This window comes from Brotonthovivens ammoniilytica (assembly GCF_025566885.1).
Lineage (GTDB): Bacteria > Bacillota > Clostridia > Lachnospirales > Lachnospiraceae > Brotonthovivens > Brotonthovivens ammoniilytica.
Genome location: NZ_JAOQJQ010000008.1, coordinates 1 through 115,343, shown reverse-complemented (window position 1 = coordinate 115,343; position 115,343 = coordinate 1). Strand labels below are relative to the sequence as shown.

Annotated in this window: 107 protein-coding genes, 4 tRNA genes, 4 pseudogenes, 1 riboswitch and 1 other annotated feature (1 of these 117 running past the window's edge); of the genes and pseudogenes, 19 read left to right on the top strand and 96 right to left on the bottom strand. The window is 42.2% G+C overall.

What is annotated here, in order from left to right:
• The 18 genes from OCV88_RS15025 to OCV88_RS14940 all read right to left on the bottom strand — a co-directional run.
• Positions 1–203, bottom strand: partial view of a DUF6320 domain-containing protein gene (locus OCV88_RS15025; protein ID WP_158426254.1) — the start only. The gene continues 466 nt to the left of window position 1, outside the view; 203 of the gene's 669 nt are visible here — the first part of the coding sequence; the start codon lies at positions 201–203; the stop codon falls past the left edge of the window.
• Positions 196–1,515, bottom strand: a complete 1,320-nt coding sequence (locus OCV88_RS15020; RefSeq protein ID WP_158426253.1) for a hypothetical protein — start codon at positions 1,513–1,515, stop codon at positions 196–198. Before OCV88_RS15020 ends, OCV88_RS15025 begins: the two co-directional genes overlap by 8 nt.
• Positions 1,516–1,530: 15 nt before the next feature.
• Positions 1,531–2,289, bottom strand: coding sequence for a YlmH/Sll1252 family protein (locus OCV88_RS15015; RefSeq protein ID WP_158426252.1), 759 nt, complete (start codon positions 2,287–2,289; stop codon positions 1,531–1,533).
• Positions 2,290–2,411: 122 nt separating this feature from the next.
• Positions 2,412–3,731 carry an aspartate kinase gene (locus OCV88_RS15010; RefSeq protein ID WP_158426251.1) on the bottom strand — a complete coding sequence of 440 codons (1,320 nt, stop codon included), beginning with the start codon at positions 3,729–3,731 and terminating at the stop codon, positions 2,412–2,414.
• A 99-nt stretch (positions 3,732–3,830) separates the two neighbouring features.
• Positions 3,831–4,433, bottom strand: coding sequence for a DUF6553 family protein (locus tag OCV88_RS15005; protein ID WP_158426250.1), 603 nt, complete (start codon positions 4,431–4,433; stop codon positions 3,831–3,833).
• 145 nt (positions 4,434–4,578) lie between these two features.
• Positions 4,579–5,019 carry a Fe-S cluster assembly scaffold protein NifU gene (nifU, locus tag OCV88_RS15000; RefSeq protein ID WP_158426249.1) on the bottom strand — a complete coding sequence of 147 codons (441 nt, stop codon included), beginning with the start codon at positions 5,017–5,019 and terminating at the stop codon, positions 4,579–4,581.
• 5 nt (positions 5,020–5,024) lie between these two features.
• Entirely contained in the window at positions 5,025–6,203 is a 1,179-nt protein-coding gene (gene nifS, locus OCV88_RS14995) for a cysteine desulfurase NifS (protein ID WP_158426248.1), read from the bottom strand.
• Between the two features lie 150 nt (positions 6,204–6,353).
• Positions 6,354–8,156 (bottom strand): aminopeptidase P family protein, encoded by a 1,803-nt coding sequence (locus OCV88_RS14990; RefSeq protein ID WP_158426247.1) that lies wholly within the window; start codon positions 8,154–8,156, stop codon positions 6,354–6,356.
• 14 nt (positions 8,157–8,170) lie between these two features.
• Entirely contained in the window at positions 8,171–9,106 is a 936-nt protein-coding gene (locus OCV88_RS14985; RefSeq protein WP_158426246.1) for a tRNA dihydrouridine synthase, read from the bottom strand.
• Positions 9,107–9,204: 98 nt separating this feature from the next.
• Positions 9,205–9,618: an ATP synthase F1 subunit epsilon gene (atpC, locus tag OCV88_RS14980; RefSeq protein WP_158426245.1), complete on the bottom strand. Its 414-nt coding sequence runs from the start codon at positions 9,616–9,618 to the stop codon at positions 9,205–9,207.
• 18 nt (positions 9,619–9,636) lie between these two features.
• Entirely contained in the window at positions 9,637–11,040 is a 1,404-nt protein-coding gene (atpD, locus tag OCV88_RS14975; RefSeq protein ID WP_158426244.1) for a F0F1 ATP synthase subunit beta, read from the bottom strand.
• A gap of 14 nt (positions 11,041–11,054) precedes the next feature.
• A complete protein-coding gene (gene atpG, locus OCV88_RS14970) occupies positions 11,055–11,951 on the bottom strand; it encodes an ATP synthase F1 subunit gamma (RefSeq protein WP_158426243.1) in 897 nt (298 codons plus the stop codon).
• A 37-nt stretch (positions 11,952–11,988) separates the two neighbouring features.
• Positions 11,989–13,497 (bottom strand): F0F1 ATP synthase subunit alpha, encoded by a 1,509-nt coding sequence (gene atpA, locus OCV88_RS14965; RefSeq protein WP_158426242.1) that lies wholly within the window; start codon positions 13,495–13,497, stop codon positions 11,989–11,991.
• 5 nt (positions 13,498–13,502) lie between these two features.
• On the bottom strand, positions 13,503–14,006 hold the full coding sequence (gene atpH, locus OCV88_RS14960; RefSeq protein ID WP_158426241.1) for an ATP synthase F1 subunit delta: 504 nt from the start codon (positions 14,004–14,006) through the stop codon (positions 13,503–13,505).
• Positions 13,987–14,490: a F0F1 ATP synthase subunit B gene (gene atpF / locus OCV88_RS14955; protein ID WP_158426240.1), complete on the bottom strand. Its 504-nt coding sequence runs from the start codon at positions 14,488–14,490 to the stop codon at positions 13,987–13,989. The genes atpH and atpF overlap by 20 nt, the downstream gene beginning before the upstream one ends.
• 17 nt (positions 14,491–14,507) lie before the next feature.
• Positions 14,508–14,732, bottom strand: a complete 225-nt coding sequence (atpE, locus tag OCV88_RS14950) for an ATP synthase F0 subunit C (protein WP_158426239.1) — start codon at positions 14,730–14,732, stop codon at positions 14,508–14,510.
• A gap of 54 nt (positions 14,733–14,786) precedes the next feature.
• Positions 14,787–15,452 (bottom strand): F0F1 ATP synthase subunit A, encoded by a 666-nt coding sequence (locus OCV88_RS14945; protein WP_262591451.1) that lies wholly within the window; start codon positions 15,450–15,452, stop codon positions 14,787–14,789.
• A 744-nt stretch (positions 15,453–16,196) separates the two neighbouring features.
• Positions 16,197–17,561, bottom strand: a complete 1,365-nt coding sequence (locus tag OCV88_RS14940) for a sodium-dependent transporter (protein WP_158426237.1) — start codon at positions 17,559–17,561, stop codon at positions 16,197–16,199.
• Between the two features lie 236 nt (positions 17,562–17,797).
• On the opposite strand from OCV88_RS14940, the gene OCV88_RS14935 reads away from it, so the two are divergent.
• A complete protein-coding gene (locus OCV88_RS14935; protein ID WP_262591441.1) occupies positions 17,798–19,090 on the top strand; it encodes an amidohydrolase family protein in 1,293 nt (430 codons plus the stop codon).
• A gap of 165 nt (positions 19,091–19,255) precedes the next feature.
• On the opposite strand, the gene OCV88_RS14930 is transcribed toward OCV88_RS14935, so the two are convergent.
• From OCV88_RS14930 to rsmH, 6 genes are all read right to left on the bottom strand, one after another.
• Complete coding sequence (locus tag OCV88_RS14930) at positions 19,256–20,689, bottom strand: 6-phospho-beta-glucosidase (RefSeq protein WP_158426236.1); 1,434 nt, start codon at positions 20,687–20,689, stop codon at positions 19,256–19,258.
• A complete protein-coding gene (locus tag OCV88_RS14925) occupies positions 20,679–22,562 on the bottom strand; it encodes a beta-glucoside-specific PTS transporter subunit IIABC (protein ID WP_158426235.1) in 1,884 nt (627 codons plus the stop codon). The genes OCV88_RS14930 and OCV88_RS14925 overlap by 11 nt, the downstream gene beginning before the upstream one ends.
• A 125-nt stretch (positions 22,563–22,687) precedes the next feature.
• A complete protein-coding gene (locus tag OCV88_RS14920; RefSeq protein WP_158426234.1) occupies positions 22,688–23,650 on the bottom strand; it encodes an alpha/beta hydrolase in 963 nt (320 codons plus the stop codon).
• A gap of 196 nt (positions 23,651–23,846) precedes the next feature.
• On the bottom strand, positions 23,847–25,340 hold the full coding sequence (locus OCV88_RS14915) for an IMP dehydrogenase (RefSeq protein WP_158426233.1): 1,494 nt from the start codon (positions 25,338–25,340) through the stop codon (positions 23,847–23,849).
• 38 nt (positions 25,341–25,378) lie between these two features.
• On the bottom strand, positions 25,379–28,558 hold the full coding sequence (locus tag OCV88_RS14910; protein ID WP_158426232.1) for a M6 family metalloprotease domain-containing protein: 3,180 nt from the start codon (positions 28,556–28,558) through the stop codon (positions 25,379–25,381).
• A gap of 24 nt (positions 28,559–28,582) precedes the next feature.
• Positions 28,583–29,626, bottom strand: coding sequence for a 16S rRNA (cytosine(1402)-N(4))-methyltransferase RsmH (rsmH, locus tag OCV88_RS14905; protein WP_158426231.1), 1,044 nt, complete (start codon positions 29,624–29,626; stop codon positions 28,583–28,585).
• 221 nt (positions 29,627–29,847) lie between these two features.
• Here rsmH and OCV88_RS14900 point away from each other — a divergent pair, with 221 nt between their 5' ends.
• Complete coding sequence (locus OCV88_RS14900) at positions 29,848–31,626, top strand: hypothetical protein (protein ID WP_158426230.1); 1,779 nt, start codon at positions 29,848–29,850, stop codon at positions 31,624–31,626.
• A gap of 113 nt (positions 31,627–31,739) precedes the next feature.
• Here the strand turns inward: OCV88_RS14900 and OCV88_RS14895 are convergent, their stop codons facing one another.
• The 10 genes and pseudogenes from OCV88_RS14895 to pcrA form a co-directional block, all read right to left on the bottom strand.
• On the bottom strand, positions 31,740–33,071 hold the full coding sequence (locus tag OCV88_RS14895) for an MATE family efflux transporter (RefSeq protein WP_158426229.1): 1,332 nt from the start codon (positions 33,069–33,071) through the stop codon (positions 31,740–31,742).
• A gap of 75 nt (positions 33,072–33,146) precedes the next feature.
• The gene (locus OCV88_RS14890) at positions 33,147–33,680 is read right to left on the bottom strand and encodes a flavodoxin family protein (protein ID WP_158426228.1); all 534 of its coding nucleotides are present in this window, start codon (positions 33,678–33,680) and stop codon (positions 33,147–33,149) included.
• A gap of 82 nt (positions 33,681–33,762) precedes the next feature.
• Positions 33,763–34,323 carry an ADP-ribosylglycohydrolase family protein gene (locus OCV88_RS14885; RefSeq protein ID WP_262591438.1) on the bottom strand — a complete coding sequence of 187 codons (561 nt, stop codon included), beginning with the start codon at positions 34,321–34,323 and terminating at the stop codon, positions 33,763–33,765.
• 3 nt (positions 34,324–34,326) lie between these two features.
• Positions 34,327–34,575, bottom strand: a complete 249-nt coding sequence (locus OCV88_RS14880; protein ID WP_262591437.1) for a hypothetical protein — start codon at positions 34,573–34,575, stop codon at positions 34,327–34,329.
• A 121-nt stretch (positions 34,576–34,696) separates the two neighbouring features.
• Positions 34,697–35,065: an ACT domain-containing protein gene (locus OCV88_RS14875; RefSeq protein WP_158426227.1), complete on the bottom strand. Its 369-nt coding sequence runs from the start codon at positions 35,063–35,065 to the stop codon at positions 34,697–34,699.
• Between the two features lie 19 nt (positions 35,066–35,084).
• Entirely contained in the window at positions 35,085–35,504 is a 420-nt protein-coding gene (locus OCV88_RS14870; RefSeq protein WP_158426226.1) for a TIGR04076 family protein, read from the bottom strand.
• 122 nt (positions 35,505–35,626) lie between these two features.
• A pseudogene (locus OCV88_RS14865) lies at positions 35,627–36,394 on the bottom strand (PDDEXK nuclease domain-containing protein); the annotation flags it as partial.
• Positions 36,395–36,430: 36 nt separating this feature from the next.
• Positions 36,431–38,035 (bottom strand): class I SAM-dependent RNA methyltransferase, encoded by a 1,605-nt coding sequence (locus tag OCV88_RS14860; RefSeq protein ID WP_158426225.1) that lies wholly within the window; start codon positions 38,033–38,035, stop codon positions 36,431–36,433.
• 366 nt (positions 38,036–38,401) lie between these two features.
• Positions 38,402–38,656, bottom strand: coding sequence for a hypothetical protein (locus OCV88_RS14855; RefSeq protein ID WP_158426224.1), 255 nt, complete (start codon positions 38,654–38,656; stop codon positions 38,402–38,404).
• Between the two features lie 50 nt (positions 38,657–38,706).
• On the bottom strand, positions 38,707–40,977 hold the full coding sequence (gene pcrA, locus OCV88_RS14850; protein WP_158426223.1) for a DNA helicase PcrA: 2,271 nt from the start codon (positions 40,975–40,977) through the stop codon (positions 38,707–38,709).
• A 160-nt stretch (positions 40,978–41,137) separates the two neighbouring features.
• On the opposite strand from pcrA, the gene OCV88_RS14845 reads away from it, so the two are divergent.
• Positions 41,138–41,746, top strand: a complete 609-nt coding sequence (locus OCV88_RS14845) for a DUF1836 domain-containing protein (protein ID WP_158426222.1) — start codon at positions 41,138–41,140, stop codon at positions 41,744–41,746.
• 79 nt (positions 41,747–41,825) lie between these two features.
• Here the strand turns inward: OCV88_RS14845 and OCV88_RS14840 are convergent, their stop codons facing one another.
• The 4 genes from OCV88_RS14840 to OCV88_RS16110 form a co-directional block, all read right to left on the bottom strand.
• Positions 41,826–42,122 carry a YerC/YecD family TrpR-related protein gene (locus OCV88_RS14840; protein WP_158426221.1) on the bottom strand — a complete coding sequence of 99 codons (297 nt, stop codon included), beginning with the start codon at positions 42,120–42,122 and terminating at the stop codon, positions 41,826–41,828.
• A 158-nt stretch (positions 42,123–42,280) separates the two neighbouring features.
• Entirely contained in the window at positions 42,281–43,990 is a 1,710-nt protein-coding gene (locus tag OCV88_RS14835) for a M3 family oligoendopeptidase (RefSeq protein ID WP_158426220.1), read from the bottom strand.
• Between the two features lie 333 nt (positions 43,991–44,323).
• Positions 44,324–44,653, bottom strand: a complete 330-nt coding sequence (locus OCV88_RS14830) for an IS30 family transposase (RefSeq protein WP_158426219.1) — start codon at positions 44,651–44,653, stop codon at positions 44,324–44,326.
• On the bottom strand, positions 44,640–44,882 hold the full coding sequence (locus OCV88_RS16110; RefSeq protein ID WP_416795194.1) for a helix-turn-helix domain-containing protein: 243 nt from the start codon (positions 44,880–44,882) through the stop codon (positions 44,640–44,642). Before OCV88_RS16110 ends, OCV88_RS14830 begins: the two co-directional genes overlap by 14 nt.
• Positions 44,883–45,161: 279 nt before the next feature.
• Here OCV88_RS16110 and OCV88_RS14825 point away from each other — a divergent pair.
• Positions 45,162–45,234, top strand: a tRNA-Thr gene (locus OCV88_RS14825).
• 115 nt (positions 45,235–45,349) lie between these two features.
• Here the strand turns inward: OCV88_RS14825 and OCV88_RS14820 are convergent.
• The 11 genes from OCV88_RS14820 to thiC all read right to left on the bottom strand — a co-directional run bounded on the left by OCV88_RS14820 (position 45,350) and on the right by thiC (position 55,661).
• The gene (locus tag OCV88_RS14820) at positions 45,350–46,384 is read right to left on the bottom strand and encodes an ABC transporter substrate-binding protein (protein ID WP_158426217.1); all 1,035 of its coding nucleotides are present in this window, start codon (positions 46,382–46,384) and stop codon (positions 45,350–45,352) included.
• Between the two features lie 79 nt (positions 46,385–46,463).
• Positions 46,464–47,774, bottom strand: coding sequence for a hemolysin family protein (locus tag OCV88_RS14815; protein ID WP_158426216.1), 1,311 nt, complete (start codon positions 47,772–47,774; stop codon positions 46,464–46,466).
• Between the two features lie 289 nt (positions 47,775–48,063).
• Positions 48,064–49,029 (bottom strand): CPBP family intramembrane glutamic endopeptidase, encoded by a 966-nt coding sequence (locus OCV88_RS14810; RefSeq protein ID WP_158426215.1) that lies wholly within the window; start codon positions 49,027–49,029, stop codon positions 48,064–48,066.
• Between the two features lie 26 nt (positions 49,030–49,055).
• Entirely contained in the window at positions 49,056–49,742 is a 687-nt protein-coding gene (locus OCV88_RS14805) for a DUF554 domain-containing protein (RefSeq protein ID WP_158426214.1), read from the bottom strand.
• Between the two features lie 64 nt (positions 49,743–49,806).
• Entirely contained in the window at positions 49,807–50,385 is a 579-nt protein-coding gene (locus tag OCV88_RS14800) for a thiamine phosphate synthase (RefSeq protein WP_158426213.1), read from the bottom strand.
• Positions 50,378–51,589 (bottom strand): 2-iminoacetate synthase ThiH, encoded by a 1,212-nt coding sequence (thiH, locus tag OCV88_RS14795; RefSeq protein ID WP_262591433.1) that lies wholly within the window; start codon positions 51,587–51,589, stop codon positions 50,378–50,380. Before thiH ends, OCV88_RS14800 begins: the two co-directional genes overlap by 8 nt.
• 24 nt (positions 51,590–51,613) lie before the next feature.
• A complete protein-coding gene (locus OCV88_RS14790; RefSeq protein WP_158426211.1) occupies positions 51,614–52,387 on the bottom strand; it encodes a thiazole synthase in 774 nt (257 codons plus the stop codon).
• 85 nt (positions 52,388–52,472) lie between these two features.
• Entirely contained in the window at positions 52,473–53,150 is a 678-nt protein-coding gene (gene thiF / locus OCV88_RS14785; RefSeq protein WP_262591431.1) for a sulfur carrier protein ThiS adenylyltransferase ThiF, read from the bottom strand.
• Positions 53,151–53,152: 2 nt separating this feature from the next.
• Complete coding sequence (thiS, locus tag OCV88_RS14780; RefSeq protein WP_262591429.1) at positions 53,153–53,386, bottom strand: sulfur carrier protein ThiS; 234 nt, start codon at positions 53,384–53,386, stop codon at positions 53,153–53,155.
• 266 nt (positions 53,387–53,652) lie between these two features.
• Positions 53,653–54,339, bottom strand: a complete 687-nt coding sequence (locus OCV88_RS14775) for an HAD family hydrolase (protein ID WP_158426210.1) — start codon at positions 54,337–54,339, stop codon at positions 53,653–53,655.
• A 14-nt stretch (positions 54,340–54,353) separates the two neighbouring features.
• Positions 54,354–55,661, bottom strand: coding sequence for a phosphomethylpyrimidine synthase ThiC (thiC, locus tag OCV88_RS14770; protein ID WP_262591427.1), 1,308 nt, complete (start codon positions 55,659–55,661; stop codon positions 54,354–54,356).
• Between the two features lie 89 nt (positions 55,662–55,750).
• Positions 55,751–55,854, bottom strand: a riboswitch (TPP riboswitch).
• Positions 55,855–55,951: 97 nt separating this feature from the next.
• On the opposite strand from thiC, the gene OCV88_RS14765 reads away from it, so the two are divergent.
• Positions 55,952–56,506, top strand: coding sequence for a DUF6512 family protein (locus OCV88_RS14765; RefSeq protein ID WP_158426209.1), 555 nt, complete (start codon positions 55,952–55,954; stop codon positions 56,504–56,506).
• A gap of 72 nt (positions 56,507–56,578) precedes the next feature.
• On the opposite strand, the gene OCV88_RS14760 is transcribed toward OCV88_RS14765, so the two are convergent.
• From OCV88_RS14760 to ispF, 10 genes are all read right to left on the bottom strand, one after another.
• The gene (locus OCV88_RS14760; protein ID WP_158426208.1) at positions 56,579–59,719 is read right to left on the bottom strand and encodes a peptidoglycan-binding protein; all 3,141 of its coding nucleotides are present in this window, start codon (positions 59,717–59,719) and stop codon (positions 56,579–56,581) included.
• Positions 59,720–59,937: 218 nt separating this feature from the next.
• On the bottom strand, positions 59,938–60,540 hold the full coding sequence (gene sigH, locus OCV88_RS14755; protein WP_158426207.1) for an RNA polymerase sporulation sigma factor SigH: 603 nt from the start codon (positions 60,538–60,540) through the stop codon (positions 59,938–59,940).
• A gap of 15 nt (positions 60,541–60,555) precedes the next feature.
• On the bottom strand, positions 60,556–61,299 hold the full coding sequence (rlmB, locus tag OCV88_RS14750) for a 23S rRNA (guanosine(2251)-2'-O)-methyltransferase RlmB (protein ID WP_158426206.1): 744 nt from the start codon (positions 61,297–61,299) through the stop codon (positions 60,556–60,558).
• Positions 61,296–61,733: a Mini-ribonuclease 3 gene (locus OCV88_RS14745; protein ID WP_158426205.1), complete on the bottom strand. Its 438-nt coding sequence runs from the start codon at positions 61,731–61,733 to the stop codon at positions 61,296–61,298. Before OCV88_RS14745 ends, rlmB begins: the two co-directional genes overlap by 4 nt.
• Entirely contained in the window at positions 61,718–63,121 is a 1,404-nt protein-coding gene (gene cysS, locus OCV88_RS14740) for a cysteine--tRNA ligase (protein ID WP_158426204.1), read from the bottom strand. The genes OCV88_RS14745 and cysS overlap by 16 nt, the downstream gene beginning before the upstream one ends.
• A complete protein-coding gene (gene epsC, locus OCV88_RS14735) occupies positions 63,108–63,797 on the bottom strand; it encodes a serine O-acetyltransferase EpsC (protein ID WP_158426203.1) in 690 nt (229 codons plus the stop codon). Before epsC ends, cysS begins: the two co-directional genes overlap by 14 nt.
• A 225-nt stretch (positions 63,798–64,022) precedes the next feature.
• Positions 64,023–64,250, bottom strand: a binding site (T-box leader).
• A gap of 71 nt (positions 64,251–64,321) precedes the next feature.
• Positions 64,322–65,416 carry a phosphotransferase enzyme family protein gene (locus OCV88_RS14730; protein WP_158426202.1) on the bottom strand — a complete coding sequence of 365 codons (1,095 nt, stop codon included), beginning with the start codon at positions 65,414–65,416 and terminating at the stop codon, positions 64,322–64,324.
• On the bottom strand, positions 65,403–66,281 hold the full coding sequence (locus OCV88_RS14725) for a nucleotidyltransferase family protein (RefSeq protein WP_158426201.1): 879 nt from the start codon (positions 66,279–66,281) through the stop codon (positions 65,403–65,405). The genes OCV88_RS14730 and OCV88_RS14725 overlap by 14 nt, the downstream gene beginning before the upstream one ends.
• A 15-nt stretch (positions 66,282–66,296) precedes the next feature.
• Positions 66,297–67,271: a GNAT family N-acetyltransferase gene (locus tag OCV88_RS14720; RefSeq protein WP_262591424.1), complete on the bottom strand. Its 975-nt coding sequence runs from the start codon at positions 67,269–67,271 to the stop codon at positions 66,297–66,299.
• Between the two features lie 71 nt (positions 67,272–67,342).
• Complete coding sequence (gene ispF, locus OCV88_RS14715) at positions 67,343–67,828, bottom strand: 2-C-methyl-D-erythritol 2,4-cyclodiphosphate synthase (RefSeq protein WP_158426199.1); 486 nt, start codon at positions 67,826–67,828, stop codon at positions 67,343–67,345.
• A gap of 99 nt (positions 67,829–67,927) precedes the next feature.
• Between ispF and OCV88_RS14710 the strand changes: the two genes are divergently transcribed.
• The gene (locus tag OCV88_RS14710; RefSeq protein WP_262591422.1) at positions 67,928–69,478 is read left to right on the top strand and encodes an FUSC family protein; all 1,551 of its coding nucleotides are present in this window, start codon (positions 67,928–67,930) and stop codon (positions 69,476–69,478) included.
• A gap of 37 nt (positions 69,479–69,515) precedes the next feature.
• Here OCV88_RS14710 and OCV88_RS14705 read toward each other — a convergent pair whose 3' ends face one another.
• Both OCV88_RS14705 and OCV88_RS14700 read right to left on the bottom strand, forming a co-directional pair.
• Positions 69,516–70,151, bottom strand: coding sequence for a nucleotidyltransferase family protein (locus OCV88_RS14705; RefSeq protein WP_158426197.1), 636 nt, complete (start codon positions 70,149–70,151; stop codon positions 69,516–69,518).
• A gap of 12 nt (positions 70,152–70,163) precedes the next feature.
• Positions 70,164–71,336, bottom strand: a complete 1,173-nt coding sequence (locus OCV88_RS14700; RefSeq protein WP_262591420.1) for a pyridoxal phosphate-dependent aminotransferase — start codon at positions 71,334–71,336, stop codon at positions 70,164–70,166.
• 165 nt (positions 71,337–71,501) lie between these two features.
• Between OCV88_RS14700 and OCV88_RS14695 the strand changes: the two genes are divergently transcribed.
• From OCV88_RS14695 to OCV88_RS14680, 4 genes are all read left to right on the top strand, one after another.
• A complete protein-coding gene (locus OCV88_RS14695) occupies positions 71,502–72,068 on the top strand; it encodes a prephenate dehydratase (protein WP_262591418.1) in 567 nt (188 codons plus the stop codon).
• A 156-nt stretch (positions 72,069–72,224) separates the two neighbouring features.
• Positions 72,225–72,298, top strand: a tRNA-Met gene (locus OCV88_RS14690).
• Positions 72,299–72,304: 6 nt separating this feature from the next.
• Positions 72,305–72,377: transfer RNA gene (locus OCV88_RS14685), tRNA-Val, on the top strand.
• Between the two features lie 23 nt (positions 72,378–72,400).
• Positions 72,401–72,474: transfer RNA gene (locus OCV88_RS14680), tRNA-Met, on the top strand.
• A 155-nt stretch (positions 72,475–72,629) separates the two neighbouring features.
• Here the strand turns inward: OCV88_RS14680 and OCV88_RS14675 are convergent.
• The 13 genes and pseudogenes from OCV88_RS14675 to acgA form a co-directional block, all read right to left on the bottom strand.
• Positions 72,630–72,704: pseudogene (locus OCV88_RS14675) on the bottom strand (IS200/IS605 family transposase); the annotation flags it as partial.
• 171 nt (positions 72,705–72,875) lie between these two features.
• Entirely contained in the window at positions 72,876–73,061 is a 186-nt protein-coding gene (locus OCV88_RS14670) for a cysteine-rich KTR domain-containing protein (protein ID WP_416795193.1), read from the bottom strand.
• Between the two features lie 141 nt (positions 73,062–73,202).
• Positions 73,203–73,400: pseudogene (locus OCV88_RS16175) on the bottom strand (hypothetical protein); the annotation flags it as partial.
• Between the two features lie 18 nt (positions 73,401–73,418).
• Positions 73,419–74,732 (bottom strand): RNA-binding domain-containing protein, encoded by a 1,314-nt coding sequence (locus tag OCV88_RS14660; protein WP_158426195.1) that lies wholly within the window; start codon positions 74,730–74,732, stop codon positions 73,419–73,421.
• A 199-nt stretch (positions 74,733–74,931) separates the two neighbouring features.
• Positions 74,932–75,120: a hypothetical protein gene (locus tag OCV88_RS14655; protein WP_317258644.1), complete on the bottom strand. Its 189-nt coding sequence runs from the start codon at positions 75,118–75,120 to the stop codon at positions 74,932–74,934.
• On the bottom strand, positions 75,117–75,971 hold the full coding sequence (locus OCV88_RS14650; protein WP_158426194.1) for a nucleotidyl transferase AbiEii/AbiGii toxin family protein: 855 nt from the start codon (positions 75,969–75,971) through the stop codon (positions 75,117–75,119). The genes OCV88_RS14655 and OCV88_RS14650 overlap by 4 nt, the downstream gene beginning before the upstream one ends.
• Positions 75,968–76,561 (bottom strand): type IV toxin-antitoxin system AbiEi family antitoxin domain-containing protein, encoded by a 594-nt coding sequence (locus OCV88_RS14645; RefSeq protein WP_158426193.1) that lies wholly within the window; start codon positions 76,559–76,561, stop codon positions 75,968–75,970. The genes OCV88_RS14650 and OCV88_RS14645 overlap by 4 nt, the downstream gene beginning before the upstream one ends.
• A 79-nt stretch (positions 76,562–76,640) precedes the next feature.
• Complete coding sequence (locus OCV88_RS14640; protein ID WP_158426192.1) at positions 76,641–77,507, bottom strand: SIR2 family NAD-dependent protein deacylase; 867 nt, start codon at positions 77,505–77,507, stop codon at positions 76,641–76,643.
• Positions 77,458–78,231: a protein-ADP-ribose hydrolase gene (locus OCV88_RS14635; RefSeq protein ID WP_158426191.1), complete on the bottom strand. Its 774-nt coding sequence runs from the start codon at positions 78,229–78,231 to the stop codon at positions 77,458–77,460. The genes OCV88_RS14640 and OCV88_RS14635 overlap by 50 nt, the downstream gene beginning before the upstream one ends.
• Positions 78,232–78,252: 21 nt before the next feature.
• A complete protein-coding gene (locus OCV88_RS14630; protein ID WP_158426190.1) occupies positions 78,253–78,582 on the bottom strand; it encodes a PPC domain-containing DNA-binding protein in 330 nt (109 codons plus the stop codon).
• A gap of 27 nt (positions 78,583–78,609) precedes the next feature.
• The gene (locus tag OCV88_RS14625) at positions 78,610–79,185 is read right to left on the bottom strand and encodes a nitroreductase family protein (RefSeq protein ID WP_262591416.1); all 576 of its coding nucleotides are present in this window, start codon (positions 79,183–79,185) and stop codon (positions 78,610–78,612) included.
• 3 nt (positions 79,186–79,188) lie between these two features.
• Positions 79,189–80,220 carry a radical SAM/SPASM domain protein, ACGX system gene (gene acgM, locus OCV88_RS14620; protein ID WP_158426188.1) on the bottom strand — a complete coding sequence of 344 codons (1,032 nt, stop codon included), beginning with the start codon at positions 80,218–80,220 and terminating at the stop codon, positions 79,189–79,191.
• Positions 80,221–80,313: 93 nt separating this feature from the next.
• Entirely contained in the window at positions 80,314–80,505 is a 192-nt protein-coding gene (gene acgA / locus OCV88_RS14615; RefSeq protein ID WP_158426187.1) for an ACGX-repeat peptide, read from the bottom strand.
• Positions 80,506–80,761: 256 nt separating this feature from the next.
• Here acgA and OCV88_RS14610 point away from each other — a divergent pair, with 256 nt between their 5' ends.
• Positions 80,762–81,085: a winged helix-turn-helix transcriptional regulator gene (locus OCV88_RS14610; RefSeq protein WP_158426186.1), complete on the top strand. Its 324-nt coding sequence runs from the start codon at positions 80,762–80,764 to the stop codon at positions 81,083–81,085.
• Between the two features lie 196 nt (positions 81,086–81,281).
• On the opposite strand, the gene OCV88_RS14605 is transcribed toward OCV88_RS14610, so the two are convergent.
• The 14 genes from OCV88_RS14605 to OCV88_RS14540 all read right to left on the bottom strand — a co-directional run bounded on the left by OCV88_RS14605 (position 81,282) and on the right by OCV88_RS14540 (position 95,209).
• Positions 81,282–81,662 carry a hypothetical protein gene (locus OCV88_RS14605; RefSeq protein WP_158426185.1) on the bottom strand — a complete coding sequence of 127 codons (381 nt, stop codon included), beginning with the start codon at positions 81,660–81,662 and terminating at the stop codon, positions 81,282–81,284.
• Between the two features lie 148 nt (positions 81,663–81,810).
• Positions 81,811–82,239, bottom strand: a complete 429-nt coding sequence (locus OCV88_RS14600) for a YbaN family protein (protein WP_158426184.1) — start codon at positions 82,237–82,239, stop codon at positions 81,811–81,813.
• Positions 82,229–82,579, bottom strand: a complete 351-nt coding sequence (locus OCV88_RS14595; RefSeq protein ID WP_158426183.1) for a nitrous oxide-stimulated promoter family protein — start codon at positions 82,577–82,579, stop codon at positions 82,229–82,231. The genes OCV88_RS14600 and OCV88_RS14595 overlap by 11 nt, the downstream gene beginning before the upstream one ends.
• The gene (locus OCV88_RS14590; RefSeq protein ID WP_262591415.1) at positions 82,579–84,237 is read right to left on the bottom strand and encodes an amino acid ABC transporter ATP-binding/permease protein; all 1,659 of its coding nucleotides are present in this window, start codon (positions 84,235–84,237) and stop codon (positions 82,579–82,581) included. Before OCV88_RS14590 ends, OCV88_RS14595 begins: the two co-directional genes overlap by 1 nt.
• On the bottom strand, positions 84,216–85,976 hold the full coding sequence (locus OCV88_RS14585; protein WP_262591414.1) for an ABC transporter ATP-binding protein/permease: 1,761 nt from the start codon (positions 85,974–85,976) through the stop codon (positions 84,216–84,218). The genes OCV88_RS14590 and OCV88_RS14585 overlap by 22 nt, the downstream gene beginning before the upstream one ends.
• A 279-nt stretch (positions 85,977–86,255) precedes the next feature.
• Entirely contained in the window at positions 86,256–87,089 is an 834-nt protein-coding gene (locus OCV88_RS14580) for a MarR family transcriptional regulator (protein ID WP_158426182.1), read from the bottom strand.
• Between the two features lie 25 nt (positions 87,090–87,114).
• Entirely contained in the window at positions 87,115–87,921 is an 807-nt protein-coding gene (locus OCV88_RS14575; protein WP_158426181.1) for a hypothetical protein, read from the bottom strand.
• A gap of 651 nt (positions 87,922–88,572) precedes the next feature.
• A complete protein-coding gene (locus tag OCV88_RS14570; protein ID WP_158426180.1) occupies positions 88,573–89,364 on the bottom strand; it encodes a hypothetical protein in 792 nt (263 codons plus the stop codon).
• A 391-nt stretch (positions 89,365–89,755) separates the two neighbouring features.
• Entirely contained in the window at positions 89,756–90,124 is a 369-nt protein-coding gene (locus OCV88_RS14565) for a BlaI/MecI/CopY family transcriptional regulator (RefSeq protein WP_158426179.1), read from the bottom strand.
• 116 nt (positions 90,125–90,240) lie between these two features.
• Positions 90,241–90,597: an SH3 domain-containing protein gene (locus OCV88_RS14560; RefSeq protein ID WP_158426178.1), complete on the bottom strand. Its 357-nt coding sequence runs from the start codon at positions 90,595–90,597 to the stop codon at positions 90,241–90,243.
• A gap of 65 nt (positions 90,598–90,662) precedes the next feature.
• Positions 90,663–91,826 carry a hypothetical protein gene (locus OCV88_RS14555; RefSeq protein WP_158426177.1) on the bottom strand — a complete coding sequence of 388 codons (1,164 nt, stop codon included), beginning with the start codon at positions 91,824–91,826 and terminating at the stop codon, positions 90,663–90,665.
• A gap of 18 nt (positions 91,827–91,844) precedes the next feature.
• Entirely contained in the window at positions 91,845–92,321 is a 477-nt protein-coding gene (locus OCV88_RS14550; protein WP_262591412.1) for a sigma-70 family RNA polymerase sigma factor, read from the bottom strand.
• Positions 92,322–92,599: 278 nt separating this feature from the next.
• Positions 92,600–94,156, bottom strand: coding sequence for a ribonuclease Y (gene rny / locus OCV88_RS14545; RefSeq protein ID WP_330671984.1), 1,557 nt, complete (start codon positions 94,154–94,156; stop codon positions 92,600–92,602).
• 156 nt (positions 94,157–94,312) lie between these two features.
• On the bottom strand, positions 94,313–95,209 hold the full coding sequence (locus OCV88_RS14540; RefSeq protein ID WP_158426175.1) for a LysR family transcriptional regulator: 897 nt from the start codon (positions 95,207–95,209) through the stop codon (positions 94,313–94,315).
• Positions 95,210–95,440: 231 nt separating this feature from the next.
• Between OCV88_RS14540 and OCV88_RS14535 the strand changes: the two genes are divergently transcribed.
• Positions 95,441–96,358: a magnesium transporter CorA family protein gene (locus OCV88_RS14535; protein ID WP_158426174.1), complete on the top strand. Its 918-nt coding sequence runs from the start codon at positions 95,441–95,443 to the stop codon at positions 96,356–96,358.
• A gap of 48 nt (positions 96,359–96,406) precedes the next feature.
• Here OCV88_RS14535 and OCV88_RS14530 read toward each other — a convergent pair whose 3' ends face one another.
• Together OCV88_RS14530 and OCV88_RS14525 are read right to left on the bottom strand one after the other, a co-directional pair.
• Positions 96,407–96,934: a cysteine hydrolase family protein gene (locus OCV88_RS14530; protein WP_158426173.1), complete on the bottom strand. Its 528-nt coding sequence runs from the start codon at positions 96,932–96,934 to the stop codon at positions 96,407–96,409.
• Positions 96,935–96,955: 21 nt separating this feature from the next.
• On the bottom strand, positions 96,956–97,105 hold the full coding sequence (locus tag OCV88_RS14525) for a hypothetical protein (protein WP_262591410.1): 150 nt from the start codon (positions 97,103–97,105) through the stop codon (positions 96,956–96,958).
• Positions 97,106–97,485: 380 nt separating this feature from the next.
• On the opposite strand from OCV88_RS14525, the gene vanR reads away from it, so the two are divergent.
• The 7 genes from vanR to OCV88_RS14490 all read left to right on the top strand — a co-directional run bounded on the left by vanR (position 97,486) and on the right by OCV88_RS14490 (position 106,859).
• Complete coding sequence (gene vanR, locus OCV88_RS14520; protein WP_158426172.1) at positions 97,486–98,184, top strand: VanR-ABDEGLN family response regulator transcription factor; 699 nt, start codon at positions 97,486–97,488, stop codon at positions 98,182–98,184.
• Positions 98,174–99,322, top strand: a complete 1,149-nt coding sequence (locus OCV88_RS14515; protein ID WP_158426171.1) for a sensor histidine kinase — start codon at positions 98,174–98,176, stop codon at positions 99,320–99,322. The genes vanR and OCV88_RS14515 overlap by 11 nt, the downstream gene beginning before the upstream one ends.
• Before the next feature lie 186 nt (positions 99,323–99,508).
• Complete coding sequence (gene vanG / locus OCV88_RS14510; RefSeq protein ID WP_158426170.1) at positions 99,509–100,585, top strand: D-alanine--D-serine ligase VanG; 1,077 nt, start codon at positions 99,509–99,511, stop codon at positions 100,583–100,585.
• Positions 100,582–101,151, top strand: coding sequence for a M15 family metallopeptidase (locus tag OCV88_RS14505; protein WP_158426169.1), 570 nt, complete (start codon positions 100,582–100,584; stop codon positions 101,149–101,151). Before vanG ends, OCV88_RS14505 begins: the two co-directional genes overlap by 4 nt.
• Positions 101,148–102,170 (top strand): acyltransferase family protein, encoded by a 1,023-nt coding sequence (locus OCV88_RS14500; protein WP_158426168.1) that lies wholly within the window; start codon positions 101,148–101,150, stop codon positions 102,168–102,170. Before OCV88_RS14505 ends, OCV88_RS14500 begins: the two co-directional genes overlap by 4 nt.
• The gene (vanT, locus tag OCV88_RS14495; protein ID WP_158426167.1) at positions 102,119–103,315 is read left to right on the top strand and encodes a serine racemase VanT catalytic subunit; all 1,197 of its coding nucleotides are present in this window, start codon (positions 102,119–102,121) and stop codon (positions 103,313–103,315) included. Before OCV88_RS14500 ends, vanT begins: the two co-directional genes overlap by 52 nt.
• Before the next feature lie 115 nt (positions 103,316–103,430).
• Positions 103,431–106,859 carry a S8 family serine peptidase gene (locus OCV88_RS14490; protein ID WP_158426166.1) on the top strand — a complete coding sequence of 1,143 codons (3,429 nt, stop codon included), beginning with the start codon at positions 103,431–103,433 and terminating at the stop codon, positions 106,857–106,859.
• 183 nt (positions 106,860–107,042) lie between these two features.
• Here OCV88_RS14490 and OCV88_RS14485 read toward each other — a convergent pair whose 3' ends face one another.
• The 6 genes and pseudogenes from OCV88_RS14485 to OCV88_RS14460 form a co-directional block, all read right to left on the bottom strand.
• Positions 107,043–107,396 (bottom strand): type II toxin-antitoxin system HicB family antitoxin, encoded by a 354-nt coding sequence (locus OCV88_RS14485; RefSeq protein WP_158426165.1) that lies wholly within the window; start codon positions 107,394–107,396, stop codon positions 107,043–107,045.
• Positions 107,397–107,464: 68 nt separating this feature from the next.
• Entirely contained in the window at positions 107,465–109,480 is a 2,016-nt protein-coding gene (locus OCV88_RS14480; protein ID WP_158426164.1) for a hypothetical protein, read from the bottom strand.
• Position 109,481: 1 nt separating this feature from the next.
• Positions 109,482–109,634, bottom strand: coding sequence for a hypothetical protein (locus OCV88_RS14475; protein ID WP_262591407.1), 153 nt, complete (start codon positions 109,632–109,634; stop codon positions 109,482–109,484).
• A 10-nt stretch (positions 109,635–109,644) separates the two neighbouring features.
• Positions 109,645–112,371: a phage tail spike protein gene (locus OCV88_RS14470; protein ID WP_158426163.1), complete on the bottom strand. Its 2,727-nt coding sequence runs from the start codon at positions 112,369–112,371 to the stop codon at positions 109,645–109,647.
• The gene (locus OCV88_RS14465) at positions 112,371–113,078 is read right to left on the bottom strand and encodes a hypothetical protein (RefSeq protein ID WP_158426162.1); all 708 of its coding nucleotides are present in this window, start codon (positions 113,076–113,078) and stop codon (positions 112,371–112,373) included. The genes OCV88_RS14470 and OCV88_RS14465 overlap by 1 nt, the downstream gene beginning before the upstream one ends.
• A pseudogene (locus OCV88_RS14460) lies at positions 113,065–115,343 on the bottom strand (hypothetical protein); the annotation flags it as partial. The pseudogene OCV88_RS14460 and the gene OCV88_RS14465, both read right to left, overlap by 14 nt.

Genomic DNA, 115,343 nt, shown 5'->3' with positions numbered 1-115,343 from the left:
ATAATACACAATACCACAAATCCCAGTATTGCCGCAAATACATAGACCCGGACGGCATATTTCATCCGCTCTTTTTTCTGTCCAACTGCCGGATACTTCATCTGGGTTTTAAGATCTTTATCCCTCAGCAGCACACATCGGCACAGTGGGCAGATACCGGTATCATCTCCAATTTCCACATTGCATTTTAAACATCTATTCATAATATACACCATTGCTTTCAATCCGCACAGCAATTCCTTCCGAAGCCAGATACCTGAAAAAATATTTCTGCAGGGAACTGTCCTTTAACACAGAAGAAAAAGTAAATACCAGCGTATCTTGATATGAGCAGATACATCCCTTTAGATTCTGTCCCTTAGACCGGGATAAAAAGGCATAAAACTGCTCAATGAAAGGCTCATACTCCGGCAGTACTTTAATATTTCCAAGATTCGTCACTGTTGTGGTATTGGCTCTGGCCGCCATATCATAAACATAGCGCATAGCCGGCTTTTTTAGAAACAGTGGAACTGCCCGAAGCATCAGATTCTTCTCATTGGACACATTATAAGAAATCACTTCTTCTAAGTGCTCTCTGGTCAGCTGGTCCTTCAAACTTTCCTGTACACTGGTTATTACTTCCTGAAATGTCTGATCTTCCCGTTCCGGACGAAATACCGCTGTTATTACCGCAAAAAAGTTCTTTGTTGTTTCCGAATTAAAATACGGTCTTAAGTTTACCGGAACACAGGTTGTCACCGGTTCCTTTCCTGGCATACCATGAAGATTTTCTTTGTAGATGCTAAAAAGCAGTACTGCAATCAGATATTCATTTATGCTTGCATGATATTGTCCGGCCTTTTCTTTCAGCTGCGAGACAGGCATAAAACCATGAAGCAGTCCCATCTTTCCCTGCTCAAAAACAGGTCCTTTTAAAAGATATGCCCGCTGGGAATGATAATTTTTAGATGTACTTTTCCGGTAATTCTCAAGAAAACTGTCCGCCGTATTCAGGGATGTCTCAACACTCAGTTCGTCTCCCATCTGTCTGCCCAGTTCCTGATGAGACAGCCTTAGATACTGATAGGTCAATTCCTTTAAGAAATTAAAAGCTCCCATGCCATCTGTGAGCACATGAAATACTTCCAGATTAATCCGCATTTTATAATACGTAACCCGAAACATATAGCTTCTGTTTTTTCCGGAGTCTATGTACTGACAGGGATAGGTATTCTCCTCTACAACCCTGGGAGCTTTTTTGCCATTTTCTTCAAAATAATACCAGAACATTCCCTGCCGGAGTCTGGAATTAAAAACAGAAAACTGTGGGAGCACCAAATCCAGGGCCTTCTGAAGAAGCTCTGGCTTTATCTCCTCTTTAAGAACTGCACAGACACGATATACGTTGCTCATTCCTTCTCCGGCAATCACAGGAAAGAGATGCGCTGTATTGTCAAGCTTATCCCATTTGATTTCCCTGCGCTTTTCCGGTTTTCTCCGTTTCGTTTTCTTTTCTCTGCTTTTTAAAGCCATACACTTCACCACTTTTTATACATACTTTTCAATCTTGACACGGAAACGTCCCTTTTTTGTTTCCTGCAGAATCCCGCTGTAAATAAATTTTCCATGCCCTCTGACTGACACTACATCTTTTACATTAAGCATCCCGCTGTTATTTTCATATTGCTGTCCATTTACAAAAATCTTCCTGCTCTGAAACAGCAAAAGACTCTGATTCCTGGACATCTGGTAAGCTTTTGCCACGATACTGTCGCATCTTGGTGCGCTTACTACAAGAATCTCCTCTTTCAGCTGCGGCTCTGCCTGGGAAGGCATTTCCTTTTCCACACTGCAGGTTACGCTGGTATGACGGACCCGGTCTAAACTGTCCGCAATATAATCTGCTATTTTATCCTGACAGATCATATATCCAACGCCTTCTCTCAAAATAATATCTCCTATGACACATCTGTCTATTCCAAGATTCATCAATGCCCCCAAAAAGTCTCTGTGGGTTAAATCCTCCGAAAACTTTCTCTGAAGAGGCTTTACTGTGATACAGCTGATAGGAAAATCTTCCAAAAAACCCAGCTGCTCTAAAGAACCAAATCGTACCATCTGTCTTTCACACCCCGGCACACCTCCCCACAAACTGAAGTCCACATAGGAAATTTCCTTTTTCAAAGAATGAAAAACCGCCTGCTGATTTAATGTAAGAAAATCAGAAAACATATAAGTATTTTTCTGATAACAGCGCCGGGCAAGATCTTTAAGCTTTTGTTTGATTAATTCTGTTTCTTCTTTCATTTCCCTTACCTGCTTTCATCCAGATTCCTCTGACATCCCGGACAGCACTTAAAAATTTCTGATATGGAAATACAAGCTCTAAAACCTGAGGTTTTAGAGCTTGCTCTTTTCTCTTTCGCATCTTATAACTGAGTCGTAATAAAAATATCGTAGATTGCCTGAATGGCAGCCTCAAAATCTGCGTTTTTTACACCGATAATAATATTTAATTCGCTGGAGCCCTGGTCAATCATCTTACAGTTTATATTTGCATGGGCCAGTGCTGAGAAAATTCTTCCGGCTGTACCTCTGGCCTCTTTCATATCACGTCCCACGACTGCAAGAAGGGCTAAATCTGCTTCTACATCTACCACATCCGGCTCTACAGACCGCTGAATGCCGGAAAGCACCATCTGCTCATGCTCCTGAAACTCATCCTGATGGACAAATACACACATGGTATCAATACCAGAAGGCATATGTTCAATAGAAATATCATTTTCCTCAAATACCTGAAGCACTTTCCGGCAGAAACCAATCTGAGTATTCATCATATCTTTGTCTACCGTTACCGCCACAAAGCCTTTCTTTCCGGCAATACCGGTAATAGTAAATTTAGACCTCTGGCTGGTTGTAGAAACAATCAAAGTTCCCTTATCTTCCGGATGATTCGTGTTTCTTATATTAATAGGAATGCCTGCTTTTCGAACCGGGAAAATAGCATCCTCATGGAGTACTGAGGCTCCCATATAAGAAAGCTCCCGAAGCTCCCGGTATGTAATAATATCCACTACTTCCGGATTTTTTACAATTCTTGGATCAGTTACCAGAAATCCAGATACATCGGTCCAGTTCTCATAAAGATCCGCTCTCAATGCTCTTGCCACAATAGAACCCGTAATATCAGAGCCGCCTCTTGAAAAGGTTTTTACGGTTCCGTCTGCCTTTGCACCATAAAAACCAGGGATCACTGCGTTCTCACAGGTCTTTAAACGCGCTGACATTCGTTTATCTGTTTCATCTGCATTAAAATTACCGTCCTCATCAAACAGGATAACTTCTGCCGCATCAATAAATTCAAATCCAAGATATGCAGCCATAACCTTTCCGTTTAAAAACTCTCCTCTGGATGCGGCGTATTCATCACCGGCTCCATCTTCAAAATTTTTCCTGATAACTTTAAAATCTTCCGCTAAAGAAAAGTCCAGCCCCAGCCCACTGATAATTTCAAGATATCTTTCCTGAATGGCCGCAAGCTTATCATCAAATGCCTTTCCTTCTGAAGCAGTATGGTAACAGTCATAAAGCATATCCGTAACTTTAATGTCGCCGTCAAACCGTTTTCCCGGTGCAGAAGGCACCACGTATTTTCTGTCTTTATCCGACCGGATAATCTCTCCCACCTTCTCAAATTGTTTTGCACTGGCCAGAGAACTTCCTCCAAATTTAACTACTTTCTTCATATGCTGTCCACCTCTTAAAATCTTTACGCTAACGCTGATTATAATAAGAAAATACTGATAACACAACAGTTTTTTCAAAAAAAGCCCAAAAGCCGGCCATTACCAGTCATTTTCCATCCCCATATGCCGGAGTGCAGCCCGCCCTCCAGCAGCCACAATGGAAAACTCGGTCTGCATATCCAGAAGTTTTGGAAGGTCGAACCCTATTTTTCGGATATCCTCTGCAATCTTTTTTTCTACTTTATCTTTTTTAATTCTCCCAAACCCAAACAGCAAAGATCCGTACTGTTTGTCTTCCAGGCAGGTAGCCGCATACACAAGAAACAAATGTTTTATTTCTGTCTCTAACAGCTCCCGGGTAAAATGTTCCTTGAAATCAAGTCCCAGCTGCTGCAGGATCTTTTGCGCTTCTTTGCATGCTCTTTTTTTACTGAAAGGCCTTGCGGCGTCAATTGTCAGCATCAGCAGATGAATCAGCCCCCCCATAAAGGTATCCTTAAATTCATTTTCCTTTTTTAATGGCTGATACCGCATCTCCCACAGCTCCATGCGCAGGCTGTCGATCTCTTCCGTTTCTCTGCTCTTTTTATGTTCTTTCAAAAGCGCCAGCCGCCGTCCGGCATCCACTTCCATATAATAACTCTCCGGCCAGTCATACGGATTCACTTCTTCTTTTTTTACTTCCGCCTTTTTTAACAGCATGTAGATATCCTCTTCTTTCATCCCCGTAAACTGGTTTCATTATAATAGCATATCAGCGGGAAATCAAGCGGCTGGTAAACAGCCGGATGACTTTAACTGATATGCTATCTATAATAATTACTATATGATATTGTCTGCCATACAATTATGATACGGCTGCTTCGCCTTCATGAATGTCTGTCTTTGGTTTGGAAAGTCCTTCAATTACAATTCCGTTTTTCTCTGCATAGTCCCACAGTGCTGCATGAATGGCTTCCTCTGCAAGAAGAGAGCAGTGGACTTTTACCGGCGGAAGCCCGTCTAACGCTTCCATCACTGCCTGATTGGTAACCTTTAAGGCCTCATAAATGGTTTTTCCTTTTACCAGCTCTGTAGCCATACTGCTGGTAGCTACTGCAGCACCGCATCCGAACGTTTTAAATTTACAGTCTCTGATCACCTTTGTGTCCGGATCTATATCAAGATATATTCTCATAATATCCCCGCATCTGGCATTTCCAACAGTCCCCACACCGCTGGGCTGATCTATTACACCTACATTTCTCGGATTATTAAAATGGTCCATTACTTTTTCACTGTATTTCATATAATTCACGCTCCTTTTTCAAAATCTTCAAATAGCGGGGACATCTCCCGCAGCTGTTTTACAATTTTTATCAGTTTATCTACAATAAAATCCATTTCTTCCTTTGTATTCTCATGAGACAATGTCAAACGCAAAGACCCGTGGGCAATCTCATGAGGAAGTCCGATAGCCAGCAGTACATGAGAAGGATCCAGGGAACCCGAAGTGCAGGCGGAACCGCTGGATGCGCAGATTCCATTTTGGTCCAGCAGAATCAGCAGTGACTCCCCTTCTATAAACCGGAAGCTGAAATTTACATTGTTGGGAAGGCGCAGTTTCTCATGTCCATTGAGTTTTGCATAAGGAATTTCTTTTTGAATCCTCTGTATCAGATAATCCCTCAGCTTTGTCTCTTTTTGACTTCTTTCTTCCATTTTTTCCGCTGCAATCTGTGCGGCCTTTGCCATTCCCACAATTCCGGGTACGTTTAAGGTGCCCGCCCGTCTGCCATGCTCCTGGGCACCTCCGTGAATCAGTGAAGGAAGTGCAATCCCTTTTCTGATATAAAGAAATCCAACACCTTTGGGACCATGAAATTTATGGCCGCTGGCTGATAAAAGATCAATTCCAAGTTCTTCTACAGAAATTGGAACATGTCCATATGCCTGAACGGCATCGGTATGAAACAAAATCTGATGTTCTTTTGCAATTTTTCCTATTTCAGCAATTGGCTGAATGGTCCCAATCTCATTATTGGCAAACATAATAGAAATCAAAATGGTTTCTGGCCTGATGGCCGCTTTTAATGCTTCCGGATCTATCCTGCCATATTCATCCACATCCAGATAAGTCACTTCAAATCCATGACGCTCCAGATAATGGCAGGTTTCGAAGATCGCATGGTGCTCGATTTTGGATGTAATAATATGGTTCCCTTTTTTTCTTTTCAGCTGTGCCACACCTTTTAATGCCCAGTTATCGGATTCGCTTCCCCCGGCGGTAAAATAAATTTCTCCAGGATCTGCATGTAAAGTCCCGGCGATGGCAGCTCTTGCTTCCTCCACTGCCTGATTACTTTCCTGTGCAAAGCTGTACACGCTGGCCGGATTACTGTAATGCTCCAGTAAAAATGGTTTCATAGCCTCAAAAGCATCCGGATCCAGCCTGGTTGTAGCCGCATTGTCTATATATATTAATCTGCTCATTCTTTCTTCCTCCTTATTTCATACTATTCATATATGATTTATATGTATTATTGCCTTTTTTATACAGTTTGTCAAGTGATTTAAATAAGATTTAAAAAATAAAAAAGCATATCCCGCTTTTTTTGTCAGGATATACTTTTCCATTTCTTATCAGATTTCTCTGGTAGCCTCTTTCAGCCAATTTTTCTCTGATTCATTCAGATAAGGACTTAATGCCTCATAAACTTTTTTATGATATTGATTCAGGTAATTTTGCTCAGTACCGGTCATCTCCTCCGGCAGAATGCCCTCCAGATCAATGGGAGCATAGGTGAGATTTTCAAACTCCATAAACTGTCCGTATTCATTTTTTATCCATTTTCTGCACAGCAGCTCATTTTCAATACGAATACCGTATTTTCCTTCCACATAAACTCCGGGCTCATCAGTGGTTACCATTCCTTCTTCCAGGATGCAGTCATCTCTCCGCTCCGGCACTGTCCTCCATCGAAAACCATTTGGTCCCTCATGTACATTTAAAAGATACCCGTTTCCGTGGCCGGTTCCGCATCGGTAATCCATCCCCTGCTGCCACAGAGGGCCCCGGGCCAGAATATCCAGATTTAATCCACTGCAGCCATATAAAAAACGGGCATTTGCAAGATTTAAATTAGCCCTCACTACTGCCGTATACATCTGCTTTTCTTCCTTTGACAAAGGACCAAGAACAATATTTCGGGTAATATCGGTAGACCCTTCCAGATAATGCCCCCCGGAATCCACAAGAAGAAATCCTTCCGGTTTTAAAACCGCATTACTCTCATTCCCGGGTGCATAGTGCATCATAGCTGCATTTGCACCATAAGCGCTGATGGTATCAAAACTGATATTTACAAAATGTTCCTGCTCCATCCGGCGTTCTTTTAAATATTCCGCCGCCGAAAGCTCTGTAATCTCCTGCTTTCCGATATTTTGTTTCAGCCAGTAACAAAATTTTGTAAACGCGACGCCATCTTTGACGTGAGCTTTTCGGATATTTTTAATTTCTACCGGATTTTTCACCGCCTTCATCAGTTCCTCCGGATTGCTTCTATCAATGATTTCCACATCCTCAGGGATACTCATTTTCAAGCTCAAATTTATTTTCCCGGACTCTAACAGTACGCGCTCTCCCGCCTCTAGCAGCTTGAGATCTTCATAAATATCAGCATAAGATCTGATATCCACCTTATGCGCTATGAAATATCCCACAATTTCTCTGGACAAAGCATCCAGATTAACATAAAAGCAGCATCTTTCCCGGGTCAGAATCAGATAGGACATCACCACCGGCACATGAGAGATATCTCCTCCCCGGATATTTAACAGCCATGCGATATCGCAGAGAGAAGAAAGAACATGTACCGTGGCCCCTGCCTCTTCCATCTTCCGGCGGACTGCACTGATCTTATCATCTATACTTCTGCCGGTATAGACTTCATCCAAAAGAAACGCAGGATTTACAGGGAATTGCGGACGGTCTTTCCAGATCATCCCTGCTAAGTCCTCCTTCCAGTACAGCTGCGCCTGCTTTTCTCTGGCAATTACTAAAAAAGTATGGCCCAGACTGGCATTTAACACTCTTCCGTCAAAACCAAGATATGTGTTCTGTTCTAAGTTCTCCCGGATAAATTCTGCAGCTGTGGGGACTCCTTCCATTCCCATACGGTATAAAACAATCTCTGTTCCTGCAAGCTGTTTTTGCGCCTGTATAAAATATCTGCCGTCAGTCCACAGCCCGGCCTTTGTCTGTGTAATGACTGCAGTTCCGGCAGAACCTGTAAAACCGGTCATATACTGCCTTACTTTGAAATAATCGCTGACATATTCCGATTCATGAAAATCCGATGTAGGTATTAGATACACGGATATCTTCCGTTTCTTCATTTCCCTGCGAAGTTTTTGTATTCTATCTGAAATAGTATCCGCACTCATCTGTTTCCTCCTTTTTAAGATTGCCGCAGCCTGCTAAACAGCTCTGCTGCGATTCCCTCATAATCACAGAGCCTCTGGGTCTTTTTTATCCGTTTCCCATATTTTTCATATTCCGGAAAATATTCTATTAAGTACAGCCACAGCTCCTTCATTTTGAAAAGAACCGGTTTATCTCCGGAAAAAAGCTCTTTATACTGTTGATACAGTTCATCATGATATTGCTTTAACACTGTGATCTTTAAATGTTCTCCCATAACAATTTCCTGCGCCAGCGCCGGATTTTTCAAAAATCCCCGGCCGATCATAACCGCCTGCAGATTTGGAAAACGCTCTGTGAGATTATCAAACTCTTCTTTTGTACAGATATCCCCATTATAGCAGACCGGATGCCGGCTGTGCCGCACAGCCTCCCCAAACACCTTAAGATTTGGTTTATTTTTATAATAGTCTGTCTGGGTTCTGGGATGTATAATCAGCTCACTGACAGGATATTTGTTATAAATCTCCATCAATCCAAAAAACTCCTCAGGATCGTCTTTTCCAATTCTGGTTTTTATAGAAATCTTTCCTTTCAGCTGGGAAAACACCTGATCCAAAAACCGGTCCAGCGCCTCTGGTTCTGCCAGAAAACCGGCCCCTTTTCCTTTGGATACAACTGTGCGGGAGGGACAGCCAAGATTCAGATTTATTTCCGAATAGCCAAGCTCATATATCTTCCTGCCGTAATCTATAAAGTCCTGTGCACAATTGGAAAGCAGCTGTGGAACCAGATGCATCTGTTCATTATTTTCAGGCAGGATGTCCCTGACTTCTTTTCTCTTTTGAAATCCATGAGAGCTGGTAGAAATAAACGGTGCAAAATACTTATCAATACCACTAAAATGCCTGGCATGGACATTTCGGTAGACATATCCGGTAATTCCTTCTAACGGTGCAAAATATAGCTCCAATTTCTAAAACTCCTTTGTACATTTTATAGCTTTTATCATAACACAAACGAAGGCGAAGTTCCATTTCTGAAACTCCGCCTTTCTATGATTCACATCACTTAAACATTTTTGTGTTTGCTTGCAGCCGTAATACGCGCCATTGCCCGGGCCAGGGTGGCCTGGGATCTGTGATACTCCTGCAGACTCTGTTTCTGGCGCAGCCGCTCTTTCGCACGTTCTTCCGCCGCTTTTGCTCTGGCCACATCAATATCTTCCGGACGCTCAACAGTATCAACCAGCACCGTTACTCGATTGTTCATAATGTGAACAAACCCGATTCCGTTTACTACATCCACCATCTCACCCTGCTGATTTCTAAATTTAATTTCTCCGGCTTTTACGGCCACTACCATATTTTCATGATGAGGCAGTACTGCCAGTTCTCCGTCCAGAGCAGGAACAATCAGCAGATTACTTCTGTCATTATAAAAAACTTTATCGCAAGCGATAATTTTCAGTTCAAAAGTTTCCATTTTACCACGTTCCTATCTTTATGATGCGCTCTCCATCTCTGCCTTTGCTTTTTCCTTAACGTCATCAATGGTTCCTACATTAAAGAATGCATTTTCCGGATATTCATCCATCTCACCGCTGACAATGGCTTTAAATCCACGAATAGTTTCTTTCAGCGGCACGTATTTTCCTTTTGTTCCGGTAAAGTTTTCCGCAACATGGAAGGGCTGAGATAAAAATTTCTGGATTTTTCTGGCACGGAATACAGTTGTTTTATCTTCATCTGATAATTCTTCCATACCAAGAATCGCAATGATATCCTGCAGTTCTTTATATTTCTGCAAAAGCTCCTGTACCTGTCTGGCTGTCTCGTAATGCTCTTTTCCTACTACATCCGGTTCTAGAATCCTAGAAGAAGACTCTAACGGATCTACCGCCGGATAAATACCCTGCTCTACAATCTTTCTGGACAAAACAGTTGTTGCATCCAGATGAGCAAAGGTTGTTGCAGGAGCCGGGTCTGTCAGATCATCTGCCGGTACATAAACCGCCTGCACACTGGTAACAGATCCGCTCTTGGTAGAAGCAATACGCTCCTGTAACTCACCCATCTCCGTTGCCAGGGTTGGCTGATAACCAACTGCAGAAGGCATACGTCCAAGCAGAGCAGAAACTTCGGAACCCGCCTGGGTAAAACGGAAAATATTATCAATAAACAAAAGCACATTCTGATGCTGTTCATCTCTGAAATATTCTGCCATTGTAAGCCCCGTTTCAGCTACACGCATACGGGCTCCGGGAGACTCATTCATCTGTCCGAAAACAAGTGCTGTTTTTTCCAGAACACCGGACTCTCCCATTTCTGTCCATAAATCGTTTCCTTCACGAGATCTCTCCCCAACGCCGGTAAAAATGGAATATCCGCCATGTTCTGTGGCAATATTTGTAATCAGCTCCTGGATCAGAACAGTTTTTCCCACACCGGCACCGCCGAACAATCCAATTTTACCCCCTTTGGCATACGGTGCCAGAAGGTCAATTACTTTGATACCGGTTTCCAAAATCTCAACTACCGGGCTCTGTTCATCAAAGGCTGGAGGATCCCGGTGGATTTCCCAATGGGGGGAAGAGGCATCAATTTTTTCTCCGCCGTCAATGGTTTCACCTAATACATTGAACAGACGTCCCAGTGTCTGTTCTCCTACAGGTACTTTTACTCCGGCCCCTGTAGCAGTTACTTCCATGTCCCTGCTCAGTCCTTCGCTGGCTGCCAGCATAATACAGCGTACTGTATTATTTCCCACGTGCTGTGCTGCTTCCATCACACATTTTTTGTCTCCGTTTTCTACCTGGAGGGCTTCTTTGATTCTGGGAAGGGTACCATTTTCAAATTCTACATCAACAACAGGTCCCATGACCTGTACAATTTTTCCTTTATTCATACCTTTTCACCGCCTTAATGCTTCTTTTTCGCTTTCTGTGCCCGGGCGCCGCCGATCACCTCCGTAATCTCCTGAGTAATCGCAGCCTGTCTTGCACGGTTATATGCAATGTCCAGTTCCCGAAGCATATCTTTCGCACTATCCGTGGCAGCTTCCATGGCCATCATTCTGGACTGATGCTCACTGGAATAGGATTCAACCAGCGCACCGTAAATCAGTCCCGTGATGTAATCCGGCACAATATTATCCAGCACCGCATGCTCTGAGGGCACAAACTCTACAACTTCATGAGCATAATCCACCGGAAGATTTTGAAACTTTTCAACTTTCAGAGGCAGAAGCTGTATGATATCAGCCTCTGCCGACACCGCACTTTCCATTTTGGTATAAATCATCTGTATCTCATCCAGTTCATAATGATGATACATCTCAAGAAGTCTGGATGTAATGATTCTTGCACGGCCAATAGTTGGATCCTGTACTGTATATCTGAAATTCTCATCAATATTGATGCCATGTTTTTCAAAATACTGCCGGCCGATCTGTCCCATAACCATCAGCATGTTCTCTGCTTCACCGCTAAGCTTCTGCTGTGCCAGCTTTATTACGTTATGATTATATGCCCCGGCCATTCCCTTGTCTGCCGTTATTACAATATATCCGATTTTCTTTTTATGCTCTTCTTTTGTACCATGCTTTTCATGATAAAAATAGGGATGATCCAAGTCCGGAACATGGCGGATAATCCGACGGATTGCCTGCTGCAGCGTATAGAAGTACGGCTCCGTATCCTCAAGCATCTTCCGGGCTTTTTTCAATTTAGAAGAAGAAATCATATACATTGCATTTGTAATTTTCATTGTATCCTGAATGCTTCTCATTCTGGTCTGTATTTCTCTTGCATTCGCCATTTCACTCACCTGCGCATTCTTTGAAATGCCATTTCATTTATTGGAATCTTCCTTTAAACTCGTCTGCCGCAGCCAGAATCTTTTCTGTGACAGCATCATTTAAGTCTTTGGTTTCTTCTATCTCACGGATAATCTCCGGATGAACAGACTGAATATACTCAAGCATCTGCATCTGAAACTCTTTCATGCGTTCCACCGGAACATCCATCATTTTTTTATGAGTGGCCGCGCATAATGTGATGACCTGCTGTGCCATGCTTAAAGGATTGCACAGCGGCTGTTTTAACAGCTCCATCAAGCCTTTTCCATATTGCAGCTGAGCTTTTGTTGCATCATCCAGATCAGAGCTGAACTGCGTAAATACTTCCATCTCCCGATACTGGGCCAGATCAATCCTGATACTTCCGGATGCTTTTTTCATGGCTTTTGTCTGAGCTGCACCGCCTACACGGGATACAGACAATCCCACATTAACCGCAGGACGCATACCGGAAAAGAACAGATCGCTTTCTAAGAAAATCTGTCCGTCTGTAATGGATATTACATTTGTTGGAATGTATGCCGCCACATCCCCCGCCTGTGTCTCGATAATCGGAAGGGCGGTAATGGAGCCGCCTCCTGCTTCATCTGACAGCCTGCTGGATCTCTCTAACAGTCTGGAATGAAGATAAAAAACATCCCCCGGATACGCTTCACGTCCCGGAGACCTTTCAAGCAGTAAAGATAATGCTCTGTAAGCTACCGCATGTTTGGACAAATCATCATAGATAATCAGAACATCCTTTCCCTGATACATAAAATACTCTGCCATGGCGGTAGCCGCATAGGGAGCAATGTACTGCAGAGAAGCTGACTCGCTTGCTGCAGCGGACAATACAATCGAATATTCCATAGCGCCATGCTGTTCCAGCGTATTTACCAATTTTGCAACTGTTGATGCTTTCTGCCCGATGGCTGTATAAATACAGATGACATCCTTGCCTTTCTGATTAATGATTGCATCTGTGGCAATGGAGGTCTTACCGGTCTGACGATCTCCAATAATAAGCTCTCTTTGTCCCCGTCCAATAGGAAACATAGAGTCAATGGATAAAATTCCTGTTTCCAGTGGAACACTGACAGATTTTCTATCAACAATCCCCGGTGCTTCATGCTCGATGGGGCGGTAATCTTTAGATATGATCTCACCCTTTCCATCTATAGGAGCGCCAAGAGCATTGATAACGCGTCCTATAAATGCCTCTCCTACCGGAATCCCTGCTTTCTTTTTGGTTCTGTTTACTTTAGTTCCTTCTCCGATCTCAGTATCTTTTCCAAACAAAATACATCCGATTTCGTTCCTTCTGATATCCTGGACCATCCCTTTTAAGCCATTTTCAAAAATAACAATCTCACCATACATTGCATGGTCGATGCCGTAAACAGTAGCAATACCGTCACCCACCCAGATAACGGTCCCGGTTTCTGAGGCTTTTGCTTCCATCTCATAATTTTCTATTTCACTTTTCAGAATTGAAATAATTTCTTCTGAATTGATTGCACTCACGCGTCTCACCTCCGGATTAATTTCTGCTGGAGCTGTTTTAATCTTCCAGAATAGCTCCAGTCATATTCTTCATTACCGACTTTTAGTACAAAGCCGCCAAGCAGCTGCGGGTCTGCTTTCAATTCCAGTTCCACATCCTGGCACTGATATTCTTTTTTTAAATACTCTTTTATTGATGCTATCTGCTCCTCTTGTGGTTTTGCCGCATAAATCAGTTCCGCAGATAAAATATGTTTATGTTCTCTGACGATTTTTTTGTACTCCTGCACAATATCCGGAATCTGGGAAACTGTCTGATACTTGCATATCAGCTTTAAAAAATTTCGAACCTCCGGAGCAAATACCCGGTCAATTACCGCCTGTTTTTCTTTCAGCGGAACCACCGGATTTTCCAGGGCTTCTTTTAAAGGAGGCGACATTTTAAAAATCTCACCTGCTTTAACCACCGCTTCTTCCGGAACCTGCAGTTCATACAAAACCTGTGCATAATTAATGGCTTCCTGCGTCATTCTTATCACCTGCTTTTTTTAGAAACTGATCATAAATTGCCGAATCATTACCTCTCTTATCATCCTGGCCCATAATTTTAGCTGCTGCCAGCATGGCGAGAGCCGCAATTTCTGATTCTGTATTCTGAATCGTCTTTTCTTTTTCCATTTCCACCGACTTATGCGCTTTCGCTATAATCTCAGATGCCTGCAAATCAGCTTCCGCTTTGATTCTCTGCTGTTCCGCTTTCGCGGCAGTTCTGGCTTCTGTTAAAATCCGGGCAGACTCATCATGAGCCGTCTTAATTGTCTGTTCATACTGATCTTTTAATTCCAACGCTTCAGCTTTTGCTGTTCTAGCTTTAGAAAAATCATCCTCAATCATATTTTTACGCTGTTCAATAACGCCCATCACTCTTTTAAATAAAAGCTTGTAGACAATAAGATACAGCACAAGAATATTGATGACAACGCAGATCAGGTTTACTGGATTTAAATTTAACAACCTGTCTCACCGCCCTTTTACTGGAGGAATAAAATAATAATCAATGCAACAACGAATCCATAAATTGCGGTTGCCTCTGCAAGGGCACATCCAAGGATTAAAGACTTGTTGATTTTGCTTTCTGCTTCCGGCTGTCTTGCAATCGCTTCTGTTGCTTTTCCTGTGGCGATACCAATTCCGATACCTGCTCCAATACCTGTTAAAACTGCGATACCTGCTCCAATTGCAATAAGTGTACTCATAATATTAAACGCTCCTTTTTATTAAACTTAGTCTTTTAGGCCTTATCTTTATATCTACTCTTCTATGGCCTCTTTCATAAACAGGGATGTCAGGAATACAAATACGTATGCCTGCAGCAGCCCGTCAAATATATCAAAATAAAAACTCGGCAATATCGGTAAAAATACCGGCAGAATCTGTTTGATCAGCTCCATAACTACAAATCCGCCCAGCATATTTCCGAACAGTCGCATACACAACGATAACGGTCGTATCACGATCTCTAAAACATTCAAAGGTGCAATAATTGCCACCGGCTCAGCAAAACTCTTCGCCCATTTTTTAGCACCCTTCGCATGGATTCCCGCGTATTCAATCAGTATAATACTCATGATGGCTAAAGCGGCCGTCACTGTCAAATCCTTAGTCGGAGGTTTAAAACCAATCAGTCCCATCAGATTTGACAAAGCCAGATACATCAGCACTGTCATAAGATATGGAATGTAACGCTTGCCCTTCTCTCCCAGAAGATCGTAAAAAAGTTTGTATACCCAGGATACAATACTCTCCAGCATCAGCTGTCCCTTTTTAGGATTTTCTACTTTAAGATTTCGGGTGAGAAGCAGAATAACTACAAGCAGCGCTGCAATAATCATCCATGAGACCACTACTGATTCATAAATGGGAATCCCTCCAAAAATCGGGATATGAAATACTACGTCGCAATTTAATTCTTCCATTAATTTTGCCGACAATTCTCCCACACTGCTCACTTCCTTTCTGAAATTACTTTATCCCGTTTTGTTCATCTCACCTCTTTCCCCGTCCGGTCTCCCAGAGCAAAATTCAAATGCAGAACACATGCCCGCTGTATATTGGTATACCAATATCTTTAAAGAGACTCATAGCCGAAGAATGCTCTGTTTTATTTTTCATAAAACAGCCATCTTCGGCCATGCCTCCTGTACTTTATAGCTGCGGGGGTCCACATTTGTATGTATATTATTCCTACAATTTTACTTTGTCAACAAATTCTTTTTTTTGCATTTTGCATCATTTTTACTTGTTTTTTTATTCATACACTCCTGATTTTTCATTCTTTTTGAGAATTATTTATTCATTTTTTCACTGGATTTTTTTGAAACTCAGGTTTGAGCTTTATTTATGCACGATTATTCCCGAATTATTTTTCTTAATTTTTGTGCATTTTTTACATCTCATTCTTTTCATTCACTTGTTGTCCAATACACTTTAATTAAATTTCACTTGTTTTTTTAACTTTTTTTGTTCTTATTGGTGACTATTTAGAAACCGGCAGTGGTCTCTGCCTGGGCAGGGTTTTACCAGCGGCACACTTCACCTTCCCATAAGCGGGCATATTCACACAAAGTATGTTTTTTAACATTAATAAAGCTTCCACGCGGCTTTCACCGCGCAGAAGCTTTATTATATGAACTGACTGTCAGAACAGCCAATACCGTTCACTATATACTTATAATTCCAAATTGTGACAGGGAAGATGTAATTAATATGATAACTAGTAAAATCGGCGCCACGAATTTAATCATAACAATGTACAGTTTCTTTCTGTGCATTCTTTCCCCATTTCTTGTAATTTCTTTGATAATCACTTTACATCCCACAAACCATCCAATCAGCAGGCAGGTGCACAGAGCCACAATGGGCATGATAACACTGTTGCTCAGATAATCGAAGAAGGTTAAGAAGTCCATGCCAAGCAGTTTAATATTCGACCATGCTCCATTTCCAAGTGATGCGGGTACTCCAAGAAGAATACAAATTACAATAGTAATGATACATGCTTTCAGACGCGTCATTTTGAATTTATCCATAAAGGAAGAAACAATTGCTTCCATAATGGAAATCGAACTGGTCAGAGCCGCAAAAAATACCAGAACAAAAAACAGTGTGCCTATAATCATACCGCCGCCCATCTGATCAAATACCCTTGGCAGTGTCTCAAACATCAGTCCTGCCCCGCTCTGCTGCAGCCCGGCCTCTCCGCTGAACACATACAGTGCAGGCACTACCATAAATCCTGCCATAAATGCCACAACTGTATCAAAAATCTCAATCTGATTTACAGATTTTGTAAGATTTGTCTCTTTCTTTGTATAGGATCCGTAAGTAACCATAATTCCCATGGCAAGACTCATGGAAAAGAAGATCTGTCCCACAGCCGCGCAGACGGTCATAAAGGAGAATTTGGAAACATCCGGAAGGAGATAATATTTAATACCTGCCCCTGCTCCCGGAAGGGTGCAGACATAAATGCAGATAATTACTGATATCACCAGCAGAAGGGGCATCAGAAATTTACTGATTTTTTCAATTCCCTTTTCTACTCCAATGAGAATAATAAATACTGTAACAGCTAAAAAGATTGCAAAAAAGATAAGGGGAGAACCTGAACTTCCAATAAAGCTGCCAAAATATCCGGTATCTGCCGCCGCTCTCCCAGCGCCTCCAACATATGTTGCCATATATTTAATTACCCAGCCTCCGATAACACAGTAATAAGGCAGTATAATAATTGGTACCAGTGCTGCAATGTATCCTAAAAATCCAAACTTTTTATGTATTGCCTTGTATGCCAAAATGGGGCTTTTCTTTGTTTTTCTTCCGACGGCAATCTCTGTGGTCATTAATGCAAAGCCGAAGGTAAGGGCCGCAATTATATAAACAAGTATAAAAATTCCGCCTCCATACTGCGCCACCAGATAAGGAAATCTCCAAAGGTTTCCAAGACCGACAGCACTCCCCGCAGCAGCAAGCACAAAGCCTATTCCGCCGGAAAAACTGCTTCTTTTCTTTTCATTATTTTCCATATTTCATGTCCTCTCTGTAAGTATACTCTTTCGCTATTATATAATAGACAACAACCTGTACACAATCCCTTTTTTTATTAATTGTAAACAATTGGTTAACTCCATGTAATATCCAGATAAAATTATTCTTTAATTCCCCATGACAGACTCTGAAAAATGTTATACTATTATTGACATTGCTGACGCATATTTCTAAAACGGCTGCTTATGAGATTAAAAACAGAAGGTGGACAAAAATGAACAATACTATGAAACATAATTTTACATTTATTATAAAGGGTGATTTCTGCTATTCCGCATCCAAAAAGGAGCTTGCGGCCAGAGAAAATCATTTTCTGATCTGTATAAACGGCATATGTGCCGGTATCTTTGAAAATATTCCCATGCAGTACAGACATATTCCTGTAACAGACTATTCCGGACACCTGATACTGCCCGGGCTTACTGATCTCCATACCCATGCTCCCCAGTATTCATTCCGTGGAATGGGCATGGATCTTGAATTGCTGGACTGGCTGAATACCCACACATTCCCGGAAGAGAGCAGATATGAGGACCTCGCCTATGCACGGAATGCTTACCGCAGATTCACCGATGATATGATACACGGCCCCAGCACGCGAGCCTGTATCTTTGCTACCCGGCATGTAACTGCAACACTGCTTTTAATGGATATGCTGGAGGCAAGCGGCCTTATTACCAAAGTCGGAAAAGTAAATATGGATCGAAACTGTCCCTTCCCTTTATGTGAAGCAGACTTTAACACATCCCTGTCTGATACACAATTATGGCTTGAAGCCTCAAAAAAACAAAAACGCTGTCTGCCAATCCTGACTCCCCGCTTTATTCCTTCCTGCTCTGATCCGTTGATGAAAGGACTGGCTGATCTGCAAAAGAATACCGGTCTGCCGGTACAGAGTCATCTGTCTGAAAACCTGTCCGAAATTGAATGGGTGCAGGAATTATGTCCCGACAGCCGTTTTTACGGGGAAGCCTATTACAATTATCATTTATTTGGCGGTGAAACCTGTCCAACCATCATGGCGCACTGCGTCCACTCTTCTCCAGAAGAAATAGAATTGTTAAAATCACAGAATGTGTGGGTTGCCCACTGCCCCCAGTCCAACACCAATCTCTCTTCCGGTATTGCTCCCGTCCGGCGCTATCTGGACCAGGACCTCAGAATCGGTCTGGGCAGCGATATCGCCGGGGGGACCTGCGGCTCCATTTTCCGGGCTATGACAGATGCCATTCAGGTTTCCAAGCTTTACTGGCGCCTGATAGATACTGATGCCGTACCGGTTACCGTTGAGGAGGCATTCTGGATGGGAACTGCCGGCGGCGGAACCTTCTTTGGAAAAACAGGCAGCTTCCTCCCCGGATGGGACGCAGATATACTGGTAATGGACGAATCACGATTTCCAAATACCAGCCCTCTGACACTGCGGCAGCGTCTGGAACGAGTTATCTATCTGTCCGAAGACAGAGATATCCTTCACAAATTTGTGGCCGGACGACAACTCTTTTAAATACTGTTTATTTACCTGTCCTTTTCCATAAATGATATCAACCGGCTGTCTTCTATATCCTTTTTTCCGGCAGTCCTTTCTGACTGCCGGAACACTGCAGAACAATTTCCCGGCATTGTACTTTCATCTTAACAGCCTTAACATGAATCTTTTCATGCCTCAATCTTACAGCTGTTCTCCGTTACTTATAATTACATCCCGATACCAGTAAAAGGATTTTTTCGGCGTCCGTTTTAATGTTCCGTTTCCCTCATTATCCTTATCCACATAGATAAATCCATATCTTTTTTTCATTTCTCCTGTAGTAAAAGAAACACAGTCAATACAGCCCCAGGGGGTATATCCCATCAGATCTACCCCGTCATGCACAACTGCTTTTTTCATTTCTTTTATATGGGCTCTCAAATACTTAATCCGGTAATCATCCTCTATGCTGCCGTCCGGCTTTACTTCATCTACCGCTCCAAATCCGTTTTCCACTACAAACAGCGGAATCTGATACCGCTCATACAGCACGTTCAATGCATATCGTAATCCAATGGGATCTATCTGCCAGCCCCAGTCGCTTCTTTCCACATAGGGATTTTGCACACTTCCCGGAAATCCGTCAAGTCCGCTGCCCGCAGCTTTCGTATCCGCTTCCACAGCATTGGTCATGTAATAGCTTAGCCCTACATAATCAACGGTCCCCTCTTTTAGAATCCCCGCATCTTCCGGTTCCATCTGAATCCGGAACCCCTTTCGCTCCCATTCTTTATAAATATAAGAGGGGTATTCCCCCCGCACATGCACATCTCCAAACAAATAACGGTCATGCATGGCCTCCACAGAATACATCATATCCTCAGGTCTGCAGGAAAAGGGATATAACGGCACAAATGCTATCATACATCCAATCTGAAACCCGGGATTAATTTCATGTCCTTTTTTTACAACAAGGGCACTGGCAACCAGCTGATGATGCACCACCTGATACATACACTCTTCGGGATTTTTCTCATCCGTAAATATAACACCGGAACAGGTATATCCAAAGAGCGGATACTTATAATTTTTCTGATTGTTGATTTCATTAAATGTCATCCAGTATTTGACTTTATCTTTGAAGTGTTCCATAACTGCAGCTGCATACCGGACAAAAAAGTCTATTAGTTTCCTGTTTTTCCAGCCGCCGTATTCCTTTACCAGCCCCAGAGGCATTTCAAAGTGAGATAACGTTACAACTGGTTCTATATTATAAAAACGCAGGGTATCAAACAGATCATCATAAAATTTCAGTCCCTCCTCACAGGGAGATTCCTCATCACCATTGGGAAAAATCCGGCTCCATGCAATGGAAGTCCGAAAACACTTAAATCCCATTTCCGCAAACAATCTGATATCGTCCTTATAATGATGATAAAAATCTACCGCTTCATGATTGGGATAGTAACAATCTTCTTTTACTCCATCCGTAATTTTACGGTCTGTTCCATGGGCTCCTCCGGTGAGCACGTCCACCACACTTGGACCCTTTTTGCCCTCCTGCCAGGCTCCCTCTACCTGATGTGCCGCCACTGCGCCTCCCCATAAAAATTTCTCCGGAAATTTAGGTTTCATCTGACACCTCCTGATATTGAATACGCATTGCCGGATCCAGAACATCTACCTGAGTTTCCTCTAGCAGCTCAATGCGCTGGATCATTTCCATATTTGTAATAATATAGATCACCACAGGATCATATCCCTGTTTTTCAATGAGCTCTTTATCATACTCCACCAGCAGATCTCCCTGCTTTACGGTATCTCCCTGGCTGACATGAGCATGAAATCCCTTCCCATTCATCTGTACGGTGTCCACGCCAATGTGTATCAGCACTTCAAGCCCTTCCGGACTGATGAGCCCAACAGCATGTCCTGTGGGAAAAACGGTTTTTGCCACTGCATCAAAGGGGGCGTAAATTTTACCGTCCTCACTAAGAATCCCTACTCCGTTTCCCATTGCCGCAGAAGCAAACATCTCGTCACTGACATCCTTTACAGGGATAATCATACCCTTTGCGGGACTTTTCAGATTTTTCCACTCTCCCGCCTGTATTTCATTTTTTACAATTGGATAGTTCTCGGTCTGCTGCATGGCAGGTTCATCTTCAAATCCTACAACGATTGTCAGTATGGCCGCCAGCACAAAAGAAACCGCAATGGATATCAAAAGTCCCAGAAACTGATTCATATAACCTTCTTTGAAATAAGCCGGAAGGGTTGCAATTCCAGGCATATTATAACTCCAGGATACCGCTCCCATACCACCTGCAATAGCACCTCCCACAGCTCCGGCAATACAGCCGCAGATCATGGGTTTTTTTAATCTCAGATTCACACCATAAATGGCAGGCTCCGTAATTCCAAACAATCCGGTAACGGCGGAAGAAAGCGCCACGCCTTTCATATCTTTGTTTTTTGTTCTGAAAAAAACTCCAAATGCCGCTCCGGCCTGTGAAAATACTGCAGACGCCTGCATCCCTGTAAATGTATCATATCCAAGATTTGCATAGTTTCCAACGGTAACCGGAGTAATCCCCCAGTGAACACCAAAGATCACCAGAATTTCCCACAGGCCGCCTACTATAATACCTGCAACAACAGGACTTAGTCCGTAAAGGTAATTATAAATTCCTCCGATTGCCCCTCCCACTGCATTTCCAACAGGTCCAAATGCCAGAAGTGTCAGCGGAACCATAATCACAATGGTAAACATATGAGAAAACAGATTCCGGATTACAATCGGAAGAACTTTATCAAAGAATCTCTGCACATAAGAAGCAATCCAGATTGCCAGTATAATTGGTATAACAGAGGAGGTGTAGCTTAAAAGCTGTACCTTCATTCCAAGAAAATGTATATCTGCACCGGTATTTACCATATTAATATAATCCGGACTTACAAGGGCACAGGCAATTACCAGCGCCACAAAGGTATTTACGCCAAACTTTTTGGATGCCGTCACAGAAATCAGAACCGGCAGAAATGTAAATGCCGTCCAGGATATAAAGTTTAAGATCTGATATGTGCCTCCGGCTGTGTCAATCCAGTTTAGCGCAACAAAAATCCCAAGGATCCCCTGCAATATACCGCAGGCTGCCAGTGTATATAAAAATGGTGCAAATATGCTGGATATTACATCTATCACCCGACTGATAATACCCACTTTTCTTTTGGGAAGCTCCTCATGCCCGGGATCTACCGTTATCAGTTCTTTTACATGCTGATATGCATCCCTCACATGATTGCCAATCACAACCTGGAACTGACCGCCCGCTTCAACCGTTGTGATAACTCCCTGTATTTTTGACACTTTTGACACATCCACCACCGATTCATCTTTTAAAATAAAACGCAGTCTGGTAGCACAATGTGTCACATTTGTAATATTAGTGTCACCGCCAAGAGCATCCACAATCTCCCTGGCAGTTTTCTTATAATCAATCGCCATACTCAGCTGCTCCTTTCTCAAGCTATCTATTTATTATGGGAAAAAATCCAAAATAAATTCCCGGTATAACGGTTGTTAAAAACTACCATATGGTGCAGCGGTTTTAATGATTATAAAATTAAAAATTAATCACAGCAGTTATTTCTGATTATCCACCCACATGCCAGATCCATAGCGGCTCTGCATGCCAGTGTCTGATCCAGAGAGTGAAGCATTACAAAATCATGTATCATAGCCTGTATCCTTACCGCAGTGACAGGTACACAGGCTTCTCTAAGCTTCACAGCGTAAGCCTCTCCCTCATCTCTAAGCACATCTGCTTCTCCATTAATAATCATAGCCATTGGAAGATTGCAAAGCTGCTCCCTGCTGGCCCTAAGAGGAGAAACCAGAATATTGCTCTTTGCACGTCTGGATCTGATATACTGATTCCAGAACCATTTCATACCATCTTTGTACAAATAATAATCTTCCCCAAACCGGCAATATGATTCCGTATCAAAGCAGGCATTGGTTACCGGATAAAACAACAGCTGTTTTTGTATCTGAGGCCCTTTTTTATATTTTGCCAGCAGTGTCATATCAATAGCAAGGGTTCCTCCGGCACTGTCTCCCGCTACAGTTAAAGTGCATGGATTCATCCGGCAGTCAGCGGCTGCAAGAATTGTCTGCAGATGACACATCACATAATAACACTGATTCATGGCAACAGGAAAACGGGCCTCCGGCGCACGGGAATACTCCGGAAAGACAACAATACATCCGGTTCTGGCCGCCAGCTCTCTCACCAGTTTTTCGTGGGTATGAAAGCTTCCGAACACCCACCCGGCTCCGTGAATATAATAAATTACATTGGCAGGATCTTCCGTCTGGGGCGGCACAACAATATAAACCATAATATTTCCCCATTTCTCTGTATTTACTTTCATAGAAGTAATTTCCGCCGGAAACATCTCAACAGGAGAACTTTGAATTTTTTCCAGTACCATTCTTCCTTTTGCAGGAGGCATCTGATAAATCCTTGGCTGCGCCATACTCTCATTGCTGACTTCTTCTGCCTGTGGCTCTAACAACACTTCTCGCTTCATAATTTTTCCTTCAATATCCATTCTGTAATATAATATTCAAAACCTTTTTTTTGTTTCTGCCAGGAAATATTCTTATTGAGACGCATGTGTTTTGAGAGATATAATCAATGCAGACAAAAGAACCACACAGCGATTCCTGCCATGTGGTCCTTTTGTTTTTACCTATTCTGATCTATTTCTAAAAAGTATTCCCGCTTTATCGTTTATCCCGCAGCATTACGTCATGGGCTCCGCCCTCCACAATGCTGGTGGAAGATACCAATGTAATTTTTGCTTTCTGCTGAAGCTCAGGAATCGTTAACGCACCACAGTTGCACATGGTAGATCTCACCTTACTCAGGGTCAGTGTAACATTATCTTTCAAACTGCCCGCATATGGCACAAAAGAGTCCACTCCCTCTTCAAAGGAAAGCTTTTTATCGCCGCCCATATCATACCGCTGCCAGTTTCTGGCTCTGGCACTTCCTTCTCCCCAGTATTCTTTCATATAGCTTCCATTAATATTTACCCTCTTTGTGGGACTTTCATCAAATCGGGCAAAATACCTTCCAAGCATTACAAAATCAGAGCCCATAGCCAGCGCCAGTGTAATATGATAATCATGTACAATCCCGCCGTCGGAACATATGGGAATATAAATTCCGGTCTCTTTATAATACTGGTCTCTGGCTCTTGCTACCTCAATCACTGCAGTAGCCTGTCCTCTGCCAATCCCTTTCTGTTCTCTTGTAATACAGATGGCTCCGCCACCGATTCCTATTTTTATAAAATCAGCACCGGCCTCTGCCAGGAAACGGAAACCTTCCGCATCTACTACATTTCCTGCTCCTACTTTTACGGTATCTCCATACTGTTCCCGAATATAATCAATCGTAATTTTCTGCCATTCAGAATAACCTTCCGAACTGTCAATGCAGAGCACATCCGCGCCGGCTTCTAAAAGTACAGGTACCCGTTCCCTGTAATCTCTTGTATTGATTCCGGCTCCCACCATAAACCGCTTACAACTGTCAATGAGCTCATTCTCATTTTTTTTATGGGAATCATAATCTTTTCTGAAAACAAGATATACCAGCTCTTGTTTTTTGTTAATTAAGGGCAGACAGTTAATCTTATGTTCCCAGATCATATCATTGGCTTCTTTTAGAGTCGTATCTTCATGAGCATACACCATCTTTTCAAAAGGAGTCATAAATTCACTTACTTTTGTATCCGCATCCATACGGCTGATGCGGTAATCCTTGTTTGTGACAATTCCAAGTAATTTCCCCTGAGATTTTCCATTTTCAGTTACTGCCACTGTAGAATGTCCTGTTTTTTCAGTAATGTCAAGGACATCCTGCAGGGTCATATCAGGAGAAACGTTAGAATCGCTGACAACAAACCCTGCCCGGTACCGCTTTACCTTCCGTATCATTTCCGCCTGACGCTCTGCCGTCTGAGAGCCATAGATAAAAGCCAGGCCCCCCTCCTGAGCAAGAGCAATGGCAAGCCTGTCGTCAGAGACGGACTGCATAATAGCCGATACCATGGGAATGTTCATGGACAGCGCTGGTTCCTCCCCTTTTTTAAACTTTACCAGCGGGGTTTTTAAGCTGACCTCTGATGGAATACATTTCACAGATGAATACCCCGGAACTAACAGGTATTCACTAAACGTTCTGGATGGTTCCTCATAATAATATGCCATACTACTCCTCCTTTTCACAGCCAAACGATGGTGTTATTTTATATATTTCTGCGTTTTATGACCACCAGCACCGCTGCCGCTCCTGCTGCTATAATCATAACCGCATAAATACCTGTCCGGAAAGAATCACCGGTTTTTGCCGGTTTTTCTATCTGAGTTTCTGTCTGAGAAGCTGAAGCATCGGTATTTTTACTGCCGGCTGGATGTTTGTCAGGAGCCGGGCCCTGATCTTCCAGTTCATCCCCCGGCTGTTTACCGGGATCTTTATCTCCGTCTGGCTTCGGATCCGGCTTCACTGTATCTTCCTGGTCTTTGACAGCATTATGAATGGAAAACTCCACTTTCCCATCCTGCCATGCCCCGGCTGTTAATAATTTTCCGCTCTGAAAACTAACCTTCATTGAGTTAATGCTGCTTGTCTCTGAAACAAGATTTCCCTGCAGATCTATAAAATAGCTGTCTGCCAGATAAAAATAGCCGTCATCCAGATACTTTCCATCAACCCGGTTCCTCAGATGAAGCATCATCATATCATCGGATACCGATACAGTTACCAGCTCCGGCCCTATATTGCTATTACTATTTTTTGTAAGCCGAAGCTGTTGATCAACAAGGGTTCGTCCCAGAAATCCTCCTGTTTTCTGATCCAATATATAGCACCACATCTCTCCGGTTATATACATGGTATCAGAAGCAGACCAAATCTCTTCATAATCCTGCATCAATGCAAACAGATATAATTTCCCCTCTGCTGATGCCGCAGCAGCAAACTCCCCGCCCTTAAACATATCTTCATTTTCAGAATCATATGAAAAAGTATGTACTAATTTATCATTTTTGTCATAGATATCAAAACAAATATAGCTTTTGTCCCGATCCTCATAGTACGGGAACAGATATCCCTCATCTGTAAAGAGAATGGTACTGTATCTCATGCGGTCCGTGATCTCAACAGATTTCGGTTCTCCTTTAAAATCCACACTTAGCAGCTCCTGCAGCTCATACAACTCGGTACGGTACAGCTTAACAGTATCACCGGTAACTGCCAATTCATAATCAGATCTATCCAGCTTCACAATATCATCCAGAAGATTTCCTTCCTGATCAATATGGGCCAGTTTCAAAGTTCCTTCCAGCCAGTCATTTCCTCTAAAAACAAGAGTCCCGTCTGAGAGAATCACTATATTTTCCACACTGCCCTCTCCCGGAGCAATCCAGCCTTCCCAGGAACTGACATCCAGATTCTCATAATGAACACTTCCATCACTGGCGATCCTGTATAACCGCAGTTCATTCTCATCAGACATCAGTACATACCAGCCGCCGTCAAAAGCTGCTGCTCCACTGAAGCTGTTGCCAAAATCTATAGATAATCCACCCGTTTTTTCAGCATTTTCAGCGATGCTGATATCTCTCGCGATTTCCCTTGATGCAACTCCCATACCCAGATCAAAATATCCCTCAGGGAAAACAACTCTGGCTGGACCGGCTGTCAGACTGTCTGCCTCTGCCACAAACAAAATCTGGCTGTCCGTAAGCCGCTCTATTCTTCCTTTAATTTCTTTTCCGTCCTTTGTCTGAAGCACCGGAGAAATCCTATCGTCTAAAATCGAGGCCTCCATGGACAGCGCAAAAGGTATCATCACAACATTGCTCTGATCTGTGGTCAGCCAGCCTCCACATTCTGTAAGTTCAAAATCCTCAGGATCCGGCAGAAGACTTTCTTCCCCGAAAGATACTGAAAAACTTCCTGCCGCCTCTCCTCCGGTAACAAAGGATTCCATGGTAATCCCGGTATAGCCTTTATATTTTCCGCCTTCAAAGGCGCTGTTTGGCAAAGACTGCGGCGTCAGGCTGTCACCTTCCATAAATTTGCAGTGATAGCTTTCCGCATCATAAGGTCCGGGCACCTGATCAAAGCCGTCCTCATCACCGAATATATCACCATGAAACAATGCCTCGTCCGGATCCACCAGTTCAATAAGCTTTGTCTGGTCCGCCGACCAGTTTCCTGTAGCAAATCCTGTTCCGCCGTCATTCAGCCGGGCATTTACATGAAATACCCGAAAGCCATCCGGCAAAGCTTTGCCGTTAAAGGTCAGTGCTTTTTGATTTTCCACACAGGTATCATATTCCACTACAAAGTATTCCGAGAATATCCCCTGATCTTCTGGTGATATCACTGCAATTTTAGGATTATCTCCGGCGGCCTGCTCCGACAAAGATTCCAATGTTACACTGTCTATGTCTGTCCAGTTATCCTTGGTAATCCGCACAACCTGATCCTCAGAAATCCATCCCAGGAGCCATTTGGAAAATCCGTTGTAATCGCCGGTATTCATATACATCATGTCATAGGTTTTAATTCCGCCCTCATAATCCTGACCGGGCGCGTAAAAGTCCGGAAGCCCCAGAACATGGCCGGTCTCATGAATCAGCGTCTGGGCTCCCCATTTTGTATTGGAAGGATTATGCAGAGTCACATATTTTCCTATGCGGACCCCGTCAAAAGCTTCCTGCCCCAATGAATTATTTGTTATGCTCCACCAGGTGCTGCCCCAGCCGCTGTCCACACCGGCAAAATGCAGGTATACTCCGTCCAGATATCCGTCGCCGTCTCCGTCAAACTGATTATAATCCACTTCATCATCCAGCGCTCTCATGGCTTCTGTAAACAGACTTTCGATATCATTCTCATAAAATTCCCTGTTGTTTTCGGCAGTATAGGAATAAACGTCTCCGTCAATATGTAATTTTCCGTAAGAAGCACGCTCATAATAAGCTGTCAGACTTTCATACGGCGCATAATCATTGTTACTGCCAAATGCGATTTCTTCCAACGCCTCTTTTGTATCTCCGGCTTCAAACTTCTCATCCGGAAAATCCACATGCAAAAGCAGCACCTTTGCATTGCCCTCCGCAGGCATACCGCCGCTCATATTTTCCCAGTTATCCGGCAGACTGCTTCTGGTTTTTAAACCTCCCTGCTCCCTGAAAAGTGCTTTTTTAATCAAACTTTCCGATACCTCAGCCCCGGCACTGTTTTCATAATACGCCATCCGCTCTTTCAGCGTCCCGTCCTTCTGGTACTCTTTCAGTTCCTTTTCCCCGGGTATACAGGGCGGCTGATACGCTTCTGCCTGCGTACCTTTTGCTCCTCCTGCCAGACATACAGTAAAAACGGCCGCTGCCAGAAGTCCTTTCACTATTTTTTTCATAACCTCTCCCTTTCCTGATACTATTTATGATTTTACAGCCCAGCGCATCTTAGTGGACTTCGCCCGGCTATTTTTCATACACTCCTCTTTTGACGGGCGGATAACTTCGGTACAGATATCTGAATATACGCCCTCTTTATATAGCTGTTTAAAAGACTTTTTCACAAGCCTGTCCTCCCCGGAATGAAAGGTGAGTATTGCAGCTTTTCCTCCTGGAGCCAGTACATCCGGAAGCTTTAAAAGGAATGCATACAATGCCTCAAATTCGTGATTCACATCAATGCGCAGCGCCTGGAATGTCCTCTGACAGGACTTTTTCACCGCATCTTTCCGCTGTTTTTCCGGCAGAAAAGTAAGCGCTTCCTCAATTACCTGGCGAAGCTGCATGGTCGTCTCTACTTTTTCTCCCCGTTTCAGCTTCTGGATAATTTTTTTTGAAATTTCCTCTGCATATGGCTCATCGGAATTTTCTATAAGCATCCCCTGCAGTTCTTCCTGATCTATTGTTTTTAAACGCTCTGCGGCGCTGAGCCCCTCCAGCGGGTTCAGCCGCAGATCCAGAGGTCCTTCATTTTTATAGGAAAATCCCCGTTTTGGATTATCTATCTGCATGGATGACACCCCAAGATCCGCAAGAACAAAATCAAAAGGCCCATCTTCTTTTGCCGCAATATCAATATCTGCGAAATTCTGCAGTCTTACAGTGAGTATCTCTGGCCCGTATCCTTGTTTTTCCAGCCGCTCTCTTGTTTTTTCCGACTCAATGGGGTCAACGTCCAAAGCACAAATATGTCCCTGTCCGTTAAGGCACTTCAACATCTCCAATGTATGTCCGCCATATCCCAGCGTCGCATCCAGACCTTTTTGTCCCGGCTGAATCTTTAGAAAATCCAAGATCTCTTTGACACAGATAGAAATGTGCATCCCTGCAGGCGTGCCTCCTTTTTCTATCACCCTGGATACAGTAGCGGCATATTTTTCCGGCTGAAGCTCTTTGTATTTCTCCTGATAGTGTCTTGGATATTTTCCTGCATACCGGACACGTCTCTGATGTTTTTGTTCTTCCATAAATTCCTCATTTCACCATCTGATTCTAATTCGTTTCGTTTTATACAGTATAACATATTTTAACAGATTTCGTATAAAAAGAAGGCCGTATTGGGAAAAGGGATTTCAAATGCTTTCGCAGCAAATGAAACTATCTTTTTACTTTCAATTCATGTATAATAAAATAGTTACTATATGTATCCAATATCTTAGATTGGATCAGATTCATAAGGAGAAAATTTATGAACAACTTAACCCAAACTCTTCTTAAACGCGACAAAAAAGGACTGTACGGGCTTACGCAGTGCCAGATGTGCTACCATTCAAATCATGTAGAAAACAATGCTCTGACAGAGGAGCAGATCACCTCCATCTTAAAAACCGGAACTCTCCCTGCTTCAGATATCCAATATTGCCTGAAGGATATTCAGGAAACCGCCGGACATTTTCTGATGTTCGATGAAATGTTAAATACCTATGAAGAGCCTTTATCCTCTGAACTGTTAAAAAAATACCATTTTATATTTAGAAACAGTATTCTGGATGACCATCTAAATAACGGCCAAATTGGAGAATTCAGAGAACATACAGAGGAATCCGTAGCAGATTTACTGTCCTGGTATCAGACGCAGGACATATCTCTTTACACTCTGGCAGAATTTTGCCTGAAGTTTGAAACTATATATCCGTTTCAAACAGGCGGAAGACAGGTTCTTAAAATTATTTTGTTTAAAGAATGCCTGAAGAATCAGCTCACCCCTTTTATCATACGTGACAGCAGCGAGCAATTATATTTCCAGATACTGGAATTAACAGACGGTTTCGAGGAATTAAAAGGTCTTTTTACAGAGGAACAAACCGCATATTCTCTAAAAAACGTCAGATTGACCAGCGGCAAAATATCCGCGCCGGTATCCCGGAGCGTTTCTCTGGCCAAATCAGCGGTACAACATTCAAAAGATGCACAGGGAGAATTTATCAGGGAGTCGTCTTCTATATTTAAAAAAGGGCAGCAGCCCGGATTTTATAACTACTGCCCCTCTGCATTTGAAAAAGACGGAATTATTTATACCTATTTTTGTACAAATACACAGCCTTACATTATTGTAGATTCTATTGCACTGGTAAAAAGTATTCCAAATCCTTCCGGAAACGGATACCTCCACACCGACGCTAAAATTGTGCTTTCTGCCGGGAAAAATCCCCAGTGGGATTCCATGCATGTTTGTGATCCAAGTGTCATTGAAGGAGACTTCCAGTACAACGGAAAACATTATAACTATTTAATGGGTTATCTTGGCTGTACATCACTGGATAATCAGGACAACCAGATTGGCATTGCCGTGTCCAACGATTTAGAAAATTGGCACAAAATCAATGAAAATCCATTTATTAAATTTACCCATGACAACACACATTCAGCGTTTCAATGGGGCGTTGGCCAGGTATCCATGATCAATTTGGATAAAAAGGGAAAAATTGCTTTCTTCTATACAAGTGGAACACATAACCTCACCAGTGAGAAACTTTCCGTTATAGAACTTTCTAATTTAAATGCCCCTGTTGTACTGCGAGAAGCCACGGTTCCTAATAAAGTAACCATTAATCGACAGGGATATCTTGACTTTATCAGCAATGCCGATTTCGCTTACAGAGATGGCATCCTGTATATGGTATGCGATACCCATCCTTTTGCAGATGAAATCTACGAAAACGGCAAGCTTATAAGAACGGAGACTTCCATTACTCCTGAGCGTTCCTCCATATACAGTATGCCGGTGAATTTAGATGATCTAAATTGGGGTGTCTGGACCCGGACAGGAGTGCTTAATCGGGAAACAACCGGCTATGACAGAAATCATAACTGCGGTTTCCTTAGAGATCCCTATGGCTATCTGCCGGCTGGAGCTATTTCTGTCATGTATACCGGTGCCAAAGGAAAAGCCGACGGTGTCGCACCTTTCTGCCGGCTGTGGAGCTATACTATTTATACCCACCAGCTAGATACACAGGCAAAATAGAATGAAATATATCGTTTTTTTCATAATGAATGATACATATTGAAATTATTCAGAGCAGCATACTGTTTCCTCCACGGTACAGTATGCTGCAAATTCTATTTATTTTTATATATTTATCTGCTTTTTACTGCACTGCGGTAAATATAAATTGCAATTACTGCTGTTACAGCCTCCGCGATCCAAAAAGCATTCCATACACCAACAGCTCCCAGAAACCTGCTTAATACAAATGCTGCCGGAAGAATGATAATTGTATAGCGGAACAAAGATATTAACAGCGAAGGAGTTCCCTTGCCCAGGCCCTCTAGAGCCCCGGAAGAAGCTACAGAAACAGAGGAAACAATAAACCCCGCACTGATAAAACGAAGTGCTGTTTTTCCCAGTTGAATCGTCTCCGGATTTTCGGTAAACAGTCCCATTAACTGGCCGGGAACCACAAGACAGATCACCATTCCCAGCGCCATAATAACCGCTATCATCCCCAGCGTAATATCGTAAATCTTTTTTACTCTTTCATACTCCCCTGCGCCAAAATTAAATCCAATGATTGGCCGCATCCCCTGCACAATTCCATTGGCCGGTAAATATAAAAAAGTCTGAAGCTTATAATAAATTCCCAGAATTACCACATATATCTGTGAGTATGTACTTAAGATTGCATTTAATGCAGATGTCAGCAAAGACGGAAGCGCAAGATTCAAAATGGCCGGAATCCCAATAGAATATAATTTTAAGTCCAATGCTGTATCCCTCTGCAGATGTTTAATCGCAATCTGCACGGGGATAGGTTTAAAAATATAGATAATTACATATATAGACAGTGTAACAACCTGTCCCAGCCCGGTGGCAAGCGCGGCTCCGGAAATTCCAAGTTCCGGAAACGGACCGATTCCAAATATAAGAAGCGGATCCAGAATAATATTTGTAATACATCCGCACATAAGACTGATCATTGTTACTTTCATACATCCCACAGACTGAAAAATTTTTTCAAATGTAATACTTACCGCAATCATAATAGAAAACAGAAAGGCAATGTTAGAATAGTCCACTCCCATCTTAAGTACTTCCTGATCAGAGGTAAACATACGTAAAAAACCGGGCATTACCGCAATACAGATCACCGTTAACAAAATTCCATGTATCACGGCAAATAACATACCGTGAGTTGCCGCCTGATCTGCCTTTAACTGATCACCTGCTCCCAGACAATAAGCGATGACAGCATTGATTCCAATCCCAAACCCGATAGCTGCCGCATTCACAAAATTCTGCACCGGAAATACAAGTGAAAGTGCAGTCATAGCATCTTCACTAATCCGGGCTACAAATAGACTGTCCACAATATTATATAAGGAATTAACCAGCATGGAAATAACCATTGGAAATGCCATTGATGCCAGCAGAGGCAAAATCGGCTTTTCTTTCATAAAGTTTTCATTCATTTTACTTTCTCCTGCTGCCTGCACCGTCTCCCGGTAAAGTCAAAATGCCACACAGTTACCGTATCTTTTCAAACATTATATGGTTTTTCCCAGACGATAGGCCTGTTCTGGAAATTCTGTGCTTTTTGTCATAGAAACATTACCGCATCCTATTCCTAAAATCTGGCCCTGATCTTTGAAATTCAAATAACGGCACAAAGTTTCATAGTGAGCGGAAATATCTTTCATTGTCCAGTCATTACTGTCCCATGCCGCGGCAATCAGCATGGTCTTTAATGCTTTTTCCATAAGTTCACTATTAAAACTGTAAAATCGGTCAATTACTGTTTTTAGCTGTGCAGACATTCCAAAATAATAAATAGGAGTTACAAAAACAGCCATATCCGAATCAAGAATCTGACTGCGCAGCTCTGTCATATCATCTTTCTGGATACACAGACCATTCATATGACAGGCATCGCATCCAAGACACGGGTGCAGCTTAGCATGGCCGGCATCAAAGATACTTACCTGATGGCCCTTTTCCTCTGCGCCCCGAATAAAATTTTCCGCCAGCAGATTCGATGAGCCCTTTTTATGGGGACTGCTCTTAATTATTAGTATATTCATTTCTTAAACTCCCTTCTCAAACTCAATTATAATGCTGTAGTTTTGGACATATACAGTTAAGCTACATCCGCTCCTTCGCGTTTCAAAAGTTATATCTTCTTTCCACTACCGGTGGATACTTGTCCTCGAACGCCACTAAAATCTCAAGTAACTGCTTATCCAGAAAAGTTAATGTATGCCTTCTGATTTCAGCAGAAATGCCATAATACGCCTCCGCAACTCCACCACAAATAGCCGCGATAGTGTCACTGTCTCCTCCGATTGAGATTGCATTTCTAATTGCATCTTCAAAACCAGTTGACTCAAAAAATGCCATCAATGCCTGCGGCACCGTATCCTGACAAATCTCATTGAATTTATAAGCTGCTCTGATACCATCCAATGTAAAGTTCATAGAGTAATAATTTTCATGGATATAATTCCTAATTTCCAGCAAACTGCTGCCAGTCTTAGCCATATAAATGGCAGCTGCCACAGCCTCAGCTCCTTTAATACCTTCTGGATGATTATGTGTCACTTCTGTAATCTTCTTTGAAATTTTCTTTGTTTCTTCAAGACTACTCCCTGCAAAGCCTGCAGCACTCACGCGCATTGCTGAGCCATTTCCAAAGCTGTTATATGGCTGTGGAGCATCAGAAAACATCCATTAATAAAAAGCTCCACCATAACCGCAGTCCGGATAATTACGGCCTATGGATTGCATACACTCAACTGCATTTTTTGACAGGTCACTGTAATCCGGCTTACTTATCAGAATTGCCTGTGCCAGCGCCAGAGTCATAATACTGTCATCGGTGGGAAAACATTTATATGTAAGAAACTCAAAGTCCTTACTTTTATGATTATTCCATTCAAAACGGGACCCTGCGATATCCCCAACAATAGCTCCTAACATAGTTTCCTCCTTTCTATACTCCTTCCAAAATGTAATTATAGAAAAAAGCACCCGCCGTTTTAGCAAATGCTGATTTGTATGTACTTATTTTGTATACGTTTTTTAGTCTATGAACTGATTTTTAATCTACAATCTCATGTCCTATAGATTTAAGGACATCCAAACCCTTCTGATAATTCTCACTTTTTATCAAAACATAGTCTGTATTGTAGGTAGACACTGCAAAAATCGAAATATCGTTATCCGCCAAAACTGCGATGACTTTAGCCAATATTCCAATTAATGAAAAATCTAAAACACCTTGAATACAAAAAGCTTTCCAACCGTCATCTCGCCTAATGACATTTGAAGGGACTTCACTAGTAATACATACAAGGGATTTTTCTTCATCAGTCTTTCCGATAAAGCTGTACTCGGAATCTAAATTCACAAGGGAATAATCTTCTACCTGACATACTGAAAAGTCTTGATAAATCTTTTTTATTTTCACAATAGTGCCTCCGAAATTTTCAATTCTCAATATCAATTCTTTCAATTTTGAAAATCACCGGCCTCGTGCCATCATTACAACAGGCAATCATTACTTTATCATCATTCATCCAGCCATGCATGATTGCTCCGCCTTGAAGCGCCGCATAAATATATCGGCTGATAGCGTCCCATGCCTCTGAGCAGAAAGGAACACCGTCCGTTCCACAGTGCATAGTTCCAGGAGAAATCAATACCCCCTCGTCAGGCTGACCACTTTTTACTAATGTTCCTGCCCCCATATGCCAATAATCGTCTCTCTCATCATTTCGATAAAACATAAATTCATCCCCCACATAATAACAGGGACACTTTCCGCTGTCTGGTACAGCACAATACTGAGTCTGTAACTCAGGAAATAATTTCTTATCTAAAACAGTCACCTTCACTCTATGTTCCATCCTGTAATCCTCCTTCCTTTTACAGCTTTTCCAGTTCCAGATAAATATTTATGCAAATCTTTCTGACTGATATCCATTTCCAACAATACACGTGTCTTCCCCCAATCATATCCACTTTTCTTTTAATCTATTTCATTATTCTGCTCTTCAAGCAATTTCTTCAGTTCTTCTTTACTCGGAAGAACTGTCTGATACTTACTGGCAAAAATCTGTGTGTTATCTTCTGGAAGTGTCATTTCTACAACAGCATTATTCTTATCTTTACACAAGACAATACCGATTGTTGGATTCTCTTCCTTGAGTTTTACTTTTCTATCATAGTAGTTCACATACATCTGCATCTGACCAATATCTTGATGTTTTAATTCTCCAATCTTCAAGTCAAAAAGCACAAAGCATCTCAATAAACGATTATAAAAAACCAAGTCAACCCGGAAATGTTCTTCATTAAATGTAAAACGCACTTGACGTCCGATATATGCAAATCCTGTTCCAAGTTCCAATAAAAATTTTTGCAAATGATCAATAATTCTTGTTTCCAGTTCCGTTTCTGAATATTCCGGTAACTTTGGAAGCCCAAGAAATTCCAACACATACGGATCTTTCACGGCATCTTCCGGCTTTTCAACAATCTGACCTTCCGTTGCCAGACGAGTAACTTTATCCTTGTTTGAACTTAGTACAATCCGTTCATACAAAGCACTATTGAACTGCCTCTTTAATTCTGACAAACTCCAGTCATTCTTTGCTGCTTCAATTTCATAGAAATGTCGTTCATTTACATCAGAAATACGCATTAATTTCAAATAATGTAATCAACTAAGAAAAAATTTTCTTCCACTACTTGCTGTTGGTAGGTTTTTGAATTGGTCAGAGACTGTCTGACCAATTTACAGTTCTTATACATTTTCAACACATTCTAAAAATCATTCAATTTTCGCATCTCCTTCTGTATTCATAATCCTATAATAATCTTCCATATCCAAACTTAATTTCACATAAGTATCAGGTTTTGATTTCTGAAGTAACGCAATAGTCTCCACATGCACCGTTCCTGGAAACATATCTACACAGCAAACCCGTTTCACTTCATACCCTCTGGCCAGAAGTACTTCCAGATCTCTCTGCAGACTGGTAGGCTTACAGGAAATATATATCATCTGATCAACACCATAACGAATAATCTTCTCCAGGGCTTTTGGATGGATACCCTCTCGGGGAGGATCCAGCACTATAAAGTCCGGTTTCTCTACAATAGTGTCCAGCACTTTCAAAACATCTCCGGCTATAAATTCACAGTTATTCAGCTGGTTGAGCGCCGCATTCTCTTTTGCGGCTTCCACTGCTTCTTCCACGATTTCGACACCGATTACGTTTCGCGCGGCAGGCGCCAGCATCTGGGCAATGGTTCCGGTTCCGCTGTACAGATCAAATACTATTTTCCCGGCTTTTTCATTAAGAGTGTCACCTATATACTCACGGGCTGTCTCATACAGCACTTCCGCGCCCAGTGAATTGGTCTGGAAAAAGGAAAACGTTGATATTTTAAATTTCAGTCCCAGAAGTTCTTCTACAATATAATCTCTTCCATATAACAGGTCTGTTCCTTCATTTTTTACTGCATCCGCCACACTGTCATTTTTTGTATGTAAAATGCCGGTAATAGTACCAGATAGCGAAAGGCCCAGCAGGGCTTCCTTCCAGGAAGACAATATAACAGCTTCTGATTCTGCGTCTGAAGAATTTAATAATTCAGCTCCACTCTGCATCGTATCTTCTGATTCCGTTGTTTCCTTTGTGGCCGATGTTTCCTTTTTTCTCTGAAGGATATCTCTTATTTCTTCCGGCTGACAGCTTGACATTTTATCATATTGTGTGGTTGTTACAAGATCAATTAGAATCTCTCCGGTTTTAACGGCCTTTCGTACCAGCAGATGACGCAGATAACCTGTATGGCGCAGACGATGATAAAAAGCAGCTCCAGATTTTTGAAAAAATTCCAGAGTACAGCTTAAAATCTTTCGGTAATCCTCATCCACAATCTGGCACTGGTCCACTGTTACAATGTCATAAAAGCTGTTTCTCTTATGCATTCCCGCCGATAAGGGGCCGTCTTTATACTCATCCCCGAAAGTGAATTCCATTTTATTGCGGTATCCAAACTGCTGGGGACTTGCTTTGATGCCCTCAAACAGTTCATTTACATTCGGGACAACTGATTCCAGCAGATTTAAAACCTGTTCCGCTTTTAATTTCAGCTGTTCCTCATAAGGAAGACTCTGGTAATTACAGCCTCCGCAGCTTCCAAAATGCGGACAGGAAACCTGCTCCAGTTCCACAGGAGATTTCTCCAGCGTATCCAGCAGTCGTCCCTCCGCTTTCCCTTTTCTGATTTTATTAACCATAAAAGAAACTTTCTGTCCTGGAATCGTATTTTTTACTGTTACCTGACGGGCATCTATTTTAACGATTCCTTTATTTGGAAAGTTTACCTCTTCTACCATTCCTTCAAAAATCTGTCCTTTTTTCATATGTCACCTTCCTGTTCAAGTCTCGCTCTTGCGAGACTTGGTGTGTGATTCGGGTCAGCTTTGCTGACAACATTCTATTCCAAATCGCTGCACCTCCTCGCGGAGCGTATCTCAGATGAGGGATTGACACCCGCCACTAATACCAATTTGTTACTCACCGCCTGCAGAGGCGGAAGTCATCCCACATCTGATATATTCTAATATAAATTAAGGACTGCCAGCAACGCTGACAGCCCGGTAAATACGTTAATAATAATTCTATTTATTATTCATATGCTGCGTTTATACACCTGCATTTTTAAGTAACTTTCTATATTTAAGGATACTTATATATTGAAGTGTATGGGCAGATATTTCTCTTGCTGCTTACTCTTCCCCGTATTCTTCATCTTCATCGTCAAAGAAATCATCTTCGAATTCATCCTCAAATTCGTCTTCGAAATCATCCATATAATCCGGAGCAAAAAATTTGTAAATGCAAAGGGCTACTACTGCAATTGCAACCACTGCTCCGATAATTGCAACAATCCATAAAACTTTTGATTTCTTCTCTTCGCCTTCTTTGCGTTTTAAGAAATCTGTCAATTTTGCAACACTTACTAATTCTTCCATTTTATTCATAACAGTGCTCCTTTTCTATTGCCATTACCTACTATTTTTAGTTCAGTCTATCATACTTTTTTCAGTTTTGCAAATGATGCAAACATTTTCTTTGTACCCACATTTTCAAAGTCTACAGTAACTTCAAAATCTCTTCCGCCGGCCAGAATCTGCAGTACAATCCCTTCCCCGAACTTCATATGTCTGACTTTATCCCCTACTTCATAAGAAAGTTTCTTACCTGTTGTGGCGCCGGAATCAAACGACTTGGCCATATTTGACGAGTACCGGCTGTACCCCGCTGCACCAGTATTTCCGCTTCCTGCATAGGAAGAAAACGGCTTCGCCTGAAACGACTTCTTAGCAGACATATAATTTGATTCTGAGGGCATTTCCCGGATTTTTTCTTTGGGCATCTCTCCGTGCATCAGCTCCTGGGGAATCTCTTTTAAAAACCGTGACACCCGGTTATACTGTGTCTCGCCCCGAACCATACGCATTCTTGCACTGGTTAATGTCAGGCGTTCCTTTGCCCGGGTAATTCCAACGTAACACAATCTCCGTTCCTCCTCAATTTCCATTGGATCATCAGAGGTAATGGTCATATAGCTGGGGAAAAGTCCGTCTTCCATTCCTGCCAGATAAACATTCGGAAATTCTAATCCCTTTGCACTGTGGAGAGTCATTAACACCACATAATCACTGTCTTCACTGAGGCTGTCAATATCTGCTATTAATGCTACCTCCTCCAGAAAAACACTTAAACCGCCGTTTTCATTCTGATTATCAAAATCTGCCGCTTTGCTGATCAACTCATCAATATTTTCGATTCTGGCATTTGCCTCATCGCTGTCTTCCAGCTCCAGATCATGAACATACCCGGTATCCTCTATAATCTGATCCAGCAGGGTCTCCACAGACATATAATCAGTCTGCGCCCGGAGTCCCTGTATAAATCCTACAAATGGACGGATCTTAGCTGCCGCTTTACCAATGGAGGGAATATTTTCGGCCCGGCATAGAGCATTAAAAAAGCTGATACCCTGATTATCTGCATAATCCTGCACACGATTGATGGTTGTGGCTCCGATTCCACGTTTTGGCACATTGATAATCCGTTTTACGGCCAAATCATCCTTTGCGTTATCAATGGTCTTTAAATATGCCAGCAGATCTTTAATTTCTTTTCTGGCATAAAAGTTTACACCGCCAACAATTTTATAAGGAATATTCAATGATACAAATTTTTCCTCAAACATACGGGATTGTGCATTCGTACGGTATAGGATGGCACAATCCCGGTAATTATATGCACCATTTTTCACGAGTTTTGAAATATCCCCCGCAATATATTCTGCTTCCTCATATGCCTGGTCAAACTGCCGAAAAATCAGCGGATCTCCAGCATGCTGATTTGTCCATAATGCCTTTTCTTTTCTGCCTGTGTTATTGCGTATAACCGCATTGGCCGCATCTAAAATATTCTGGGTAGAACGGTAATTCTGCTCCAGCTTCACCACTTTTGCATCCGGAAAATAAGTTTCAAAATTTAAAATATTATGTATATTGGCCCCACGGAATTTATAAATAGACTGATCATCATCGCCAACCACACAAAGATTTTTATACTTTTTCGCAAGCAGCTGTACCAGATGAAACTGTGCTGTATTGGTATCCTGATACTCATCTACCATTATATATCGGAAACGCTCCTGGTAAGATTCCAGTACCTGATCATCCGTCTGGAAAAGCTCTACGCATTTGCAGATCAGGTCATCAAAATCCAGAGCATTATTTTTTTTCAGAACCTGCTGGTACTCACGGTATACCTGAGCCTGCTTTTGCAGTGCATAGTCTCCTGCCGCCCGCAGCGTAAACTCCTCCGGCGTAACCAGTTCATCCTTGGCAGATGAAATAACATTTAAAAAGGTTCGCTCCTTGTATTTTTTTGTATCAATCTCTAGGCGTTTGCAGATTTCCTTCATAACCACTTTCTGGTCATCTGCATCATAAATCGTAAAATTATTGTCAAACCCGATCCGGTCAATATATCTTCGCAGGATCCTCACACAGGTAGAATGAAAAGTACTGACCCAGACACTATCAGAGCCCTGCCCCACAATTCCATCAATTCTTTCTCTCATTTCTCCTGCAGCTTTATTGGTAAAAGTGATAGCCATAATATGAAAAGGCTGTACACCTTTTTCTTCTATTAAATATGCTGTACGGTAAGTCAGCACACGTGTTTTCCCTGAACCGGCGCCAGCCAGAATCAGCAGGGGGCCCTCCGTGTGAAATACCGCATCCTGCTGTTGTTTATTTAAAGACTCGTATCTGTTCATAAAACTCTCCAATTCTTTTATCGAACATATTTTCTGTATATAACTTATTATAGCAAGTCTCTTTCATCTATTCAATATCTTTTATTACCGGATGAAATATCTCTATTTCTTGTTTTCTGATTTCTCTTACTATATAATCAAGAAAATGAGGTGAAAGAAAATGGAATTAAACACAAAGGACTTAATGGACAGCATCGTAAAAAACATCAGCAGCATTGAACATATCAAACCGAAAGAAATTCCGGATATCGAACTGTACATGGATCAAGTTACCACACTGATCAATTCCCGCCTGGGAACCTTCCGTCATTTTGGAAATGACAAACCACTAACAAAAACTATGATTAATAATTATGCCAAAAATAATCTCCTTCCATCCCCCAATCGAAAAAAATATTCGAAAGATCATATTCTGACTCTGATTTTTATCTACTACTTTAAAAATATTGTAAGTATCAATGAAATCCGTAAAATTTTAGACCCTGTAACCAAAAAGTTCTTCGGTCAAAAACAGGATCTTCAATTAGAAGAAATTTACCAGTCTGTTTTCTCTATCAAACCAGATCTGCAAAGAGCACTAGAACATGATATCGCAGAAAAACTTCAGCTGTCACAGGCATCTGTAAAAAAACTGAAACATATTCAGTCTGATGATGAGGAATTTCTGCAGGCTTTTACACTAATCTGCACCCTGGCCATTGATATTTATATGAAAAAAATTATTATCGAGCAGCTGATTGATTCAGTTAGCGACAGTTTCAAAAAATAAATATTCAAATGTATTAAAAAGGTATCCCAAAAACACTTTGTTTCGGATACCTTTTTTGTGTCTGTTCAGCTTTATTCCTCTACTCGTTTTCCTTTTTCATTCTTTCAAAGACCATGTCATAGCCGTCATTTCCATAATTCAGTGAACGGTTTACACGGCTTATGGTTGCTGTGGAAGCCCCTGTTTTCTCAGCAATATCCAGATAGGTCCTCTGCTCTCTCAGCATATGTGCTACCTCAAAACGCTGAGACAATGATAAAATTTCATTGATAGTACATACATCCTCAAAAAATGTATAGCATTCTTCTTTGTCCTTTAAACTTAATATTGCCTGAAATAAATGATCTACAGCCTCTGTTCTGATTTTACTGTTCATTGTCCTGCTCCTTATATACTTACCAGATACTATTTTTAATCTGGATTTCCCGTGCTATAAATTTATTACGTAAAAATTTTATCACATTAAAGTTTTAGAGTAAAGACTTTCTTTTTATGAGCAGACTGCAGATTTTTATTCTTCTAAAAACAGATACACTACAAACTCAGATTTAGTTCTCGGGCAACCCCTTCCATAATGCTTCTCACAGTCCCTTTCTCAAAAGGATTGCTGAGGCCTGCAAACTTCAGTGTATCAAAATACCCCATACTTCCCCCCACACGGCACAGCCTGTAATAGTCTTCCCAGACATTTTGGAAATCCTGCTTTGACTTCACAAAAAATTCAAAGGCCCCCATCTGAGCAAGGGCATATTCAAGATAATAAAACGGGAATAAAAAGATATGCTGCTTCTGCATCCAAAATCCCCCTTCTTCCAGAAACTGATTGCCAGCATAATTCCTCCAGGGAAGATATACCTTTTCCAGCTCATGCCATACGGCTCTTCTTTCTTTAGCAGTCATATCCGGATTTGCATATACCCGATGCTGAAACTCATCCACACACACAAGATAGGGAATTACTTTTACGGCATCTGCCAAATGTGTATACCGATACTGTTCCGCCTGCTCCCCGAAAAATAGTTCCATCCAGAGATAGGTAAACAACTCCATGGTCATAGAATGGATCTCAGCAATCTCATTAACAGGAAATACATAATCTCCAGGAATCTCTGTTTTTCCTGTTTCATAAGCTGCAAAAGAATGACCGGCCTCATGGGTCAGCACATCTACATCTGCACTGGTTCCGTTAAAGTTGGAAAATATAAACGGTACCCGGTCCCTGGCAAGAAACGTGCAGTAACCCCCCGGTCTTTTTCCCGGCCTTGTCTCCAAATCAAACAGTTCTGATTCCTTCATAACATCAAAAAATTCTCCTGTTTCCGGAGACAGCTGGTGATACATCTGCTGTGCCTTCTCCACCAGTTCTTGCGGTGTTCCTTTTGGAACTGCATTCCCATTAGGATTTGAAATGGATTCATCATAGTAATAAAGTGTCTCAATTCCCAGCTGTGCCTGCTGCTCCTTATAAAGCTTCTGACAAAATGGCACTACTACTTCTCTAATCTGACTGCGAAACTGCCGGGCATCCCCTTCTTTATAATCATACCGGCGCAAAGCCGCAAAACGAAACTTTGTATAGGATTCATACCCAAGCTTTTCAGCCATGCCCACCCGGATGCGAATCAAATCATCATAAATCTTATCCAATTCTGGAGCAATCTGCTCATAAAGAGCCGCCCAGGCCTCAAATGCCCCCTTCCGCACTTCCCGGCGGGAACTCTGCATATATTTTAGCAGCTGGTAAAAATTACAGGATTCACCTTGAAACTGGATCTGACTGACAGCAGTCAATTCAGAATACTGCTGACACAGCAAAGCTTCCTGTTCCATATCTTTCACTACTTCCTCTGACGCCAGTGTCTGTTCTATTTCCATATCTGTCAGCAGAGTCGCCGGCATTCCTTCCTGAAGGGCCTCTCTGTATGGTGAATCCAGAATCACTTTATTTGCTTCCTGATACAGCAGAACTATTTTAGGAATTTCTCCATGAAAAATCTTCATCTCATTTTCATAAAACTCATCTCTGGTATCAATGGAATTTCTGATACTTGCAAGCACCTGCATCGTTTGAAGATATTCACTTCTTTTCTGTTCCTTTTGATATACCTCTTTTAATTCCTTACCAGATGAAACATGCTTTAACGTCTCAATATAATCTCTGATTTCCTGCTCTTCTTTTTTAAAGTCCGGTCTTTGATATTTTAAATCACAGAATTTCACCATTTCTCTCCTTTTGTCCTTCATTTATTTTCTTTTAAGTATATCCCGGAACACAGTTAAAATTCCAGACCACAGATTGGATTTTTTGTAGGTGAGTTGAAAAAGTGAATTCCACTTTGCAAGATTAAATTCCACTTAAAAAAAATAAATACAAAAAAATAAAGATTTCATATATGAAATACCCAAGATCAGAGTTAAAATACAAGTAAAAGCTGTGGTTTAGGGTATTTTATTGCATACTGAGCGGAAGTCGAATTTACAGTTGGTTTTTAGGATAGAGTAAATTCCACCCCGGGAGATTCTGCGATGATGGCTTGCAATAGATTCCTGCCCAGCTTTTTAATTATATTTTTAAGGTTATTTTAATAATTCCGGACTCAAGATGATTTTATCAGCAGGAATTTTTTTCAAATGGAACACATCCAATAAAGTTTTTCCGTATTGAAATTCAAACATCTCATATGGACTTTTATTTCCAAGCTTCTTCCGTGTATAGGAATTGATATGGCTCATCATAAGATCAATCTGTTCTTGTGTATATTGACCGATGTCTACGCCTTTTGGAATGACTCGTCGAATCATTTCATGGTTGTTTTCACAGCTGCCTTTCTGGTATGGGGCACTGGCATTACAGTAAAATATTTTTGTACGAGGTTTTCCCTGGGCATCGAATTCAACATTTGCCACAAGACCAGCAAAAGCGATTTTTGTGAGAGGTACATTTTTGACAGACCATCTGTGCAGAGCATTTACGCTGAAAAGCGAAGCGGCAATCATTGAAAGATTTGCCGTAGGTGCCACTTTTTACGAAAGAAATGTGATTTTTGATTTCTTTGGAGATGGTTGTACAATCCTTATTTAAGAATCTGCCGATGGCTTTAAAATTTTCCCCTTCGTTCAGTTTTGTTTCAATCATAATCCGGGAATCAAGGGTTAAATGTTTTTGATTATGCATAAGTACGTCCTTCCTGCTGGGAAGAAACAGCCATATTTTACAAAGTATTTTAACAGATCATTTGGAAAGATTAAATTCCACTATTGTGGGGAAGAGGATTTGCAGGTTTAAATTCCATATGGGGGTGGAATTTAAATTTGCAATTAACTGCAATTAACTAAAAGGTGTGGAATTGATTTTTTTGATTGACAATTGCTGGCCTGTGTAGTATATTATTACAGGTCAGTAATTTAAAAATCTGCTGCCTTGGCGCAGTCGGTAGCGCGTCGCCTTGGTAAGGCGGAGGTCGGGGGTTCAAGTCCCCTAGGCAGCTCTAAACCTAACAGTCAAAAGTGTTGAGAAATCAGCAGTTTTGGCTGTTTTTATTATATCCCCATAGAATCCGTTTAGCATTCTATGGGGATATTAAATTCATTGGCCGTATAAAATTATTTTGCAGCTTTTTCTGCAAATTCTGTCGTTACCAGATCTTTATAGGCAGGTGATCCGCTAAGTTCTCCTGCTTCATCCAGAATATCCAGAAGGAGTTTGTAGCTGGATTCCTCAAAAATCAGATCTGTTTTCCAGGTATCCTGCTGTGCATAACGGTCTACAATCGTAGTGATCGTTTTAAGATCCGTATCTTTAAACTGAGGTTCGATAACTTTTGCAATTTCCTCAGCTGAATGAGAGTTAACATAATCCATACCCTTTTGCAGTGCATTGGTAAACTGCTGAATCACCTCAGGATTTTCATTAATAAAACTCTGTTTTGCACTGAAGGCAGTATATGGTACATAGCCGGAATCTACACCCAACGAGGCCACTACATATCCTGCGCCTTCTGTTTCCAGAGCTGTAGCACCTGGTTCAAATTCAACGCTAAAGTCTCCCTGTCCGCCGGAAAAAGCCGCAGCTGTAGAACCAAAGTCAATGCTTTGATCAATTTTTAAATCCTTAGCCGGATCAATGTTGTTCTGTTTTAAAATGTACTCAAATACCATTTCCGGCATGCCGCCGGCACGGCCGCCCAGCACATCTTTACCTTTTAAATCTTCCCATTTAAAGTCTTTGATTTCCTCTCTGGCAACTAGGAAATTGCCGGCGCGCTGGGTCAGCTGTGCAAAGTTTACAACTACATCGGAAGCCCCCTGGTTGTAAGTATAAACAGTGGTTTCAGGTCCCATAAAACCAATGTCAGCTTCTCCGGAGAGAAGTGCAGTCATTGTTTTATCAGCGCCAAAGCCCGTTACAAGATCCAGCTGAATGCCTTCCTCTTCAAAATAGCCATTTTCAATGGCTACATACATTGGAGCATAAAAAATGGAATGGGCAACTTCATTTAAGGTAACTTCAACAGTTTTTTCTTTTTTATTAGATGCAGAAGCATCCTTCCCTTTTTGCTGGCAGCCAGTCAGTACCATACAAAATACAAGAGCGGCACACAGCGGCAGTACACAGAATTTACGTAAAAATCTTTTCATACAAATCCTCCTGATTTATTTCGATAAATTATTGTATGCAGGAGAAGCAGAAATTGTGTGTATGCCTCAAGGAAGGAGCTTATGAATTTGATAAAGCTTCTGTCAGGCTGGTAGTTGTATGTACCACCCTGTGATTCTGTACATTATTTACCTGGATATGCAGGCCATATCCTTCGCAGGAAAATGTCTCTTTGTCATCTGGTATCCGGTCGATGATACCACAGATCAGGCCGTTGAATGTGTCATATTCATCAACAGGTAATTCTACTTCCAGTTTTCTGGCCACATCGTCTAGACTAGCAGAGCCAAGAATAATCCACTGGGAGTCGCCTGTTCTCTGAATTTCCTGCGGTGCGGGCTCTTCGTCTGAATCATATAAGTCACCTACCAGCTCTTCCATCAAGTCGTGGAGTGTTATAATACCGGACAATCCGCCGTATTCATCCAGCAGTACAGCGAAATAGCGGCGGTCTTGTTTCATATTCTGAAAAAGAACATTTGCCCGTAAATTTTCCGGTATAAAGTATGGTTCATCAACTGCACATTCTAAAACCAGTTCTCTGGTACGCTGACTGAGACGGAAGTAATCCTTTGTATCTAAAACACCAATAATATTTTCCGGATTTTCCTTATAAATCGGGTAGTGGGTATGCCGGCTTTGAATAATTGTCTGGTGCCATGTTTCCAGAGTATCATTGTAGTCCAGGGATACAACATCTCTCCGGTGGGTGCAGACCTGCTCTGCAGATAAGTCATCAAATGCAAATACATTTTGAATGATTTCGTTTTCGTGATCATCAATGATACCCTGCTGACTTCCCTCTGCCAAAAGAAGCATAATTTCTTCCTCTGTAACAGCTGCATCATCCTCGTTCGGGTTAATATGCATCAGCCGTAAAATAGCATTGGTGGATAATGTCAGTATAAACACCAGGGGGGCAAAAATTTTGGAAACGGCATAAAGCAGGCTTGACATTCCTAAAGCCATAGAATCTGCATTTTTCATGGCCAGCCGTTTTGGAACAAGTTCTCCGAAAACCAGGTTAAAATATGCTAAAACAATTGTAATTACAAAAAGCATAATTGTTTTCAAAACTTTTTCCGGAATTGCAACCCCCGCTTCTATCATCTGAGCAGAGATTGGCCCTGCGAAATTTTCTGCCGCAAAAGCACTTCCCAACAGTCCTGCAAGGGTAATGGCTACCTGAATTGTAGCCAGAAAACGGGCCGGCTCTTTCGTTAAAGCTGATAATTTTTTCGCCTGGGTATTTCCTTTTTCAGTCAGGCGTTTCAGCTTAGTTTCATTCATAGAAATAACAGCTATCTCTGCACTAGCAAAAACAGCATTTAAAAATATTAATACAATCTGTAGTATAATTGCACCTATCATGGTAAATCCTCCTGAAATTGATCTTAAAAAAGCATAAAAAGGTATAGTCTGTCAAAAACAGACTATACCTTTATCTATTCAAGATCTTACATGGATAAGTGTAAAATAAAATTGTTGCGGCACTGTCCGTGTCACCGTCCATGTATGAATCACATCCTTTCTTAGTAAAATAAATTATCATATCTAATGTTTTTTGTCAAACAAAAACATTTTCTTCGTATCTATTTCTCTTAAATTATGAAATAAAAAATCAATTCCACACCTTTTCATAATCTTCCCATCTTTCTAACTAGGACCGGAGATTCATTATAAACATAAATACACACAACGCAAGATACAAAATCATTCCCGGATGAGTGACAAAATTTTTCAGAACCTCTATCCGCCCAAGCTGCATTTCTCCCTGTTTAAATGCAAAACGCTTTCGATAGCGAATCAGCATCACAAGCCCCGTAATCGCCACACCAATCATTGCAAGTTCAAAGAGCAGAAGTCCTACCACCACTCCCATCCGGTTCATGACACTGCCTAACTCTCCCATATAAAGATTATACTGCATCTGAGAAAGATCCATCAGTTTCATAAACAGAGCCGGCACAAAACCACCAAGAAAATTTACAGCAATATGCATCGTAATACTGTATTTCAATCTGCCGGTACGAACATAAACATATCCGAACATCAATCCAACTCCAAATGCATAAAAAAGCTGTGTAAAATTTCCATGGAACAAGGCAAACATAATAGCAGAAATCAGAATCGCCGCCTTATCTCCAAAAACAATCAGGCGGTCAATCAATATTTTCCGGAACAAAATCTCTTCTACAATAGGGCCTATCACAACTACAACCAATAAAACAATACCCAGATTACTGCCCATAACCAGATCATTTGCATCCGACCCGCCTGCAAGCCCCGAAGCACCTGTAATAACAGTATCTACTATATTTCCCACGATAGAGCCAAAAAACATCAGACAGATTATCATAGACATCAAAAGAATCCATGTTTTAAATCTCATGTCATGCTGATACAGCTGCTTTTGAGGCAGTTTTTTCATAAGTTTTGCACAGACTGGAAACGCTGCCAGATACATAGAGCCAAAAGAAATCAGCCATACCAGCCAGTCATGTATAAAAGCCATAGGCCAGATCTTTCCGATAACCAGAGAAATCAAAAACTGCAGCCCCATAGCTATCGCACCAAATGCGAAATAAGAGACACCTGTTCGGTTAAAATATTTTTTTATATTCATTCTGCACCTTTCCCTTTCTCATCTCATCAAACAGGAAGTATTGCCTTCACAGCGAAAAAAATAATCGGTATCGCCAGAGAAGGCAGCATATTCAGAGATTTCAGGTTTTTAATATTTAAAATACTTAATCCGGAACTGGCAATTAAAAATCCGCCTACAATACAAAGCTCCGATATCAGTTCATCGGAGATCAACGTTGAAGATGCATACCTGGCAATCAGATAAATAGCGCCCTGCCAGCAGAAAAGAACAGGAGCTGCTAAAGCCATCCCAATTCCATATGTGGATGCCAGAACCATAGAAGTGATCAAATCCAATGTTGCGTTGGTAAACAAAAAAGTATGATCCCCATAAAGAGCACTCATAATCGGCCCCATAATTGACAGCGTACCGATACAATAAATCAAAATGCCAGTGGACAGCCCCTGTCCCAGATTTGATTTTGAATGTTTATTTACAAGATTCTGAAACCGATCATCCAGCTCCAGCTTCGTTCCTATCAGGCTTCCAATAGCCAGGCTGATAATAAACAGTACCGGAATTGTACTGTCGGCCATATGGCTGACTACCGCATTGATACCTATTCCGCAGGCCGCCAGACCACAGGCTGTATACAACGCTTTCTGATATTTTTCCTTCAGCCCTTTTTTCAGCCCGCTTCCAATCAGACTTCCCACCAGTATGGTGCAGGTATTTGCAATCGTTCCAATCATTTCATATTCCTCTTCTTGTAATTATTAAATCATGCTGTATTTAGTCCGCCCTTAAATCTATCCTTTACAATCTCATCAGTTCAGACATCATACAAACCCCTGCCGCATCCGTCTGTAAGACCTGATGCATATTTTCCGGACAAATCCCTCCGATTCCGTATACAGGTACCTCTACAGTGTGACATATATTCTGCAAAAAATCAATCCCTCTGGCCGCAAGCCCCCTTTTGCAATCCGTCAAAAATACGTGCCCCGCCGTAAGATAATCAGCTCCCAGCCTGTGGGCATTCTCCGCCTGCTCTTTTGAGTGTACCGATACTCCAATCAATGTAAAATAACTTTTTTCAGACGCTGTTAAATGCTCAAGAATTGGAAGGGGCAGATGTACTTTGGTGCAGTTTAAATTTATGGAAGCCTTTATAAATGTATGAAGAATACATTCTGTACCGGCTTCCTTGCAGATTCCAAGCACTTGATCTGCCAGTTTTTCATACTCTGCTTCCTCCATATCCTTTTCACGCAGAATCAGTGCCTTGACACCCAAAGATGCAATCTTTTTTATCTGCTCCAGAAAATCATTGCTGCAAAGCTTTCGGTTTGTCACAGCAATTACTTTTTCCCATTCAATCTTTTCCTTACACATAGATATAATCACTCATAACCGGCTGCAGGCCAAGGGCTGTAATTGCCTGATACATTTCCTCATAGTTTCTGCCGTCATCAATCTCAAACTGATCGTCGCCCTGTTTCGTCTCTTTGGTGTGCCCGCCAATTCCAGTATCCACACCGGCCGAAACTTTTGTGGCACATATCTTCATCAGATTATCTCTCACCCGGATACATTCTCTAGACGATACAACAATCTGAGCAAAAGGCATTAACAGCCGGTATGCACATACCATCTGCAAAAGCTGTGTTTCATGCACATCCATAGGATTGATTTTGTCATTATTAACAATGGGTCTTAAACGCGGACAAGAAAAACCAATCTCTGCATGGGGATATTTCTGTTGAATATAATATGCATGCATACCGGTTGCATATGCATCCTTTCTAAAATCATCCAGTCCCAGCAGCGCCGCAAAGGTTACCCCCCGCATTCCTCCCATCAATGCTCTCTCCTGGGCATTCAGCCGATATGGGAAAATCCGTTTATGTCCTGCCAGATGAAGGGTTTCATACTTATCAGAATTATAGGTTTCCTGAAACACGGTAATATAATCGGCCCCGCACTGATGCAGATAGGCATATTCATCGGCATTCATTGGATAAACCTCCAGTCCGATCACCCGGAAATACTTCCTGGCCAGCAAAACAGCCTGGCCAAGATACTTTATATCAGCCATAGAACGGCTTTCACCTACCAGCAGCAAGATTTCTTCCAAACCGGTATCCGCGATGGCCTTTAACTCTCTTTCTATGCCCTCCGGATCAAGGCGGGCCCGCTCAATTTTGTTATGGCGGTTAAATCCGCAATAGATACAAAAATTTTCACAGTAATTGGACAAATACAACGGCGTCATCATGTATCTATTACTGCCGAAATATTTTCTTGTTTCCTGCTGAGCACGCACTGCTAGTTCCTCCAAAAAGGATTCTGCCGCCGGTGAAAGAAGCGCGGCAAAATCCTCCGGTGAGATGTGCTCTTTGTTAAGAGCCCTTTGTACATCTTCGGCTGTATACATATTATAATTATAGTTTTCCATGGCCAAAATTGTTTTTTCCTGAATATTTGAATCAATGACCTGCATATCAGGAAGATACGTCATATGGTCAATTCTTTTATCTTTCATCCGCTCCCGGATTTCATCTGTTACAATACTCTCGTTTATTTTATTCTCTGACATGATCCTGTTCTCCTGCCTGTGTTTCTAATCCCGTAAAAAGCCTGTCAGCGGAGAAGATGCAGACGCTCCCCTCTCCATCACTCTCCCGGTCCCTGACAGATAAGCCTTCCGGCCTGCTAAAACCGCATCTTTAAAGGCCTCAGCCATAGCCGGAATATCCCCGGCTGTGGCAATTGCAGTATTTGCCATCACAGCCGCCGCCCCCATCTCCATTGCTTCACATGCCTGAGACGGACGTCCGATACCGGCATCCACAATTACAGGCAGGTCAATCTCATCAATAAGAATCTGTATAAATTCTCTGGTACAAAGCCCCTTATTCGATCCGATGGGCGCCGCCAGCGGCATCACAGACGCAGCTCCGGCAGATTTTAAATCCCTGGCCGTATTCAAATCCGGATACATATAAGGCATAACAATAAATCCTTCCTTTGCAAGAATCTCTGTTGCCCTTACAGTTTCCTGATTATCGGGAAGCAGATATTTGGAATCTCTCATAATCTCAATTTTCACAAAGTCCCCACAGCCAAGCTCTCTAGAAAGCCGTGCAATGCGCACCGCTTCCTGGGCATTCCTTGCCCCGGATGTATTTGGAAGCAGGGTAACATTCTTTGGGATATAGTCAAGAATATTTGCCATCCCCCCCTGATTTGCACGTCTTAGAGCCAGGGTAATCATCTCCGCTTTCGCCTGTTCCACCGCAGCCCGGATCAGCTCCAGTGAATATTTACCGGACCCCAGAATAAATCTTGACTCAAATTCATGTCCGCCTAATACTAACTTATCATTTTTTTCCATACTTAAAGTCCCTCATCTTCCCTTTTATAATAATACCAGCCATTATGTTTCCGGTCCTTTTGTGACACTCATTTTATTTCTCTTCTTAAGCTTCCGTTTGTTTCTTTCTCTTATCCAAAATCAGTTCTATGGCCTGATTAGCAGCATGACCTGCACAGATACTGACTCTGGTGGAAAAAAGTGTCCCTTCCGTTTCCACACCAGCTTCCTCATCTCCGCACAAATAAAAATTTCTGCTTACTTTTCTTGTCCTGATCTTATTTCCATCGCTGTATCCTGCCATACCAGAGCATGCAATCAGCTGCTTTTCAGGGAAAAGCTCTAACACTCCATTTACCAGCATTGCCTTGGCCTCAGGCTGATCAAAGGCTTCAATAATAATGTCCGCATCTACAAATAACTCACAAATATTTTCTTCACTTACTACCACCTCTGAGGTCCGGATATCTAAAAACGGATTAACTTCCAATATCAGAGACTTTAATGCCTCCACTTTAGGCATTCCAATATGTCTCATAAAATACTGTTGTCTGTGAAGATTTCCAAGTTCCACCTTGTCAAAATCAATAAGATGTATATGGCCGATGCCAGCTCTAGCCAGTGACAGTGCCGTATGAGACCCCATGCCTCCTGCCCCTGCCACTGCAACCTTCGCCTGATACAGCCGTTCCTGTGCCTCCACTCCATGGCGGCTTTTAAGCACACGGTCAATTTCTTTTTGGATCCGTTCCATCCCATCTGAAATGCTCTCTGCCAGACTCATTATCAGCCTCCTCCCACAAAACTTACAACTTCAATCACATCCCCTGCATGAACCAGTGTCTGATTGTACTTTGACTTTGGCAGGATTTCTCCGTTTACTTCTACTGCAATCCTGTCCATCTGAAATTTTTCTTTTTCCAGCATAGTTAAAACACTCTGATTATGATACTCTTCCTTTTCAACACCATTTAGTCTCATATTTTTCCGAAACTCCTTTCCATCAACAAATTTTTTCAAGTCTCGCTCTCGCAAGACTGTGTGCACGATTTGGGTCAGCTTTGCTGACATAATTCCCAGTGCAGGCATCCACCACAAATGAATGCCTGACCACTCCGTTCCAGAGGCACTCTCAGCCTTTGCGGACATTTTCTGTAAATAAAAATGCAGAGTATCCATGAAGCCTACACCCGCGGTGGTGTACCCCTTCATGAATGCTCTGCATCCAATCTGTCCGCTATTATAACACAGTCATTTTTATACTGTCAATTTTATCTTATGCTGCCCTATACCAGTTCCAGAAAAGACTGGATCCGGATATCTGCATACTGTTGTAAAACTGCCTCCTGCTTCCCGGCAGAAGAATCAAATACGGAACACACGGTACACCCGGAGAGCTTTGCGCCTTTTACGGCAAAGGGAGCGTCCTCAAAAACCAGCGTTTTTTGAGGTATACTCCCCATCTGTCTGATGGTGTGAAGATAAATATCCGGTGTGGTTTTTCCCATTCCCAGTTCCCCGCAGGTATATATTTTTTCAAAGGGAAGAAAATGCTCCAGTCCATGGCGGGCCGCTGCCGCTTCCACACACGGCCGGCCTGTGGTTGTAAGAATACACATTTTTTTCCCTGCCTCAGCCGCCTTTTGTACAAATGCCAAAGCCCCTGGCTTTAATGCCAGTTCCAGCCGGTATTTTTGGTCAGCCATCTGATAAATATCCTCCAGATACTCATCTAATGTTTTTTTCAGTCCAAGTTCCCGGATATAAAACGCTCCGCTTTGTTCTAGTGTCATAGATATCAGCCGTTCTTCCAGATCCTGTGGAGGCATTATTCCCTGAGATATGAGATAATCCGTTCCAATATGCTCCCACATAGGCATGGAATCCAGCAGTGTACCGTCAAAATCAAAAATCAGCAGCTCTTTTTCCATCCAAAGCTTTGCAAGTTCTTCCTTTTTCAGATATTCTCTCATTTTTCCAATCCTGCCTACTCATCAAAAATGCTGACAATCTCACCGTCCAGTATTCTGTTAGTATTTTTAACCGCACAGAAATTGCCGCACATAGAGCAGGTATCTTCTTTTTCCGGTTTAGCCTCTTCTCTGTAGCGTCTGGCCTTTTTAGGATCAATGGCAAGCTCAAACATAGCTTCCCAGTCCAGTTTTTTTCTTGCCTGATCCATTTTGTGATCCCAATCCATGGCGCCTTTCACTCCTTTTGCAATATCGGCAGCATGAGCAGCTATTTTAGTTGCGATAATTCCTTCCTTTACGTCATCTACATTAGGCAGACGCAGGTGCTCCGCAGGCGTTACATAACAAAGGAAAGACGCTCCTGCTGCCGCTGCAATAGCTCCTCCGATAGCAGACGTAATATGATCATACCCCGGCGCGATATCAGTTACAATGGGACCTAATACATAAAACGGTGCCCCTTTACAGATTGTCTTCTGAATTTCCATATTGGCGGCAATCTGATTCATCGGCATATGCCCAGGACCTTCAATCATAACCTGTACATCTTTTTCCCATGCCCGTCTTGTCAGTTCTCCAAGAGTTACCAGCTCTTCGATCTGGGCGATATCCGTCCCATCTTCCAGACACCCCGGACGGCAGGCATCTCCAAGACTCATGGTCACATCATACTGCCTGCAGATATCAAGTACTTCATCATAGTACTCATAAAAAGGATTTTCCTGTCCGGTCATTTCCATCCAGGCAAACATAATAGAACCGCCTCTGGATACAATATTCATCAACCGTTTATTTTCTTTAAAACGCTGTGCAGTATGCCGGTTTAAACCACAGTGAATGGTCATAAAATCCACGCCGTCTTCTGCATGCATCCGTACAATATCAAGCCACTCCTGGGCAGTAATCTCTTTCAGGGCCTTATGATAATATACAACTGCATCATAAATGGGTACTGTGCCGATCACCGCCGGACATTCTCTGGTGAGACGCTGTCTGAACACTCTTGTATCTCCATAGGAACTCAAATCCATAATAGATTCCGCCCCCATATCCACAGCTCTTTTTACTTTTTCCATTTCCATATCCATATCTTTACAATCTCTGGAAATTCCAAGATTCACATTGATTTTTGTGCGGAGCATGGAACCAATTCCATAGGGGGTAATACTCGTATGTTTCTTATTACAGGGAATACAGATCTGTCCTTTCGCCACAAACTGCAGCAGCTGCTGCTCCTCCATCTGTTCATATGCAGCCACAGCCTTCATTTCCTTTGTCACAATCCCCTGCCGGGCAGCATCCATTTGCGTTGTGTAAGTCATAATTACTCCTCTCTTGATGAAAAAAAGAGACATCTCCTGTCTGGAAATGCCTCTGCAGCTCTAATATCAAAATCTCAACTGTTATTCAGTCCGTTTCTCATATATCTTCCTACGCCAGTATTATCCGTATCAGGTTATATGGGTTGAAACCTTGGTTTCTCTCAGCCTGTTTTGGGCACCCCAGATATATTTGCTATGTAATTTTTATTAATTATACGGGAATATTCCGCAAAAATCAAGTTCTAATCTGCATACCTTATGCATACACTATGTCATAGGAGGTTATCACCATGAAAAAATCTATAAAGCATTATACTATTTTCGGCATTCTATTTTCATTAATTCTTGGAACTTTACTCCACTTTATTTTTCAGTGGACAGGCCAGGCCCCGGCGGCAGGATTTTTCAGCGCTGTTAATGAATCTACCTGGGAGCATCTAAAGCTTCTGTTTTATCCGTGCTTTTTATTCTTTCTTTTTGAACACTTTAAAACCAGAGCGGATTTCACAGGCCTTTTCACCTGCCGTATTATTGGACTGATGCTTGGACTCCTTGTTATTGTCGCCGGATTTTATACTTACAGCGGTATCATCGGACGAAGTTTCCTGGTCATTGATATCCTGCTGTTCGCCGCCGGAGTGTTAACTGCTTACCTGTGGAGTACCAAAAATTACCTGGCCCGAACTTACAGTAAAACAAATTCCCTGCCGATTGTATGCCTCTTATTTGTTTTTTTGTTTCTTTTTATTCTTTTTACTTACCTGCCGCCCCATATTGCACTTTTTATGGATCCGGTATCCTTTACTTACGGAATCCCTTCCCCGCTTCTTACCGGGCTGGTTTAACAAATACTAGCAAAAAGAAGGCAGAACCGCTGTTTAGAAAAACGGGTTCTGCCTTCTTTCCTGTTTTTTTGACTATTTAATAACCGATTTCATCTTTGCAAGAGATTTTGATCCAAAAATTCCATCTGCCGATAATTTGTATTTTTTCTGGAATGTTTTCACTGCGTTTTTCGTTCCAGAGCCATAGATTCCATCTACAGTAAGCTTGCTATTGCAAACTTTATTCAGACAAGTCTGCAGCCATTTTACATCATTTCCACGGCTTCCTGTATTCAACAGTCTAGTGGGCGCTGAATAGGGGTTTTTCCAGGTACTGCTGCTGGCAGAGCCGCTTCCTGAAGAAGAACTTCCAGAACTGCCGGAAGCAGAACTTGCTGTGGCAACCAGTGTTTTCATTTTAGCAAGAGATTTGGATCCAAAAATTCCGTCTGCCGATAATTTGTATTTTTTCTGGAATGTTTTTACTGCATTTTTCGTACCGGATCCATAGATCCCATCTACAGTAAGCTTCGTCCCACAGATTTTATTTAAAGATGTCTGCAGCCATTTTACATCATTTCCGCGGCTCCCTGTATTCAGCAGTCTGGTGGGTGCTGAATAAGGATTCTTCCAGGTACTGCTTCCTGAAGAAGAACTCGTACCTGCCGTCTTAGAAGTAGTAATCTTAACATTGGATACATACTGTCCGTAAACAGTCAGTTTCGAATCTGTCCGGTATGCTTTCGCTGTATAGTAATATGTGGTTCCCGCTTTCGCTGTTTTATCCGTATAGCTTACGGTGCTTCCTGACTTGATGGTTGTCAGAAGCTCCCAGGAACCGCTGGCTGTCTTCCGGTATACACGGTATCCGCTGGCATTGCTTACTTTGCTCCATTTTACTGTATTCTGGCCATTTTTTGTACTGACAGATACAGAGGGTTTGGATTTCTGCACATTTAACAGCGTTGTCATTTTATTTCTAGAATTTGTTCCAAAAATTCCGTCAGAGGACAGTCCTGTTTTCTTCTGGAAATCTGCCACTGCCGTTTTTGTATCGGAACCATATGTTCCGTCCACGCTGATCTTTGTTCCAAGTACTGTATTTAATGCTGTCTGAAGCCATTTTACATCATTTCCCTGGCTTCCGGACTTTAATGTACGTGTCGGCACCGGATAGGAGGTTCCCTGATTAGAAGAAGAACTCTCTGATTTTTTCGATGTAGTTATTTTCACATTGGACACATACTGACCATTGACAGTCAGGCTGGATGTTGTCCGGTATGCCTTGGCTGTATAATAATATGTGGTTCCTTCTTTTGCTGTCTTATCCGTATAGCTTACGGTACTTAACGACTTGATCGTTGTCAGAAGCTCCCAGGAGCCGCTGGCTGTCTTCCGGTATACCTTATAACCAGTTGCATCTCCTACCTTACTCCACTTTACAGTATTGGTTCCTTTACTGGTGCTGACAGATACCGATGGCTTTGAACTCTGCACATCCAGCATCGCTGTCATTTCATTTCTGGAATTTGTTCCAAAAATTCCGTCAGAAGACAGACCCGTCTTTTTCTGAAAATCTGCCACTGCAGTTTTCGTACCGGATCCGTATTCCCCGTCTACATCCAAACTTTTACCCAGCACTTTATTCAGGGCAGTCTGAAGCCATTTCACGTCATTTCCCTGGCTTCCGGACTTTAACGTACGTGTCGGCACCGGATAAGAAGTATTTCCGTTATTATTATCCCCGGTGTTAGTGTTATCAGAGCCGCCGGTGCCTGAGGACGAACCCGGTTTATAATCCCGGCCGGCGCCCATAATCTTTTCCATTACAGCATCAATGGTATTGGTCCCCGCAAGGCCGTCTGCTGTCTGTTTCGAATCTTCCTGAAATTTCTTAACCGCCGCTATGGTTTCCGTATCGTATTTTCCGTTTACGGTAAGATCCGCTCCACAATATTCGTTTAATGCCCACTGCAGCCATTTTGTGCCGGTCTGATTGGAGGATGACAGTGTCTTATATGGTATCTGGGAATCCTTTGACTGGCAGTAAGTCCATCCCAGTCCGGACGCATAGCCATATACTCTGGCCCTTCTGGATCTGAAATCCATCTTTCCGCTGTCCCAGTAGCCCAAAACACTATCCGTCATAGATGCTATATGTAATTCATTCAGAGTAATCGCAGAATAGCTTCCCACAAGATTGTAGGCTCTCGCCGCACACCTAGAAGCACCTCCGCTGCCTCCCTGATTTTGCAGATCCGCATAGTATACCAGCGCAGACGCATTGCGGATACCTCTTTCAATACCACTATTTACATACACTGCAATACAGGACCGTTCAATATCATCCTGTACTTTGATACTCTGAGAAGTATTTAACAGCGCCTTTATCTTAGAAGCCTCGGAGTCTGTAAGCACTCTGTTGTTCCAGTTTGTGTTCACATTCATTGCTTCCTTATACAGGCTGTCCCCTAACAGTCTGCGTCCGTCATCTTTATCCTGCATAATAATTTCACGCAGAACAGCCAGGGCATTCTGTCCATGCCACTGAAGCTTTCCAATAGACAGTGCCTTGACATCCTTTTTGGTAACAGTTGTGTAGGTTCCCTCATTTAGTGAAATAATGCCCAGAGCCTCATCCACTACATCTGACGCATTGACATTAGAAGGAGACAGCTTTACACTATCGTTTGGTTTTACATAATTATAAGAACCACTGTATTCGGTATAAGCTCTTTCCTCAGCGGAAAAAGCTGCAGCTTTTGCCCTTGTATCCCCATTGGGTTCAACAATTTCTTCTGTAATTTCCGCATCTTTAAGATCACTGGCATCTTCCATGGAACCTTCTGCATCCGGACTTTTTTCGTTTTCCGTCTCTGCCTCAGAGTCCCCTTCCTCATCTGAGCTGTCTTCTGTATCCCCAGCCGGTTCCTGCTGTTTTTCATCTTCATCTGTATCCGGTTCTTCCGGCTGCTGAGATTCCGGAGTCTGCTCCCCGGCTCCATCTGCAGTTTCATCTGCATTGTCTTTATTTTCAGTATCCTTCTGGTCTGACTGTACAGTATCATTTTTATCTTCTGCTGAAGCTTCCGAAGACTGCTGCTCCTCTGCTTTTACATTTTCCGCTCCACTCTGCTGTGTAACGGCCTCCGGCGCCGCAGCTGCAACTTCTCCGGAAATCATTGTGCCAACAATGGTAATTGCCATCAATTGACATAATAACTTTTTCTTCATGCTTTCACCTCATAATCTATCCCGATTTTCATAATTGTCCCAGTTACCGCTATTTTAAATTAACATAATTCGATTATAAAGGACACTTATGTAAATTACAAGCCATTTTTCCCTGTCTTTCTTCAGGAATCAGGGAAATATAAAAGGAATTTACTGTTTTTTTACAATTTCAACAATAAATCCCTGATTACTTTTTTTCAATGGAAACAATTTCCATCTTAAAAACCCGCTATTTTATTTTTAATGCGCTGCATGGCGTTATCAATTGATTTCTCCGGCTTTCCAAACTTGTGTGCAATCTGCCGGTAGTTCATTCCCTTCAGATATTCCTCCAGCACTTCCCGTTCCAGGGTACTTAAACATTCAGAAATTTTCTGCAGCAGCATATCCAGATTTTCCTGATGAATCAACATATTTTCCGGATTTTCATCCTGATCCTCAAGCTCCACATTCCAAAGCTGTACCTCCCGCTCCTCTGCTTCCGCAGGAAATAGTGAAATATAGGAATTTAACGGTCCATGTTTTTTCCTGGCGGCAGTCTCTACCGCCGAATAAATCTGCCTTGTAATGCAAAGCTCTGCAAAGCCAAAAAAGTTTCCGCCTTTTTCTTCATCATAGTCACGTATTGCCTTAAATAAACCAATCATTCCCTCCTGAATCAGATCATCGGTATCTCCGCCAAGCAAAAACATGGCATTCGCTTTTTTTCTGACCAGGTTTTTATACTTTTCAAGCAGATAATCCATTACATCAGATTCTCCGGCTTTTAACCGTATAAGCAGCTGTTCATCCGCCTGATCTTGGTATTTGTCTTTGTCCATATTTGCTCTTTCCACTTATTTTTGAAGACGCTGCCTTACAATTTCATAAGCCAGCACACCGGCAGCTACCGAAGCATTCAGAGAATCAATTTCTCCCCGCATTGGAACCGAAGTAATAAAGTCACAATTTTCTTTTACAAGTTTGCTGACGCCCTCACCTTCATTTCCAATCACAAGGCCAATTGGACCTGTGAGATTCTGGCTGTACATAACCTCGCCGTTCATATCCGCGCAGACAAACCAAAGCCCCTTCTCTTTTAGTTCCTTCATTGTGGCGGTCAAATTGGTAACCTTGGCCACAGGCGTATAATTCAGCGCCCCTGCAGATGTTTTTGCAACAACTGCTGTCAGTCCGGCTGCCCGCCGTTTGGGTATAATAACCCCGTGGGCGCCTGCCAGATTGGCAGTACGTATAATTGCTCCAAGATTATGGGGATCTTCAATTCCATCCAGCAGAATTAAGAACGGCGGCTCCCCTTTTTCCTCAGCCATTTTCAGCATATCATCCACCAAAGCATATTCATAAGCTGCTGCTTTTGCAATCACTCCCTGATGCTTCCTGGTCTCTGACAGCTGGTCTAAGCGTTCTCTAGAAACAAACTGAATAATCGTATCATGCTTTCTGGCCTCCCGTGTAATTGTCTTCACAGGCCCGTCCTGGCAGCCGTCTAGCACAAACAATTTATCAATGGTTTTTCCGGAACGAAACGCTTCTAGTACCGCATTTCTTCCTTCAATTGTCAATTCTTCGTATCTCATATGATATCCTCATTTAATCCTTTCAATCCCGCCTGGACCAGACAAAGGAGCCGGTCCATCTGATCTGTCAGATACAGATACCCCATCAAAGCTTCAAATCCCGTTGCCCTGCGGTAGTCTCCCATAGTTGCATTTTTTGCCATTGTAGGAGACTTTGCATTTCTTCCTCTTTTGTATACTGCCTCTTCTTTTGCTGTAAGCATGGGCAGCATTCTCTCAAGCATGACAGACTGCGAATGAGCCTTCACCAGATGACTGGTATGCTGGTGCAGCTGGCTTGCCCTTGTGTTCCCCTGTCCCACAACAATGGTCCTTATCACCAGATCATAGATTCCATCCCCAATAAAAGCCAGCGTCAGAGGGGAATAAGTCCGGATGTCTACATCCGGAATCTGAAATTTATTCCTAATATATGAATCTATACCCTTTTCCATGTAACTCCTTCCCTGGTATCTTTTAAAATAATTCCCATATTCTGCAGCTGATCACGAATCTCATCTGCTCTCTGGAAATTTTTATCCTTTCTTGCCTGCTGACGTTCCTCAATAAGTGCCTCAATGTCTCCATCTAAAATCTCTGTTTCCTGCTCCACAATAATTCCCAGAACATCACACAGCTGAAAAAGTCTTTGATATAATGCATCCACATATGCTTTGCTGCTTGACTCACCGGTATTTGTATTGATGAATTTTACCAGTTCAAACACCGCAGCGATGGCATCTGCCGTATTAAAATCATCTTCCATGGCAGCTTCATATTTCTTCACATATGCATCCGTGTTTTTTAAAGCTTCTGCTTCCTCTGCGGCCATATTCCCGCTTCCTTTTTCGGCCAGATACTTTAACTTTTCTGCCGCAGTGCGGATACGCTCAAGACCGCTTTTTGCAGCTTCCATCAAATCTGCACTGAAATTCAGCGGACTTCTGTAGTGGGCGGACAGCATAAAGAAACGCAGAACCTGCAGATCATATTTCTCACTGATCTCTCTTACCGTGAAAAAGTTCCCCAAAGACTTAGACATTTTCTTATTATCAATATTTAAAAAGGCATTGTGCATCCAGTATTTTGAAAACTCCGTTCCATTGGCAGCCTCACTCTGAGCAATTTCATTTTCATGATGAGGAAATACAAGATCTTCTCCTCCCGCATGAATATCAATTTCATCACCCAGATATTTTTTAGACATTACAGAACACTCAATATGCCAGCCCGGACGCCCCTGACACCAGGGAGATTCCCAGTACGGTTCCCCATCCTTTTTAGGTTTCCAGAGCACAAAATCCAGCGCATCTTCTTTCAGATCTCCGGTAACCTTAATATCTCTGTGCCCCGCCTGAAGATCATCAATATTTTTATGAGATAACTTTCCATATTCCCGGAATTTCCTTGTACGATAATACACAGTTCCGTCAGACGCAGCATAGGCATACCCTTTTTCAATCAGGCGGGAGATCATCTCAAGCATTCCTGGAATCTCTTCCGTTGCCAGTGGATGGGTTGTAGCTGGTTTTACATTCATGGCCTTCATATCTTTTTTGCATTCTTCAATGTAACGCTTTGCTACTTCCTCTGCAGGAATCCCTTCCTCTATAGACTGTTTAATAATTTTATCATCCACGTCTGTAAAATTGGAAACATAATTCACATCATATCCTTTATATTCCAGATAACGGCGTACCGTATCGAAAACAATCATTGGACGTGCATTTCCGATATGGATATAATTGTATACCGTAGGTCCGCAGACATACATTTTAACCTCTCCCTCTTTAAGAGGCACGAACTCTTCCTTCTGTTTTGACAGTGTATTATAAACTTTCATTTTCTTCTCTCCTTTTCAATTCGTTCACTTCCCGCTCAAGCTCTGACAAGCGGCTGCATAACTCTGTATTGACACACTGAAGATTCAGAATATCTTCCATGGTAGGATCCGGCAGATGAATCTGATCCATACTGTCCTGAGGATGACAAACCTTTTCATTATCCTGCTTTACAATTCTTCCAGGAACCCCTACAACTGTACAGTTTGGCGGCACTTCTTTAATTACCACGGCCCCGGCTCCGATTTTAGAATTTTCTCCAATGGTAAATGAACCTATGATTTTAGCGCCGGCGCTTACCATGACATTATCACACAGTGTGGGATGGCGCTTTCCGGTCTCTTTCCCTGTACCTCCCAGAGTTACTCCCTGGTACAGGGTTACATTATCCCCTATGATAGACGTCTCTCCGATAATAACGCCGCTTCCGTGGTCGATAAACAGGCCTTTTCCAATCTGGGCTCCGGGATGAATCTCAATACCGGTTCTTCTAGCAGCCCTCTGTGAAATCAGGCGGGCCCTGAAAAAATGTCCCTTTAAATATTGTTTATGCGCTCTTCTGTAACTTAGCATAACCCGGAATGCCGGATATAAAAACACTTCCATTGTAGATTTAATAGCAGGATCACGGTCTTTAATTACCTGAATCTCTTCCTTCACAAACTGTATAAATCCCATATTATCACTTCTTTCACTAAAATTATTTCCTGTGGATATCCTATAAACAAGAATGTGCAAAGCACATTCTCCGCCTGCGGCGGGGCGCTTTTGCGACATGACTCCATTCCGCCGCAGTGCGTTCCACAGCGGAGCGTTTTTTACTCTATAGGAATCGGTACTTTTCAACTTTATCACAACACAGTATTTCCTATAGAGTAAAAAAGAAAACGGACTATCTGCCTCATAAGAGACGGATAATCCGCGGTTCCACTCTACTTAGAACTGCTTCTGACGCAGTTCCCACTTATACACGTAACGTGTGCCAGACGGGCAGAGCTACTAATTCAAGTCTCGTTCACTCTGCCGGCTCCCGGAGGCACTTCCAAAATCTTTAGATGAAACTGCTTCCAGCCAGCGGCAGTTATTCTCTGTCATCACCCGATTCTGTACTTTTCCGTTCTCAGCCTTTTTCATATAGAATTAAGTTTATGCAGAAAACCGTTTTTTGTCAACCGTTTTCTCCGTCAGCCGTTGAAGCATCTTTATACCTTCCACTTTTTCAGACAGGTTCTGACAATTTCATCCATCTGTTCACGCTTCTCCTCAATATCAAGTACAAGATAAAACTGATTTACCGCTTTCTCCAGATTTGCAGTTTCATGATCAATATGTGAAAAATATACGTCGCCGCCAAGATAATCTGCCAGATAACGAATGCCGTTTTCCATAGTCATCAGCCAGACGGAATACACCATTAATTCCTTCTCTTTTTCTGTCAGACTTGCTGCCATCTCTGATAAGTATCCTCTTGTATATGCCTCAAACAGTTCCAGATTCAGCTCTAAGCCTCCGCTTCCTCTCTCTCCGGATTCGGATGCTCCTGACCGGATTGCATCCCCGAAATCATAAAGGGCAGAGCCCGGCATAACCGTATCCAAATCAATCACACATACTGCTTTTTTGGTATCCTTTTCCATAAGAATATTGGAACATTTTGTATCATTATGGGTAACCCGTTTGGGAATGGTTCCCAGCTCCATCTCATCCAAAATTAATCCCAGTTTTTCTGAGCGCTCCAGCACAAACATGATCTGCTGCCGGCACCCAGATGCCCTGGCACACACATCTGCACGAATAGCATTTAGCAGCTGCTTCATCTGATATCTGGTATCATGGTATCTGGTAATTGTTTCAGAAAGTCTGCTGATATCCAGATCCTCCAGGCGTTTCTGAAATTTGCCGAAAGCCGCCGCCGCATGCTCTGCACATTCCACGGTCTGAATCCGCTCCATAGCTTCAGCGCCCTGAATCATCCGATACATACGGTAAAATTTTTTATCCTCCGTCTGCAGCAGCGTATTTCCCTCCCGGGTGCGGATAAACTCTAACGTTTCCCGGCGTGGATCTCCCCCCTCTTCCCGGATTTTTTTCTGCAGATGACCGGTAACTAAAAACAGATTATTCATAACATCAGACGGATGCTTAAATACAATAGGATTAATTTCCTGCAATACATAATGATCTCTGCTGCAGATAACCTCATAGGTTTCATTGATTGCCCCGTGTCCCAGTGCTTTTGAGGAAACATAACTGTCTTCAATCTGAAATTCTGCTACAATATCTTTAAAGTCCTTCATAATTGCCTTCTTCCACTAACTTTTGTATTGCTTTCACTACCATCTCTTTATCTTCCCGATAGGTAACTCCATACCATTTATCCTCTGCCACCAGAACCTGAACCTGTTTTCTGCCGGTGGAAATCAGCTGATCTATTACGGAAGGAAGATAAAACTCTGCTTTTTTGCTGTCAAGATTTTCATCCAGAAACCTTAAAAATTCACTTTCAAAAAACCGGAATACATCCGGACGCATTCCCCACATGTTCATGGAAACTACCGCATCTTTGGGCAGCTGTACTTTCGTCCCGTCTTCCTGCTCACAGCGGCACTCTGCATCTATCTTTGTACACTCATTAATTTCGGCCAGCCTGCCGCCTTCTATCCGGCAGACGCCTCTGGATACATAGCCGTTTTCTGTAGTTGTATTGCTGAGACGGAATCCCACCATGCAGCACTCACTGCCGCCCTTTAATGCCTCTATAATTTTTCGATAAGAAGATGCTCCATAAAAATCATCTGCATTAATAACCGCAAAGGGAATATTCACAGCTTCCCGGCAGCACCAGACTGCCTGTGCTGTTCCCCAGGGCTTCTCTCTGCCTTGCGGGCACACATACCCTTTCGGAAGCTTATCTGTTTCCTGAAATACATATTCCACAGGAATCTGTTTTGCAATCCGCTCACCCACCAGACGCTTAAACTCTTCTTCTATTTGATGCTTAATAACAAAAACCACTTTCGTAAATCCTGCCTTTTTTGCATCATAAACAGAAAAATCCAAAATAGCTTCTCCCCGGGGGCCTACCGGCTCTACCTGTTTTAGTCCCCCAAACCGGCTTCCCATACCTGCTGCCATAATAATCAGTGCTGCCTCAAATGCCATAGCGCTCTCTCCTTACTATACAATCTCATTGATATATATTCTCATTTTATGAAACAACAGCTGTCCAATTTCCGCTATATCCATTGACAGCTCCGGTTCATGGGAATGAATACGCACAGCCCTGCCGCCGTTCTCATCAATCCGTATCCGGTAACAGCCATTATTTTCAGGAATCATTGTATCCCTTATCTCTGTGTTAATTTCCACAGGCTCCCTGCTTTTCATAGCCGCACAAAAACTCTCAAGATGAATAATACGTCCCATCATCAGCGGATGGACATATTCTGTACAGGAAGTTCTCATAATAGGCTCACGGATTTCAACGCCGCATTCTCTGTCAAACCCGAAAATTCCGCTGACCGCCCCCTCCGGCCTTCCATTCTCCCGGGATGTCTCTCTCATCACCACAATCTGCCCGTTCTGGCTTTTCTGCTCCAGAATCAGACGTTGATAATATGCCTCATCCTTCTCAACATATAAATCAAATCTGTTCCCCAATACTTCATTGGAAAACAGGGCGAGCTCTCTGCAGTCCTCTTTTTTTGCCGCTGCAACCTTTTGTCCCTGCCAGATATCTCCCTGGTCCTGTTTTAACTTAAGCTGACTCTCCCAGTATTCAAATCCGCAGGAGTAATAATAATCCGGATTTGCAGGAATCAAAAAGGTAAAGGGTTCTTTTCTGCCATACAAATCATGGAATGCCTGATTCATCAGCTCCAGCATGTATCCTCGTCTCCGGCAGCTTTCATCCGTGGCAACTGCAACAATATAGTGGACACGGCAGCTGTTCTGATTCATAGATACAGTAAAAGGATTCAGATGTATCATAGCGTATACTTTTTCATGCTCTTCCAGTACAAGAATTTCATTATCCTTACATTTCTGTTCATAATAATAGTTCACAAATTCTTCTGTATCCTCCGGAAAGCATACTTCATATAACTCCCGGGACAAATGTTTTTCATCCTGCGCCAAATATCGTAGTTCCATCTGTAATACTGTTTCTCTATCCTTTCTTTCTACATATCTTTGCTGCATCCATATCCGGGTTTTGCAGATCTTTATATCTGCACCCCGGACGGTTCCAGACAGCAGACCGCCTGAGCAGCGATTCCCTCCTGGCTTCCGGTGAAGCCAAGTCCCTCCTCGGTTGTAGCCTTTACATTAATCTGACTTTGTGAAACTCCAAGAACCTTTGCCATATTCTGCTCCATCTGTGCAATATAGGGCCGCAGTTTTGGTTTCTGAGCAATTACCGTGGCATCTATATTTTCTATTCTGTACCCTTTTTCTCTGAGCAATCGGCTGACATAAGCCAGCAGCTTCATACTAGAAATCCCCCGGTACTGTTCCTCTGTATCCGGAAAATGCCTGCCGATATCTCCTAGGGCCGCTGCTCCAAGCAGCGCATCCATCACTGCATGCAGCAGCACATCTGCATCCGAATGTCCAAGGAGTCCCAGCTCATGGGGAATTTTAACTCCGCCAAGAATCAGATCTCTTCCCGCTGTAAGCCTATGTACATCATAACCTGTTCCTACTCTCATAATCCGCTCCCTTATTCTCTCTATTCATCTCGTCATAAAATTAACACTTCTTGACTTTTTTGATTTTTCCAGTCTAAGATAAAAGAGGAGATGATAAAAATGATAAAAACCATTAAAAATTTTTGCTTAAAAGCGTTTGCTCCCACTATCGTGGTAACGCTTATTTTCTTTGTTAACTATTATTTTTTCGGCATGGAAAACACCATGATCGGCCCTTTTGTAACGTTGTCTTTTCTCAGATTCAGAAACATGAGCAGCCATTACTCCTGCATGTGCAAGACATATCTGATCTATCTGATTATGACAGCCCTGGCTTTTATTGCGGTAATTAATATCCCGCTATGTATCATTGTAAATGCCTGCGCCCTGTTCTGGCTGGCCTACTGCCTGATTGACGAATACAATCCCACAAACTATTTCCCTGCAGGAATGGCCCTGATATTTTTTCAGATTGCTCCGGTAAAAACACCACAGCTTCTGCTTACACGAATCGAAGGACTTACCGTATCATTTCTGATTATTTTTGTATTTCTTATCATTCTTGCCAAACCAAGAGCTGTCAGAAATCCTCTTTGCAGTTTTATTCAAAAGGGACTAAAAAACTGCCAGGAACAATTAAAAGCCTTTGAAATACATGATACCACAAAACTGGAATTTCTGCATCAGGAGCTTTCTAATATTAATAAACAAATCTGTGATGAAATTTACAATTACAACCGGGCAAGCCTTCGTCTCACCGGCAGAATCAACTGGTACTGCCGGTATGCTGCACTGTTCCAGGTTATCAATTTTTCCACAGGTGAAGATTTTAACCGGGAAAAATTCGCAGATATTTCCGGAATGCTCAAATGCTTTACTACACAATTTGAAAAACAGACCCCCTCAGCGGACTACAAACGGCTCCATTTTAGAAACCGCATTCCGTCTATCCGGGCCTTTCGGTTTCGTTTTGCACTCAGACTTGTAATTGTGATCACTCCCTGCCTGGCTTTCGCCTATATCAGCCAGTGGGAAAACAGTTACTGGCTTGTGATCTCAGTATTCTTCATGATGATCCCTGTGTATGAAAATACAAAGGTCCGCATCCGCCAGCGGGTGGTTGGAACGCTTATCGGAATTATCGTATGCTTTTTCCTGTTTTCCGTTATCCGGCAGTTTCCCGGACGCGCAGCCCTTATGACCTTTGCAAATTTTATGATTTACGGCTCCACCAGTTACTCTTTCATGGTCATTTATATCACCTGCTCGGCCCTGGCCATTCAGTCTATTGAGGCTACCATCAGCGTTGTTTTGCTGGAACGACTGATTTATACAGGTATTGGAGGACTGATTGCGCTTCTTGCAAATAAATTTATCTTTCCTATCCGGACCAGAAAAGACATGGCAATTTTAATTGAACGGTTAAATGATCTTCGCTCTGATCTGACCCAAATCAACGAAAACAGCTATCCGGACCCGGATGAGCGGCAGTACCATACAGATGAACTGATTATAAAATCCTATATGCTGATGAAACGGCTGCAGACTTATCATGCTTCCCTTCCTGCCGGCCAGCAAAGCAGCACATTCCTGCAATACGAAAAAAAATATATGCACTTTATGGGCTCCTATCTAAGAGAGCACCTAATCGACAAAATTACCTTCCATTAATAAAAAAGAAGAGAATGCCTGGGTGAATGATGATAGTTCATTCCACAGGTTTTCCCTTCTTTTTTATTTTCTGCATATAGGATTTTAAACATATCAAATCCTCAGGTGTATCCGCATCCATTTCACATCCCGGATCATTTATTTTTACATCCGCAATTTCCCCTTCCACATATCTCCAAAACCCCCGAAGCCCCCCCTTCCCTTCATAATCAAGAATATGCTCTGCCATTTCCATGGAAATCAGCTGAGGATGTCTCCTTTTCCCATGAACCGAGGCTATTGCAATCTTTTTCCCACACTGATCATACACCTTTGACAAACGCTCAAAGGTATTGACAGACACTGCCGGCAGATCTGCCAGCAGCAAAAAGAACCGTTCAAATTCCTGGCGCTTTAATTCCCTGACACCACACTTGATAGAATCTAGAATTTCCCCGCTGGCAAAATCCCCATTAAAAACCGGCTGCACAAGGCTGATATCATACTTTAAAAGCCAGCGCTGCATCTGTGCTCTTTTGTTTCCAATGACTACAATTACTTTTTCTGCCCCGCCCTGCAGCATGTTTTCGATGGTCCAGTCAATCATTTTCTTTCCATTCAGTTCTATAAGCGGTTTAAAACTTCCCATTCTGCTGGACATTCCCGCCGCTAAAATCAGCCCGGCTGTCTTCATGGCATCTTCCTCTTATCTTTTCTTTTTCGTCAGTAACGCTTCCAGATTCTTCAGCATCCGGCGCAGCTCCGTCTCGCTTGCCGCATAGGAAAAACGAACACATACCTTCTCTTCCTCACCGTAAGCAATCCCGGGAACTCCTGCAATCTTTCCTTCCTCCAAAAGATAGTTACATACCTCCTCACTATTCATGCCAAGATCAAACTTCACCCAGGCATAAAATGCCCCCTCGGGCTTAAGCATATCTGCTCCCGGCAGCCGCCGGATTCCTTCATACAGCAGATTTCTGCGCTTCTCGTATTCCCTGCGCATCTTTTCCGTATCCTCACTGCAGCCCAAAGCTGTCACTGCAGCCATCTGCAAAAAACCGCTGGTGCAGCTGATCGTATGCTGAAACAACTTCATGACAACGCTGAAAATCTCATAACTGCAGGCAAGATAACCAAGCCGCCAACCTGTCATGGCAAAACTTTTTGAAAATCCATTGACAATAATTGTCCGCTCAAACAAATCCGGCACGGAAGCCATACTTACAGCCTCATATCCCGTATAAATAATATGCTCATATATTTCATCTGACAGCAGCAGCACATCCGGATGACTTCGCATAAACTGGGCAATGGCTTCTCTGTCTGAAGGAGACAACACTTTTCCCGTGGGATTATTGGGATAATTGATAATCAAAAGTCTTGTCTTTTCCGAATAAGCCTCTTCCAAAGCGTCAAAGGTAATCTGATAATTTTCTTCCCACTTTAAATGAACAGCTACCGGGACACCTCCGCTGGCCTCTATGATGGACGGATAAGATACCCAGCCCGGAGCCAGCCAAATTGCCTCATCCCCGGGATTTAAAACTGCCTGAACTGCCAGATATACCGCATACTTGGCCCCCGGCGTCACCAGAATCTGATCTTCCTGATACGGGGCATGGTTTTCTGTCCGCAGCTTTTCTGCCAGTGCCTGCCGAAGCTTTGGGATTCCTGGCCCATCTGTATAGTGAGTAAACCCCGATTTCATCTGGAGGTACGCCTCCTCACAGATTTTTTCCGGCGTTGCAAAATCCGGCTCGCCGCCGGTCAGATTTATAATACTTTTGTCTCTTTGCTGCATGGCTTTTGTTTTGGCCATTAAAGTCACAGACTTTGACGGTTTCAGCTGCGCTATTTTTCTATTTAATTTCAACATAATTTCATCCTCTTTTCTGACGTATTTTATTTTACAATAATTTTTTTCTCATCACAACAATCATCTCATGAATATACTGGATTTTTAGAAAATATAGGTTATAATATTCGATAAGAAATTCCAGTCAAAACAATGAATACATATTTGCAATATAAGGAGATTATTATGAAAAAAATTGGCTATATGGGCATTCCCGGCAGTTTTTCCGAAATCGCTGCCCGAGAACTTGCCAAACAGGCAGAAATAACCGACGTATCTTATATTCCGTTAATCTGCGCGCGTAATATTTTAAAGGAACTCCAGCAGGGCACCATTGATTACGGCGTGCTTGGGGTGGAAAATTCCAGTGCCGGACCGGTTTCTGAATTCGTGGAAACCTTTTCACACATTCAGTATGAACACCTAGAGACCTTTGTGCTTCCGATCCACCACTGTCTTTTCAAATTATCAGCCGAAACACCAATGGAGCACCTTACAGAAGTTGCCTCCCACCCTCAGGCGCTGTCTCAGACACAGCAGACAAGAGCTGGAAATTATCCGCAGCTTTTGGAAAAGGAAATCGAAGATACAGCCATCGGAGCAGAATGGCTTGCGAAAGGAATCCTGCCAGACACCACTGCTGTAATCTGCAGCATCCGGGCCGGCCAGGCATGGAATCTGGAGCTGGTGGCTGAAAACATCGAAGATTCCTCTACAAACCGTACAACCTTCTGGCTTTTAAAATTAAAGTAAAATAATATGAAAACAATAAAACGGAGAAATTTACTTTTACAACTGGCCAGCTTAAAAGCTTAAAAGTTTTGGGATTTTTTTCAAAAAACACTTGACTTCTAATGGTATTTAATTGTATATTATTTAGGCGGGTTGTCCAACAACCCGTAAAATTATGGCGAGATAGCTCAGTTGGCTAGAGCATACGGTTCATACCCGTAGTGTCGAGGGTTCAAATCCCCCTCTCGCTATTAAATGGGATCTTAGCTCAGCTGGGAGAGCATCTGCCTTACAAGCAGAGGGTCACAGGTTCGAGCCCTGTAGGTCCCATTTTTTACGCAAATTAAAAATTTGGCGAGATAGCTCAGTTGGCTAGAGCATACGGTTCATACCCGTAGTGTCGAGGGTTCAAATCCCCCTCTCGCTACTAAAAAATCAGCACCACCAGCTTAGCTGGTGGTTTGCTCTGTCCCTGTAAGGGACTATTGCCGGCTTGGGCCTCAAAGGCCCTACGAAAATAAGAGTCCCAACCGCACCTTATTCACCGGCTTAGTCCTTACAAGGACTTATTATTTGCCTTTATCTTCTAAATTTGGGTGCAAATACAATGTGATATTTACACTCCCACGTTGTGTGTGATAAAGTATTTTTATCCATTTTGGATACCTCCTTTGTTATATGTAGTGCGGTTTAGGACCCACACTTATTATAACATTGGAGGTTTTGTTATCTAGGGCTAAAGCCGAACGGGGAACCACTCGCAGATCAGGTGGTTTTATTGTATAGGTATACAAGAAAGAGCCGATAATATATGAGGCTTCTCACATATCATCGGCTCTGCGTCTTTGCGTCTGGCGCTTTGATGACACTTATACGTAGGTTCTCGGCTTCAATTAAACTTTCTTGCTTACATTTTGGGCAGTAGAGAGGATAGTCCTCCAATACTGTATCTTCTCTTATACGGTCACGAGTTTTATTGCCGCAAATAGGACCAAATATCCAATCTGCTTTTATCACTCTTTGTGGTCTTTTTGTCAGCAGAAAGAACCTTACGTCGGAGCGACTTCTTATAATTTCCCACGCTTCATCTCGCCAAGCATCAGCTTCTTCCAAGAAAAAATCTGAAGACCTGAAGACATACATACTCTAATCAATTCACCTCAAATCTGAAAGAACAGTACCTATATCGCCGTTAATACAAATCGACTGTTCCTTGATTTCATTAGGGCAAACAGCTTCACCGAAATTCACACAAGCGTATGTAGCTTTGGGATTTGATACTGTCATCTGCCAAAATGGATACTTAATAATAACAGGGGTGTTATGTTTATTGCCCGCCATTTTGAAGTAAATCTCTCCTTAATATCTTCTTTACTGCGGAAGGCAGTAGCGGGTATTCTTTCCTTTGCCGTCTTGAATCAGCAGACCGTTTTCTATCATTTTTTTTAACAAACGTCCGCATGATGATTGTCTGATACCAAGCAATATTTCAACTTCTTTTCTTGTAACAAAACCCCGTTCTTTTGTCAGAGCAATCACCTTTTCTTCTGAGGTATCTTTCCTGGTTCTGACCTGTATGGCTTTTTCCGGTTCAGGCCTTGCGTTCAAGTTCGGGAGAATAATCTTAAATGCATTTTCAGATGTTTCAATCTGCGGTGTCATCCCTGTTCCCTCATATGCATCCATGATTTTTATAAGTCCCGTTCCATAAGCTTCTATCAGTTCCAAACGGTAAAATACATTTGCAAGTTTTATGTTTCGGCAGACAGATATACCCATTGTTACATCCTTTAAAGTCACGCCGCTTACTAAACCGCCGATAGAAGTAAATTCAATCCTGTCTGCATAAAGACTGACGAATGTACTGGCACGGAATGAATATTCACGATGAACCAGAAGATTCATAAGTGCCTCTCTGACAGCAGTTTCGGGATAATCCCGCCTGTCAATACGATACAGTTTATCAAAGGTTGAATGTGTCTGATTGTGAAAATCAATAAAATCATAGACTTCATCCATCTGCTGAAACAAAGAACCAGAAAATTCTTTCCGATCCTTAAACTCACTTTGCTTTGTGCCCTGAAAAACAGCAGCCTTGATTGTATGCACACACTGATCTGAAAGCAGCAGCCCCAGATTTGTATAGACGCCATCCTGTGTTATTAATCCAAGTGTTTTCATTTGTGCAGGTCCAAACTTTACATTTCGCTCTGCAAATGTTTTTTTCGCACTTTCAAAAGTTAAATTCTGCTCCAAAGACCGCATTTCCTCAAAGCGGTCTCCATCTGTTTCTTTAATCATGCGCCGGATTGCTGTATTTGTGGCTGGAACAGAGGAATAGCCCTGACGGACATAAACGCCTTCAGGGCGCAGACCTTTTTTAGCAATATAATATGGCCTTTCAGTTCCTTGCTGAATATCAACTGCAACGATTTTCTTTCCGTCTGCCGTCACTGTTTCATAGTGAAGAAACATGGTCAAATCCGGCTTGATTGCATCCCGAACCATATTGCTGATTTGTAAAGAAGTTTCATCCGGATTATCCAATCCTGACACTGTTCCGTCATCCTGAACACCGATATATATTTTCCCACCCTCGCAGTTTGCAAAAGCAATGATTTCTTTTTTTATATCTTCCACCACGATTGCCTTCAACTCAACTGTTTCGCTTTCCTGAAAAATCATTTGACCGCCTCCAAATTTTATTCTACCCACATTCTACCCATTCTGACCGTTCTTGTCAATAGATTGGTTAGAATGAGCAGAATAAGCAATCTTCTTTTAAACAGGCAGTGCTATATCCTTGCTTATCACTTTCTTTCGCGTTGCCATTATACATAACTGTAGTACGAAAACAAACACAAACTTTAAATGAATCTGTTGTCTATAATAACTCCAGCACCTTCCCAATATCCCCCTGAATACAGATGGAACGTCTTGCAATCTCCTGCGGTGCCGCCGCATCCATCAAATTTAAGCAGGCATAAACTGCCCCGGGATTCTGTGCTGTCATCTGCCAGAAGGGATATTTTATAATGCCCGGGGTGTTATGTTTATTGCCCACCATTTTCATTTTGTTCCGCCATTCTCTGTTAAGGCATACAGGAAACAAACCGCCGCCACGACCGAATCCCATTCCAATTCAGCTGCATAAGAAAACTTCTTCCGATAAGCAGTCCAAAGATTCTGCATCACATGGCTGTCTTTCACCTCTTGAAATACTGCTTTTGCATCAGCCAGATACTTCTCTGTCTCTCGCTTGTGGGCGGTGGACAACAACGCATCACGGAAAACCTCCGTGTTCAACGACCTTCCATGAAGCTGTTTCAGAATGTAAATATCGTAGAAGTCTCTCATGCGGGTATTCGTTGTTGCCCGGGTAATGATTGTCTCCAGCTTCTCTGCCAGTACGGTTTCCAGATTATACGCCCAAATATCAATAGAGCGCTCTTCCAGCATGAGCTTAAAGCTATATTTGACCTCCCTGGGAGTAATAGCGTCTCCGGTAGAAATATCAATCTTCAGAGGCGTCACCACTCCATCAAAAGCTGCCGCCATGCTGACTCGACTTCCCGGATACTCGGCCTCGTCCATAATTTCGGAAATACTTTTTAACTGAAAGGTCACACCGTCATCAATAGGAACTGTTATGATGGATGCAATCAGATTTTCAATGTCCGTGACATTCACATTGGTTCCTTTGACCGTTGCATCCAAGTCCATTGTAGACCGGGCATCCAGTCCCACCATTGCCGCAACCAGCATTCCACCCTTCAAAATAAAATTATCCCGATATTCCGAAAGAGAAATACGCTCCAAAAAACGCTCCATCATGTAATTTCGCATCAGAATTTGCGCATCCGCAGATTTTTCCTTCGAGAGATTGCGAATCAAATCTTTTAACTGTCTTGCAGTCTTTATCATAAAAGCACCTCCAAATACTGACGCAAAATCTTCTCAACCCGGAATAGTCCTGCATATTGCATCAGTCTCCGCAAGTCTTTATCTTTTCTGCGGGCATACATTTTGAGCGCACTTTGAAATGTCTGCATCTCAATGCTGCTCCGGCAGCGCAGCAAATCACAAATGGTTCGCTCCATATCATACACTGGAACCGTATGACCGAAAGGGGTTTGTGCCGTACTCTTCCCAATCTCGTGCAGTTCCTGCTTAATGGTGTAAACAGAAAGCCCATCTGCTTTTAAACGGGTAGTACTATATCCCCGCTTAACTGTAATGGAATAGGGCGAAGGCTCACGGTCTGTAAGGTCATAAAAAAACAAAGCAGTCTCGTGGGAAAACACCCCGTGACTACACCGCATATGAATCAGATACATGGCATCAATCCAAGCATCAGATGATACATAGATTCCATGCGCCGCCTGCTCTAATTTTTTTTCTTTTACATAGTTATAAAATACCGGTTTTGAAATGCCTCGTTTTACTGCCTCCGATGTCTGAATCATTCCCCCCTGCTCATTCAAGAGGATTTCCAACTTCTCAAACTGTTTCATTCAATCGCTTCCTTTCGTGCTACAATTATACATAACTGTAGCACGAAAGTAAATATGAATCTTTAAATAAATCTGTTGTCTATAATAACTCCAGCACCTTCCCAATATCCCCCTGAATACAGATGGAACGTCTTGCAATCTCCTGCGGCGCCGCCGCATCCATCAAATTTAAGCAGACATAAACTGCCCTGGGATTCTGTGCTGTCATCTGCCAGAAGGGATATTTAATGATAACAGGCGTATTATATCCAACACCAAGTTCCAGAAATAGTATATTCCCATTTTGCCGTGAACGAAGAAAATTTGAATAACGCTCGGCTGCAGTATGCCATCCCTTGTCCTCAACAAACTTATTATCAGAACGCAAATTCATTGTCATAGGCTTGCCGCAGACAGGACACTTGGGTAAAAGTTCTGTAGGTACTTTCATATTTCTTTGCTGTGCCATCATATTTCTAATGACCTCTTCATTATCGTATGTTTTATTATGGCAAGGCACGCTGCATTGAAACAAGCCGTAATCTCCCTGCGTATAAAATAAGCGTTTTTTATCAAATCCTGCTTTTTGAAAACAATGGTCAACATTTGTAGTGATAACGAAATAATCTTTATCGTTCACAAGCTTAAGTAATTCATTATATACAGGCTTTGGTGCATCATCATATCGGTTGACCGCAATGTAGCAACTCCAATATGCCCAATATTCTTCTAATGTTTTATATGGGTAAAAACCACCTGAATACATATCGTGAAAGCCGTACTTTTCTTCAAAGTCAGCAAAATATTTATGAAATCTCTCGCCATCATAGATAAAACCTGCCGAAGTAGAAAGACCTGCTCCTGCACCTATGACAATCGTGTCGGTTGTTTCGATTTTTTCTTTCAGTTTTTTGATATTATCCAAGTAAGGCTCTGTAGATTTTGTAATCCTCATCTTTAAAAACATTAAATATCACCTTCATTTCATTTTTACATTTTTCAAGGTATTCTTTAACGGTAGCAACTGCAATTTCAGCTGCTATATCATTTGGAAAATGAAATACTCCTGTTGAAATACAGCAAAACGCAATACTCCGAACTTCCTTTTTCTCCGCAAGCTCCAAACAGGCACGGTAACAGCTCCGAAGCAAATCGCAGTCCTTTTGAGTAACTGTTCCACTCACAATCGGACCGACAGTATGTATTATATATTTGCAAGGCAAATTATAAGCAGAAGTGATTTTTGCTGTACCTGTCGGTTCTTTAAAGCCTTGACGTTGCATCAGTTCCGCACACTCTAAACGAAGCTGAATGCCTGCAAAAGTATGAATACAATTATCAATACAAGCGTGGCAGGGTTGATAACACCCCGTCATTCCGTTATTTGCAGCATTAACGATGGCGTCGCATTTCAGCGTTGTAATATCGCCCTGCCAAAGATAAAGGTTGTTCTCAAATGACTTAAGACTTGCAAGGTCTGTAATACCTTTTAGTTTGGTTTCTTCCTGCAAATAGTCATCTTGCACAGTAAGAAATTGCTCGCTAATTTTATGTGGCAAACGGATATTAAGGAGCGAACGCAAAAGACCTTTTTGTGCTTCTTCGCTTTCTGGTATCTCCATATTTGCATATTCGGGGTGTTCTGCAAACAATTCTTTTATTAAATAATTTCTTCTTTCAACCTGTGTCATATTTTATTCTCCGTTGCAGACTTATTCTTGTATCAATACCTTAACAATTTCCCCGTTATTATTCAAGTATGAGAAAACAGCGTGACTATGCACAAAAGGCTCATTATTATTATCAACAGTGATATTCCCCATAAGAGAAATCATCTCAATCATTCCAGAAATGGTATGGTCTGTAAAATCATTTTTATCGGGCAAATAAGTTGAGAGCGTTGCTGTATCACAAGCTCCAATTCCTTGAAAATGTCCTCCGTAAATCATTTCTTTTGCACACACCGTCTTGATTGTTTCAACTATTTTTTCATTTTTATCAATCCGAAGATAAATCGCATCGTTTGCTTTTCTATATTCCATTATTTCGTTTTCTTTCGTTTCAGATATTTATCCCACGATTTTGACTCTTCCCACTTTTCTTGGTTTTGTGTGTGGCTGCTCACCGTCGATATATCCGAGAATAACAAAGCAAATCGCAGAATAGTTTTCGGGAATTTCCCACTGTTTAAGTATTTTTTTCCCCTCTGCACTTAAAAATGTGTCTGCTCCACGAGAAATTATGCAGGACGCAATGCCAAGTTCTGTTGCCTGTAAAACCATATTTTCGGCACAGCAAAAAGCGTCTGCTTCCCGAAATAAAAATCCATTCTGCCCGAAAATTGCTACAACACTGGGTGCATCGTAAAAGCCGTTTTCAATATGTTCATCATCAATTACACTCGGCTGTTCCCTTGAAACATAAGAGCCTGCAAGGTTACTACGGTCAAATTTTGAAAGGTTCATTATTCCTATTTTGGTTACTAAATCTTTGTTGTGAACTCCGATTAAAATACTACGCTGACCGCCGCCTGCATTAGGAGCAAAATTACCAGCTTCCATAATTTTCTCCATATCCTCACGGCTGATTTGCTTATCCGTGTACTTTCGGATAGAATGACGAGCTTTAATAATATCCATTAACATAATTCACACTTCCTTCCAACATTGCGGGTCTGCCGCATAAAAATTACCGTCTTTTCCGCTTGCCACAGCAGGGCAGCCACGACACCACGCTAAAAGCTCACATTTTGAGCATTTTTCAAATTTTGTATAGTCACGGTAGTTTTCCATTTCACAAATCCACACATCAGCAAGTCTGTCCTCAAATACATTTCCCACCTTACTGTTTTGTACTCTTCGGCAGGCGAAAACATCTCCCGTCGGAACTATTGTCAAATGACAGTTACCACAGTTACAGCCTCCGTATATCATTCCATCCTCGATAGCTTCGGAAACTTTAAACTCACCTGTTTCATACTCATACAGAGTCCATAAATGGTCTTTCTTGTTAAAGTATGTCTGACATCCATTCGCTTCATATTCCTTAAACTTTTTATCGCAAGCGACAAGCAATTTGCGGTATTCCTGCGGGGTCATCCCTGTATCCTTTTCTTCGCTTGTTGGGCAGTAGCGAGCAAACGCAAATACATTTACGTCAGCCTTTACAGCCGTATCAATAATATCTGGTACTTCTTTGATATTTGTTCCTGATACTGTTGTCATAACCACTGAACGAATACCTGCACGATTGATACAACCGATTTTCTCTAAAGTACAATCAAATGAGCCTGGCTTACGAAACCAATCGTGTGTTTCACGCATACCGTCAAGTGAAAGCTGATATTTTTGACAGCCGTATTCTTTTAGCTTTCTGCAAATATCATCTGTTAAATGAAATGGGTTACCGAGAATGCTAAACGGTATTTCATTTTCGTTCATAAGCTCAAGCAGACTCCAAAAGTCTGGGTGTAAAATCGGGTCACCACCTGTGATATAAAAATACGGCAAACGGTCATATACCTTACAAAAATCAAGGCAGTTATAGAAAGTATCCTGCATTTGTTCGAGGTTCATCATATCGAGCTTTTTGCAGTTGTTTTCAGAAAAGATATAGCAATGCTTACACCTTTGGTCACATTCATCTGTAATGTGCCATTGAAAAGAAAAATATTGTTTCATAGTAATTTACCTCATATAATAAACGGATAATCCGTGTTATTGTTAAATGTTCCCGACGAATGCACATTCATCGGGAACCCCAGTTTGGAACAATTATTTATCACTTGCTCCGCAGGCTGAACCGCAAGCAGCAGGTGTTTCAGCAGGCTTATCGGATGCTCCGCAGGCTGAACCGCAAGCGGCAGGAGTTTCATTAGGCTTGTCAGATGCTCCGCAAGCTGTTCCACAAGCAGAAGCAGGTGCTTCCTCTTTTTTGTTCCAACCTAAAATGTCTTTGAGTGCCATAATATTGACCTCCATTAGTATATTCAGCGAGTTTTTGGCTCCCTGTATCTATAATTGTACTAATAAATTCTGCTCGTACAAGTACGCACTTTTTTATTGGGATACGCACCTTTTTGTAACTTTTGCGTGTTTACAGGCATTTTAAGGATAATATTTTTTAGAAATTAAGACTGCTCTATTGCTTTTTTAGCGATTCACAGTAAAATATGAGTATAACATTACAATTTGATGTAACATTCGATTAGAGGTGCTTGCTATGATAAAAAAAGAAGAACTGCCAGCTTGCCCTGTGGCTACTACTGTTCAAATGATAGGAAGTAAATGGAAATTGCTGATAATGAGAAATCTGCTTGCCCGTCCGTGGCGATTTAATGAATTGCAAAAATCCCTTGAAGGTATCAGCCAAAAAGTATTAACGGACAGTCTGCGTTCTATGGAAAGCGATGGAATTGTCATTCGTACAGTTTACGCCGAAGTTCCACCGAGAGTAGAATATTCTCTTTCAGAACTTGGGGAATCAATGCGACCAATTATTTCTGCAATGGAAGCTTGGGGAAAAGATTATAAAGAGAAAATGTAAAATATAAAGACGGCAAGGTTTTTACTCCCTGTCGTCCTTATGTTTAATCGTTGTATAAGTTTTATAAAAAAATCGCTCAGACCTCACGGTCTGGGCGATTTTTCTTTTAGGGGAGTTTTTTTACAGCCCCTTGGGATTTCTTTTTTGCTTTCCGCTTATCTTACATGAATCATTCTTTTCTGACCACAGTCAATGTTTACCGGTATTTCTCATAAAGTGACCTTAACGTATCTAGATCCTCCTGACTCATCGACTGCTTTAATTCCTCTTTTATTTTGGACAGATCACCGCTCTGCCATGCCTGCATATATTCATTCATCTTTCCAAGGGAAATATATTTTTCTGCAATGCCGGTGGCTGTATCCAGATCCTCATCTGACATCCGGTTTAAAATATCTGAAGCTTCACTGCTGCCGCTTTCCTGAACCTGCTGAGTAATCATCTGTCTGGCCGCTGTCTTCGCAATGGTGTGTTTTAAAAACTTTCCGCCTGCCAAAAGCAAAAGCAGGATAATTACAACTATAACAATCAATATAACCGGCCATTTTCTTCTGCGCCTTCTTCGTCTTCCACTCATTTTTATGTACTCCTTTCCACCCTGTCATTTTATCATATTTTTAATTGAATAATCTTAATCTTTCATGAATTTTCCGGAAAAGGAGACTTTTAGTACTTATGATTTTATTACCGCTGTAAATAAGTCCTGTTCTTTTATTACCACGCTCTTACTGCTCAAACACCTCTTCTGCCAAAGCATCCTGCTCATCCTTTTCTTTGGATTCCGGTCTGATTGTCTTAACCTTAAACAAAAAGAATATCATATGAAACACCCAGACACCCGCTAAAATAATACGTCCCACCGGAATCCGGCTCATCATGATAAACCCAATAGACATCAGGGCAGTAACACTGGCCATAACAGAAAGCTTAGTCTTCATTGTCATACCTTTTTTATTTAGAAAAGGCTCCAGGGAATTTCTGTACATTTTTGTTCCCACAAACCAATTATGAAGCTTTTGCGAACTTTTTGTAAAGCAGATAACCGTCAGCAGGAAAAATGGAAACGCCGGAAGCAGGGGAAGCACAACCCCCACACATCCCACTGCCAGTGAAAGACACCCTACTGCCATTAGTATTAGTTTTTTAATTTTCATTGACATTCCTCCATTCTCTCTTTTCTCTTTTACTGGTAATTAAATGTCTGATTGCCGCCACAGGATGATAAAGAATCATGCGCGGTCCTGAAAAAGCCATAACTTTCCGTATCTTTTCCCGCATTTGGGGGCTGTAGCAATGGACCGTACAGTTGGAACAAAATGTTTTTGTTTCCATAAATGGACAATGATCACTGCGCACTTGTGCATAATGCTTCAGCTCTCTGCACTCTGAACACAAGGTCTGCCGGGCCCCATGCTTTTTTCTGCAGTACAGAAAAATCATATCAGATACCATCCGCTTCTCCTGCTCTGTTTTTTTCTTAATATCTTTTGTCATCAGCTTACCCTCCCGTGTTCTATCGGGCAGACATAATCTGCAATTTTCATAGTTGAAGGCCGGTGGGAAACCAAAACCATGGTTTTACCGCTTCTTTCCTGGCACAGCGCTTTTAACACAGCCCCTTCATTCAGACTGTCCAGATTACTGGTTGGTTCATCCAGCAAGATAAACGGTGCTTCATGCAAAAAAGCCCTTGCCAGCCCGATTCTCTGCCGCTCTCCCCCGGAGAGCGCATCTCCCAGCTCACCTGCATTTGTCTGATATCCATTTGGAAGGCTTATAATAAAATCGTGAACTGATGCTTTCCGGCAGGCTTTTTCTATTTCCTCCCGGCTGGCATCGGGTTTTGCAATTCGTATATTATTTTCAATGCTGTCATGAAACAGATACGTCTCCTGAGTAACAAAACTTTCCATATTTCTAAGATTCAGGGTATTAATACAGTTAATATCTGTACCGGAAATGGTTATGCTTCCCTGATCGCGCTCCCAGAAACGCATCAGCAGCTTCAGCAGTGTAGATTTACCGCTTCCGCTTTTACCAGTAATACCGATAATTTGATTTTTAGAAATTGACAATGATATATCAGATAAAATTTTTTCATCTCCATATCCAAATTCTACATGCTGAAGTCTTGCTCCGGAAAACACCTGTTCCGGCTGATCTGTAATATCTTCTGTCAAAGGCATCTCATCTAGAATATCCAGCACCCTGTTACCTGCCGCCATGGTACTTTGCAGAGTACTCGAAAGATTGGCCAGTGCAATCACCGGGCCAAAGGAACTCATAAGCGCCACTGTTGAAATCAGTATCCCTTCAAAGCCAATCAGCTGCTTTTGAAATAAAAACGAAGAACTTAAAAGCATAGCCAGGCTGAGAACAAGAACCGCTGTATGAATCACCGCCTGATTATTCCCGGCCAGCTTCTTCATGTGTTTTTCTTCCTCAGACAGCTTATCTGCCCGTTCATTCATTTCCTTAAGCCGCTCCTCTCCCATCTGATATTGAATGTTTTCCTCCAGCCCTCTTAAGCTGTCCAGCACATAGCTTCCAAGCTCTCCGGTCTGTTTTCTAAAGTCGGCCCCATGCCCTCCGCTCATCCGGGAAGTAATCCCGGGTAATACGCATCCAAGAATGAAATAGGAGGCGGCGGCAAGACCTCCCAGGGCCCAATGGTAACGGCCAATAAAAAGGCACATAAAAACTGATGTGCAGACTGCAATCAACACCGGTGAGATTGTATGTGCGTAAAATACCTCCAGCAGTTCAATATCCGAAGTAATTACCGAAATCAGATTGCCCTTTTCCTTTCCTTCCAGTTTCGCCGGGCAGAGCCTGCGAAGAGCCCTGAATACCTTATCACGAATCAAAGCCAGCAGCTTAAATGCAATAAAATGATTGCACGCCTGTTCCCCATATCTAAGAAATCCTCTGCATACAGCAAACACCGCTAACAGTATAAAAATTATCTTTAAACTCAAAGCTGTCGTAACCTGAAGAACAGAAAGCACGGCAAACACACCAAGAACAGTAAGAAAGGAGGCGCAAAGATGTCCTGCGATCCCCATACCCACTGCAAGAACCATAAATCCTGCCAGAGGTTTCACCAGTTTTAAAAGCCTCAAACAAATACTTAAACTACTTCTTTTTTCCACTGCTGCACACTCCTTCCATAGTTTTCCAGATCCTGCTGTGTTTCCCAGAGATCTGCGTAAACTCCATTCTGACCCAGAAGCTGTTCATGGCATCCCTGTTCTGCGATCTTTCCTTTCTGCATCACATAAATCCAATCCGCATTTTTTACATTTGATAAACGGTGGGTAATCATCAGAACCGTTTTTGTTCTGGCCAGCGAATAAATCTGCTGTAAGATATCGTCTTCACTTTCAGCATCAATATTTGAAGATGCTTCATCAAATATATATACCGGGCTGTTATGAAGCAATGCTCTTGCCAGAGCCAGCCTCTGACGCTGGCCTCCCGAAAAATTACTGCCATTTTCCGTAAGCATGGTGTCAAGCCCCTGTTCTGCTCTCAAAAATCCGCTCAGACGCATCCGGTCCAAAACCTCCCACATCTCTTCCTGGGAAGCCTGATGATTTCCCATTAACAGATTTTCTCTTACCGTCCCCCGAAACAGATAGCTGTTATGCCCCACATAAGTGATCTGTTTCATAAGCTCCTCTTCCCGGATCCGGTCATAATTACAGTCCCCTGCTTTCAGCGTTCCCTGCTGCACATGGTTCCTTCCCATCAATATAGATGCAATTGTAGATTTACCGCTTCCGCTTTCCCCTACAACAGCTGTAAAACTCCCTTCCGGAATATCAAAAGAAATATCTTTTAAAATCTCACGTTCTCCATCATAAGTAAAATAAAGATGACGTGCTGATATGCAGCAGCCTTTTTTCGGGAAATCGCAGACTTCCTTTTGTTCTGCTTCTTTTATCTCCAGCAATTTAAAAATTCTGTCACTGGCAGCCATTCCATTCATTGCTATATGAAAAAAACTGCCCAGCTGGCGCATAGGAATAAAAAACTCAGCTGCCAGCAGAATAATCGCCAGCGCTCCCGCTAAATTTACATTTCCGGCCTGAAACTGACGGACAGATATCAAAATTCCAAGGGCCGCTCCGCCATAAGCCACTAAATCCATAATAGTAATGGAATTTAACTGCATGGTCAGTACTTTCATAGTAATCTTCCGAAACTTTTCAGCCTCCTGGTTCATCTCCTGATTTCTAGCTTCATCCGCCTGATAAATCTTCAATGTAGTAAGCCCCTGAAGATTTTCCAGGAAATGGTCCCCCAAAGACGTGTACTGTCCCCAGTATTTTGACAGCAGTTTTTTGGCAAAGGTCTGTACTCCGGCAATGGCCGCCGGAATTAAAGGAACGCAGATCAGCAGTATAACCGCCGAGCGAACATTAACAAATGCCAGTGTCACAAACAGCGTCACCGGAGCCAGCAGACTGTAAAAAAACTGTGGAAGATAAGCCCCAAAATAAGTTTCCAGCTGATCTACTCCTTCCACTGCCATCTGGACAGTTTCCGCCGAAGATACCTTCTCCTGATATGACATTCCAAGCTTTAACAACTTCCTGTATATGTTCTGCCTTAATGTTTTTCTGACATTTTTAGATGACAGATACGACATTTTTGCGCTTCCTCTGGCACAGAAAAACCGGACAGCAACAGCTTCCACAGCCGTTATTATCAGTCTGAGCCAGACTTCTGTTCTAAATTCCCCCTCATACAGCATCTGCAAAAACGCAGCCACAGAAAAAATAAAAGTGATATTTGCCAGAAGGGATATCCACTGCAGTAAAATATTTCCGGCAATATACTTTTTATCCGCTTTCAACATATGAATCAGTCTTTTGTCCATCATCATTTTATTAGTTTCCTTTCGCTTACTTTTATTAGTTATAACTAACTGATATGGATTTAAAAAATGCCCTGGGGCATTTTTCTATCTTACTGTATCATAAATACTACCTGTCTTATCTTCTTTTTTGTAGCGCAGATGCAACATTATTGATTATTATCAATCAGATTCTAAGATATTTAAAGCAGCCAGCAGAAGTTGCATTACTGCATCTTCTGCTGTTGAGTTTATTTCTCACTTACTGCTGATATATTGCCGAAATGTATCATTTTCTAAACTTTACCCTTAAAATATCACGGTAAAAACCGCCACACTCTCAGGCATATGGGCCGTCCCTGCAGAACTTCTCATTTTCAGTTTTACCGTTCCATGATACAAACTATCAGGATAACTGCCAAGATTCATAAAATGCATACTATCTGCCGGAAACTGCAGAAAATCACCAATATGTTCTGCATCCCAAAAAGCTCCCCCGCATTCATACTTCAGATTTTCTATTTTTCCATGCATTTTCCTTCCGTCAGCCGCAGAGCCATGGGCCACTGAACTAGCCTTCAGCCGTATCACTCCCCGTTTTTTTCTCACCATCAATTCACAGGGATGTTCAAACCCTTCATTGGCCATAGATACCGGAGGCTGATTCCTGGCATCTTCTTTGTAAATCACAAAAGGAAGCCGGTAATTACCTTCATGCAGCTGCTGACACAACTGTTCTCCGGTAAAATTTCTCTGATCTTTGAAAATATACTTCATACGATGCCGCTCTTCCCCGTTCTGAATCGCCTGAAACGTTTCCTCAGAACAATACCTGGCCAGATAAAAAGCATCTTTTCTGGCAACGCTCTCTAAAACACCTTCATATTTCAGATGATTCATAGCTATTTCCATTCTGTTTTTATATTTTAAAGCTTCTGTTCTGCCTTTACCTGTGAGCTTTGGTCTCCGACGGCTGCTCCGGTCAAGCATCCCTTCTCTTTCCAGTGCCGTAAGAATCCGGCTTACCGTATATTTCTCCACGGCAATTACCTTTGCCAGATTTGTGACATTGCATCCCTCCTCTGACATTGTAACAAAGCACATTAAAATCCGAAACTTTAAAATCTCTGTCTGATCTGCCATGACCTTATTCCTCCTGTCTCTTCCTTTAGTCTGGCAGCCAGCTGCCCAAATCCAGCCTTTCCTGGAACTCCTCCCTTGTACAAGTATAGGCCACCTCTGCCCGGGCCCCGTCTCGTATTAAAAATTCTGACAATCCATAATCACTGCCGCTCTCAAAAGCCCAGTCATAAGTATAGCCCAGCCGGGTCCACGGATAGGAGCCGTCAAAATAACTATCTATAATATTATCATCAAACCATTCCTTATATTCCGCATCTGGATTTGATGTAAAGCTGTCTGACATGTTTTTTTCTGTAATATCCGTTACATAAGCCGGCCGGATGACATCCTCCGGTTTTACCCATAATCCGGTAAAATGTGTTGCCATATTGTCTGTGGGCAGCCCTAAAAGCTGCCGGAAACGTTTTCCCGGATCTCTTAAATCTTTTTTATTTACCGCATACCAGTCTGCCATCTCTCCGCCGGTAAATGTCCAGACATCTCCCCAGTCAATAGTTACCTCCTGTCCGTCGGGATAGCTTTCCGGATATTTGTGATAAGTAAATAACAGCAGTCTCGTTTTATCATGATTGTAAACAGCATAGGGTTCCCCTTCTGCAAGACTCACTACAGGAAGAATCTCTTCTGTCTCCACTGTCATTGCATCCTTTACTGCATCCTTATATAACTCTTCATCGCTCCTATTCGATGCCTCAACTGCTGACCCAATCTCTGTCTGCTCTGTTACTGCCGGCAGCAGCGTTCCGCAGCCCGCAGCCATACTTAAAATAACTGCCGTCAGCGCAGCAGCTCCCCATTTTGCAGTGATCTTTCCAACTCTCTTGTATTTCATAATCCATCTCCTCACCATTGTCTGTTTTTATTATTGCAGACTCCGATTTGAAAATCCAGTATCAAAAAAATTTTTTTATCATATTTAAGTATAATATGATTTTCCTTTACAGATCACAGCATTCTGAATAACAAAATTTAAGAGAGCTGCCCGACTTTCTCGTCATCAGACAGCTCTCTTAACTATAATTCAGAAGTTTCACTTAATTAACCTCCTTTTCCTTATTTGATTTTCAAAGAACTATGGGTCTCTGCCTTTCATTGGAATCACTCCTTTTTAGTATTTACTGTAATATCATCCGGTATCATCTATATAAACACTATCGTGAGTGGATTTTATCTGTCAGCTAACTATCCCATTGGACCGTCCTCCTGTTACTTAAATCAGATTCGAATGTAAATTTCTTCTGCGGCTTTCCCGCCAGGACCAAACTTCCTTTGTTTTTTTACTTCTCTTCTTTTGTTGTCTTTATTGTACTCACTTTAATTCATTTTGTCAATATATTTTCTGATATTTTTTTATATTTTTAACTTTTTTCAAATATTTTTATATAATCCCAAAAAAGGACTGATTTTAATATCTCAAGATCTCATTTTTTAATTAAGAACAAAAAAATTCAGGGCATAGTTTTTGATATACCCTGAATCCTTCTTAATAATATAATGGTGTAAATGTTTTTGTAAAATCACAATCTGGTGATTCTAGAAGAAACGTATGAACAAAATCCACTCCCGGTTCCAGAAACGGAAATTTATCAGAAGTTGCCCACTCCGGCTTCGTAAAAGCAGGTGGATTGTTAATCACTGCATTTGTCCAGTCATCATTACATTCAAACCACAATTCAGACAGCCTGTCCCAATGCCGCATCATATTTTTCAGCTTATCGGAACCTTCCTCTTTATTATCATCTGTTGTAATTGGCAGTGCGCTTCCCTCAAACTCAATGGCTTTATGACTAAAAAACCGTATGAGCCCCGGCATCTTCATAATTTCCTGCGCCTGGGTTTCCAAAAAGAATTTATCACAAGCTTCCTTATCTGCACCTTCCGGATAACGATATGCAATCACCCAGCGTAAAATAGGATGCTGTTCATAAGACCAGTCAGCTCCCAGAAAATCTTCTGTTGGTTCTGCAGGAATATGAATAATATCTGCTTTGATCACATTACTGCAAGGTTCCGGCGTCATTCCGATTAAACCTTTATGACCCCGGCGCAGTTTTATATCATACGCCCAGTTTTCATGAATCCGGTAAGTATAAAGTCCTGCATCCTCAGCGCCCTTTGGAGCCGGAACCGGGCGGTATAAAAGATAGCGGTTTGTCCACGGATACTGCGTCAGCACATCCGGCACATGAGATCTACGAAACCAGCGCTCCATAGCCGGCCTTGCATTTTCATCCAGTAAGTTGTGAAAAATAACCATTTTTTCCATTGTTGACATAAAGGACCTCCTAAAATCTAAAATCTGAAATCAAACCATTCATCGGTTACATCATATTTTACATCATTTTGGGACCAATGTGAATATATTTTATATGATATAAAATTGTTCTGTTTCTACGCTTTCAAAAAATTACAGAAATAACAATACGTTCTAGTTTTGCTAATGCATGGATTTTTTGTTTTAACCTAAGTATTTCTATATCCCATATAATCTAACGCAAAACTAATGCGCTAATCCTCTGCAAATTTACAGACAGAACTTAGCGCATTAATCTAATAAAATATTCAAAAGAACAGGAATGAAATAAAAATGAAAATACTAAAATAATCAGATATATTCTAAAATCCAGATAAACTTAATTTGATATTCTCTCCTGGAAAACTGCATGTTACAGTTCATTCAAATAGCGTTTTACTTTCCCCTTCTCCTCATCCGTTATCTCTTTATTTTTAAACACATAGGATACCAGCTCAAGTGCAGAACCTTCATACCAGAACTCTACAATCTGCTTTGCCCGCTGTGTACGAAAATCCTCTTTACGAAGCAGCGCCTGAACAAATGCATTTCTGCCGGTCCTGTATGTATATAAACATTCTTTATTTTCCAGACGTGTAATAAACGTACGTACCGTTGTTCTCTTCCAGCTTTTATTGTACTTCTCCGCCAGGTCTTTGATTAACTGTGACATTGGGATTTCTCCACCGTAATCCCAAACACATTTCATAATTAATAATTCACTGTTTGTCATATATACCATATTTATTCTCCTCTTCTGTACGCTTCATTCATAGTTTTTTCTGGTTAGTAGCAGGGTAAAGCCATTGCCTTACCCTAATTTTGTATATAGAAAGTGATGTTTATTCATGTATTTTCCTATTCTGTAAATGAAAGATACTGTTTACTTACATAACCAGACACTCCATTGGCCACTGCTCTTATATAACACCAAGTACCTTCTGAGTTTGTAACTGTACGGTCTACTTTTACTTTATCACCACTATACAGTAAACCTACTATGGTCCCACTTGTTGATGCACTACTTCTAACTCTTAAACCATTTGCATTAACATATGCGTAAGCGTATCTTGGTTGAATATTAAAATCAGACTGCTCTTCAACATCATAGTTAACACTTTTTACATCTCTATTTGAAAAATCAAATCCACATTGTAATGTAAAAACTGCTATTAAACTAATAACAACTATCACTTTTCTCAACTTTTTACTCATATTATTCCTCTTTTCTTTATTATACTAAACATCACTTTTTCTAAATTATATAAATAATCCTTTAATTACTCACAATACAATTTCTCTTTTTTAATTCCATTTTTCTCAAAATATTTTAAAGCATCTTCTTCATTTGACACAAATGCATCATAATTGTCCAAATGCGCGATTCTATAAACAGATTGATCAGAAATACTATAATCAATAATACATGCTCTATTATCGTCTAAAACAAAATAAAAGCAAAGTATTCCATTATACAATTTATTCTGTCCATCTACTTCATAATATTCCATATAAGATTGCGTAAGGTTTTTACCATCAACAATCATATTTAGATACTCATTCTTAACTTGATTATAGTACCGGAAAAAATCTTTCTTATCAATCCTTATCCCTTTCTCATATGTACTTTCTTTTTCTTCTCTTATTTCATAAAAGGCACCACTATTTGCATAAATATTAATATTGTATAATTGATTCTCTTCACCAGAATATTCAATTACATACATTTTCTCTCCCTCATCAGGAGTTCCTCCAATTGTAAATATCTCAGATTTATACCCTGACACATCCTCTCCAAAAATATCTTTAATCCTATCTATTCCAATCTCCACCGCCTCATCTTCTGATATCTTACTTGCTTCCTGGAACACTTCTGTTTTTTTGGCAGAGGCATAGGAATAGATACTATAATCTCGTTTATAGTAAAAGTCTATCAGCTGTAACAGCTCTTCATCGTTCATCTGACGATCAGGAAAATAAAATGTACTGGTTGTGCTTACAAAACAGAGTTTGTTTGAAACTACCCATTTATTATTTGCAAGCCGCAATAATTCTGAAGTGGGAAATTTTCCATATAAACTATACTCTTTCTTCAAAATGTCTAACCGCTTCTTTTCTTTCTCTGTCAGATCTCTGTTATAGCTATCTGCCTGGATATCCGTACTTTGTAATTCATGAACGTAAGCAATCCGTTCATCGTAACTCATAGCCTCCATTCTCTGATACCGGTAGTTGACTGCGGCACAAACACCTGCAGATGTAAATAAAATGCCACACATAGGAATTAACACCATTTTTCGAAAATGATTTCTGACTTTAACACGTCTGGATTCGGCGCAGAGTTGTTTTACCAGACGATCCATGTCATTTTCAAAATTTTCCGGCATAGAAATATGAGAATTTTGGGCCATTTCCCTTAATTTATCATCTATATTATTGTCCATGTCATTCTCCTGTAGCTATCAAAGCTCAATTAAACTTTTCAACTTATTCCTTGCCCTGGCCAGCCTTGACCTGACGGTCCCTTCTGGAACCTTAATAATTTCACTGATTTCCATGGTTGAAAAAGATTCAAAATAGTATAATATGACAACCATTCGAAATTTTGCTTCCAGGTTCATAACCGCGTCCCAAAGATTATCATAATTCTTTTCAGAAATGATACTGGTCTCTAACGCTTCTACATCTGGAACCACAAGCAATTTATTTTGTTTTCTAATCATTGCCCGTATAACATTCATTAAAATTTCCATTATCCATGATTTAAACTTTTCCCTTTCCCGTAATTTGTGCTTGTGTTCAAAAGCCTTCACTATTGCTTCACTGACTGCATCTTGCGCATCCGCTTCATGTTTCAGTAATGCAAATGCAAAACTGTACATTCCGTTTTGACAAGCTGCAACATAATCCGCAAATTCATCATTTGTAATCTTGTTCATTATGTTTCCCGCCTTACTTCTCTGCGCTATGTAAAACTCTTCATATATGTGATTCATTTGACACCCATTTTGCTCCCCAAATTGAAAACTTTTTCTTTTTTAGTCATATCACATTAATTTTTTCTTAATTAATCCTCTGAATTTCACTATATTTAACAAATTTTGAACATGTAGTTTTTACGGAATCAGGTTCTCATACTTATATTGTAACACAAAAATCCCGCAAATGACGAGACGTCATTTGCGGGTTTCTTATCGTTTGGAACTTTCATGGTCTGTTATTTAGCGTAATCTACTACACGCGACTCCCTGATAACATTTACCTTAATCTGACCTGGATATTCTAATTCCGCTTCAATCTGCTTTGATATATCCCGGGCCATTAATACCATATCTGCATCAGATACCTGTTCTGGTATAACCATAATTCGAATCTCTCTACCTGCCTGAATTGCAAAAGATTTATCTACACCTTTAAAACTATTTGTAATATCTTCTAGCTGTTTCAATCTGTTTGAATATGTTTCTAATGTCTCTCTTCTTGCACCGGGTCTTGCCGCTGAAATCGTATCAGCAGCCTGTACCAGACATGCAATCAGTGTTTCCGGTTCCACATCACCGTGATGTGATTCCACCGCATTGATCACAGTTGCAGACTCTTTGAACTTTCTGCACAGATCCACACCGATCTGAATGTGAGAGCCTTCCATTTCATGATCAACAGATTTTCCGATGTCGTGTAATAAACCTGCACGTTTAGCGATTCTTACATCCACACCTACTTCAGCTGCTAAAAGTCCGGTGATCTGGGCAACTTCAATGGAATGCTTCAATGCATTCTGTCCATAACTTGTCCGGAACTTCATTCTGCCCAGCAGACGAATCAGCTCCGGATGGATTCCATGAACCCCAACCTCTAACGATGCCGCCTCACCTTCTTCGCGAATCATTGTTTCAACTTCTTTTTGTGCTTTCTCAACCATTTCTTCGATTCTGGCCGGATGAATACGCCCGTCCACAATCAGCTTTTCTAGAGCAATCCGCGCAACCTCACGGCGGATTGGATCAAAGCCTGACAAGATAACCGCTTCCGGAGTATCATCAATAATCAGATCCACTCCCGTCATGGTCTCAAGGGTTCTGATATTACGTCCCTCTCGTCCAATAATACGCCCTTTCATCTCGTCATTTGGAAGCTGTACTACTGAGATCGTAGTTTCCGCCACATGATCTGCAGCACATTTCTGAATCGCTGTCACCACATATTCTTTGGCTTTCTTTCCCGCTTCCTCTTTTGCTTTCGTCTCTAATTCTTTGATTAATTTAGCAGTATCAAGTTTAACATCTTCTTCGACGGTTTTTAAAAGATATTCTTTTGCCTGTTCGGAGGTAAGTCCAGAGATTCTTTCTAGTTCCTGTACTCTTTCTTCATTTAATTTGGCAACTTCAGCTTTTTGTCGTTTAATTTCTTCTTCTTTTGCTGCAAATCCGGCCTCTTTTTTCTCGATAGCCTCCAGCTTCTTGTCCAGATTTTCTTCTTTCTGCACAATCCGGCGTTCATTGCGCTGAATCTCTGCTCTCCGGTCTTTAATTTCTCTGTCGAGTTCATTCTTGGTTTTAATGGACTCTTCCTTGACCTCAAGCATCGCCTCACGCTTTTTCGCCTCTGCTGATTTCACAGCATCATCAATAATGGTTCTTGCCCGATCTTCCGCACTTCCAATTTTCTCATCAGATACTTTCTGGATGTGGGACTTGGTGGCAAAAACTGAGATGACAGAAGCAACAACTGCAACGACCACTGCTGTAATTACTACTGCAATGATACCTGGCACAGGAGCACCTCCTTATTTAATTTTCATTGTACATATAACAACTAAAAAATTATATATGTCATAACTACAACATATAAATTTTATACTTTTTTGTGCATTGTGTCAAGCCAAAACGCATACAACCGTGAGAATGCCTGTCCGAAATATGTTTCTGATTCACGGACTGTTTTTTACAGAAACCATTTCTCTTAAAAGTGCCACAAATGCACGCAGCGCCGGATCATCCTTATCATTTTTCCATAACAGATTTACCTGGTGGGAGGAATCCAGTTCCAGATACCCAAAGCTTGCATTATCAAGGGCTCTGCACCAGATATCTGAAATCGCCACCCCCAGTCCGCACTGAACCCCTAGAATCATAGCGTCGGTGCTGTGTACAAGCTGCACCTTGGGCACAAATCCATAGGGACGGCAAAATCCCCGGATTAAATCCGTCACATAATCAAATTCTTCATCTGAAACAGTTAAAAACGCCTCTCCTTTAAAATCATTGGGCGTTAATTCCTTTCCGGGATTTTTCTGCTGTGTCTTCTTATGATAAAGCAGCACCCTTGGCAGCTCTGTGATAATTTCGGAGGCAATGCCATCTATATTTAAAACTTTTGGCTCAATTGTCAAAACCACATCCTCTTTCCCGGCCTGCAGCGCTTCCACCGCTTTTCTTGGCTCATAGCTGTTGACTTCCAGTTTTACATCAGGAAACCGCCGGTAAAAAATCTCCTGCAGCGGTATTAGTATATGTGAAATATTAGAATTATTCATAACCCCCAGCCGGATAATCCGGTTTTTATTTTCCATAGACAGCTGCGCACGCATTTTCAGATTGTTCAGCGAGGTTTTGTACTCTTCAAAAAAATCATAAAACAGTTTTCCGTTTCCGGTGAGCAAAATCCCCTTATTTCTGCGCTCAAAAAGCGGACATCCAAGCTCCTCTTCCAGCGCAATTACCTGCCTGCTCACTGCCGGCTGAGACACAAACAGCTCCTGTGCAGCTTTCGAAAAACTTAAATTCCTAGCTGAGGCAAGAAAATATTCAATCTGCAAATCATTCATAGCTTCACATCCTTAACGATAGATATTATTTTAAGTTTACTCAGATTTTAAAAAGATGTAAATAGTCCCTTTTAAATTGCCCCGGGAATTGATCTCACAAACTAGTTTTAAAAATTTTTAACCGTTTTTTCCTTTTTTGTATAATTACCGGTATTACAGGTATATACTGAACCTGTGCGTGATTCGCAGTACCCCAGAAATCAAGTCATACATACCAAGGAGGTTTTCATTATGATGTTTTATCAGCTAAACGGCCAGCTAAAGAGACTGACACACCCAAAGGATGCCAATGGCTCCTACTTTACAGCTATTCTTACTCCCGAAGAATGGGAAGAGCAAAAAAAGGCTCTTGGCTTTCCGGAATACACCGGCTTTGAATATACAAAGGTTCATTCCTGTAAAACAGAAATCTACTCCAAATATATTTTTGGCACCATTCTGTTTCCGGATAAAGAAAAACATTCAAAAACTGCCTATGAGCTTGTATTTTATATTAATGAAAAAAGTATTGTGATTATAGACAGCGGAACTCTGGCCGATCGTATTATCTGTAAAATAGTACAAAAATACCAGCACCAGGAAATTACTCCGGAGCTGTTTCTTTACGGCTTTCTCCACTATTTTATTAAAGACGACCTTGAAATGCTGGAACATTACGAAAAGCATCTGATTTCACTGGAAGAAAAAGTCATGCACGGAAAAATCCACAACATGCTTCCCCAGTTATTTTCTTATCGAAGAGAGCTTACAAAAATCCGGTGCTATTATGAGCAGATGGAAGATCTTTCCAGAGAGCTGGAAGAAAATGAAAAAGGATATTTCGATGATGAGCGGATGGGATATATACGCTTATTTGGAGACCGGACCGGACGTCTCCACGATACAACTGTACAGCTGATTGAATACTGCCAGACACTCAGAGAAGTCTATCAGGCAGAAATAGATCACCGTCAGAATAAAAATATGCAGTTTATGACTGTGCTGACTTCTATTTTTTTCCCGCTGACACTTATCGCCGGCTGGTATGGCATGAATTTTACTCATATGCCGGAACTTGATACAAAATACGGCTATGGAGTAGTTATCATTATCAGTCTAGCTGTCATTATCGGGGAAATTCTATATTTTAAAAAGAAAAAAATCATATAAGCTCCAAAAAACAACTAACACATTTTGGCTTATTGCAGGATGCTAAGGCTATAGCTGCTGATTTTCAATACGTATCTGACAGCGGCTCATTGCCTCTAGCGCGCACTGATGCCCTTCTTTTGTACTTCCCGCACAGCAGGCTGCATCTACAATGATCTCTACATCCGGCAGAGACGCCTTTGCAATCACGGCATTGGAAATTACACAAATATCCGTGCAAAGCCCAATCAGCGTAACGGTCCTTATCCGCTCCTGCTCATTGAGTTTCCGAAGAGTCTCCCCCAGAAGAAAGCTGCCAAATGCCGGCTTGTCAACAGGCTCCTTATGGCAGAATTTCTGAATCTCCGGAATCAGTTCCCAGCCTTTTGTATGGGCAATACAATGTTTCACCGGAAGCTTTTTTCCCTCCAGTGTTTCCAGATAATTGTCTCCGTGGGTATCCCGTGTAAATATTATTTCCCCGGAAAAACTCTGGATTTTTCTCACTGCCCGGGGAACTATGGCTCTGGCATCATCACTTCCCAGAGCACCTGTAACAAAATCATTCTGCATATCCACGACGATTAGAATATCCATAACTGCCTCCCTGATCAAGCTTTATTTCTTTCCTTTTTTCTCTTCTTTTTTTCTGTGAAACTTCTGGACCATAAAGGCCGCAAAAAATGACACCGCTCCTGCGCCAATGCTTAAAACAAGCAATATTATAATAATTGCCCCGATACTTAAATCTAAACCTGCTATCTGCATAATAATTCCTCCTGTTCAAGTCTCGTTCTTGCAAGACCTGGTGCGTGATTCGGGTCAGCCTTGCTGACAACATTCTATTCCCAATCACCGCACCTCCTGGCGGAGCGTAGATCAGATGGGGGGATTAACACCCGGCACTGATACCAATTTGTTACTCACCGCCTGCAGATGCAAAAATCATCCCGCATCTGATATATCTGCTTCATAATATCAAACCAAAAAAATCCTGTCAATGAATGACAGCCTTCCCTCGCTTCATAAAATCTTAAGAGAATGTACCCATTAATGCAACATAATTTTTATGAGATATGCTATAATTTGAAACAGCTGACATCTGCACAAAATGAAGATATCAGCCTTAAAATTGAAAGGAGTTTTTTATGCCTGATATTCTAGTTGTAGACGATGAACACGCAATTGCAAATTTAATTGAACTTTATCTGAAAAACGAAAATTTTACTGTATACAAATTCCATAACGGTACCGACGCACTGAACTGTATCCAAACAACCCATCTGGATCTTGCAATTTTAGATGTTATGCTTCCCGATATTGACGGATTTACGATTTGTCAAAAGATCAGGGAGCAATATACGTTCCCGGTGCTGATGCTGACTGCAAAAGATGGGGAAATTGATCAGATCAACGGCTTTACCCTTGGAGCAGACGACTATATTACAAAGCCCTTTCGCCCGCTGGAACTGGTAGCCCGCGTCAAAGCACATCTTCGCAGAGCCAACCACTATGACGCTGCGGCCAGCCAGACAAAAAGCAGCGAGCTCTCCATCCGGGGACTTTGCATCAACACTGCCAGCCATGCATATACGTTAAATGAACAGCCTCTCTCACTGACACCCACGGAATTTGATATTCTCCGGATTCTGTGCGAAAATCTGGGACAAGTGGTTAGTTCCGAGGAGCTGTTTCAAAAAGTCTGGGGTGAAAAATACTATAAAAACGCTGTAAATACGGTTATGGTTCATATCCGGCATCTGAGAGCGAAAATGCATGATTCCGCAGAGAGGCCAAAGTATATTAAAACAGTGTGGGGAGTGGGGTATAAAATAGATGAAACTTAAAAAACACTCCAATATCAAAACGGTTCTTCTGATCATTGCGGGAATACTGGTGCTTTGTTTTTTCATTTATTATCTGTTCGACAGATCTTTTAACGGTATTTTCACTGACTGGTTTTCCAGAAAATTTATCTGGCAGACCCAGGATCCAAATACCGGTCAGCTTAACAGCGGATTAATACTTACAGGCTTTAAATATTTTATTATAAAAACAGTATTCTTTCTGGCGCTGACCGTGTCTTTGGCCATCTGGCTGGTCTCAAAATTTTATGCCAGACGAAAAGTGCAGGCCTCTATTCAGCTGCTGTCACAGCAGGTTGAAGAGTATCTATCTTCTGATACAGCCAGTCTGGAACTGATTTCCAAAGAATTTTCTTCCATCCGCCTGCCTATCAGCCAGCTGCGGACAAAGACGCTGGAGCAGGAGAGGCTGCTGGAGCAGGAAAATCAGCAGAAAAATGATCTGATTACTTATCTGGCCCATGACTTAAAAACCCCCCTGGCGTCCGTAATCGGTTATCTGTGTCTTTTGGATGAAGCGCCCACCCTTCCGGAAGACCTGAGAAAAAAATATATTAGTATTACACTGGAAAAATCTTACCGGCTGGAACAGCTGATTCAGGAATTTTTTGAGATTACCCGCTACAATCTCCATTCCATTGTGGTAAATCCCGGCCGTATCCATCTAGAGACCATGCTGCTGCAGATGGCCGATGAATTTTTCCCGGTTCTGGAACCTATGAAAAAAAGTATTTCCGTGGATGTTCCATCCGGCCTGATTCTTTACGGTGATGCAGACAAGCTGGCCAGGGTATTTAACAATATTTTTAAAAATGCCGCCGCCTACAGCTATCAGGATTCCGATATTGCGGTCTGCGCCCGCTCCGGCCAGGACGGCGTCACCTTGACTTTTACAAACCAGGGAGATCCCATACCGGAACACCAAAAGGAAACCATTTTTGAAAAATTTTACCGGCTGGACAGCTCCCGTTCCACCCAGACCGGCGGCTCGGGTCTCGGACTTGCCATTGCCAAAGAAATTGTTACGGCACATCACGGTACCATCTCTGTAGAAAGCAATATGGACGCCACTACATTTACCGTATTTCTTCCTCAGACAGACTATCACACAAAATCATAAGTGCCTGTTAAGAAAACCATAAGATTTTTCACAGGTAATTGCAATAAAACCGTATCTAGTTTTGATTACACTAAATGTATCAACACCGGATGCGGTTTTTCTATGAAAGTGACAAAACTGTCATCTAGAAGTCATCTGACCGTCATCCGGATCTGATATCATTTTTTCAGAAAGGAAGGATTCCATATGAACCATACATCAGAAACTTATACAACATCAAAGAAAACCATTGCTGTTATATTTGGCGGCTGTTCCAGTGAATATGACGTTTCTCTGCAGTCTGCCTCAGCAGTGATCTCCCATATTGACACAGAAAAATATAATATTGTACTGCTGGGAATTACAAAAGAAGGGGAATGGTACCGCTTTTACGGCTCTCCTAAGCAGATAGCCGCTGATATCTGGGAAAACGGCACCTGCTGCCCGGCAATTATCTCACCGGACCGTACAACCCACGGCCTGCTTGAGTTTACCACTTATGGGATTCAGACTGTTTACCTGGACGCAGCGCTCCCTATACTGCACGGAAAATTCGGAGAGGACGGAACTATTCAGGGACTTTTAGCTCTCGCCGGCATCCCATGTATCGGATGCGGACTTTTATCCTCTGCCCTGTGTATGAACAAAGATACTGCCCACAAGCTTGCTGCCGCAGCGGGAATCAGCGTTCCTAAGTCCACAGTAATTTATGAAATGGGCTCCCAAAAGCAGCTGGCCCTTAAGGCTTCCCATCTGACATATCCGCTGTTTGTAAAACCTCTGAATGCCGGTTCTTCTTTTGGCATCACAAAGGTCACGGACCCGGCTTTGCTGGCTGACGCTGTTGTTACAGCCTTTACATATGATACCGCTGTTATTATCGAAGAAGCCGTAGACGGATTCGAAGTAGGATGCGCAGTGATGGGAAATGAAATCCTTTTCACCGGTGAAGTGGATGAAATCCAATTATCTTCCGGATTTTTTGATTATACCGAAAAGTATCAGTTAAAAACTTCTAAGATTCATATGCCGGCCCGGATTGATGAGGTAACTGCCAGACGTATCAAAGAAACTGCCAAAACTCTTTACCGCACTATGCACTGCAGCGGCTTTGCCCGGGTGGACTGCTTTTTAACCCCATCGGGAGAAATTGTATTTAACGAGATCAATACCATTCCCGGATTTACTTCCCACAGCCGCTTTCCAAATATGATGAAAGGCGCGGGAATCTCATTTAAAGATCTGGTACAAAAGCTCATAGAAACGGAGGTGTCTGAATTATGAAACAGTCCTTTTATCTTCAGCTTGTAAACCCGGCCCACCCGGCACTTATGATTCCAGAAGACACAGAGCTTCTCCCGGCCCACCCGGATTATCCGGATATTCTACTGGAAACTAAGGCTGCAAAGGCGCTCCAGGCTCTTTTAACCAGACTGGACGCATTTGATAAAATTGTTCCGGTCAGCGGATTCCGCACCATGCAGGAACAGCGTATGATCTGGAAACAGTCCATGAAGGACAACGGATATTTGTTTACCAGACAGTATGTGGCTCTCCCAGGATGCAGTGAACACCAGACCGGTCTTGCCATTGACCTGGCCGCAAATATTCCTGATATTGATTTCATCTGTCCGGACTTTCCCTCCTCCGGTATCTACGGCAGATTTCGCCTGCTGGCTGCCTCTTACGGATTTATTCTCCGATACCCTGAAGGGAAAGAACACATTACGAAAATCTCAGAAGAACCCTGGCATTTCCGTTATGTAGGTGTTCCCTATGCAGAAGAAATTACCCGCCGTGGAATTGTTCTGGAAGAATATCTCTCTTTAGACGAGAGGATTGTTTCATGAATACAGTATCCGGAAAAGATTACTCCGGCCTGGACGGATTCCGAATAATTGCAGCCTTTCTGGTAGTTTCTATTCATACTTCCATTTTTACCTCTTTTTCGCAATCCGCAGATTTCTGGTTTACAAGAATCCTGGCAAGAACAGCGGTACCATTTTTTATTATGGTAACTGGATTTTTTCTGCTGCCAAAAGCAGCCAAGGAACCCAGGGCAGTGATTCCGGCTCTTAAAAAACTTCTGCTGCTTTATGGCGGGTCCATTCTCCTTTACCTGCCTCTTAACTTTTACGGGCATCAGTTTGAAGGACTTACTGCATTTGGCTTTATTCAGAAATTAATGTTTGACGGAACCTTTTACCATCTCTGGTACTTTCCGGCTGTTATAGCAGGCCTGTTAATCGTACTGCTTCTGCAAAGATTTTTCTCTCCAAAGGGCTGTCTGATCATCAGTTTCATTCTGTACCTGGCAGGTCTTGGAGGCGACAGCTATTACGGTCTGTCAGAAAAGCTTCCGATTCTGCATCAGTTTTATGACGGAATCTTTCAATTTAGCAGCTACACCAGAAACGGAATCTTTCTGGTTCCCTTCTTCCTCTGCCTGGGATGGGTGCTGCATCTTCGCAGGCCTCCAAAGGGGAAAAATGCGCTGTACTGGTTCCTTATTTTTCTGATGCTTATGACATTAGAAGGATTTCTGCTCCATCATGGACAGCTTCAGCGGCATGACAGCATGTACCTCTTTTTAATTCCGGCCATGTACTGTCTGTTTTCCTGGCTTTTAACCCGGCACTGGCCCAAATGTGCATGTTTTAGAGATATTTCTCTGCTTATTTATGTAATCCATCCATGGATGATTGTTCTTGTCCGTACCGGAGCAAAGATCACTCATCTGGAGTCGGTATTGATTCAGCAGAGTCTTATACATTATCTTGCAGCAGCTTTTGGCTCCTGCATACTGGCGGTGATTATATGGAAAATACAACAATACTTAAAAACGAAACAACAAACACCTCTCTTATAAGAGCTAGATCCTGGGCTGAAATTGACTTTAAAGCCCTGACAGAAAATACAGCCATTATCCGCAGCCTGCTCCCCGATTCCTGCCGCCTGATGGCTGTAGTTAAGGCAAACGCTTACGGCCACGGCGATGTCATCGTATCCAGACATCTAAACAGCATAGGTGTCACTGACTTTGCAGTTGCCACACTAGAAGAAGGAATTCATTTAAGAAAGGCCGGGATATGCGGAAATATTCTGATTCTTGGCTATACTCCCGCGTCTTTTGCTTCCCAGATTTCCTATTATCAGCTGACACAGACTGTCACAGATCTGTCCCATGCCCGGGCACTGGCTCAATCCGGTTTTTACCTGGACGTTCATTTAAAAATTGACACCGGAATGCACAGGCTTGGAATTACACCGGAGCATTTTACAGAAATCTGCAGATTATTTGAGCAGCCGGATATCAATGTCACAGGTATGTTCACCCACCTGTGTACCGCTGACAGCACAGAGCCTTCCGATATCAAATATGCAGATTTTCAGATTCAGCAGTTTTTAGAATTAGATAAAACACTAAAAGCTTCCGGTATACAGGTTCCCATTCATATCCAGAGCAGTTACGGCGTTATTAATTATCCTGGACTTCCCTGCGACTTTGCACGCCCCGGAATCCTGCTTTACGGCTGCTACAGTGATACTAACAAGGATTCCTGTCTGCTTCCCTCTATGCGTCCGGTTTTATCCTGGTACACACATATTGCCTCCATTCGGGAGATTCCTGCCGGAGAATCGGTTGGATACGGGCGCACTCACAGAGCAAAACGTCCGGAGCGGATCGCTGTACTTCCTGTGGGCTATGCAGATGGCTATCCCCGAAGTCTGTCCAATCAGGGATATGTCATCATCCACGGGAAAGCAGCTCCTGTCATTGGCCGTATCTGCATGGACCAGATGACTGTAGATATTTCAGACATTCCAATGGCTTCTGTGAATGATAAAGCAACCCTTATCGGTTCCGAAGGTGCTCTTACTCTCACTGCTGAAGAACTAGCTGTGCGGTCCGGCTCTATCACCAACGAGCTGTTAAGCAGGATCGGCAGCCGGATTCACAGAATACCGGTAAATAAAAAGAATCCCTCCCTAAATCCTAAAGATTTCCCCTAAAAATAAGCTCAGAAGATCAGACATATTAAAAACCCCTGTCTTCCGGGCTTTTTTCTTTGCGAAGAATTCTATCTTCCTCTATAATGGATGTATCATCATTTAAAAGGAGTATGTTATGAAAAAATTATTGACACTATTGTTATGTGCACTGCTGACGGTTTCAGCACTGCCCCTTACCGGACTGGCTGCAAAGTCATCCGATTCTGAGCGGGCAATCTCTGGCAGTTATGTAAAAGGGGAAGCCATCGTCTGCCTGAAAACAGATACTGCCCGCAGCCGCAGCTCACTTCCCGGTCTTTTGTCCGATTCTGAACTTCTTATGTCTCTGTCTTCAGATACGTATACTTCTGACCGCACAGTTGCAGAAAAAACAAAGTCTGAAAAATCTGCCAAAGGACATGCCTCTGACAGCTCTTCCCTGTCCCTTGTACATATCACAGACAAAAGCATGTCAACAGCACAGCTGATTGAGGAACTGGAATCTTACCCTCAGGTAATTTTTGCAGAACCAAACTATATCACTGAAAATTACAGCATGTCAGCCGCAGATCCCGATTTAACCCAGTGGCAGTGGGGTTACCAGAATCAATCTGACGGGGACAACCCTTTTGAGAACGAAACGGATTTTAATATCGGTATTCCCGGATGGAACTCCCCCGGCCAGGGCGGCGGCGATAACGTTGTTATTGCAATTTTAGATACCGGTGTGGATTTAAACCATCCGGACTTAAAAGATAAATTGTGGACGCGTCCCGCCAACTCTTCACTGCCCGGAGGCAGCCACGGCATTAATCTTACCGGAGAAGGCCCCGCAGATGACGTCTCTGATAGCAACGGCCACGGAACACATTGCGCCGGAATCGCCGCTGCTGCCTGGAATAATGCCGGTGTATCCGGTGTCAGTGAACAGGCTGAAATTATGGCCATTGAAACAAACAATGAAATTGTTTCTAAAATCCGCGGATTTAACTATGTTGCACAGGCCTTAAGGGAAGGCATTAACGTAAGAGCTGTCAATCTCTCCTGGGGCGGGACCGGCATTTCTAAGGCAGTGGAGCTTGCTATTACGGAAGCCGGAAAAGCCGGAGCCATTACTCTGATTGCTTCCGGTAACTCTGGATATGATAATGATATTTCTGACAGCATGGCAAGCGGATTTTTAAATAATCCTTATATTGTTGTGGTAAATGCTGCCGCTCCCGGCAAAACTGCTTCCTGTTACACTGAATACGGGAAAATGACTACAGATGTGTTTGCCCCGGGAACTCAGATTCTCTCAACAGTGCCCTTAAATCAAAGCGTTTATTATCCGGAAACAGACGATCAGCCTGTCTGGTATGAGGACTTTGAAAGTGATGCTCCGTCACTTGTACTTACTGAAGATCCCAGTGACACGCAAGGTACTTCCGATCTTATATCCCTCTCAGAGGAAAAAGTGTATGAGGGAAACCAAAGTCTTCAGATTAAAAAGAATACAACTGAAACCATACGCCTGTACAGTCAGCCTATAGACCTTTCCAGTAAAGCCGACTCTGTATCAGGAGATAAAAGCATTAGTTTTAAACTTTCTGCCCAGGGACAAAACGGTGCCAATGTCAGACTTTATGTAAAGACTACTGATCAGCAAAATCCCTGGGAACCGGTAAATATCTCTCCCGATTCTACCCTGGACGGATCCTGGGATACTTGCACTGCAGTACTTCCCCAAAACACTGACTATAAAAACTTCCGTCTGATGTTTGATCTGGCAATGTTTTCCCTTGTTTTCTCTGACCATGATGCAGCTATGAATGCAGGAGCAGCCACAGGCAGTGTTTATCTGGATGCTATTGGTATCGGAGACAGCCAGAAAGCCATTCCTTACGCTTATATGAACGGAACTTCCATGGCGGCCCCCGCAGCAGCCGGTGCAGCCGCAATACTGGCAGACATTTACAACGAATCCGGGGCAAAACTGGCAGCCAGAGTAACCGGAACCGTTACCAAATATGACACCTTTTCGGATAAATGTGTATCCGGCGGCATGATTGATCTTGGCCGGAAGGAGCCATATCCGGTGTTAAATAAAGCGACCGACCAGGGGGATTCTATCGTGGTGGACGGCTACTTTTTTGGTTCGGTTTCTTCCGCAAAAATCGGCGGCATGGATGCAGAAATATTAGATAACAGCCAGAATATTGTCTCAGACACTCAGGACGGCGAAATCCTGATTCTGAAAAAACCGGCAGGATTTTCAGGAGGCATGACAGAAATATCCGTTACAACAGCCGCCGGGGAAGGCCATCAGTCCTTTGACCTTGGAAAAGCCACACAGACAGCGTACTTTGAAGAGGAGCTCCCTCTTCCGGACGACCCGGATCTGGCCCAGATAACCACGTTCAGCCTTGCGGGATATCATAACCAGATTTTCTGTCTCCCCGATCATCTGAATGAACAGCCGGCACATAAGATCTGGGCTTACAGTATTTCTGATAAAACATGGAAAACCATAAACCTCCCGGAGGAGCTGTTTGGACTGACCGCCTGCACCTGGAACGGAACGCTGGCCATAGCCGGATATACCCAAAATTCCTTCGGATACTTAAATGAACAGCTGTATTTTTATGATGAAAGTAATGATGAGACCTTTACAAAAGCAGAAATTGATCTTCCGCCGAAAACCTTACTTATCAATCACAACGGTACTCTGATGTGCATAGGAGGCGTCAGATTAAACGAAACCGCCGGTGCATATGAAGATATTTCAGATATCCAGATCATTGACCCGGATACAAAAAAGACTGAAAAAGCCGGTGAAATGCTTTCTCCCCGCGCCAATCCTGCCGTCAGTACCTGTAACGGAAGTCTGCTTGTATCTGATATTTACGGGGTGGAATTGATTCAAAAAAACAATCATACCGGACTTTACACAGGAAAAGAGCTGACCGTGGAGCATCTGGCGGAAGGTCAGACCATGGTTGCATTTTCCAATGCGGGACTAAAATCATCTTTTGCATTAACCGGAAAGAAAAGCAGCGGCACGCCTGCCTTTGATACTTACCTTGTAAATCCAAAAACAGGAGAAACCACCGTATATGAGAAGCTGCTGGATAACGGTACAACTTCTTTCAGCGCCGCTGCTGCCTACCAGGACAAACTCTATGTGCTGGCATGCAGCTATACAAATCCGGAACGATATATTTTCAGGGCCACTGCCATGGAAACCCAAAATCCTCAGCCTGGAGATCTTGCAGATGACAGCAGCAAGCCCGAAAATCCGGACGATGAACAAAAACCAGGCGGCGATGACCCAAAACCAGATGGAGGCGGCGGACAAACCTCTGATGATGACAGCAAAAAACCAGAGCCCGGCGATAATAAACCAAATCCCAACGACAGACAAGAGCCAAATCAGTCATCCAAAGATCATCAGAATATAGATAAAGTGAATTCGACTCCCCAAACTGCCGATTATAATTATCCTGCCGCTGCCGCATTCAGCATATTAGCAGTCGCTATGCTGGCAGCAGCCGCAGGAATCAGGCGCTTACTTAAAACGACATAATTCCTGAGAAATTCATTTATTCTGAGCCAGAATTTCTCCGGCCGCGTCTCTTATGACAATCAAAAACCTCCTGTATCCACTGCTCTGATACAGGAGGTTTCTTAAAAGTATCCCAGGGAGGAACTGTTGATAAACCACAATTTCCTAACACGTTTTCAGACTCCCCTAATGTGATGTTACTTTCTATTTTACTTTTTCCAACAATGCTTCCTGCAATACCTGCGAAAAGTTTATTCCGGCTCTTGTTGCCGCAGCATTCAACCACTCTGGTATTGTTAATGTCTTTTTCACCGCTCTGGTATTATGCATTTTTGCATATTCAATGGTATCACAGGCAATATAATTCACAAACTCACCTTTTTCACATGTTATATGATCAGGAGAAGATGCTTCCGGTATCACATTTCCTTCTGCTTCTTCATCATACAAATAAAATGCCAGAATATCTTCTGCCATTACGATCGCATCCTGTAAATCATCTCCACAAGTATAGCAGCCTTCCAAGTCCAGAAAGAATACGGAATATTCAAGTCTCACTCTCGCGAGACTTGGTACGCGATTCGGGTCAGCTTTGCTGACAATATTCTATTCAAAATATTTTTCTTTTATATATTATTTAATATGACTGCCTCAAGCACTACAATCTGTGCTTGGAGATCAGCAATTGCCTGGCTAAAATTATCTGCGCCAATACTCGGTACATAGCTGCCGGGAGCGAAGTCTCCCTCAACAAGCATGATGTCGGTAAATGTAGCTGATTCTCCGACAACGCCGCCAACAGTTGAAATATCACTTGCTTCAAATGAAATTAATAAAAAATCTGCTTTATCAATATCTTTTGTATTAAAAGCAACAACTGGATTAAGACAATTTCTCGCATTTCCCAAAGATACTGCTGTCGTACCGGTCATTAACGTACATCTTATCCCTCCGCCAGTAGTTCCTGTTCTTGTTGATTTTGCAGATATAGTATAGTTCGTATTAGGCTTCAGATCCTTCGTCCTATAAGACGCATATGCATAGTTACTATTATCTGTTGACTTTACAGTTATTTTATTTTCAGAAACACTTCCCGTTGCTCTTATAAACGTTATTCCATTGGCACCTTTATAATCAAACAGATTAATAGCTGACCGATTATCCACAGCCGCCGTAAGCTGCGCTAGATCTTTGACATTATGCAGATTAGCCGGAGCGTATTGGGTACCCTCCATTAGTAACACATCTTCAAAGGTGGCTGTATCACCTACCTTGGATTTATCCGTAATTCCAGATAAGAGCGCAATTCTAAAACTTTTTGCTTTATCTGATTCTCCACTGAAAAATATTAAACTACCATTCAATTCATTTGGTTTTTCGGCAATTCTTTTATTCCCAGTGCCATCATTGTAATCTATAAGCACGCCACCGCCATAACCCCCAGATCTTGTTGAACTCCAAGTCAACGTGTACCATGTATTTGATTTAATCATATCCTTAATATTTACAATACCACCCTGAGCTGCTGTAACAGCTTCACTTGTCACAATTATTTTTCCATCACTTATTTTTACTGTCCCTGTTTCACCATCTGATATCTTATTCATATCGAACAAATTCGCCGCATTTGTCCGCTCATCCAAGAGTAACTCTGTCACATCCTTAACACTATTTAGCATTGGCCTTTCTTGGCTAAAATCATAGACTCCCTCAACCAAAAATACTTCGAATGTGGCCGTGTCTCCGGATACAGCACCGGTAGTCAAACCCGAATACATCATAATTCTTGCTGTAGCATTTTCTTTCATGTGAAATGTTGCAAAAGTATTTAATAGCCCAGAATATCCATTGGTCCCTGCCTCCGTAGTTCCGTCTGAATATCTCAAGTCGACATAAATACCACCGCCACTATTCCCACTGCGTGTTGATTGCCATGCAATTGTATAATATCCCTTTTTTAACTGTATATCTTTGTAAACCAGACACGATTTGCCTGTAGTTTTACTGGTTATAGTTATTTTATTGCCATCTACTATATGGCTTGTATTCGAATCATGTAAGTTGTTAAAACTAAATAGATTCGCCAGATGCTCCACCTTATCACCGCTGTACACAGTTACTTTAGACGATGTCTCATCGTTAATAAGCGTACCTTTTACTGCTCCCTCAATGGCCTCCAGGGCATCCTCTGCCCGGCCCGCTGCCGTGTTTGCTTTATCTGTAGCTGTATTGGCTTTGCTGGTGGCGTCTTTGATGTCATCCAAATAGTCATCTATAAAATTTGACTCATTGTCAGATTCCGGAACGTCGCCGGCTACATAGTTTTTATGTACCCGTACCAGCTGGACAAAGGTCACCAGGGTGTCGGCGCCTTTTACGATCTGTACCTGAAGCTTTGTCAGACCAACCTCTGAAAACATCTGATCTGTTACATCCACATTGACATCATTCCCGGATATGGCTGCAGTATTGTAAACTGCCTTTGTAGATGGTTTTGCGGCGTAAACTTTGGCCGATGCACCGGAAGGGATATCATAATCCAGAAAATGAAAAGAAATGCCCAGAGCGTTTGTTCCCTGGACATAATCAATGGTTTCTTTTAATTTGTTGTCTAACACATATACATCTACATCAATTACCATGTTATTCACCCGCTTTCTCCATAAATCGTTCCATAATCTCCTTCATAACCATATCTTCTTTGAAATCCGCATCTGCTCCTGGCAGAATCTGCGCTTTATCCATTGTATTGTTTAACTCTATTTCCGCTTCTTCCATTACTAATTTCATTTTCATAAAATACTTCCTATGCTTTTGGTGCAGAGACAATTAATCCATCTACCACACTAATTGTACTTGTATAATAAGAACCTCCTTTTTCATAATAAATAGGAATTGTTCCCGTCCAAGTCCCTTTTCCATCAATCGCCGATAGGTTTTCCACTTTCAAATTCTTTAAGGACCAATTGTGAAAATCTATATCAGAATAAATATTGCAGTCTACATTATTGGGAATTTGAAAAGATTTGCTACAATTAAACCCATCTATGATTGCCTGCTGGATCTTATAATTCTGCATATCCAGGTTACAGCCAGCATTTAACGCATTTCCCGTAAATCCTGATACACCGCTTCTTGCAAAGGTAAGCACCGTTGTATATACGTTTGCACTTGCTGTTTTTTTATACGCCCAGGTCATATAATCCCCATCATCTTCCAGATCAAATACCAGTCCTTTTTTACTGGCATCTTTGGAAAGATTATTGGCTCCGATATATCCGATTTCATCTCCATCGTAAACAACCCGGATTCTCCCTCCGTTAATACGAATCCCATCCGTTCCGGAAATATTCTCAAAGGTTGCCTTTCCTGCGTGCAGTTCCCCGGTGTCTAAATTCCACCAGTTATTTCCACTTTTATCCGTAATCTTCCCGATCTGCATATAGGTAGCATTTAAGTATAACTTTCCTCCGGACATATAAATTCCCTGTATCTGTCCATGATTCGTCAACCGGTTGAATACCTCTTCCTGATCTAAGGCATCATTCAGCGCTGTTACCGCCGAATCGTCTGTATACTTACTTGCTTTTATCCAGTCAGAGGATAAATAAGAGCCGGATGCCCTTGCCGTTTTACATCTCATAATGTCACCAGCTGCGCCCTGCGTCCAGAGATCCCCCACATCATAAGGGGGAACCGGGGTTGTAATAAATACCCTTCGTTTATGGTCTGCGGTATCCTGCGCTTCTGCTGCAGCTTCTAACGCCTTCGTAACATCTGTATCCTGTACCATCTGCCAGCTCCAGGTTGATCCGTTTTTGAAGAACCGGTATGCATATCCTTTGGATTTCCAGTAAAAAAGATCTCCCTCATGTTTCAGACGTTCCGCTTCTGTGTTCCATTCAGATGCCGGAACATTGTTAAGCGTTGGGGCATAGTCGTAATAATATGTTTCGATCTTACCATCAATCTGTTTCTGAAGCTCTGCGATTTCAGGATCATATACACTGCTGGCAAAGTCATTCACCTGTTCGCCGGCAATCTGATCAATTGTTTTTCCAGCCAGAGAAAACTCTGTAGCTACCACACGTAACTCTCCGGTATCCAGGTTCCAGTAATTAAGTCCTTTTTGATCTGATAATACTCCTGCAACGATGTAGGTGGCTATCATTCCCGCCGCCGTTATCGCTGTCGTCCAGTCCCAGCTGCGCCCGTCTGCCGTCCGGCGCTTGGAAATCATAAGCCCCTGTGTGCCTAATGCCAGTGCCCCATATAGAGAATTACTATCATCCAGGTTTTCAAATAATATCGCCAGCACATCCTGTTTTTTCGCAGCATTATACTGTGCCGTCAGACTTGCCATGGCGCCATTGATAAATCCGGCGATTTTATCAGCCATTACCGTTCCGTCTGGGCGGATTGCCTGATCAATCCGGTTTACACTACTGGAAACTCCGTTGAAATAATTATATGTAAAATCTCCCAGCACCACGGAAGAAACCTTTTGCAGAACTGCATCATAAACAAGCTCCACCACTCTGGCTTCTGTGGTAAGGTCCAGCCGTTCATGATGACAATGAATGGTATCCCCAAGCAGCACCGTCTCCAGCACCGCATACTCCTGATACTGATCTGTATCCGAAAGCAGAATCATATCTGCTTCTATTGACACTTTCGGTTGATCTATCCCGGCCTCATACTGTTCCTGGCAGCGTTGTTTCAAGGCCGTATTCAGTTCCGCCTGATTTTTGCAGATAATCACTCCTTTTTCCGCATCGTCCTCCTGGGCGTCTGCTTCCATCTTTACATCGTCAAAAGTAATGGTTACTGCTTTGATTGTTGGATAGCTGTTGATCAGTGGGCTGTCCACATATCCAGTGCCTGCCATTTTATAACCATTATAGGCTTTGGGATAAATACGGGTTACTACTTCTCTGAGATCAACATCTTCTGTAAATCCATCCTGGGGGATATTCTTCCCATACCGCAGTTCCACTCCATAATCGCCGCCCACTCTTTTATCAATAACCACCTTATAATTATCAAACAGGATTTCTCCGCCCCAGCGGTTCACAAAACTGTTCTCATTGTCCCCGTTGATTGCTTCAATCAGATTCATATATTCGTAATAAGCAGTGGCTGTTGTTGTGATGTTGGACGTTCCGGAATACTTTTTATTGACTGCTGTCATACTATTCAAGGCTTCCTGGCCATTCTTTCCGGTCGGCCGGACATCAACTAAGAAACAATCACCAAGAGCGTCCATAAAGATCGGCTCCATGGTGACTGTAATCCCACTGTCTGACTTTTCTTTTTGCTTGATCCGGAACAACTGATTTCCATTAAAAGACGGCAGCTTTACCACAGCATCCTCTACAATATACTTCCAGCGACCCTCATCATCAATCGGATGTGTAAGCGATGCTGTCCAGGCCCCATTTAAAATCACATGCACAGATGCGCTCTCTGGAAGCAGCGTCATATCTCCGTTATGCTCAAAGTCTGCGTTATCCGGACTGTATAGTTCTATCACTATAAGCACCTCCAATTCGGAATTACTTTTAAGTCAAATCCCTTTGTGATTGCGATTGTATTTTCCCCCGGCTGCAGATACAGGTCTTTATACGCCCCTTTTACCGCTGTATTCTGTAAGGTTCCATCTGTCCGGCAGGCCAGCATCCGCTCCGTGTGGATCGTCAGGTTCTGCCCTACTGTGGCTGTCATTTTCTTTCCATTGACTGTCAGCGTGCATCCCCCATTTCCCGTAATCAGATAGGTTGGACAGCATACCGAATATCTGTTTTTCAGAACCTTATCCGGAGAGTATTCCCGCGTACCGGAAATCAAATATTCTCCCGGATCACAGGTAATGGTAAGATCTACCGATATAGTAATATCCGATTCTCTGGAATACCCGGTGGTCTCTGTATTCTTAATCTGGAAGAACTTTCCTGAAATCTCTTCCAGATACAGCAGACGGCTGTCCAGAACCTTTTCCCGAAACTGGCTGTAAATCTGATCTACAGAACAGCTTTCAAAAACCGGCACAGTGATATCCAGTTCCATTGTAACAACGGTATCTGTCCAGCTCCCATCTTTAGTTGTCAGCGTCCCTGCTCTTCCTGGAACTTCTGTATATGTCACCTTCTGCTGTCCTCTTTCAATCACCGGATAGGACCGGAACCAGATATAATAATCGGCAGAGTTTAAAATATCAGTAGAAAACCTATACATATGCACCTTGAAACCGCCCCCTTTGCCTTTGTTCGTTTCCAATTCGTTTCATAGCTGCCTTTGTGGTTTTTGTTACCAGAGGTTCTCCGTCCACTTCGAACGTATTGTTTATGACAATGGGAATATCATCTCCGGCACTCCCATTTAAGACGTCCTCATACTCGATAACTGGATGATATTTTGCAGACAATTCAAAGGCTCTGCTCTGCATGGACGCTACCAGATCAGAAGTGTCAATTCCCTGAAAAGAAGAAATTCCACGCTCATAGCCGGTTTCAAAATCCCCTAAAAAGATTCCATCAAAAAGAGAAGATGTTCCTTTTTTCAACATGCCGAAAGGTTTTACAGCTGCATCCGCCAAATTAGCAGATGCTTTCTTCACAAGTTTTTCATCATCAGCAATTCCACAGGCCAATCCTTCCGGTACTCCCTTTCCAATCCTTCTTGCTACTTTAGACGGCGAATTAATCTCCAGTTTACTTCGCAAGGCAGAATTTACGACCCCTGCAACGGATGAGGCAGCATTTACTACTTGTCTTATAACATCTGTTGCTGTCATTCCATCAGCCAGTCCTTCTGTTACCTGTTTTCCTTTTGGTTTTGTGTCTATATTCAACTTGCCTTCAATCTTTCCTGTCAGGTAGTCTGCTTTATCTATAGCTCTCCAGGATTCATTATAAATAGAACCCGCAAAATTTTTCACCCCATTTATTGCAGGCTTTCCGGATTTCTTCTCAAATTTTCCAAGCTCAATCACAGATTTATCTACCATATATTTGGCATTATCAACCATTTCCTGGGTTACTCCAGGCGCCCCTTTCTCTATCTTGGTTTTCAATTCTTTATAAAGAGCCTGCATATTGGAAACCTGACGCTCCAGGCTATCCTTCGATGCATACTCAGCCGTTATAAAAGAATTTTGCATATCCAGCATAGCCTGCTGAATCTTCGTTGAATCTCCTGATACAGTAGCCGCTGCCAGACCTTTGTTGTTCTGGATAGTAGCATTATAGCTTTCCCATGTCGTTTCCGCGTCTTTAACCTTCTGCTCTGCTTCTGCCACGGAAGCTTCTGCCTCATCATGAGCCATTGACAGCTTTGCTACTTCTTTGCTCAATTCTGTGGCAGCCGGAGAACCATGCATTTGAGCAATTTTCAACTTTTCCTGTGCTTCTTTCAGAGCCGCTTCTGCCTCTTCCGCTTTCGCTGTCTTTTCTGCTAAAACGTCCTGTGCCTCTGCCATCCGCATATACGCATCTGTCTGATTTTGCAACGCTTCTGCATATGCTTCCCTATTAGCTTCCAGTAGAGCCTCCGCCGCTTTTTTCTGTATAATCAAATCTATAGAATCACTTAATTCTCCATATTTTTGAATCACTCCATCTGTGATCTCAATTTCAATCCCAAGTGCCTCTGACAGCATACCAGTAATAACTGCAGCCCGGTCCTCATATCCTTTTTTGACCTTTCCATTTTCATCTGTAATAGAACGCAATTCCTCAGCTAATTGTTCATAATAGACATATTCCTGTTCAAGTTTATCGAAATTTTCTTTTCGCGCTTCATTGGTTCTCTGATTTGCTTCATAAACATTATTAATTTCATCAAACAGCTTTTTTTCTTCCTGAGTAAGGCCGTATGTCTTCTCAATTTCCGCCTCCAGTGCATCCGCATATTGTTTGCTCCAGGATACCGCAGCCATAGTAACTCCTACTATCGCAGAAATACCCAGTTTTAAGGCTCCTAAAGGACTAGATGACATTGTAGCATTCAAAATCTTCTGCGCTGCATCCGCAATCATAACGTACGTCTTATACGTCAGCCATGCGGTTCCAAGCCCTGCTACCATGCCGGAGACCAGATCTATGTTATCCATCAGCCATTCCAGACCTTTCATGGCCACTTCCATGACATTTCCAATCAGCCTGGCTCCTGCATCCCAGTCAATCCCATCTATCAGCTCTATAAATGCATCTGCTACCTTTTCTATCATCGGCGCCATGGCATTCAAGGCTTTATTTTTAAGTTCTGTGAACCTTGTATTCAACGGAGTGAGGGTTTCCCCAAGCTCTGCCTGAGTTTCCTTCAGTTCCGCTTCTGCTTTATTGGCATCCAAAATACTCCCTGATAAATTATCATAAGTCGTCTTTGATTTCCCATAGGTTTTATTTAACAGCTTGGCTACCATATTGGCACGGTCCTGTTTATCAGATGTTGCTCCCAGTGCAGCGCCAAATGCTTCCTCTGCCGGCTTGCCCTCTTTCAGCATTT

What these genes read in the sequence shown, in the direction of transcription:
- OCV88_RS14800 (WP_158426213.1), bottom strand. Translation starts at nt 50,385, where the DNA reads ATGTGTAAGGAAAAGATTGAATGGGAAAAAGTAATTGCTGTGACAAAC.
- OCV88_RS14820 (WP_158426217.1), bottom strand. Translation starts at nt 46,384, where the DNA reads ATGAAAAGATTTTTACGTAAATTCTGTGTACTGCCGCTGTGTGCCGCT.
- OCV88_RS14915 (WP_158426233.1), bottom strand. Translation starts at nt 25,340, where the DNA reads ATGGCATATTATTATGAGGAACCATCCAGAACGTTTAGTGAATACCTG.
- rlmB (WP_158426206.1), bottom strand. Translation starts at nt 61,299, where the DNA reads ATGAGATACGAAGAATTGACAATTGAAGGAAGAAATGCGGTACTAGAA.
- OCV88_RS14895 (WP_158426229.1), bottom strand. Translation starts at nt 33,071, where the DNA reads ATGAATGAAAACTTTATGAAAGAAAAGCCGATTTTGCCTCTGCTGGCA.
- OCV88_RS14725 (WP_158426201.1), bottom strand. Translation starts at nt 66,281, where the DNA reads ATGGCATTTGAGGCAGCACTGATTATTATGGCAGCAGGTATGGGAAGC.
- OCV88_RS14500 (WP_158426168.1), top strand. Translation starts at nt 101,148, where the DNA reads ATGAATACAGTATCCGGAAAAGATTACTCCGGCCTGGACGGATTCCGA.
- OCV88_RS14925 (WP_158426235.1), bottom strand. Translation starts at nt 22,562, where the DNA reads ATGGCGATTGATTATAAGAAAACTGCCAGGGAGATTGTGGATGCTCTT.
- atpH (WP_158426241.1), bottom strand. Translation starts at nt 14,006, where the DNA reads ATGACGCAGGAAGCCATTAATTATGCACAGGTTTTGTATGAACTGCAG.
- OCV88_RS15020 (WP_158426253.1), bottom strand. Translation starts at nt 1,515, where the DNA reads ATGGCTTTAAAAAGCAGAGAAAAGAAAACGAAACGGAGAAAACCGGAA.
- thiH (WP_262591433.1), bottom strand. Translation starts at nt 51,589, where the DNA reads ATGTCAGAGAATAAAATAAACGAGAGTATTGTAACAGATGAAATCCGG.
- OCV88_RS14490 (WP_158426166.1), top strand. Translation starts at nt 103,431, where the DNA reads ATGAAAAAATTATTGACACTATTGTTATGTGCACTGCTGACGGTTTCA.
- vanG (WP_158426170.1), top strand. Translation starts at nt 99,509, where the DNA reads ATGAACCATACATCAGAAACTTATACAACATCAAAGAAAACCATTGCT.
- OCV88_RS14570 (WP_158426180.1), bottom strand. Translation starts at nt 89,364, where the DNA reads ATGTCAACAATGGAAAAAATGGTTATTTTTCACAACTTACTGGATGAA.
- OCV88_RS14640 (WP_158426192.1), bottom strand. Translation starts at nt 77,507, where the DNA reads ATGTTTTTAAAGATGAGGATTACAAAATCTACAGAGCCTTACTTGGAT.
- OCV88_RS14480 (WP_158426164.1), bottom strand. Translation starts at nt 109,480, where the DNA reads ATGGTAATTGATGTAGATGTATATGTGTTAGACAACAAATTAAAAGAA.
- OCV88_RS14910 (WP_158426232.1), bottom strand. Translation starts at nt 28,558, where the DNA reads ATGAAAAAAATAGTGAAAGGACTTCTGGCAGCGGCCGTTTTTACTGTA.
- OCV88_RS14695 (WP_262591418.1), top strand. Translation starts at nt 71,502, where the DNA reads ATGAAAAAAATTGGCTATATGGGCATTCCCGGCAGTTTTTCCGAAATC.
- OCV88_RS14810 (WP_158426215.1), bottom strand. Translation starts at nt 49,029, where the DNA reads ATGAATATAAAAAAATATTTTAACCGAACAGGTGTCTCTTATTTCGCA.
- OCV88_RS14940 (WP_158426237.1), bottom strand. Translation starts at nt 17,561, where the DNA reads ATGGAAAATAATGAAAAGAAAAGAAGCAGTTTTTCCGGCGGAATAGGC.
- OCV88_RS14580 (WP_158426182.1), bottom strand. Translation starts at nt 87,089, where the DNA reads ATGGCAGATCAGACAGAGATTTTAAAGTTTCGGATTTTAATGTGCTTT.
- OCV88_RS14720 (WP_262591424.1), bottom strand. Translation starts at nt 67,271, where the DNA reads ATGGAACTACGATATTTGGCGCAGGATGAAAAACATTTGTCCCGGGAG.
- nifU (WP_158426249.1), bottom strand. Translation starts at nt 5,019, where the DNA reads ATGAAATACAGTGAAAAAGTAATGGACCATTTTAATAATCCGAGAAAT.
- rsmH (WP_158426231.1), bottom strand. Translation starts at nt 29,626, where the DNA reads ATGGAAGAACAAAAACATCAGAGACGTGTCCGGTATGCAGGAAAATAT.
- acgA (WP_158426187.1), bottom strand. Translation starts at nt 80,505, where the DNA reads ATGGCACTCAAAGACATTTTAGGTTGGAACAAAAAAGAGGAAGCACCT.
- OCV88_RS14655 (WP_317258644.1), bottom strand. Translation starts at nt 75,120, where the DNA reads ATGAAAATGGTGGGCAATAAACATAACACCCCGGGCATTATAAAATAT.
- OCV88_RS14845 (WP_158426222.1), top strand. Translation starts at nt 41,138, where the DNA reads ATGGAATTAAACACAAAGGACTTAATGGACAGCATCGTAAAAAACATC.
- OCV88_RS14775 (WP_158426210.1), bottom strand. Translation starts at nt 54,339, where the DNA reads ATGAGAGAATATCTGAAAAAGGAAGAACTTGCAAAGCTTTGGATGGAA.
- OCV88_RS14930 (WP_158426236.1), bottom strand. Translation starts at nt 20,689, where the DNA reads ATGAAACCTAAATTTCCGGAGAAATTTTTATGGGGAGGCGCAGTGGCG.
- OCV88_RS14835 (WP_158426220.1), bottom strand. Translation starts at nt 43,990, where the DNA reads ATGAAGGACAAAAGGAGAGAAATGGTGAAATTCTGTGATTTAAAATAT.
- OCV88_RS14535 (WP_158426174.1), top strand. Translation starts at nt 95,441, where the DNA reads ATGATGTTTTATCAGCTAAACGGCCAGCTAAAGAGACTGACACACCCA.
- OCV88_RS14525 (WP_262591410.1), bottom strand. Translation starts at nt 97,105, where the DNA reads ATGCAGATAGCAGGTTTAGATTTAAGTATCGGGGCAATTATTATAATA.
- OCV88_RS14555 (WP_158426177.1), bottom strand. Translation starts at nt 91,826, where the DNA reads ATGGACAATAATATAGATGATAAATTAAGGGAAATGGCCCAAAATTCT.
- acgM (WP_158426188.1), bottom strand. Translation starts at nt 80,220, where the DNA reads ATGAAACAATATTTTTCTTTTCAATGGCACATTACAGATGAATGTGAC.
- OCV88_RS14765 (WP_158426209.1), top strand. Translation starts at nt 55,952, where the DNA reads ATGAAAAAATCTATAAAGCATTATACTATTTTCGGCATTCTATTTTCA.
- OCV88_RS14920 (WP_158426234.1), bottom strand. Translation starts at nt 23,650, where the DNA reads ATGAAGCGAGAAGTGTTGTTAGAGCCACAGGCAGAAGAAGTCAGCAAT.
- OCV88_RS14860 (WP_158426225.1), bottom strand. Translation starts at nt 38,035, where the DNA reads ATGAAAAAAGGACAGATTTTTGAAGGAATGGTAGAAGAGGTAAACTTT.
- OCV88_RS14550 (WP_262591412.1), bottom strand. Translation starts at nt 92,321, where the DNA reads ATGAACAAGATTACAAATGATGAATTTGCGGATTATGTTGCAGCTTGT.
- OCV88_RS14600 (WP_158426184.1), bottom strand. Translation starts at nt 82,239, where the DNA reads ATGAAAATTAAAAAACTAATACTAATGGCAGTAGGGTGTCTTTCACTG.
- OCV88_RS14935 (WP_262591441.1), top strand. Translation starts at nt 17,798, where the DNA reads ATGAACAATACTATGAAACATAATTTTACATTTATTATAAAGGGTGAT.
- OCV88_RS15005 (WP_158426250.1), bottom strand. Translation starts at nt 4,433, where the DNA reads ATGCTGTTAAAAAAGGCGGAAGTAAAAAAAGAAGAAGTGAATCCGTAT.
- OCV88_RS14730 (WP_158426202.1), bottom strand. Translation starts at nt 65,416, where the DNA reads ATGAAGGACTTTAAAGATATTGTAGCAGAATTTCAGATTGAAGACAGT.
- OCV88_RS15015 (WP_158426252.1), bottom strand. Translation starts at nt 2,289, where the DNA reads ATGAAAGAAGAAACAGAATTAATCAAACAAAAGCTTAAAGATCTTGCC.
- OCV88_RS14650 (WP_158426194.1), bottom strand. Translation starts at nt 75,971, where the DNA reads ATGATAAAGACTGCAAGACAGTTAAAAGATTTGATTCGCAATCTCTCG.
- OCV88_RS14805 (WP_158426214.1), bottom strand. Translation starts at nt 49,742, where the DNA reads ATGATTGGAACGATTGCAAATACCTGCACCATACTGGTGGGAAGTCTG.
- OCV88_RS14515 (WP_158426171.1), top strand. Translation starts at nt 98,174, where the DNA reads ATGAAACTTAAAAAACACTCCAATATCAAAACGGTTCTTCTGATCATT.
- OCV88_RS14575 (WP_158426181.1), bottom strand. Translation starts at nt 87,921, where the DNA reads ATGAAATACAAGAGAGTTGGAAAGATCACTGCAAAATGGGGAGCTGCT.
- atpE (WP_158426239.1), bottom strand. Translation starts at nt 14,732, where the DNA reads ATGAGTACACTTATTGCAATTGGAGCAGGTATCGCAGTTTTAACAGGT.
- OCV88_RS14880 (WP_262591437.1), bottom strand. Translation starts at nt 34,575, where the DNA reads ATGTTAGGAGCTATTGTTGGGGATATCGCAGGGTCCCGTTTTGAATGG.
- cysS (WP_158426204.1), bottom strand. Translation starts at nt 63,121, where the DNA reads ATGAAAGTTTATAATACACTGTCAAAACAGAAGGAAGAGTTCGTGCCT.
- OCV88_RS14840 (WP_158426221.1), bottom strand. Translation starts at nt 42,122, where the DNA reads ATGAACAGTAAAATCAGAACAGAGGCTGTAGATCATTTATTTCAGGCA.
- OCV88_RS14530 (WP_158426173.1), bottom strand. Translation starts at nt 96,934, where the DNA reads ATGGATATTCTAATCGTCGTGGATATGCAGAATGATTTTGTTACAGGT.
- vanT (WP_158426167.1), top strand. Translation starts at nt 102,119, where the DNA reads ATGGAAAATACAACAATACTTAAAAACGAAACAACAAACACCTCTCTT.
- OCV88_RS15010 (WP_158426251.1), bottom strand. Translation starts at nt 3,731, where the DNA reads ATGAAGAAAGTAGTTAAATTTGGAGGAAGTTCTCTGGCCAGTGCAAAA.
- OCV88_RS14595 (WP_158426183.1), bottom strand. Translation starts at nt 82,579, where the DNA reads ATGACAAAAGATATTAAGAAAAAAACAGAGCAGGAGAAGCGGATGGTA.
- atpC (WP_158426245.1), bottom strand. Translation starts at nt 9,618, where the DNA reads ATGGAAACTTTTGAACTGAAAATTATCGCTTGCGATAAAGTTTTTTAT.
- thiF (WP_262591431.1), bottom strand. Translation starts at nt 53,150, where the DNA reads ATGAGTCTGGCAGAGAGCATTTCAGATGGGATGGAACGGATCCAAAAA.
- OCV88_RS14605 (WP_158426185.1), bottom strand. Translation starts at nt 81,662, where the DNA reads ATGAGTGGAAGACGAAGAAGGCGCAGAAGAAAATGGCCGGTTATATTG.
- thiC (WP_262591427.1), bottom strand. Translation starts at nt 55,661, where the DNA reads ATGACTTACACAACGCAAATGGATGCTGCCCGGCAGGGGATTGTGACA.
- OCV88_RS14815 (WP_158426216.1), bottom strand. Translation starts at nt 47,774, where the DNA reads ATGATAGGTGCAATTATACTACAGATTGTATTAATATTTTTAAATGCT.
- OCV88_RS14540 (WP_158426175.1), bottom strand. Translation starts at nt 95,209, where the DNA reads ATGAATGATTTGCAGATTGAATATTTTCTTGCCTCAGCTAGGAATTTA.
- OCV88_RS14945 (WP_262591451.1), bottom strand. Translation starts at nt 15,452, where the DNA reads ATGGAAGAATTAAATTGCGACGTAGTATTTCATATCCCGATTTTTGGA.
- OCV88_RS14560 (WP_158426178.1), bottom strand. Translation starts at nt 90,597, where the DNA reads ATGAGTAAAAAGTTGAGAAAAGTGATAGTTGTTATTAGTTTAATAGCA.
- OCV88_RS14505 (WP_158426169.1), top strand. Translation starts at nt 100,582, where the DNA reads ATGAAACAGTCCTTTTATCTTCAGCTTGTAAACCCGGCCCACCCGGCA.
- atpD (WP_158426244.1), bottom strand. Translation starts at nt 11,040, where the DNA reads ATGAATAAAGGAAAAATTGTACAGGTCATGGGACCTGTTGTTGATGTA.
- OCV88_RS14870 (WP_158426226.1), bottom strand. Translation starts at nt 35,504, where the DNA reads ATGGAACATAGAGTGAAGGTGACTGTTTTAGATAAGAAATTATTTCCT.
- OCV88_RS14610 (WP_158426186.1), top strand. Translation starts at nt 80,762, where the DNA reads ATGATAAAAAAAGAAGAACTGCCAGCTTGCCCTGTGGCTACTACTGTT.
- OCV88_RS14745 (WP_158426205.1), bottom strand. Translation starts at nt 61,733, where the DNA reads ATGGAAAAGGGTATAGATTCATATATTAGGAATAAATTTCAGATTCCG.
- ispF (WP_158426199.1), bottom strand. Translation starts at nt 67,828, where the DNA reads ATGAGAGTAGGAACAGGTTATGATGTACATAGGCTTACAGCGGGAAGA.
- OCV88_RS14660 (WP_158426195.1), bottom strand. Translation starts at nt 74,732, where the DNA reads ATGATTTTTCAGGAAAGCGAAACAGTTGAGTTGAAGGCAATCGTGGTG.
- OCV88_RS14790 (WP_158426211.1), bottom strand. Translation starts at nt 52,387, where the DNA reads ATGGAAAAAAATGATAAGTTAGTATTAGGCGGACATGAATTTGAGTCA.
- OCV88_RS14705 (WP_158426197.1), bottom strand. Translation starts at nt 70,151, where the DNA reads ATGAAGACAGCCGGGCTGATTTTAGCGGCGGGAATGTCCAGCAGAATG.
- sigH (WP_158426207.1), bottom strand. Translation starts at nt 60,540, where the DNA reads ATGGACAAAGACAAATACCAAGATCAGGCGGATGAACAGCTGCTTATA.
- OCV88_RS16110 (WP_416795194.1), bottom strand. Translation starts at nt 44,882, where the DNA reads ATGATTGAAACAAAACTGAACGAAGGGGAAAATTTTAAAGCCATCGGC.
- OCV88_RS14990 (WP_158426247.1), bottom strand. Translation starts at nt 8,156, where the DNA reads ATGAGTGCGGATACTATTTCAGATAGAATACAAAAACTTCGCAGGGAA.
- atpG (WP_158426243.1), bottom strand. Translation starts at nt 11,951, where the DNA reads ATGGCGAATGCAAGAGAAATACAGACCAGAATGAGAAGCATTCAGGAT.
- OCV88_RS14645 (WP_158426193.1), bottom strand. Translation starts at nt 76,561, where the DNA reads ATGAAACAGTTTGAGAAGTTGGAAATCCTCTTGAATGAGCAGGGGGGA.
- OCV88_RS14700 (WP_262591420.1), bottom strand. Translation starts at nt 71,336, where the DNA reads ATGTTGAAATTAAATAGAAAAATAGCGCAGCTGAAACCGTCAAAGTCT.
- nifS (WP_158426248.1), bottom strand. Translation starts at nt 6,203, where the DNA reads ATGAGCAGATTAATATATATAGACAATGCGGCTACAACCAGGCTGGAT.
- OCV88_RS14710 (WP_262591422.1), top strand. Translation starts at nt 67,928, where the DNA reads ATGATAAAAACCATTAAAAATTTTTGCTTAAAAGCGTTTGCTCCCACT.
- pcrA (WP_158426223.1), bottom strand. Translation starts at nt 40,977, where the DNA reads ATGAACAGATACGAGTCTTTAAATAAACAACAGCAGGATGCGGTATTT.
- OCV88_RS14855 (WP_158426224.1), bottom strand. Translation starts at nt 38,656, where the DNA reads ATGAATAAAATGGAAGAATTAGTAAGTGTTGCAAAATTGACAGATTTC.
- OCV88_RS14585 (WP_262591414.1), bottom strand. Translation starts at nt 85,976, where the DNA reads ATGATGATGGACAAAAGACTGATTCATATGTTGAAAGCGGATAAAAAG.
- OCV88_RS14565 (WP_158426179.1), bottom strand. Translation starts at nt 90,124, where the DNA reads ATGGTATATATGACAAACAGTGAATTATTAATTATGAAATGTGTTTGG.
- OCV88_RS14890 (WP_158426228.1), bottom strand. Translation starts at nt 33,680, where the DNA reads ATGAATATACTAATAATTAAGAGCAGTCCCCATAAAAAGGGCTCATCG.
- OCV88_RS14635 (WP_158426191.1), bottom strand. Translation starts at nt 78,231, where the DNA reads ATGACACAGGTTGAAAGAAGAAATTATTTAATAAAAGAATTGTTTGCA.
- OCV88_RS14475 (WP_262591407.1), bottom strand. Translation starts at nt 109,634, where the DNA reads ATGAAAATGAAATTAGTAATGGAAGAAGCGGAAATAGAGTTAAACAAT.
- OCV88_RS14885 (WP_262591438.1), bottom strand. Translation starts at nt 34,323, where the DNA reads ATGTTTTCTGATGCTCCACAGCCATATAACAGCTTTGGAAATGGCTCA.
- OCV88_RS14625 (WP_262591416.1), bottom strand. Translation starts at nt 79,185, where the DNA reads ATGTTAATGGATATTATTAAAGCTCGTCATTCTATCCGAAAGTACACG.
- OCV88_RS14630 (WP_158426190.1), bottom strand. Translation starts at nt 78,582, where the DNA reads ATGGAATATAGAAAAGCAAACGATGCGATTTATCTTCGGATTGATAAA.
- OCV88_RS14900 (WP_158426230.1), top strand. Translation starts at nt 29,848, where the DNA reads ATGAACAACTTAACCCAAACTCTTCTTAAACGCGACAAAAAAGGACTG.
- OCV88_RS14760 (WP_158426208.1), bottom strand. Translation starts at nt 59,719, where the DNA reads ATGAAGAAAAAGTTATTATGTCAATTGATGGCAATTACCATTGTTGGC.
- vanR (WP_158426172.1), top strand. Translation starts at nt 97,486, where the DNA reads ATGCCTGATATTCTAGTTGTAGACGATGAACACGCAATTGCAAATTTA.
- epsC (WP_158426203.1), bottom strand. Translation starts at nt 63,797, where the DNA reads ATGGGATTTATACAGTTTGTGAAGGAAGAGATTCAGGTAATTAAAGAC.